Here is a 114352-nt window from a genome sequence, read left to right as displayed (position 1 = left end):
TCCCATCCGGACTTTCTGGGGGCGGACGAGCCGCACCCCAACCGTCGGCCCCGGATTCTCACCAGGTCCACCGTCCGGCCGAAGCCGTCCGGGTCGCGGGCTTACCACGGTCGGACCGTGGATCACCGCCGGTTCGGAATTTCACCGAGCCCCGCCAGCGCGTGGTGGGTACACGGGAAGTCTTACACGTTCCGCCCCGGCGCGCGCCACAGAGGCGAGCTACCTCACAGGACCGCCTCAGGTGACGCCGCGCCGGCGGTCGACCGCCACGTACGAGCCGGGCTGGCTCTTGGCCACCGTCTTCATCTCCGAGGCCACCGCGATCGCCTCCAGCGGGTCGGTGAACCGCTTGCCGGAGTCGGACAGCGACACGCCGATGGAGAGCGTGACGAGCGCGGCGCGGCGGATGTTGCCGCGCCGGTCCTTGAGCTCGACGAAGCCGCGTTCCCGGTCGGTCGCGTCGTAGAGCGCGTCGGCGGCCTTCTCGAAGTCGACGACGGCCCGGCTGGTCAGCGGCCGGACCTGGCTGGGCGCGCAGACGATGACGAAGTCGTCGCCGCCGACGTGGCCGAGGAACGCCGGGGGCAGCCCGATCGACACCACCGCCCGGTGCAGGCTGCGGGCCAGCGCCGAGATGAACTCGTCGCCGCGCACGAAGCCGTACCGGTCGTTGACGCTCTTGAACCGGTCGATGTCGATGTACCCGACGGCGTAGTCGACGCCGTTGCGGACCCGGTCGCTGATCTCCCGCCGGATCCGGCTGTTGCCGGGCAGCCCGGTCAGCGGCGAGACCTCCCGGAACTCCTTGTTGCGCCGCAGCGTGGAGTTGACCCGGGCCACCAGTTCCAGCGTGTCGAACGGCTTGACCAGGTAGTCGTCCGCGCCGACGCTGAGCCCGTTGACCTTGTCCTGGGTCATCCCCTTCGCGGTCAACATGATCACCGGCAGGGCCGAGGTCATCGGGTCGGCGCGCAGCCGCCGGGTCAGCTCCAGCCCGTCGATGCGGGGCATCATCAGGTCGACCACCGCGAGGTCGGGTCGCTGCCGCTCGATGACCTCCAGCGCCTCCTGGCCGTCGGCGGCGTGCAGCACCTCGAAGCCGTGCAGGCGCAGGTTGAACTCGACGAAGCGGGCGATGTCCTCGTCGTCGTCGACGACGAGGATCACGTCGGGTCGCTCGCCGGCCGGGTCCATCTCAGGCCCCGGTCATCGCGCGTTCCGCCAGGCCCCGCAGGCGGCGTACCGCCTCCGCGGGATCGTCGGCGCCGTAGACGGCGGTGCCCGCGACGAACGCGTCGGCGCCGGCCGCGGCGGCCTGCTCGATGGTGTCCGCGGCGATGCCGCCGTCGACCTCGATGCGCAGCTCCAGGTGCCCGCTGTCGACGTGCCGGCGGGCCGCGCGCACCTTGTCGAGCAGCTGCGGCAGGAAACGCTGGCCGCCGAAGCCGGCCTTGATCGTCATGATCAGCAGCGTGTCGAAGCTCGGCAGCAGCTCCAGGTACGGCTCGATCGGGGTGTCCCGGTCGATCGCCAGCCCCGCCTTCGCCCCGGCCGAGCGCAGATCCTTCGCCAGTGCCACCGGGTCGTCGCACGCCTCGGCGTGGAACGTGACGTTGTACGCCCCGGCGTCGGCGTACCCGGGTGCCCAGCGGCGCGGGTCGGTGATCATCAGGTGCACGTCGAACGGGATGCCGGTGACGGCGCGCAGGCTCTGCACCACCGGCAGCCCGATGGTCAGGTTGGGCACGAAGTGGTTGTCCATGACGTCCACGTGCAGCCAGTCGGCGGCGGACTCCACGGCACGGACCTCGTCGGCGAGGCGGGCGAAATCGGCGGCCAGGATGCTCGGCGCGACGATCGGCGGCGGTACGGTCACCGGGCCAGTGTACGAACGCGGTGATCCGGAGGTCACGGCACGCCCGCCGGAGTGACAGGTGGTGATGCCCATTCACCGACGGTGCACCATCTGCCCGCCCCGGAAGAAAATCGGCACGAATAGTCGCCGGTGACTGGCCGATCGATTGAAAGATGACGAAACTCCTACAGGGACGGTCACGTATGCTGCACCCCCGGCGCGGGGGACGCCGGTCGGGGCTGTGGCGACCGGCTGTCATCTCTCCCGGAAGGGGCGGACGATGCGACGGTGGCTCCACGTGCTCGCGCTGACCGGCGCCGTGACCGCGGTGCTCGCCGGATGCGCGCAGACGCACCGGGCCGACGGCGACCTGATCGACGACTGGGCGGCGCTGCCGGCGCCGCAACTGTTCGTCCCGGCGACCGAGGCGTGCCTGCCCCGGCTGAGCACAGTGGTGGCCGCCGCCACCTACGAGACGGTGAACTGCGCGGGCAGCCACCTGGCCGAGGCCGTGCACGTCGGCCGGTTCAGCGGGCCGGCCGCGCAGGGCGTACGCCCGGAACCCGGCTCACCGGCGCTGCGGACCGCGCGCGCCGAGTGCGACCAGCGGGCCCGCGAGATGATCGGCGGGGACTGGCACGCCGCCCGGCTGACGCTGAACATCGCGCTGCCCACCGTCACCGCCTGGACGTCCGGCGCCCGCTGGTACCGCTGCGACCTGGCCGAGACCGACAGCATCGACAACACCCGCCCGGTCAACCGGGTCGGCAGCCTGCGCGGCGCGCTCGTCGGGGACAACCCGCTGGTGCACAGGTGCTTCGACCCGAAGCTGATCGGCCAGAACCTCAACTACATGGCCCCGGTGCTGTGCACCGAACCGCACCGGGCCGAGTTCGTCGGCGTGTACGAGGAACGCGACATGAGCTGGGCGGAGTTCACCCGGGGCGCCCCCGCCACGCACCGGCGCTGCATGACGCTCATCGCCGCGTTCGCCGAGGTGCCGGACAATGCCGAGCTGCCGTACCGGGCCGGATCCATCTTCTACCCGCCGTCGCAGCGCGAGTGGGAGGAGGGCGACCGGGGCGTGCGCTGTTTCCTGTGGAGTGACGACCGCAAGCTGAACCGCTCGGTGCGCGGCGCCGGACCCGAGGGACTCCCGGTCACCTGAGCGGCTGCCGTATGCTGCACCGCCGAGGCGTACCGGTCGGCCGGGCGGCGCCGGATACGCGGGGGAGGTCGGTCGGGATGCGGCGACGGCGGGTGGCGGTCATCGTGGGCGCGGCGCTGGCGCTGGCGCTCGGCAGCTGTGCCGCGCCGGCCGGAGTGGACCGGGATCTGGTCGACGACTGGCCCGCGCTCGCCGCGCCGGTCGGTTTCGTGCCCGCGGCGGGGGCCTGTCATCCCACTGTCGCCGACGTCGGCTACCTCAGCGGTTACCAGCCGGTCGACTGCGCCACCCCGCACCGCACCGAGACGCTGCACGTGGGCACGACGACCGGCGCGGAGGCGGAGCGTTCCGCGCCGCCGCGTACCGGCTCGGCCGGGATGCGCGCCGCGCACGCCGACTGCGCCCGGCAGGTCACCCGGGCCGTCGGCGCGGACTGGCGCAGCGGGCGGCTGCGCCTGGCGGTGGTGTTCCCCTCGGCGCTCGCGTGGTCCGGCGGGGCCCGCTGGTACCGCTGCGACGTCGCCGAGATCACCGATCTGGACGAGGGCGCCGTGACCCAACGCACCGGCAGCCTGCGGGGCGCGTTGAAGCCCGGCTCGAAGCTCGCGCTCGGCTGTTACAACCCGAAACTGAGCAAGGACGAGGTGCAGTCGATGCGGCCGGTGGCCTGCACCACCCGGCACCACGCCGAGTTCGTCGGCGTCTACCAGGCGCCGGACATCAGCTACGCGGAGTTCGAGCGCACGCCGCTGCGCACGCACAAGGCCTGCCGGGCTCTGATCGCCAAGTACGCGAAGCTGCCGAACGACGGCAACATGCAGTACCGGGCCGGCACCATCATCTACCACCCCTTCGAGGAGCAGTGGCGCGACGGCGACCGGGGCGTGCAGTGCTTTCTGTGGCTCTCCGAACGTTCGCTGACCCGGTCGGTCAAGGGCGCGGGCGCCAAGGCGCTGCCGATCACCTGAGACCCGGGCGGGGCGGGCCGGCGCCCACCCCGCCCGGGACCGCTCAGCCGACCTGCAGCGTCACGTCGTCCACGACGAAGCTGGTCTGCAGCGAGGAGTCCTCGACCCCGGTCCACCTCAGGGTGACCGTCTGACCGGCGTACGCGGCCAGGTTGAAGGTGCGCTGGGTGTAGCCGGTGGCCTTGTTCAGGTTCGAGTACGTGGCCAGCGTGGTCGAGCCGACCTGCACGGTGAGCTTGTCGTACGCGATCGAGCTGGTCGTCTCGGCCGTGTCGATGTGCAGCCAGAACGAGAACGTGTAGTTGGCGCAACCGGCCGGCAGCGTGACCGACTGGGACAGCGTGTCGGTGTGCGAGGTGCCGTACCCGTTCAGCCACGCCTTGTACGACCCGGTGCGGGCCGCCTGGCTGGAGCTGTTGGTGATCACGCCGGAGCTGGCCGTCCACGGCGTGGTGCCGGACTCGAAGCTGCTGTTGCCGATGAGCTGGCCGCCGGTGCACCCGCCGCTCCCGCCGGTCACGGTGAGCGTGTAGCTGGCGGTGCGGGTGGCCGAGCCGGTGCCGGTCACGGTGAGCGTGAACGTGCCGGTGGTGGCCGACGACGAGGCGGTGACCGTCATGGTGGCCGAGCCGCCCGAGGTGACCGACGACGGGCTGAAGCTCACCGAGACGCCGCTCGGCGCGCCACTGGCGGACAGCGCCACGGTCTGCGCGCTGCCGGCGGTGGTGGCGGTGCTGACGGTGGCGGTGGTGGAGCCGCCCCGGGCGACGCTGCCGGAGGTTGGGCTCACCGAGACGGAGAAGTCGTTGGACGGCGTGCCGCCGCCGACCGCGAGCTGCCAGATCGCGTACGCGACGCCGTCCGCGGACCGGTTGAGGATGGTCGTGTTGATGTTGCTGCTGTTGTCGCAGGAGCGGTGGTAGCACCCGTCGTACGCCGCACCGGCGGTGCCGCCCCACTTGCCGGCCTGCGCCGAGCTCTTGGTGTAGCTGGCGCCCGCCGCGTAGCCGGAGGTCTGGATGCCGACGTTGGCGAACGAGTAGTCGTCCGAGCGGCCCTGACCCTCGGTGTTCTCCTCCGGCGAGATGCCGAGCGAGTCCCAGTACGCCTTCAGCGGCGCCGCGGTGGCCGAGGTGATCCGGTTGATGAAGTAGCCGCCGTTGGGCGACCCCACCATGTCGAAGTTGTAGTAGCCCTTGATGTAGCCGCGCTGGGTGGAGCTGAGCTGGTTGACGTAGTACTTGGAGCCCTGGAGGCCCTGTTCCTCGCCGTTCCACCAGGCGAACCGGACCCGCTTGGTCATGGTCGGGTTCTGCGCGGCCAGCACCAGCGCGTTCTCCAGCAGCACCGACGAACCGGAGGCGTTGTCGTTGATGCCGGGGCCGGCGGCGACGCCGTCCAGGTGCGCGCCGAACATGACGACCTGGTCGGAGGGGCCCTGCGGCCACTCGGCGATCAGGTTGTTGCCCCGGTAGGTGCAGGTGGTGCAGTTCTGCTCGGTGACCGTGTAGCCGGCGGCCTGGAGCCTGCTCTTGACGTAGTTGACCGACGCCGTGTAGCCGGCCGAGCCGGAACGCCGGTTGCCGCCGTTGCTGCTGGCGATGGAGCTGAACTGGGTGAGGTGGGCCTGGATGTTGCTCAGGGAGACGTCCGGGGCGGCGAGCGCGGCGACGGCCGGGGCGGGGGCCGGGGCGGCGGAGGCGGTGCCGGCCAGGCTCGCCGTCGTCAGTGTGGCGACGAGGGCGAGCGCGAGGCTCGTGGTCGGCGTTCTGCGTCTCATGGAGACTCCTCGTGGGGGTTCGGCGGGCGGGGTGCCGGGACCGGTGATCGGAACAGTTACATGTATCGATCGATCAGTCAACGGGCTGTCACATCCCGCCGGCCCCCTCCCACCACCGGGATGCCGCGCACGCTCCATCCCTCCCCATTCCTCCGCACGACGAGCGAGGAGTTCGTGTCCGGGCACGACGGCCCCGGGGACACGAACTCCTTGCTCGACTGCGAGGGAGGTGGGTCAGACCCGGCGGAGGACCGCCAGGAACATGGCGTCGGTGCCGTGGCGGTGCGGCCACAGCTGCACCGTGGGGCCGTCGCCCAGGCCCGGCATGCCGGCCGGCAGCAGCGGACGCGCGTCGACGAAGTCGACCCCGAAGCCGCACCGCCGGGCCGCCTCGGTCACCGTCACGTGCGTCTCCACCACGTGCGGCGAGCACGTCACGTACGCGACCAGGCCGCCCGGCCGGGCCGCCCGCAACGCGGCGGTGAGCAGTTCGCGCTGCAACCGGGTCAGCGGCGGCAGGTCCGACGGCTGGCGGCGCCACCGCGACTCCGGGCGGCGGCGCAACGCGCCCAGCCCGGTGCACGGCGCGTCCACGAGCACCCGGTCGAAGTGCTCCTCCGGCAGCTTCGGGTCGCTGCCTACGCTGCGCCCGTCGGTGTGCAGCACCGTGACCGGCAGCCCACGGGTGGCCTGTTCGACCAGCCGCGCCCGGTGCTCGGCCACCTCGACCGCCGTCAGCCGCGCGCCACGGGTCGCCGCGAGCGCACCGAGCAGGCCGGACTTGCCGCCCGGACCGGCGCACAGGTCCAGCCACCGGCCGTCCGGGCCGTCCAGCGGCGCCGCCGCCAGCGCGTCCGCCACCAGCTGGGAGCCTTCGTCCTGCACGTGCGCGCGGCCCTCGGCGACCGCCGCCAGGTCACCCGGCGCGCCGCCGGGCAGGTACACCGCGTACGGCGAGAACGCACCGGGTGCGCCGCCCACCTCGTCGGCGAGCGCCACCGGATCGGCCAGGTCCGGCCGGGCGCACAGGTGCACCGGCGGGCGCTCGTTGTCCTCGATGAGCAGCCGGGTCGTCTCGCCCATGTCGCCGCCGAGCGCCTCGGCGAACGACCGCACGATCCACTGCGGATGGCTGTACGCCAGCGCGAGGTGCCCGATCGGGTCGGTCTCCTGTCCCGGGGCGAGCTTGGCCACCCAGGCGTCGGCGTCCCGGCTGGTGATCTCCCGCAGCACCGCGTTGGCGAACCCGGTGGCGCCCGGCCCCACGGACCGGACCAGGTCCACGGTGGACGACACCGCGGCGTGCGCGGGCACCCGGGTGTGCAGGATCTGGTATGCCCCCAGCCGTAGCGCGTCGCGCACCGGCGGGTCGATGCGCTGCACGTCCCGCCCGGCCGCGTCGGTGACGATCGCGTCGAGCGTGCCGGTGTGCCGCAGCGTGCCGTAGGTCAGCTCGGTGGCGAACGCGGCGTCCCGGCCGGTCAGCCCGGCCTCGCGCAGCATCGCCGGGAGCACCAGGTTGGCGTAGGCGTCGTCGCGGTGCACCGCCGCGATCGCCTCGTACGCGATCTGCCGGGGCAGGTCGACTGCCGGACGGGCCGGACGCCCGCCCCGCCGATCCCCACCGAACCGGTCCCCGCCGCGCCGGTCGCCGCCGGGCCGATCCCCGCCGCGCCGGTCGCCGCGCTCACGGTCACCGCCGAACCGGTCGCCGGCCCGCCGATCCGCCGCGGGCCGGTCGGCACGCTGCCGGTCGCCGCGCCGGCGGTCGCCGAACCGGTCGTCGCCCCGCCGCTCGCCGCCGGGCCGGTCGCCGTGCTCACGCGCGTACCCCCCGGGACGCTCGCCCTCGGCGGGCCGGTCCGGGCGCGACGGCCCCGTCACGCGAACACCTCGCCGGCGGTGACCCGGGCGCCGCGCGCCCAGTCGCCGGCGGGCATGGCCTTCTTGCCGGCGGCGCGTACCTCGCCGAGGCGCACCGGCGTGGTGGCGGTGCCGACGAGCACGCCCGACTTCTCCACGTGCAGCTCCCCCGGCTTCAGCTCCGGGCCGTCGCCCACCGGCGTGACCGGGCCGAGCTTGACCCGGTCGTCGCGGAACGTGGTCCACGGGCCGGGCGCGGGCGTGCAGGCGCGGATGCGCCGGTCCACCGCGAACGCAGGGTCGCCCCAGCGGATCCGGGCGTCCTCCACGGTCAGCTTCGGGGCGAGCGAGACGCCGTCGGCGGGCTGCGGCACGGCGCGGGCGGTACCGGCGCCGATCGCGTCGAGCACGGCGACCAGCAGCCCGGCACCGGACTGCGCGAGCCGTTCCAGCAAATCGCCGGAGGTGTCGGCGGGGCGGATCTCGTCGGTGACGGTGCCGTAGACCGGGCCGGTGTCCAGCCCTTCCTCCAGCTCGAAGACGCTCGCCCCGGTCAGCTCGTCGCCGTGCAGCACGGCGTGCTGCACCGGCGCGGCGCCGCGCCAGGCGGGCAGCAGCGAGAAGTGCAGGTTGATCCAGCCGTGCCGGGGGATCTCCAGCGCCACCGGCGGCACCAGCGCGCCGTAGGCGACCACCGGTACGCAGTCCGGCGCCAGCTCGCGCAGCCGGTCGAGGAACTCCGGCTCGCGCGGACGGGCCGGGGTGAGCACCTCGACGCCGTGCGCGTCGGCCCACGCGCCGACCGGCGAGCGGGCCAGTCCCCGGCCCCGCCCGGCTGGGGCGTCGGGCCGGGTGACCACGGCGAGCAGCTCGTGCCCGGAGGCGGCGATCGCGTCCAGGGCCGGTACGGCGACCGCGGGGGTGCCGGCGAAGACCAGGCGCATCCGGGTCACCGCCCCAGGCCGAACGGGTTGCCGACGGCGTGCGGACTGAGCTTGACGGTGGGCGGCGCGGCCTGGTCGTACCACTCGGCCTGGCGGATCGCCTTCATGGCCTCCTTGCGGCCGGCCGGGTCGAGCCGGTCGACGAAGAGGACCCCGTCGAGGTGGTCGGTCTCGTGCTGCACGCAGCGGGCCATCAGGCCGGTGCCGACGATCTGCAACGGGTCGCCGTAGCCGTTGAAGCCCTTGGCGATCACGTTCTGCCGGCGCTTGGTGTCGAAGTAGAGCCCGGGGATGGACAGGCAGCCCTCCGGGCCGTCCTGTTCCTCGGAGTCGGGGAACTCCAGCACCGGGTTGACCAGGTGGCCGAGGACGTCGTCGACGTCGAAGGTGAACACCCGCAGGCCCACCCCGAGCTGGGGCGCGGCCAGGCCGGCGCCGCTCTGCTCGCGCATCGTGTCGGTCAGGTCGGCGATCAGCTTGCGCAGCTCGACGTCGAAGTCGACGACCGGGTCGGCCGGCGTGCGCAGCACCGGATCGCCGAACAGACGGATGGGCTGGACGGTCACTCGGCGTGGCTCCTTGTCTGGGTCGAACGATGCCCGTCCAGTCTACGGAGTCGGCCCGGCCGCCCCGGGTCGCGTACCGGGAACGGTGACCGGGGCCGCCTCCCGCCCCACCCGCACCGGCAGCGTGGCGTGACCACGCAGGGTGAGCCGGACCCGCCGCTCCGGCCGGCCCGCCACCGCCAGCCCGGGCACCCGGCGCAGCAGCAGCGGGAACGCCACCTGGGCCTCCAGCCGGGCCAGCGCCGCGCCGAGGCAGTAGTGCGGCCCGGCGCCGAAGGACAGCGGCGCGATCTGCGCCCGCCACGGGTCGAAGCGGGCCGGATCGGGATAGCGGCGCGGATCGCGGTTGGCCGCGCCGAGCAGCACGATGACCCAGCTCTCCGGCGGCAGGTCGACGTCGCCGTACCGGGACGGCGCGGTGCTCATCCGCGAGGTGAGCTGCACCGGCGAGTCGTAACGCAGCAGCTCGTCGACGTACGCGGGCGCGAAGTCCTCCCGCTCGCGCAGCGCCGCCGCGGCGCGCGGATGGTCCAGCAGCGCCACCAGTCCGTTGCCGAGCAGGTTGGTGGTGGTCTCGAAGCCGGCCACCAGCAGCACGATCAGGTTGGCCAGCAGCTCGTCGCCGGAGAGCCGGTCGCCGCCGTCGTGGGCCTGGACCAGCGCGGTGGTGAGGTCGTCGGCCGGGGCCCGGCGGCGGGCCGCCACCAGCTCGGTGAAGTAGCTCCGCAGCTCGGCCGCGCCCCGGTCGGCCACCGCCAGCTCGTCGGCGGTGATCTCCGGTTCGAGCACGCCGGTCAGGTCGGTGGCCCAGCGCCGGAACAGCGGCCGGTCCGCTGCCGGCACGCCGAGCAGCGCGCAGATCACGCCGACCGGCAGGGGGTACGCGAACGCGGCCATGAAGTCGACCGGCCCGTCGGCGGCGAGCATCCCGTCGACCAGCTCGTCGGCCTGCGCCCGCACCACGTCCCGCATGGCGGCGATCCGGCGCGGGGTGAACGCGCCGGCGGCCAGCCGCCGCATCCGGCTGTGGTCGGGCGGGTTGGTGCGCAGCATCGACCGGGAGATCGACAGCGCCGCCGGGCTCTCCCGCCAGCCGGGCATGAACTGGTCGCGCAACGCGTCGTCCATCACGCCGAACCGGGCGTCGCGCAGGATCGCGTCGGCCTCGGCGTAGCCGGTGACCACGTAGAAGACCGGCCCGGCCTGGACCACCGGGCCGTGCGCGCGCAGCCGCTCGTAGGTCGGATAGGGGTCGAGGCGACCCTCGGGGGACATCAGCAGCGCGAGCGCGTCGGCAGGGTCCACGATTCCGCCTCCCCAGGCATCGGAGACCCTCATCATGCTCCGTGCCGCCCGATCGGGGTCAACCCGTGACGGCGAGGCGGCGGTCAGACGCCGGCGCCCGGCTCCCCGGCGAGCACCGGACCACCACCGAGCAGCGCGTGCTCCGGCAGCGGCATCGTGATGCCGTGCGCGTCCTCCCAGTCGTGGATCAGCCCCGGGCGGGCCTGCGCGGTGAAGAAGTCGAGCGCGCTGATCCCGCCGACCACCGGTTCCTCCACCTCGGCGACCAGCCGGGCCGGGACCATCGGCAGCCCGGCGCGCACCGCCGCGCTGAGCCGCCGGTGCCCGTCCACGACGAAGAAGTACTCGCCGGTGTAGCCGATGCTCAGCGGCTCCGGCTCCTCGCCGCTACCGGCCGCCCCGGCGGCGGCGTCGGAGTCCCACAGGCCGCGCAGCGCCGACACGTCCTCCGTCGGGTACACCCGGTTCGGGTCGAGCAGCAGCAACGGCTGGCCGGCGCGCAGCACGTCCGCGCCGAGGCGACCCTCGTAGACGTCGATGACGTGCGCGATGACCTGCTCCGGGTTGGCCCGGGTGGTGTCGCAGACCAGGTCGTAGTTGCGCAGGCGGGCCTTGTCCACGCCGTACCGGACGATGAACCGGCCGCGCTCGCTCTCGCTGCGTTCGCGCAGCTTGGCCCGCGCCTCCTCCAGCGAGGTGTAGCTCTCGGCCGGGCCGGACGGGCGGGCCAGCACGCGCCGGGCCGCCTCGGTCGGCTCGGTGATCATGTGCACCTTGAGCGCGTCGGTGAAGAAGTGCCAGGCCAGGCGGGAGTCCATGACCAGGGACTCACCCGAGGCGGCGATGTCGCGCTGGAGCTGGTCGACGTACCCGTCGACGGCCTGGTCCAGCTCGGCGTGCAGGTTGAGCTGGAGGGCGGTCATCTGCCGCTCCTGGGCCATCTGGCGGTAGAGGTCACCGACGCTGACCCGGCGCAGCCCGAGCCGCTTGGCGATCTCGACCGAGACGGTGCTCTTGCCACTGCCGAGGTCACCGTTGAAGACGATCGACTGACGAACGGTCACGACTGGTCCATCCCTGCTCACCGGCTGACTGACGACATCGAATCCGTGTCGGCCCGACGTGCTCTGGCACCCGCCGCGCCGCGTCCCGCGCGGGGAAACCGCGCGGCTGGGCATGACGGGCGATGCTATCACCGCCCGCTACTCGACTGCCGGACCAGGTGTGCGTCAAACCCCAGCTCACGACCGTGTGCGAGGGCCCGCGTGCGCAGTGTCACGCGGCTGCCTCCGATCAGAACAGGGTGAGCGGATCGACCTGGAGGCGTACCGGGTCGACCGCCTTGCGGGCGCTGCGCTGCCCGGCGGCGGCGTGCAGCGCCTCGGCCATCGCGGCGGCCCGGGACCGGGGCACGCGAACCAGCATCCGCTCCCGGCCCTCGTCGGCCGGCACCGGGCCGAGCACCTCGGCGTCGCCCGGCAGCCGGGCGCCGGCGAGCAGGTCGGCCACCGCCTCGGACGCGCCGGTGACGCTCGCCATCCGCACCGCCGGCGGGAAGCCCAGCTCCCGCCGCTCGGCCAGTTCCCGGGCGGCGAACCAGGCGGAGTCCCACCGCAGCAACGCCTGTACCGGGGCCAGCGCGCCGTCGGCGACCACCACCACCCGGCCGCCGGCCGTACCCGGCCGGGCCAGCGCGGCGGCGGCCGTCCACCGCCGCAGCGCCTCCTCGCCGGCCCGCAGGTCGGCCCGGGTCAGCAGCGCCCACGAGTCGAGCAGCAGCACCGCGCCGTAGCCGCCGTCGGCGACCGGCTCGGCGCCCGGGGTGGCGATCACCAGCCCGGCCCCGCCCGGCACGGTCGCGAGCACCTCCTCCCGCCCGGACGTGCGCACCGGCACACCGGGGAACGCGCGGCCCAGTTCCTCGGCGGTCCGCCGGGCGCCGGTCACCGAGGCGCGCAGCCGCCGCCCGCCGCACTCGGGGCAGGCGTACGCGGCGGCCACCCGGCCGCACCAGCGGCAGGCGGGCGTGCCCTGCGCCGACGGCAGCGCGAGCGGCCCGGCGCAGTGCGGGCAGCGGGCCGGGGCGCGGCAGTCGGCGCAGGCCACCGACGGCACGTACCCCCGGCGCGGCACCTGCACCAGCACCGGCAGATCCGCGCGCAGCGCGTCCCGGGCGGTGGTCCAGGCCAGGCTCGGCAGCCGCGCCGAGGCGGCGCCGGGATCGCGGGCCAGTTGCGGGTCGTCGCCGGTGGGCGCCATGGCCGGGGTACGCGCGCGCACCACCGCCCGGTCGGCCACCACCTCGCGCGCCCACCCGGTCTCCACCAGCAGCTGCGCCTCGGCGGTACGCGCGTACCCGCCGACCACCGCCGCGGTGTCGCCGAGCTGCGCCCGGGTGAGCAGCACGTCCCGGGCGTGCGGGTAGGGCGCGCGCGGTTCGGCGTGCAGGTCGTCGCCGTCGTCCCAGATCGCCACCAGGCCGAGCCGCCGCACCGGGGCGAACATCGCCGCCCGGGTGCCGATCACCACCTCCGCGTCTCCGGTCAGGGCGGTGAGGAAGTTCCGGTATCGGCGGGCCGGGCCGTCGGCGGCGGTGAGCCGGACGTGCCGTCCCGCGCCGAGCACTGCGGTCAGGGCGGCGTCGAGGCGGTCCAGGTCACGGGCGTCGGCCACCACGACCAGGGCGCCCCGGCCGCCGGCCACGGTGGCGGCGACCGCGTCGGCGTACCGGTCGGCCCAGTCCTCCCCGGGCAGCGCCGACCAGACCGCGCGGGCGGATCGGCCGTCGGTGAGCGCGCGCAGCAGCGCCGGCCCGGCCGGGTAGTCCCGCCAGCCGCGCGGATCCACCTCCGCCGGGCCGCCCGCCCGACCGCCCGACCGGGCGTCCGCGTCGGCGGCCTCGGACGGTACGCCCGCGGGCGCGGTGCCGGCGGCGGAGGTGGAGCTGCCGACGGGCGCGGTGCCGGCGACGGGTTCGGTGCCGTCGGCGGAGTTGCCGTCGGCCGCGGGCGCGTCGGTGGCGGTGACGGCCTTCTCGGCACGGGCGTGCCGGGGCGGCACCGCCAGCCGGAGCACGTCGGCGAGGCTGCCGGCGTACCTGTCGGCGACCGCGCGGGCCAGCCGGGCCACCTCCGGGGAGAGCACCGGCACCGGGGAGACGACCTTCTCCAGGTACGCGAGCTTCGGGTGCTCGGACGCCTCGGCGCGCTCCAGCAGCCAGCCGTCGACGAGCTGCCCGGCGAACCGCACCTTCACCCGCACGCCGGGCCGGGCGTCGGCGTCGAGCGCCTCCGGCACCAGGTAGTCGAACGGGCGGTCCAGGTGGGGCAGCGGCACGTCCACGCAGACGCGCGCGACCGGCGACCCCTGCGCGGGTCGCCGGTCGCGGCGCGTGGTGGTGGTCAGGCTCCCGCGGCCGACTTGAGGTCGGCGGCCCGGTCGGTGCCCTCCCAGGTCAGCTCCGGCAGCTCTCGGCCGAAGTGGCCGTACGCGGCGGTCTGCTGGTAGATCGGGCGCAGCAGGTGCAGGTCCCGGATGATGGCGGCCGGACGCAGGTCGAACACCTCGGCCACGGCCTTCTCGATCGAGGCGACCGGCACGGTCTCGGTGCCGAACGTCTCGATGAACAGGCTCACCGGGTGCGCCTTGCCGATCGCGTACGCGACCTGCGCCTCGCACCGCTCGGCCAGCCCGGCGGCGACCACGTTCTTGGCCACCCAGCGCATCGCGTACGCGGCCGACCGGTCGACCTTCGACGGGTCCTTGCCGGAGAACGCGCCGCCGCCGTGCCGGGCGTACCCGCCGTACGTGTCCACGATGATCTTCCGGCCGGTCAGGCCGGCGTCACCCATCGGGCCGCCGATCTCGAACCGCCCGGTCGGGTTGACCAGCAGCCGGTAGCCCTCGGTCTCCAGGCCGAGGCTCTCCAGCTCCGGGGCGATGACGTGGTCCCGGATGTCCGGGGTGAGCAGCGACTCCAGCGAGATGTCCGCCGCGTGCTGGCTGGACACGACGACGGTGTCGAGCCGGACCGGGCGCAGCCCGTCGTACTCGATGGTCACCTGCGTCTTGCCGTCCGGCCGCAGGTACGGGATCGTGCCGTCCTTGCGGACCGCGGCGAGCCGCCGGGCCAGCCGGTGCGCCAGCGCGATCGGCAGCGGCATCAGCTCGGGCGTCTCGGAGCAGGCGAAGCCGAACATCATGCCCTGGTCACCGGCGCCCTGCGCGTCCAGCGCGCTCTCCGACCCGCCGGTACGCAGCTCGAAGGCGTTGTCGACACCCTGGGCGATGTCCGGCGACTGGGCGCCGATGGACACGCTGACGCCGCAGGACGCGCCGTCGAAGCCCTTCTTCGACGAGTCGTAGCCGATGCCGAGGATGGTCTCGCGGACGATGGTGGGGATGTCGGCGTACGCCTTCGTGGTCACCTCGCCGGCCACGTGCACCTGACCGGTGGTGATCAACGTCTCCACCGCGACCCGGCTGTGCGGGTCCTGGGCGAGCAGCGCGTCGAGAATGCCGTCACTGATCTGGTCGGCGATCTTGTCCGGGTGGCCCTCCGTGACCGATTCGGACGTGAAGAGACGTGTCACGGCACTCCTAAGCATGTGAAGACTTTTAAAGGTCGCTCGGCGGCAGTTTAGTCACCATCGTTCCGCCGCGACCCGACGAACGAGGGTCGACCAACCGTCAGGAACGCGACGGCAACCGCTGACGGACGAGATCCCAGACGGCGTCGGCCAGGGCCTCCTTGGGTTGCTCGGGCAACCGGTGCACGGCGCCGTCGGCGCCGATCACGGTGGCCGCGTTGGTGTCGGCGCCGAAGACCTTGTCCGCGCCGACCTCGTTGACCACGATCATGTCGGCTCCCTTGCGGGCCAGCTTGGCCCGGCCGTTGGCCTCCGCGTCGTCGGTCTCCGCGGCGAAGATCACCAGCACCTGTCCGGGCCGGCGACGCCGCCCCAGCTCGACGGCGATGTCCGGGTTGGTGACCAGCTCGATGGTCGGCGCGACACCGTCGTCGGACTTCTTGATCTTCCCGGTGGCGTAGCTGGCCAGCCGGAAGTCGGCGGGCGCGGCGGCCATCACCACGGCGTCCGCGCCGGCGGCCGCCGCGAGCGTGGCGTCGCGCAGTTCCTCAGTGGTGCCCACCCGGACCAGGTCCGCCCCGGCCGGGTCGGGCAGCGCCACGTTGGCCGCGACGAGCGTGACCCGGGCGCCCCGGGCCACGGCGGCGCGGGCGAACGCGTACCCCTGCTTGCCGGACGACCGGTTGCCCAGGAACCGGACCGGGTCCAGCGGCTCGCGGGTGCCCCCGGCGGTGACCACCACGTGCCGGCCGGCCAGGTCGGCCTCGGCCTCGGAGCCGCGGGCCAGCGCCCGGCGGGCCACCGCGAAGATCTCCGCCGGCTCGGGCAGCCGGCCCTTGCCGGTGTCCCGCCCGGTGAGCCGCCCCACGGCCGGCTCGATCACGCGGACGCCCCGCGAGCGCAGCGTGGCCACGTTCGCGACGGTGGCCGGGTGCTCCCACATCTCGGTGTGCATGGCCGGAGCCAGCAGCACCGGGCAGCGCGCGGTCAGGAGCGTGTTGGTGAGCAGGTCGTCGGCGAGGCCGTGGGCGGCCTTGGCGAGCAGGTCGGCGGTGGCCGGTGCGACCACGACCAGGTCGGCGTGCTGCCCGAGCCGCACGTGCGGCACCTCGTGCACGTCGGACCAGACGTCGTCGGCGACCGGCCGGCCGGACAGCGCCGCCCAGGTGGGAGCCCCGACGAAGCGGAGCGCCGAGGCGGTCGGCACCACCCGGACCCGGTGACCCGACTCGGTGAAGAGCCGGAGCAGCTCACACGCCTTGTAGGCGGCGATGCCGCCGCCGACCCCGAGGACGATCTCGGCGGGCATCGGCGCGGGCGCGGTTACGGCTGGTCGGTCGGCTCGGCGGTGAGCAGGCCCGCGTTGATCTCGCGCATGGCGATGGAGAGCGGCTTCTCCTGCGGGGTGGTCTCCACCAGCGGGCCGACGTACTCCAGGAGGCCCTCACCGAGCTGGCTGTAGTAGGCGTTGACCTGACGGGCGCGCTTGGCGGCGAAGATGACCAGCGCGTACTTCGAGGTGGTCTTCTCGAGCAGCTCGTCGATCGGCGGGTTGGTGATGCCCTCGGGGTTGGTGGCGATGGATCCCACGAATTAAACCTCTGCGTCTCGTGCGCCGCCCGCGGGCGGTCGGGCCGGAGCCAGGAAGGACGAACCGAGCAATCCTACCAGCTCCGCCGCGGCGCGCTCGGTGTGGTCGTGTGCCACGGCGTGGGCGAAGACGGCCGCCACGTCCGGGTCGGCCCGGTACGCCGGGGGCGCGAGCAGCACCAGCCGGGCGCCGGGCGCCGCCGCCCGTACCGCCAGCGCGCCGGCCAGGTCCAGCGGCAGCAGCACCGGCCGGCCCTCGGCGAGCCGCGCCCGCACCTCGGCCCGGGGCACCCCCCGGCGGTACGGCCCGATCCGGCACCACTCCAGCAGTTCCCCGGCGGCGATCAGCCGGTCGAAACCGGGCGCGTCGAGGAAGACCCGGTCGACCCCGTCGCGCTCGTCCGGACGGGGTGGGCGGGTGGTGGCGACCACGGGCACCCAGACAGACGCAAGGCGCGCCCGGACCGCCTCGACGACACTGCTCCGGCCGGCCCCGGAGGGACCGGACAGGACAGTGAGCCGAGCCGCCGAGCGCGCCTCGTCATCCGTGCTCACCGCTTGTTTCTACACGGCGGTCCGTTCAGTTGGCGGCGAACTCTCCGAGCAGAGCCTTGCGCTGCTGCTCGCCGAGGCCGCGCAGGCGACGGCTGTCCGCGATCTTGAGCTTCTCCATGATCTGGGTGGCCCGGATCTTGCCGATGCCCGGCATCGCCTGGAGCACGGCCGAAACCTTCAGCTTGCCCACGACGTCGTCGGACTCGGCCCGCTCGAGGACGGTGGCGAGGGTGGTCTTGCCCTGCTTGAGCTGCTCCTTCAGCTCAGCGCGGGCCTTGCGGATCTCCGCGGCCTTCTCCAGCGCGGCAGCGCGCTGCTCGGGGGTCAGTGACGGGAGCGGCACCAGTTCTCCTCAGGTCCCTAGTACGGCGGGCTGAGCGCCCCACCGCATCTGTGAAACGTGGTGTCGCTGGCAACCAAAGGGGTCCGTGGTTCCCAGCGCGGGGAAAACTAGCGGTCAACGGAGATTTCGGCAACGTGGGCGCGCGATGATCACCCCAAAGTGACCGAGCCGTCAGTCAGTCCGCCGCGCCCAGGGCGGCCCGGCAGTCGGCCAGCACCCGCTCGGTGGCGGCCCGCAGGCCGGCCGGGTCGGGGCCCGCACCGAGCACCTCCCGGGAGTACGAGGGGAGCACCGACGGCAGCGCGGCGCCGAACACGGTACGCAACCCGGCGGGCGTTCCGCCCTGCGCGCCCAGCCCGGGCGCGAGCAGCGGACCGTTTACCGAGTCCAGATCGTGACCCGTCTCGCCGACTGTCGCACCGACCACCAGACCGAAGCTGCCGAGCGGCTCCGCACCCCGGTTGAGCTGGGAAATCTCGTCGATCACGGTCTGCGCGACGGTGCGCCCGTCGGCGCCCACGGCGCGCTGCACGGAGGCGCCCTCCGGGTTGGAGGTGAGCGCCAGGACGAAGACCCCGCCACCGTGCTCGGCTGCGGCGGAGAACATCGGAGCGAGTGAACCTACTCCCAGGTAGGGGCTCGCGGTGACCGCATCGACATACAGCGGGCTGGATGGATCGAGGTACGCCGACGCGTACGCGGCGACGGTCGAGCCGATGTCACCACGCTTGACGTCAAGCAGAGTGAGCGCTCCCAAATCTCGCAACTGTCGGATAGTTGACTCAAGCACCCCGACACCCCGGGCGCCGAAGCGCTCGAAGAACGCCGACTGCGGCTTGATCACGGCCACCCGGTCACCGATCGCCTCCACCACTGTGGCGCAGAACCGCTCCAGGCCCGCCACGTCGTCGGACAGGCCCCAGGCGGTCAGCAACCCGGGGTGCGGGTCGATCCCCACGCAGAGCGGCCCTCGTTCCGCCACGGCCCGGTGCAGACGGGCGCCGAACGTCTCCATCGCGTCTCTCCCTCTCCCGGCGGCTCCGGGCCGCCTGGCGTGTCCGGCGACGGGCCTTCCGTCGCGCCCTGTCGAACCCGGCCGGGCTCAGCCGGCCTTGACCGCCGCGGCCACTCCGGCCGCGATCCGCGCCACGTCCGCGGCGTCGCAGACGTACGGCGGCATCGTGTAGACGAGATCCCGGAACGGGCGCAGCCACACCCCCTCGGCCACCGCGGCGGCTGTGGCCCGGGGCAGGTCCACCTCGTGGTCGAGCTGCACCACCCCGATCGCGCCGAGCACGCGTACGTCGGCCACGCCGGGCGCGTTCCGCAACGGCGCCAGGCCGGCCCGCAGGCCCTCGGCGACGCCCGCCACCCGTCCCGCCCAGTCCCCGGCCCGCAGCAGGTCCACCGAGGCGCCTGCGACGGCGCAGGCGAGCGGGTTGCCCATGAACGTCGGCCCGTGCGCCAGCACCCCGCCGGCGGAGATGGCCCGCGCCACCTCGGGCGTGCACAGCGCCGCGGCGAGCGTCAGGTACCCGCCGGTGAGCGCCTTGCCGACGCAGAGCACGTCCGGGGTGACGCCGGCGTGCTCGGCGGCGAACATCCGGCCGGTGCGGCCGAAGCCGGTGGCGATCTCGTCGAACACCAGCAGGATGCCGTGCCGGCGGGTCACCTCGCGCAGCACGCGCAGGTAGTGCGGGTGGTGGAAGCGCATCCCGCCGGCGCCCTGGACGACCGGCTCCACGATCACCGCGGCCAGTTCGTCGGCGTGCCGCTCCACCGCGTCCACCAGCGCCGCCTCGTACGCCGGATCCGGCGCCGCGTCGAAGCCGGGCGGCGGCGCCGGCGCGAACACCTGCCGGGGCAGCACGTCGCCCCAGAGGTGGTGCATGCCGCCCTCCGGGTCGCACACGCTCATCGGGTGGAACGTGTCGCCGTGGTACCCGCCCCGCCAGGTGCCCAGCCGGCGGCGCTGCGGGCGTCCCCGCGCCCGCTGGTACTGCAGGCACATCTTCACCGCGACCTCCACGCTCACCGAGCCGGAGTCGGCCAGGAAGACGTGTTCCAGGCCGTCCGGGGTCAGCTCGACGAGCGTGCGCGCCAGGCGTACGGCGGGCTCGTGGGTGAGCCCGCCGAACATGACGTGGCTCATCCGCCCGAGCTGGCCGGTCACCGCGGCGTCGAGCACCGGGTGCCGGTAGCCGTGGATCGCCGCCCACCACGACGACATCCCGTCGACCAGTTCCCGCCCGTCCGCGAGCCGCAGCCGCACCCCCTCGGCGCTGTCCACCACGTACGGCGCGCTCGCGCCGGGCATCGGGGCGTACGGGTGCCACACGTGCCGCCGATCGGCCTCCAGGATCTCCTCAGGCGTCACGTCTCCTCCTTCGCCCTGCTCCCCTCCCCCGCGATCTTGCAGCTGCCGCCCCGGCCGCGCCCGGAATGAGGCGGTGTGCCGGGGCGGAAAGCGCAAGATCGCGGGGGTGCGGGGTGGGTCAGGGTCGGGTGGTCCGGGTTATGGATCGGGTCAGGGACGGGCCCCGGTAGATGAAGCCGGTGTAGAGCTGGAGCAGGGAGGCGCCGGCGTCGAACATGCGCGTCGCGTCGTCGGGGTGCAGGATGCCGCCCACGCCGATCACCGGCAGCCGGCCGCCGGTCTCCCGGTGCACGAAGGCGACCATGTCCCGGGCCCGGTCGGTCAGCGGCCGGCCGGACAGCCCACCGGCCTCGGCACCGCGCTCCCGGTCGGCCGGGGCGAGCCCGTCACGGGACAGCGTGGTGTTGGTGGCGATGACCCCGGCCGCGCCCCGGTCGAGGCACACCTCCAGCAGCTCGGCCACGGCCGGCTCGGTGAGGTCCGGGGCGATCTTCACCAGCACCGGCTTCTCCCCCACCAGCGCGGCGAGCAACGCGTCCAGATGGGACCGGTCCTGAAGCGACCGCAGCCCGGGGGTGTTCGGTGAGGACACGTTCACCGCGAAGTAGTCGCCGTGGTCCTTGAGCGCCCGGTACGAGGCGAGGTAGTCCTCGACCGCCTCGTCCAGCGGAGTCACCTTGGACTTGCCGAGCGAGATGCCCAGCGGCACGCCGAGCGGGCGCGGCAACGCGGTCAGCCGGTCCGCGAGCGCCGCCGCGCCCGCGTTGTTGAAGCCCATCCGGTTGATCACGGCTTCGCTGTCGCGCAGCCGGAACAGCCGGGGCCGGGGATTGCCCGGCTGGGCGTGCGCGGTCACGGTGCCGACCTCGACGAAGCCGAAGCCCAGCGCCGGCCAGGCCGGCAACGCGAGTCCGTTCTTGTCCATGCCGGCCGCCAGCCCGACGGGGTTGGGGAAGCGCACCCCGAACACGGTGCGTGGTGCCGGCCGGAAGTACGCCGCCCGCAACGCCGCGAGCACCGCCGGCTGCCGCGACACCGCGGCCAGCCGCGCCAGCGTCCACTCGTGCGCGCCCTCCGCGTCCCCGCCCGCGAGCGAGAACAACCGGGGCCGCACCACCTTCTCGAAGATCACGCCCCAGCCCCCCGCCCGGCCTCCCCGGCCTCCCCGTTGATCATGAGGTTGGCGGCGATGTGGATCTCCATATCCGCCGCCGACCTCATGATCGACGCAGTGGAGCGGGGGGTCACTCGCCCGCCCGGAGAGCGGCGTGCAGGTCCTGCAGGGGACGGACCTTCAGGTCGCCCCGGATCCGGGCCTCGATGCCCATGACCGCGGCGGCGGCGCCGGGGACGGTGGTGACGCACGGGATGTCCGCGGTCACCGCGGCGCTGCGGATCTCGTACCCGTCGGAACGGGCGCTCGCCCCGGAGCCCTGCGGCGTGTTCACCACCAGCGCCACGTCCCCGCCGAGGATCAGCGAGACCGCGTCCGCGCCCTCACCCGACTCGTAGTGCTTGCGGATCTGCTCGCAGGCGATGCCGTGCCGGCGCAGCACCTCGGCCGTGCCGGTGGTGGCCACGATCTCGAAGCCCAGGTCCGCCAGGCGCTTGATCGGGAAGATCATGCCGCGCTTGTCCCGGTTGGCGACCGAGACGAAGATCTTCCCGGCGGTCGGCAGCGACCCGTACGCGGCGGCCTGCGACTTGGCGAACGCCTGACCGAAGCCGGTGTCGATGCCCATCACCTCGCCGGTGGACTTCATCTCCGGGCCGAGCAGCACGTCGATGCCCTTGCCGGACGGGGTGCGGAACCGCTTGAACGGCAGCACCGCCTCCTTGACCGCGATCGGCGCGTCAGCCGGCATGGTGCCACCGTCGCCGGTGGGTGGCAGCATGCCCTCGGCGCGCAGCTGCGCGATGGTGGCGCCGAGCGCGATCCGGGCCGCCGCCTTCGCCAGCGGCACCGCCGTGGCCTTCGAAACGAACGGTACGGTCCGGGAGGCGCGCGGGTTGGCCTCCAGCACGTAGAGCATGTCGCCCTGCAACGCGTACTGGACGTTGAGCAGGCCGCGCACCCCGACGCCGCGGGCGATCTGCTCGGTGTAGTGCCGCACCTGGGCCAGGTGCGAGCCGGCCAGGGTGATCGGCGGAAGCGCGCAGGACGAGTCGCCGGAGTGGATGCCGGCCTCCTCGATGTGCTCCATCACGCCGCCCAGGTAGACGTCGCCGTCGGCGTCCACGAGCGCGTCCACGTCGATCTCGATGGCATCGTCGAGGAACCGGTCCACCAGCACCGGGCGGTCCGGCGAGATGGCGGTGGCCCGGCCGATGTAGTCGCGCAGTGTGGCGTCGTCGTACACGATCTCCATGCCGCGCCCGCCGAGCACGTACGAGGGGCGGACCAGCACCGGGTAACCGATCTCGTCGGCGATCGTCTTCGCCTCGTCGTACGAGGTGGCCATGCCGTGCGCGGGCGCGCGCAGCCCGGCTCGGGCCAGCACCGCGCCGAACGCGCCGCGCTCCTCGGCCAGGTGGATCGACTCCGGGGAGGTGCCGACGATCGACACCCCGGCGTTCTTGAGCCGCTGGGCCAGGCCCAGCGGCGTCTGCCCGCCGAGCTGCACGATCACCCCGATGACACCGGGTCCGCCGGCCTCCTTGCCGGAGGAGTCCTCGGCGTGCCAGACCTCCAGCACGTCCTCGAACGTCAGCGGCTCGAAGTAGAGCCGGTCCGCGGTGTCGTAGTCGGTGGAGACGGTCTCCGGGTTGCAGTTGACCATGACCGTCTCGTAGTCCACGTCTCGGAGAGCCTGGACCGCGTGCACGCACGAGTAGTCGAACTCGATGCCCTGCCCGATCCGGTTCGGCCCGGAGCCCAGGATGAGCACCTTCGGCCGGGCCGAGGGCGCCACCTCGGTCTCCGAGTCGTACGTCGAGTAGTGGTACGGCGTGGTCGCCTCGAACTCGGCCGCGCAGGTGTCCACCGTCTTGTAGACCGGGCGGACGCCGAGCCGGTGCCGCAGCGTGCGGACGCCGTCCTCGGCGGCCAGCTCGGGACGCAGCGCGGCGAGCTGCCGGTCGGACAGGCCGGCCCGCTTGGCCCGGCGCAGCAGGCCGGCGTCGAGCACCGGCGCGTCCACGATCTCGGCGCGCAGCTCGACCAGCGAGGCGATCTGGTCCAGGAACCACGGGTCCATGCCGCCGGACGCCTCGGACACCTCGGCGATCGACGCGCCGAGGCGCAGCGCCCGCTCGACGGTGTAGAGCCGGCCGTCGTGCGGCGTGCGCAGCGCGGCGAGGGTGTTCTCCTTCGTAGCGCCCGCCGGGTCCGAAGTGGTCCAGAAACCAGATGATTTGGTTTCCATCGAGCGCATCGCCTTGTTCAGCGCCTCGGTGAAGTTGCGGCCCAGGCTCATCGCCTCGCCCACCGACTTCATCGTGGTGGTCAGCTCCGGGTCCGCGCCGGGGAACTTCTCGAACGCGAACCGGGGGATCTTCACCACCACGTAGTCGAGCGTCGGCTCGAACGCGGCCGGCGTCTTCAGCGTGATGTCGTTCGGGATCTCGTCGAGCGTGTAGCCGATGGCGAGCTTCGCGGCGATCTTCGCGATCGGGAAGCCGGTGGCCTTCGACGCCAGCGCCGAGGAGCGCGACACGCGCGGGTTCATCTCGATCACGACGATCCGGCCGTCGGCCGGGTTCACCGCGAACTGGATGTTGCAGCCGCCGGTGTCCACACCGACCTCGCGCAGCACCGCGATGCCGAGGTCACGCAGCCGCTGGTACTCCCGGTCGGTGAGCGTCATCGACGGGGCGACGGTGACGCTGTCGCCGGTGTGCACGCCCATCGGGTCGACGTTCTCGATCGAGCAGACCACCACCACGTTGTCGTGGCGGTCGCGCATCAGTTCGAGCTCGTACTCCTTCCAGCCGAGCACGCTCTCCTCGATGAGCACCTCGTGCACCGGGCTGGCCGCCAGGCCCGAACCGGCGATGCGCTCCAGGTCCTCGTCGGTGTGCGCCATGCCGGAACCGAGGCCACCCATGGTGAACGACGGCCGGATGACCACCGGCAGGCCCAGCTCGGCGACCGTCTCGCGGACCTCGTCCATCGAGTGGCAGACCCGCGACCGCGGCACCAGCGCCGCCGGATCCGCCAGCCCCAGCCGTACGCCGGCCTTGGCGACGATCTCCTTGAACAGCTGCCGGTCCTCGCCCCGGTTGATCGCCTCGATGTTCGCGCCGATCAGCTCCACGCCGTACTTCTCCAGCACGCCCGCCTCGTGCAGGGCGACAGCGGTGTTCAGCGCGGTCTGCCCGCCGAGCGTCGGCAGCAGCGCGTCGGGACGCTCCTTGGCGATGACCAGCTCGACGAACTCAGGCGTGATCGGCTCGACGTACGTGGCGTCGGCGAACTCCGGGTCCGTCATGATCGTCGCCGGGTTGGAGTTGACCAGGCTGACCCGGATCCCCTCGCTGCGCAGCACCCGGCAGGCCTGGGTGCCGGAGTAGTCGAACTCGCAGGCCTGTCCGATCACGATCGGCCCGGAGCCGATCACCAGGACGTGCTTGAGGTCGGTCCGCTTAGGCATTGTCGCGCCCCCCAGTCTGCTTCCGGTCGAGGCCGCCGCCCTCGATCAGCTCGGCGAAGCGGTCGAAGAGGTAGTCCGCGTCGTGCGGGCCGGCCGCCGCCTCCGGGTGGTACTGGACGGTGAAGGCGGGCACGTCCACGGCCCGCAGCCCCTCGACCACGTTGTCATTGAGGCAGACGTGCGACACCTGGACACCGCCGAACTCGGTCTGGATCACCTGATCCGGCACCACGGCGCCGTCCCCGGCACCCGGCACCTGCACCGCGAAGCCGTGGTTGTGGCTGGTCACCTCGACCTTGCCGGTGGCCCGGTCGAGCACCGGCTGGTTGATGCCGCGGTGGCCGTACCCCAGCTTGTAGGTGCCGAAGCCGAGCGCCCGGCCGAGGATCTGGCTGCCGAAGCAGATGCCGAACAGCGGAATCCGCCGGGTCAGCACCTCCCGGGCCAGCGCCACCGGGCCGTCGGCGGTCGCCGGGTCGCCCGGGCCGGGCGAGAAGAAGACCGCGTCCGCGCCGGTGGCGAGCAGATCCTCGATCGTCGACCCGGCGGGCAGCACGTGGGTGGTCACGCCGCGGGCGGCGAGCCGCCGCGGCACGTTGCGCTTGATGCCCAGGTCCACCGCGGCCACCGTGAACCGGTGCTCGCCCTGCGCCTGCACGACGTACGGCTCGGCGGTGGTCACCTCGTCGGACAGGTTCGCGCCGACCATCTGCGGCGAGCGGCGCACCCGCTCCAGCAGGGCGGCCGGGTCGTCGTCGACGCTGGAGATGCCGACCCGCATCGCGCCGCGCTCGCGCAGGTGCCGGGTCAGCGCCCGGGTGTCCACCCCGCTGATGCCGACGACGCCCTCGGCGGCGAGCCGGTCCTCCAGGCCGCCCGTGGCCCGCCAGTTCGAGCTGATCCGGGCCGGGTCGCGCACCACGTACCCGGCCACCCAGATCCGGTCGGACTCGTCGTCGGAGCCATTGACGCCGGTGTTGCCGATGTGCGGCGCGGTCTGCACCACCACCTGCCGGTGATAGGACGGGTCGGTGAGCGTCTCCTGGTAGCCGGTCATGCCGGTGTTGAACACGGCCTCGCCGAAGGTCTCCCCGACGCTGCCGTACGCCTCGCCGTGGAACGTGCGCCCGTCCTCCAGGACGAGGATCGCCGATCTACGCTTCACCATGCTGCGCCCCCTTCGATCCGGACTGCGGGACTCCGCTCCGCTACGTTCCTCGCTCGGATCAGTTCCTCCTCGATCCGGACTGCGGGACTCCGCTCCGCTACGTTCCTCGCTCGGATCACTTGACAGCCTTTCCGTCCAGGACCGTCGGCTCGCCGCGCAGGAAGGTCGCCACGATGCGACCCGGCAGCGTCATGCGGGCGTACGGGGTGTTGCGACTACGGCTGGCCAGCTCCGCCGGTTCGATCACGCGGCGGACGGCCGGGTCGACCAGGGTCAGGTTGGCCGGTACGCCGGGCGCCGGGTCGAGGCCGTGCCCGGCCAGCCCGGCGATCCGGGCCGGCGTGCGGGACATCCGCTCGGCGATCAGGTCCCAGCGGGGGCCGAACACGTCGAGCGCGATCGACAGCGCCGTCTCCAGGCCGAGCATGCCCGGCCGGGCGTACGCCCACTCGCACTCCTTGTCCTCCACGGCGTGCGGCGCGTGGTCGGTGGCGATGACGTCGATCACGCCCTCGGCCAGCGCCTCCCGCAGCGCGGCGATGTCGGCGGCGGTGCGCAGCGGCGGGTTGACCTTGAAGACCGGGTCGTAGCTCTCCGCCTTGGCGTCGGTGAGCAGCAGGTGGTGCGGCGTCACCTCGGCGGTGACCCGTACCCCGCGCGCCTTGGCCTGGCGCAGCACCTCGACGCTGCCGGCGGTGGAGACGTGGCAGACGTGCAGCCGGCTGCCGACGTGCTCGGCCAGCAGCACGTCCCGGGCGATGATCGCCTCCTCGGCGACGGCCGGCCAGCCGGTCAGGCCGAGGCGGGTGGACACCTCACCCTCGTGCATCTGCGCGCCCTCGGTCAGCCGGGGCTCCTCGGCGTGCTGGGCGATCACGCCGTCGAACGCCTTGACGTACTCCAGCGCCCGGCGCATCAGCCGCGGGTCGGACACGCAGTGCCCGTCGTCGGAGAAGATCCGCACACCGGCGGCCGAGTCGGCCATCGCGCCCAGCTCGGCCAGGCGCTCGCCGGCCAGCCCGACGGTGACCGCGCCGATCGGCTGCACGTCGACCAGGCCGGCCTCCCGGCCGAGCCGCCAGACCTGCTCCACCACGCCCGCGGTGTCGGCGACCGGGGAGGTGTTCGCCATCGCGCACACCGCCGTGTAGCCGCCGAGCGCCGCCGCCCGGGAACCGGACTCGACCGTCTCGGCGTCCTCCCGGCCGGGCTCGCGCAGGTGGGTGTGCAGGTCGACCAGGCCGGGCAGCGCGACCAGGCCGGTCGCGTCGATGACTGTGGCGTCGTCCGCGGCGAGCCCACGGCCCGTCCCGGCCACCACGCCGTCGCGGATGAGCAGGTCGGTCGGCTCGCCGCCGACGACGCTGACGCCTGTGATGAGGTACGTGGTCACCGGTTGTTCCCTCCGAGCAGCAGGTAGAGCACGGCCATCCGCACGGAGACCCCGTTGGCGACCTGTTCGACGATGGTGGAGCGGGGCGAGTCGGCCACCTCGGGCGTGATCTCCATGCCCCGGTTCATCGGGCCGGGGTGCATGACGATCGCCTGCCCGGGCAGCCGGCGCATGCGCGGCCCGTCGAGCCCGTAGCGGCGGGCGTACTCGCGGGCCGACGGGAAGTAGGAGTCGCCCATCCGCTCGCGCTGCACCCGCAGCATCATCACCACGTCCACATCTGGGAGAACGGCGTCGAGGTCGTAACAGACGTCGGTGCCGGGGGCCAGGGCGGCGGCGATGTCGACCGGGATGAGCGTGGGCGGGCCGACCAGTGTGACCTTCGCGCCGAGCGTGGACAGCAGCAGCACGTTGGAGCGGGCCACCCGGGAGTGCAGCACGTCGCCGACGATCGCCACGTGCAGGCCGTCGAGGCGACCCAGCCGGGACCGCATCGTGTACGCGTCGAGCAGCGCCTGGGTGGGGTGCTCGTGGGTGCCGTCACCGGCGTTGACCACCGATCCGTCCACCCACTCGGCGAGCCGGTGCGGTGCGCCGGAGGCGGGGTGCCGGACGACCACCGCGTCCGCGCCCATGGCCTGGAGCGTGAGCGCGGTGTCCTTGAGACTCTCCCCCTTGGTAACGCTGGAGCCCTTGGCGGAGAAGTTGATCACGTCGGCGCTGAGCCGCTTGGCGGCCGCCTCGAACGAGATCCGGGTGCGGGTGGAGTCCTCGTAGAAGAGGTTGACCACGGTGCGCCCGCGCAGCGCGGGCAGCTTCTTGACCTCGCGTCCGGCCACCGTCGCCATCTCCGCGGCGGTGTCGAGGACCAGGGTGGCGGTGCCGGCGTCCAGGTCGGCGCCGGAGAGCAGGTGCCGGATCATGAGAGGGAGCCTCCGTACAGCCGTACCTCGTCGGCGCCGTCGGTCTCGGCGAGGGTGACCTTGACGTTCTCGGCCAGCGCGGTGGGGATGTTCTTGCCGACGTAGTCGGCGCGGATCGGCAGCTGGCGGTGGCCGCGGTCGACCAGGACCGCGAGCTGCACGGACGCCGGGCGGCCGACGTCGCTGAGCGCGTCCAGCGCGGCCCGCACGGTGCGGCCGGAGAACAGCACGTCGTCGACGAGGACCACCCGCTTGCCGTCGATCCCGCCGGGCGGCAGGTCGGTCGGGCCGACCGCGCGCGTGGCGTGCCGGCGCAGGTCGTCGCGGTAGAGCGTGATGTCGAGCACGCCGACCGGGACTGTCACGTCCTCGAAGGTGCTGATCCGGGCCGCGAGGCGGTGAGCCAGCGGCACGCCCCGGGTCGGGATGCCGAGCAGCACGGTGCCGGCGGCGCCCTGGGTCTTCTCCAGGATCTGGTGAGCGATGCGGTCGACCACCCGCGACACGTCCGCTGCGGCGAGGATCACCTTCACCGAGGGTTGTCGCGGCGGCGACGAATGGGCAGCCGACGGGTAGGCCACGGCGGACCTCCTTCCCCGCCTCACGGGACGGGTCGTTAAAGGACGTCTGGTCGGCTCCGGCCGGCCCGCGAGGGCCCGGACCGGGGCTCCACGCCACGTTACCAGCGGTCACCGGGCCTCCCGCCGCCGGTCCTGACCTGCTGGTCAGCCCGGAGAAATGGGGACAAGCCACACGTGGGTGGCGGGCCCGGTGGACGGCAACACTTGACCACATGTCGCAATCCCCGTACCGTCACGCTCCGTAGCGATAGCTCGGGGAACCCGAACAGCACTGGGAGTGTCCGAATGCCCTCTGAATACGCCAAGTCGCTGGGCGCCCGCCTGCGCTCCATCCGCCAGCAGCAGGGCCTGTCCCTGCAGGGGGTGGAGGAGAAGTCGAACGGGCGGTGGAAGGCCGTGGTGGTCGGCTCGTACGAGCGCGGCGACCGCGCCGTCACCGTGTCCCGCCTGGCGGAGCTGGCCGACTTCTACCGCGTTCCCGTCTCGGAGCTGCTGCCCGACGGCAGCGGGGTGCGTCACGAGCCCACCAGCAAGATCGTCCTGGACCTGGAGCGGCTCTACGACGAGGCGTCCGAGGACCTCGCGTACGTGGCCCGCTACGCGCGCGCCATCCAGCAGCAGCGCGGCGACTACAACGGCCGGGTGCTCTCGATCCGCGCGGACGACCTGCGCGCCCTCGCGATCGTCTACGACGCCTCGCCGTCGGGCCTGATCGAGCGGCTGACCGAGCACGGTGTGCTGGTCGCCGACCCGCGGGCGTTCTTCGCGTCCTGACCTCCCCGTACGACGAAGGGCCCGTGCCGACCGGCACGGGCCCTTTCTCGTTGCGGCGCGTCAGCGCGTGGCGTACTCGGCGATCCGGCCGAGGATGCCGTTGAGGAAGCGCGGCGAGTCGTCGGTCGACATCTGCCGGGCCAGCTCCACGGCCTCGCTGATCGCCACCGCGTCGTCGATCTCGTCGACGTAGAGCAGTTCGTACACGGCGATCCGGGCCAGGTTGCGGTCGACCACCGGCATCCGCTCCAGCGTCCACCCCTCGGCGTAGCTGGCGATCGTCTCGTCGATCCGGTCGAGGTGCGCCGCCACGCCCTCGACCAGCCCGACCGCGTAGCCGAGGTGGTCGGGGCGCGGCTGCTCGATCCGCTCCAGGTAACCGGCGAGCACCTCGACCGGCGGGCGGTCCCGCAGGTCGGCCTCGAAGAGCACGTCCAGCGCCCGCTTGCGCGCCTTGCGGCGCGCCGGCATCTGCTGCTTGGGGCCCTCGGCCATCAGGCTCGGCCGAGGTAACGGCCGTCGCGGGTGTCGACCTTGATCTTCTCACCGGTGGTGATGAACAGCGGCACCTGCACGGTCGCGCCGGTCTCGACGGTGGCCGGCTTGTTGCCGCCGGTCGAGCGGTCGCCCTGCAGGCCCGGCTCGGTGTAGGTGACCTCGAGCACGACCGAGGTCGGCAGCTCGATGTACAGCGGCACGCCCTCGTGGGTGGCGACTGTCGCCTCGGCCTCGGGCAGCAGGTAGTTGGCGGCCTCGCCGACGACGCCGCCCATGACGGTGATCTGGTCGAACGTCTCCAGATCCATGAAGACGTAGTCCTCGCCGTCGGCGTAGAGGTATTGCATGGTGCGCTTGTCGACGGTCGCGGTCTCGACCTTGGTGCCCGCGTTGAAGGTCTTGTCGACCACCTTGCCGGACAGCACGTTCTTCAGCGTGGTGCGCACGAAGGCACCACCCTTACCGGGCTTGACGTGCTGGAACTCGACGACGGCCCACAGCTCGCCGTCCAGGTTGAGTACCAGGCCGTTCTTCAGGTCGTTGGTGGAGGCCATTTCCTGCCTTGATCATCAATTGGCGGACAGACCGTGCAAGTCTACTCGCCCTGTCGAATCGGACTCGCACGCTGCGCCAGGTGGTGCAGCGCCAGCCGGTAGCCGTCCACGCCCAGGCCGCAGATCACCCCGGTCGCGACCGCGGAGACCACCGAGTGGTGCCGGAACTCCTCCCGGGCGTGGATGTTGGAGATGTGCACCTCGACCAGCGGGCCGCGCAGCATGGCGCAGGCGTCCCGCACCGCGATCGAGTAGTGCGACCAGGCGGCCGGGTTCAGCACCACCGCCGCCGCCTCGTCCGCCGCCTCGTGCAGCCAGGCGAGCATCTCGTGCTCGGCGTCGGTCTGCCGCACCACCACGTCCAGGCCCAGCTCCCGGCCGTGCCGCTCGCAGTCGGCCACGAGCTGGGCGTAACCGGTCACCCCGTACACGTCGACCTGGCGGGTGCCGAGCCGGCCCAGGTTCGGGCCGTTGAGCACGTACACCCTCACGAGCTGATCTCCTCGTACGCGACGGCGAGCAGGTCGTCCGACGGAGCCTCCAGGATCGCCGGGCGGGCGAGCCCGTCGAGCACCACGAACCGCAGCCGGCTGCCCCGGGCCTTCTTGTCCACCCGCATCGCGGCGAGCAGCTCCGGCCAGGCGTCGGCCCGGTAGCCGGTGGGCAGGTCGAGCGCGGCCAGCACCCGGCGGTGCCGCTCGGCGCCTTCCGCGTCGAGCCGGCCGGCGAGCCGCGCGAGGGTGGCCGCGTAGACCAGCCCGACCGACACCGCGTGACCGTGCCGCCAGCGGTAGCCCTCCACCTTCTCGATCGCGTGGGCGAGGGTGTGCCCGTAGTTAAGCACCTCGCGTACCCCGGATTCGCGCAGGTCCCCGCCGACCACGTCGGCCTTCACCCGGACCGCGCGCTCGACCAGTTCCCGCAGCACGGGCCCGGCCGGGTCCAGCGCGGCGGCCGGGTCGTCCTCGACCAGGTCGAGGATGACCGGGTCGGCGATGAACCCGCACTTGACCACCTCGGCCATGCCGGCGGCCAGGTCGGCCGGGGGCAGACTGTCCAGCGTCGCCAGGTCGGCCAGCACGCCGGCCGGCGGGTGGAACGCGCCGACCAGGTTCTTGCCGGCCGCGGTGTTGATGCCGGTCTTGCCGCCCACGGCGGCGTCGACCATGCCGAGCAGCGACGTGGCGACCGGCACCCAGCGCACGCCGCGCAGCCAGGTGGCCGCGACGAACCCGGCCAGGTCGGTGACGGCGCCGCCGCCCACCCCGACCACCGCGTCGGTACGGGTGAACCCGGCGTCGCCGAGCCGGTCCCAGCAGGCCGCCGCCACGTCGACGTGCTTGCCCGCCTCCGCGTCCGGCACCTCGATCAGCAACGGCGTCACCCCGCCGTCGCGGACGCCGTCGGCGAGCCGGTCGGCGAGCGCCTTGAGCGGCGGCGCGTGCAGGAAGGCCACCCGCTCGGCGCCGGGCAGCAGCACCGGCGGCGGGTCCAGCAGGTCACGTCCCACCAGCACGTCGTACGGCCGCTCGCCGCCGACCGGGATCCGGGTCACCTCGTCCATCGCGGGCAGCCTAATCCAGCGTGCCGCCCTCGCGGGGCGACTGTCCACTGGCTGGGTGTTTGTCCGGCCGCACGGCGGGTACGGCGGCGGGAATGAGCGAGACGACGGCACACACGACCCGACCGGAGGCCGCGACGAGCATCCGGCTGCCCGCCACGATCCTCGGCGTCGGGCTGGGCGGCTTCGTCGACGGCATCGTCCTGCACCAGGTCTTCCAGTGGCACCACATGCTCAGCAGCACCGGCAGCGACCACATCGGGGTACGCGAGTACCCGGTGGACACCGTGTCCGGGTTGCAGATGAACACGCTCTGGGACGGCCTGTTCCACGTGGTCACCTGGGTGGCGGTGCTGACCGGACTGGCCCTGCTCTACTCCCGGGTCACAGGCTCCCGGGGCCGGCTGTGGCGCTCGCCGATGCTGTGGGGCTGGGCGCTGATCGGCTGGGGTCTGTTCAACCTGGTCGAAGGCGTCATCGACCATCACCTGCTCGGCATCCACCACGTCCGCAGCGGCCCGAATCAGCTGTGGTGGGATCTCGGGTTCCTGGCCCTGGGCGTGGTGCTGATCGCCGTGGGCTGGGCGATCCAGCGGCGGACCCGCGACGTGGACCTCTGCGCGCCGGAGCGCCGGTGATCCTGGCCCACGCCGGGCACTCCGGCGGCGGCTTCCCGGTGACCGCGCTGATCCCGGTGGCGCTGTTCTGGGCGTACCTGGCCGCCGCGCTGCGGCTGCGCGACCCGGGCGGGCCGGGATGGCCGCACGCCCGCACGGCGAGCTTCGGTCTGGGCTCACTGCTTCTGGCGGCCGGGCTGCTGTGGCCGGCCGGGGACTTCGTCGGGCACATGTGGCAGCACCTGCTGATCGGCATGCTGGCACCGCTGGCGCTGGTGCTCGGCGCCCCGGTCACGCTGCTGCTGCGCACGCTGGACCGGCGTACCGGCCGGGCCCTGGTCCACCTGCTGCGGCACCCGGTCGCGCGGGTGCTCGGCCACCCGGTGACCGGGCTGCTGCTCACCGCGGGCGGGCTCTGGCTGCTCTACCTCACCCCGCTGTACCGGGCCACGGTCGGCAGCCCGGTCCTGCACACGCTGGTGAACCTGCACTTCCTGCTCAGCGGCTGCCTGTTCGCCTGGTCGATCGCCGGGCCGGACCCGGGACCGCACCGCCCCCGCGTACCGGTGCGGCTGGTGGTGATCGGGTGCGGGGTCGCCGCGCACGCCACCATCGCCCAACTGCTCTACGCCGGGCTGCTCGTGGACGTGCCGGCCACCGCCGCCGAGCTGCGGGCCGGCGCCACGCTCATGTACTACCTGGGTGACCTGGCCGAGATCGCGCTGGCGCTGGCGCTGCTCGCCATGTGGCGACCGGAGCGGAGCCCTCGCCACCGGGCCGGACACCGGACGGCCGGGACCACCACGGCCAACGCCTGACCGTCCACCTCGCGCCGGCACGCCTTCTCACTCGCCCATGGCGTTCCACCCGCCAGCACATCCATCCCGACTGGAACACCACGGGTGCCACAACCCTCGGGAGACACCCACACCGTTCCACCCACCGTCGGCATCCACGCCGACTGGAACGCCATGGGTGTCATAACGCCCGGGAGACTCCCACGGCGTTCCACCGAGGGAGCTGGGCGGGGCGGGCGGGGCGGGGCGGTGGTCAGGGCTTGATCAGCGCGGCGATCTCGGTGGCCAGTTCCTCCGGCGTACGCCCGTCGGTGACCACTGTCGCGGTCGCCACCTCGGCATAGAGCGGTCGGCGCTGATCCATCAGGTGCTTGAGCGTGGCGCGCGGGTTCAGCGCGAGCAGCGGCCGCCCGGCGCCGAGACCGACCCGCTTGAGCGCGTCGGGCAGCTCCACGGACAGGTGCACCACGGTGTGGCCGACCAGCGCGGCCCGGTTCTCCTCGGCCAGGACCGCGCCGCCGCCGAGCGCGAGCACGCCCGCGTGCGACGCGAGCGCCGCCGCCACGGCGGCCCGTTCGAGGGTACGGAAGTGCTCCTCCCCCTCGTCCACGAAGATCTCCGGGATCGGCTTGCCGGCGAGGTTCTCGATGTCGGCGTCGGTGTCCCGGAAACCGACGCCGAGCGCGTCGGCCAGCGCCGTGCCGACAGTGTTCTTGCCGGAGCCGGGCGCCCCGACCAGCACGCAGACCGGCCGGGTGCTCACCGTTGCCGCCTTTCGTTCGCGACTGCGGTACTCCGCTGCGCTGCGTTCCTCGCGCTCACCTGACGACCAGCCCGTCGAGGTAACCGGTCAGGTTGCGGCGCATCTCGGCCACCGAGTCGCCGCCGAACTTCTCCACCGCCGCCTCGGCCAGCACCAGCGCGACCATCGCCTCGGCCACCACTGCCGCAGCCGGCACCGCGCACACGTCCGAGCGCTGGTTGATCGCGGTGGCCGGCTCGCCCGTGGTCACGTCGATGGTGGCGAGCGCCCGGTTCAGCGACGAGATCGGCTTCATGGCCGCCTTCACCCGCAGCGGCTCACCGGTGGTGATGCCACCCTCCAGGCCACCGGCCCGGTCGGTGATCCGCCGCACGCCGGTCGCGGTGGGCACGATCTCGTCGTGTGCCTCCGAGCCGCGCGAGCGGGCCTGCTGCCAGCCGTCGCCGATCTCCACGCCCTTGATCGCCTGGATCGACATGAGCGCGGTGGCGAGGCGGGCGTCGAGCTTGCGGTCCCACTGCACATGGCTGCCCAGGCCCGGCGGCACCCCGTACGCGAGCACCTCGACCACGCCGCCGAGCGTGTCGGCGGCCTTCTTCGCGGCGTCGACCTCGGCGACCATCCGGGCGCTGGCCTCGGCGTCGAGGCAGCGCAACGGGTCGGCGTCGATGCGCGCGGCGTCCTCCGGGGTGGGCCGCAGCCCCGGCTTGACCGCCACCGGGCCCAGCTCCACCACGTGGGAGACGATCTCCACGCCGAGCGCCTGACGCACGAGCGCCTTGGCGACGGTGCCCACCGCGACCCGGGCGGCGGTCTCCCGGGCGCTGGCGCGCTCCAGGATCGGCCGGGCGTCGGTGTGCCCGTACTTCTGCATGCCGGCCAGGTCGGCGTGACCCGGGCGGGGACGGGTCAGCGGCGCGTTGCGGGCCTGGCTCGCCAGTTCCTCCGGGTCGACCGGGTCGGCGGCCATCACGGTGCGCCACTTGGGCCACTCGGAGTTGCCGACCCGGATCGCGACCGGACTGCCGAGCGTCACCCCGTGCCGGAGCCCGCCGATGATCTCGACCTCGTCCTGCTCGAACGACATCCGGGCGCCCCGGCCGTAGCCGAGCCGGCGCCGGGCCAGCTCGCCGGAGATCTCCCCGGTGGTCACCTCGATGCCGGCGGGTACGCCCTCCAGCATCGCGACGAGGGCGGGTCCGTGCGATTCACCTGCAGTCAGCCAGCGCAACACGGGGGTCAGTGTGTCACGCCCGGTGGTCACCGGCGTACGCCGCCCGCCGCGTCCCGCCCTACGGACCCGGCTGTCCGCCCCCGGCGAAACACGAGAGGCAATCCGTGGCCGCCCAGGACGGCAGCCGCTCCCGGGATCGTGTGTCCCGGGAGCGGCTGTGGAGATCCTTCGAGTCAGCCCCGGGGGCCTCTCCCTCTCCGGACGCTGCGAGCATTGACGATCGCTATTCCCGCTCCCGTCACGGCGAGGACAAGGGCGATCACCGCGACGAGGACGCTCCGGTCCAGGACGAGGACGAACGCGACCGCTCCGGCGACCATGGCGAACAGTCCGAGGATCAGACGGCTCCGCAAACCACCGCCTCCTTCACTCCATTTGAGACCCAGCAGATAGGCGACCGGCAATATCGCGACCACCGTCCAGAACGGCGATCCGGAGCTCTCCCGAAGCGATCGGTAGAGCAAAGCAACCAGGAGTCCGACGCCGGCGAGCAGAGAAGCCACGAGCAGGTGCACTCGGAAGCGTTTTGCAGTACTCATCGGCGCCATCTTCCAATCACCTCTCCCTCGTTATCCAGCGTTGCCCATGGCCGACGCCGCCTTGGAGCCCGCAAAGCCGAATCCGAGGCCGAGCGCGCCTCCCACGACACACCTCGCCATGGCTTCCCCCGCTCCGTCTCCCGAGAGGTACGACTCGATACCGGCGGCGGCGCAGCCACCGACGAAAGCACCGACCAGTGGCATGCCGAACGCCGTGAAGACGGCCGCAGCCGCGCCGCCGACCAGCGCCGCCACCGCGAACTCGATGAAGCCGTGGCCACTCGGGTCGGTGTTCTTGACCGGGTCCCCACCGGCGTAGGCATACGGCAGGTCCTTGCCAGACGGGTCCCGCTGGGTGAACCGACCCAGGCTCGGGTCGTAGTAGCGGGCACCGAACTTGGTCAGGGCGGTCCCCCCGTCAAACTGACCGGCGGCGTACCGCCACGGGTTGGAGACCTGCTGCGACGCGGACAACTGGTTGCCGTACGGGTCGTAGCTGTAGGAGTTTATCTTGGTGGCGCTGCTGTTGACCAGACCCACCACCGAGCCGAGCCCGTCGACGAGGTAGTAGTACCGCACGCCGTTTGCCCGCATGCCGATCAGTGAGCCGCTGTTGTCCCGGGTGTAGTGGTCGGTGGTCCCCGGCGCCGGGTCCGTCGAGTTGGCGGTCACCGTGCTGCTGACGCCGGCCGGCGTCTTGGCCGAGGCCACGCCCAGGGCCGAGGTGACGTACGTGGTGGAACCGGCGCCCCGCCGCTCGGTCTGGTCGGCGCCGGCGTAGGTGAGTGGAGCCAACGCCGTACCACCCGGCTTGGTGATCGAGGTGGTCTGGTTGTTCACCGAGTTGTAGGAGAACGCCCAACCCGACGACGAGGCGGTGGTGTTGCCGTTGGCGTCGTACGAGTAGGTCGTCGATCCGGCCGAGGTGAGCTGGTGGGCGTTGTTGTAGCTGTACGACGTGGTGCTGCCGCTCTCCGTCTTGGAGGTGCGGTTGAAGTTCTCGTCGTAGTCGTAGCTGCGGGACAGCGTGCCGGAGGCCCCGGTGAGCCGGTCGAGCTTGTCGTAGGAGTAGGTGGTCGTGCCGTTGAGGTCGGTGACCTTCTGCCGCTGCGAGGTGTCCACTGTCACCCCGTTGACCACCTTCGAGTAGTCGTAGGTGAACGAGGAGAGCTTCGCCGACGTGCTGTCGTTGGTGGCGGTGATCGAGGTCTCCCGGCCCGACTTGTCGTACTTCATTTCCACAGTGATCCGCGGCGACGTCGGCAGGTACATGAACCGGCGGCGGTTGTTCTCGTCGTAGGTGAAGGTGACCGCCGTGGCGGCACCCGGCTCCAGCAGCGAGGTGAGCAGGTTGACCTGGTTGTACGAGTAGGTCACCGAGCCGCCGCCGTCGGTGTACTTGGTCAGGTTGCCGTTGCGGTCGTACTCGTAGACGAGGTTCGCCGAACCGGGCACCGACTTGCCGGTCTGCCGGCCGAACCGGTCGTAGCTGAAGGTGGTGTTGCCGGTCGGGTCGGTGACCTGGGTGAGGTTGCCGTCCTTGTCGTAGGCGTAGTCGACCACCACGTTGCCCTGGAAGGTGATCTTGTCGACCCGGTCCAGGTTGTCGTAGACGTAACTGGTCTTCTGACCCTTGCCGTCGGTCTGGTCCTTCATCCGCGACAGGGCGTCCGGCACCAGCGTGATGTCACCGAGCGGGGCCGGGTTGTCGACCAGGGTGAGGTTGCCCTTGGCGTCGTAGGTGTAGTTGGTCCGGACGTCCTTGCCGTCCTCGCGCCACTTCACCGTGCCGTTGGAGTTGTGATCCGCCTCGTCGATCTTCTGGCCCGGGTACTGGTCGCTCTCCGTGCCCGTCTTGTTGCCGGCGGCGTCGTAGGAGTACGCCGTCTTGTTGCCCTGCGGGTCCGTGGAGCCGCTGACCGAGTTCGGATGGCTGGTGTTGTTGTAATCCATGGTCGACTTCGCGCCGGTGGCGATTCCGACCGAGGTCAGGTTGTTGGTGTTCGGGTCCCAGCCGAAGGTGGTGGTGTTGGTGAGCGAGTCGGTCAGGGTCTCGACGTTGTCGTTGGCGTTGTACTTCTTCGACCGCTCGTGCCCCAGGGCATCCTTGACCTTGGTGACCCGGTCCCGGGTCTCGTAGGTGTGGGTGGTGATGCCGTCGGTGGTCGACGTGGTGGCGTACCCGTTCGGGTCGGTCACCTCGGTCTTGCCGGCGGAGTAGGTGAACAGCCAGCGCGCCTCGGCCGGGGTGCCGCCCGGGTTGGTCTGCTCGAAGAAGTCGAGCATCCGGGAGGTGTCCGGCTCGTAGCCCAGGTTGGTGATCCGCCCCTCCGGCGTGGTGATCTTCGTGAGCTGGTCACCGGTGTAGTCGAAACGGGTGATCCCACCGGCGGCGTCGGTGACAGTGGACAGGTTCTGGTTGGCGTCGTAGCCGTAGGCGGTCACCCGGTTGGTGGAGTCGGTCATCGTGGTGAGCCGGCCCGCGGCGTAGGCGAGGGTCACCACCCGGCCCTGGGTGTCGGTGACGGTGGTGGCGTTACCCGAACCGTCGTACCCGATGGTGATCTTGTTGTTGTTCTTGTCGACGTTGCGCAGCAGCCGGCCGGTCGCGTCGGCGAAGTAGAAGCTGCCCTCGCTCTTGTCGAACTTCAGCCGCAGCTCACCGGTGGTGGTGTTGCGGGTCAGCTTGGCGTCCAGGCTCGGCGGGGTCCGCCACGAGTTGGTGCCGTCGTTGACGAACTTCGCCTTGAAGCCGGTGGGCGCCTGGTAAGTGATGTCGGCGGTGGAGTGGTCGGTCTTGGAGAAGCTGATCTTCACGTCCTGCCCGGTGCCCAGCACCCAGCCCTTGCCCAGCGTGGACGTGCCGGTCCAGCGGGAGTTGTAGTACCGGTCCACGGTCAGGTCGGTGCCGGTGCCGCGGATGTTGAGGTCGGTCCCCTTGAGCAGCAGGTTGCCGTTGGCGACGTTGACCTTGAGCTGGAGCCGGTCGGTCAGATCCTGGTCCTGGAAGGAGAACCGACCCTGCTCGCCGGTGGGCGAGCCGTCCGACGTGGTCATGAACCGCCAGCCGGACCACGGCCCGGCCAGGCTGCCGTCGTGGCCGCGAGCCCGCCACTTGTACGTGGTGTTCGCGGTCAGCGTCCCCGACGGCACGACGTAGCTGGACTCGCTGCCGTTGGTGACCGTGCTGCCCGAGCCGGCCTTCTTCAGGGTGGCGCCGGTGCGGTCGTAGATCTCGTAGTCGACCCGGCCGCTGCCGCCGTCGGGGTCGCTGAACACGCCCTTCATGGTCGGCGTGACGGTCTCGGTCTCGGCGGCGTCGCCCGGCTGGAGCTTCGTCGGGTCCAGTGCGTTGGGGTAGCTGTTGTAGTTGACCACCGCGTACGGCACCTGGCCCTGATCGGCGGCCTGTCCGGACCGGAACTGCTTCCAGGCCAACCCGTCGGTCTCGCTGGTGGCTCGAACACCCATGTACGCGGTCGACTGATTGGCAGATGCGGCCCGCTGGAAGAAGCTGGTGCCCGAGATGCTCACCCAGCCGTCGTCGCACGAGCTGTTGAATCCCTTGGTGGCGGTGGCGGTGGCCTCCCGGTAGTTCCACGCCGGCTGGGTTGCCCAGCGGGTGGCAGTGCTGGCTGCGCCGGTGGACCAGATCTCCCACGACTTGGCCGAGCAGGTGGTGGAGTACCAGTTCCAGAAGTAGACGGTGCCTGAGGTGATCGCCTTACCCCGCAGCGCGCCGGTGTTCCAGTGCACGAACGCACGCGCAACACTCGGATCGGCACCCGTGGTGATGCCGATCTGGAGGTCGTTGTCGCCGCTGTGGTCGCTGGTGTGGTCCTGCCGCACGTAGGTGTCGAAGGTGACACCGAGCGGGTTGATCTGCGGGTCGACAGTCACCGGGTAGACAGTGGCCGGATCGGCGAAGAAGGCCATGTCCGGGGTGAGCCGCAGGTCCATCGCGGCCGACCGGGCAGTCTGCTTCGTGGCGATCTTCGCCCGCCGCTTCGGGCTACCGGTGGCCGGATCCACTGAGGAGTCCCACATCTCCGGGGTGCCGGAGGTGGCCACGGTCCGGCCCTTCGGGTCGACGAAGAGCAGTCCCCCGTCGCCGTCTCCGGCGACGGTAAGGCCCTTGGCCCGCACCGGCAGGTCCACCGAGGCGACCTGCGCTGCCGCCGCCCGGTTCTTCACCAGCAGGAACTGCTGCACGCCGGTGCGGTTGGCCTCGACCACAAGGTCCACGCCGGGACGGACCTCCGGATAGGTGGCCCGGTTCGCGCTGAGCACGGGCTCCGGCAGCAGGCCGGTCCAGCCCAACGAGGCCCGGTTCGCGCCGATGGCGATGCTCAACAGGTCGTGCTGGCCCGCCCCAGCGGCGCCGGAGAGCTTCAGGTCGTTGGGGTGAGCGACCGGTGCGATCGAACCATCCGCCTCCGCTCGCATGGTGAGGTCGATCGGAACGAGCTCACCCCGGGTGTTCCGCATCCGGATCGGACCGGCGTACGTCCTCGCCGTCCAGCTGCCGTCGGGGTTGGCCAGGACCTCCTGGGTCTCGGTGCGCCCGGCCAGATTCTCCACCTGCTTGTCACATCGACGGGCGGCGGCCATTGCCGCAGACTCGTCGGGCTGCTGCGCGTCGCAGCTGGTGTCGGGAGCCGCCGGCGGTGCCGGCGCCGCGGCCGGGGCGGCGACCGCCGGTGAGGTCAGCGCGGGCAACACGCCGGCCACCAGGGCCAGGGACGCGGTGACTGCGATTCTTCGGGTGGTTCCGCCGCCGCGGAAATGGGCATGGTTCACCTAGGACCTCCGAAGTCCACGAACAATAATGCTGAGAACCATAGGAACTTGATTGCCGCGGGTCAATCATTACTTTGCGCTAAGGACGGCACGGCGCAATGCGGAGAGTTCTGTGTGCAGACATTTCTGTTGTCCACATAGAACGGACAAGTCATGCGCTATGAGTATTTAGCTGAGCTCTCAGCAGCGTCGGCGGCCCCGCCACCGCCGCCGCACGTCCCGATTTGCCAGGTCAGCACGTGAACATGAGCGCAGTGGAAGGTTATTCGGCTTCGGGGCAGCGGCACGGCGACGGAGACAGTAGGCTGAGCGGACGCCTGAGATATCGGCGGCCGTCACATAGCAGCCTCATTCCTAACGGCCACCGATCATCAGCGAGCCGCAATCACTATCCCCGGGAGCGCCTCGGCGACCGCTCTTTCCGACTCGACAAGAACGGCCTTTTGCCAATTGGTGGCGCGAGGCTTTTTTCCGCGACCCCCTGATTCCTGCCAGCCGCCGACACGCGCCACTGCGAGCACGACCCCTCGCCGCGGCGATCCGGATGGAGGGTCAGCCGCGCTCTTCCACCGCCAGCGCGGCGCGCATCGCGGCGCGGGGGGCGGTGACGCCGGTGAACTGCTCGAACTGGCCGACCGCCTGAGCCAGCAGCAGGTCCAGCCCGGAGACCACCCGGCATCCGGCGGTCAGCGCCGCCGCCGCGAGCGGCGTGGGCCACGGGTCGTAGACCACGTCGAAGAAGACAGACTCCGGCCGCCAGTCGAAGTTGTCGGCCAGCGGGTCGGCGACGCCCTTCGGCACCGTGGAGATCACCAGGTCGGTGCGGGCGTGCGCGGGTGCGCCGTCCCACTCGGCACCCGCGAGCGGCACGCCGGCCGCCGCCGCGACCGGACGCAGTTCGTCAACCGCCTCCGGGTGGCGGGCCACCACAGTCACCTCGGCCGCACCGATCCGGGCCGCCGCCGCGATCGCGGCCCGGGCGGTGCCACCCGCGCCGAGCACAGTGACCACCGCCCCGGCCACGCAGCCGGCGCCGGTGAGCACCTCGACCATGCCTGTCACGTCGGTGTTGTCCGCGTACCAGGTGCCGTCAGGCCGGCGTACCAGCGTGTTTGCGGCGCCGACGGCGGCGGCGACCGGCGAGACCTCGTCGGCCAGCGCGAGCGCCGCCTCCTTGCCCGGCATGGTCACCGACAGCCCGGCCCACTCCGGGCCGAGGCCTGCGACCAGGCCGGGCAGCTCGTCGGCGCCGGCTTCGATCCGGGTGTACGACCAGCCGGTCAGCCCGGCCGCCGCGTAGCCGGCGGAGTGGATCACCGGGGAGAGCGAGTGGGCGATCGGCTTGCCGACCACCGCGGCGCGGCGGGGATCGGCCATCAGATGATCCCGGCCTCCCTGGCCTTCTGCTCGTTGCGCAGTTGCTCGTCGTAGGTCTCGGCGAACGCTGACCGGCCGTCCTTGCTGATCGCCACGAAGTAGAGCCACTTGCCCGGCGGGGGGCTCAGCGCGCCCTGCAGCGCCTCCTTGCCGGGGTTGTTGATCGGTGAGGGGATCAGCCCGCGCAGCTTGCGGTTGTACGGGTTCTTCGGATCGTCCAGCTCCGCGGCGGTCATCTGCTTCGACGTCTTGGTCTTCTGCCCGGTCCGTTCCAGGTAGTAGTTGACAGTGACGTCCATCTCCAGGCAGTTGCAGGGGAACTCGCCGTAGACCCGGTTGTAGGCGACCCTGGCGACCTTGCCCAGGTCGGCCTTGTTGCCGGCCTCGGCCTGCGCGAGCGAGGCGACGATCAGCGCCTCGTACGGGGTGATGCCGCCGCGCTCCTTCTGCACCTTCTCGGCGTACTGCATGCCGGAGGTGACCGTGAGGAAGTTGTCCACCATCAGCTTGAGCACCGTCTCGGCGGTGGCCTTCGGCGGGATCTCGTAGGTGTCCGGGAAGAGGAAGCCCTCGATCGACGGTGTGACCTTCTTGCCGTCGGAGCGCTTGAACCACCAGTCCGGTACGCCGAGCGCCTCCGGGTCCTTCGCCGCGGCCTCGAAGTCCTCGACCGGGATGTCGGTCTTCTCGGACAGCCGCTTGTAGACCGTCTTCGCGGTGAGGCCCTCGGGGATCGTGATCCCGTTGACGATCTTGTTCTTGAGGTCCAGCAGTGCCACGACCGCCGCGTCGCCGCTCATCTGCTTACGCAGCTTGTACGTGCCGGGCTGGATGTTCTTGCTGCGCGAGTTCTCCTCGGCGGCCTCGATGAACGCCTTGGTGCTCTTCACCACGTCGGCCGCGACGAGCGCGTCGCCCATGTCGGCGATCAGCGCGCCCTGCTTGATCTCGACGGTCACCTCGCCGGTGCCGGAGCCCTCGTAGTCGGGGGTGACGAAGTAGCTCTGGACCCGGTCGAACCCGTAGAAGGCACCGCCGCCGATGCCGCCCAGCAGGACCAGTGCGAGCGCGAGGGCGAGCAGGGTCTTGCCCCGGCCGCCGCCGGACTTGCCCTGCCGCCGGCGTACCGCGCCGCGCCGGTGCCGGCCCTTGTCCCCCCTGTCCTGCTCGTCGAAGCCCAGATCAAGGTCGTCGATCATTGCGTCCGCCTCCGCTGTGCGTCCAGCCAGCTCTGCAGAATCTCCACCGCGGCGGCCTGGTCGACCACCGCCCGTTGGCGCTTTCCCCGGACGCCCCGTTCGGCCAGCCTACGACTCGCGACGACGGTAGACATCCTCTCGTCCGTCAGCGTCACCGGAATCGGCCTCATTACATCAGCCAATCGGCTGGCATATGCTGATACGTTCGCCGCCGCGGGGCCGTGCTTTCCGGCGAGGTTGACCGGCAGCCCAACCACGATCCCCACCGCCTCGTGCTCGGCGGCGAGCCGGACCAGCTCGGCCATGTCGGCGGGCACCGCGTCCGGTTCCGCCGTCATGTCGCGGGCCAGCGTGACCAGCGGCGTGGCGAGGATGCCGTGCGGGTCGCAGCGGGCCACCCCCACCCGGACCTGGCCGACGTCGACACCCAGCCGGACACCGCGGGACAGCTCGCCCACTACCGGTCACCTCTCCGCAGGTACGGGCCAGGGCGGACCGGGTGGTCCGCCCTGGCGTCGATCGGTGCGTTCATGCCGTGCCGGCCGGGCATGCCCTCACGGCCCTCGCTCCGCTCGGTGCGTTCACTCATGCCGTGCCGGCGACCGCCTGCTCGACGGTGACCAGCAGCTTCGGCGCCTCCGCCGCGGGCAGGCCGCCGCCCTGGGCCAGGTCGTCGCTGCCGCCGCCCCGGCCGGAGAACGCGGCCTTGACCAGGTCCTTCGCGCTCAGGTTCCGCCCCCGGGCGGCCTGGTTGACGGCCACCACCAGGGACGCCTTGCCGTTGGCGCGGGCCGCCACCGCGACCACCGCCGGACGGGCCGCGTCGATTCGGCCCCGGATCTCCTGGGCGAGCGTCCGCACGTCGTTCGCCGCCGCGCCCTCCGGCGCCTCGGTGCCGACGTACGCGACGCCGCGCACGTCCTTCGCCTGCGCCGCCAGGGCACCGGCCCCGCCGAGCACGAGCTGGGCACGAAGCTTCTCCAGCTCCTTCTCCGCGTCGCGCAGCTGAGTGACCGTCTGCTCCACCCGGTCGGCTACCTGCTCCCCCGGCACCCGGAACAGCTCGGCGAGCCGGGACACCAGCAGGTGCTCGCGGGCCAGGAAGCCGAACGCGTCCATGCCGACGAGCGCCTCGATCCGGCGTACGCCGGAACCCACCGACGCCTCGGAGAGGATCTTCACCAGGCCGAGCTGGGCGGAGCGGGCCACGTGCGTGCCGCCGCACAGCTCCCGGGCGTAGTCGCCGACCTCGACGACCCGGACCCGCTCGCCGTACTTCTCGCCGAACAGAGCCATCGCCCCGATCCGGCGGGCCTCCTCCTGGCTGGTGACGAACGCGTGCACCTCCAGGTCGGCCAGCAGCACCTCGTTGACCTGCTGCTCCACGTCGTGCAGCACGCTCGGCGCCACACCCGTCGGGGTGTTGAAGTCGAACCGCAGCCGGCCCGGCGCGTTCAGCGACCCGGCCTGCGTCGCCGACTCGCCGAGGAAGTTGCGCATCGTCTGGTGCACCAGGTGCGTCGCGGTGTGCGAGCGGGAGATCGCCCGGCGGCGGGACACGTCGATCTCGGCGTACCCGGTCTCCCCGGAGCGCACCTCGCCGCGCACCACCTTGGCCCGGTGCACGATCAGGCCGGGCACCGGCTGCTGCACGTCGAAGACCTCGACCTGGCCGCCGCCCACGGTGATGAGCCCCTGGTCGGGCTGCTGCCCGCCGCCCTCGGCGTAGAACGGGGTGGTGTCGAGCACCAGCTCGATCGTGTCGCCCTCGACCGCCGCCGAGATCGCGGCGCCGCCGGCCAGCAGCGCGCGGACCCGGGACTCCCGGCTCAGCTCGGTGTAGCCGGTGAACTCCACCGGCCCGCCGCCGTCGAGCACCGACCGGTACGCCGACACGTCGGTGTGCCCGGTCTTGCGAGCCTGCGCGTCGGCCTTGGCCCGGCTGCGCTGGTCGGCCATCAGCCGGCGGAAGCCCTCCGCGTCGACCTGCAACCCCTGCTCGGCGGCGATCTCCAGGGTCAGGTCGATCGGGAAGCCGTACGTGTCGTGCAGTTGGAACGCCTTGTCACCGGACAGCGCCGGCTTGCCGGCCGACTTGGTCTCGGCGATGGCGGTGTCCAGGATCGTGGTGCCCGCGCGCAGCGTGGCCAGGAACGCGTCCTCCTCGGCGTACGCGTACTGGGAGATCCGGCCGAAGTCCTCGGCCAGCTCCGGGTACGACGGCGCCATGCAGTCGCGGGCCACCGGCAGCAGTTCCGGCAGCGCCCGATCCTGGTAGCCCAGCAGCCGCACCGCCCGGATCGCCCGGCGCATGATCCGGCGCAGCACGTAACCCCGGCCCTCGTTCGACGGGGTCACCCCGTCGCCGATGAGCATCAGCGAGGTGCGCACGTGGTCGGCGATCACCCGCAGCCGGACGTCGTCCGGGTGCGACTCGTTCGCCGCGTGACCGGAGTGCACGCCGTAGCGCTTGCCGGTCAGCTCGGCGGCCCGGTCCAGGATCGGCTTGACCTCGTCGATCTCGTAGAGGTTGTCCACGCCCTGCAGCAGCGAGGCCATCCGCTCCAGGCCCATGCCGGTGTCGATGTTGCGCGCCGGCAGGTCGCCGAGGATCGGGAAGTCCTCCTTCCCGGCGCCCGGACCGCGCTCGAACTGCATGAAGACGAGGTTCCAGAACTCCAGGTACCGGTCCTCGTCGACCTCCGGGCCGCCCTCGCGGCCGTAGGCCGGGCCGCGGTCGTAGTACAGCTCGGAACACGGGCCGCACGGGCCGGGGATGCCCATCGACCAGAAGTTGTCGGCCTTGCCCCGGCGCACGATCCGCTCGGGCGGCACGCCGGTGGCCCGCCAGATGTCGTACGCCTCGTCGTCGTCCAGGTAGACCGTCGCCCAGATCCGCTCCGGGTCCAGCCCGAACCCACCCGCCTCGACCGTCTTCGTAGCCAGGTCCCAGGCCAGCGGGATCGCCCCGGACTTGAAGTAGTCACCGAAGGAGAAGTTGCCGTTCATCTGGAAGAACGTGCCGTGCCGGCTGGTCTTGCCGACCTCGTCGATGTCCGGCGTCCGGATGCACTTCTGCACGCTCGTCGCCCGCTGGTACGGCGGAGTCTGCTGGCCCAGGAAGTAGGGCACGAACTGCACCATGCCCGCGTTGATGAACAGCAGGTTCGGGTCGCTGATGGCGGGCAGCGGAGCCGACGGCACCACGGCGTGCCCGTTCGCCTCGAAGTGGGCGAGGAACCGCCGCTTGATCTCCGCCGTCTTCATCGCTGGTGGTCCTCCGGGAAAATCTCTCGGTCACCGATCCGCGGATCCTCCCGCAGCTCGGCGAACTGGTCGTCGTACGCCTCGCCGCGGGCGAAGGCCTCGTGGATCTCCTGCTCACGCTCGGCCATGCCGACCCGGACGTCGTCCACGAACGCCCGGACCGACTCGACCAGACCGCCGGCGGACTCGGACAGCCCGCTGGCGATGCCGGCCGGGGTGTACGCCTGCGCGGTCCGGGTGGCCTTGCGCACCACCAGGACGCCCACGGCCAGCCCGATGCCCAGCCAGAACAACCGCCTCATGCTCTCATCCTTCCCGCGTACGCCGGTCGGGTCAGCGGTTGCCGCGCTTGGCGGCGCGACGCTGCTGCTTGATCGTGTCGCGCACCTCACGCTCGGTCTCGGCGTGCCGGCGGGCGGAGGCGGCCCGGCGCACGCCGTACCCGAACGCGGCCACCTTGACCAGCGGGTTCGCTGCGGCGGCGGACACCACGGTGGCCAGGTTCGCCACGTTCGCGGTGACGTTCTGCGCGTGGCTGGTCATGGTGTCCACCTTGGCGAGCTGGAGGTTCACCCCGTCCAGCGACGTCTGCACCTGCTCCAGCGCCACGTTGACGCTCTTCACAGTGGTGTTCACGTCACCGAGCAGCGGCGCGGTGCGGTCGTTGAGCTCGTTGATCATGCGGGTCGTCGCGTCCACGGTGTGCCGCAGCCGCAGGATCGGCACCGCCAGCACGAGCACCAGCATCAGGAACGCGCCTGCCAGAACCAGCCAAGCGACCTCGCTACCGTTCACGCGCACGTCCTCCTCAAGCAGTGTCCCGGAACCCGACGCCCCGGAACGCGCGACCGTACCTACCCACTTCGCGCCACGCCGACCCGGTCACCGGGCACGGACGGGCGTGCCAGCCCCAGACCCTACCGTCCGTGATGAAAGTCGGCTCACGACGGTGAGGGGGTCGCCTCGCCCAGCGGGTCGTCGGTCAGGGTCGGGTACGGATCCTCACCGGTGAGTGACGGATCGGTGGTCGGTGTCGGTCCGGTGCGCTCGTCGTCGATCGCGTTGCGCACCTTCACCGACACCAACGAGCCGCTGCACTCCGCCGCTGCGGGCGTCGCAGGCGCGGTCGGCGCCGGTGCCCCGTCCACCGGCGGAGGCGTGCAGGTGCGGTCGCGTACCCACAGGTCGAGCGTCAGTTCGTCCCGGCGCCAGCAGGTGTAGCTACCCGGGACCTTCTCGTCCGGGCAGCGGTCGACCTTCCAGCGCCGCCAACCGTCCCCGGCCAGCGCCTGCTCGTAGACCGCGACGGTCTCCTTCCACCCCTGTTCCGACTCGACGGAACGTTCACGCAGTCGGCAGTCCTGAATGCACCAGCGGCTGCCGCTGACGTTGTCGACCGTGTTGCTCTGCGCCCAGGCGGGCACCGCGAGCGCGTCGAGGGTGTCGAAGACCGGGTCGCGGCTGAGCGTCCGCAGCCCGAAGTAGAGCGGCACCGCACCCAGCAGCACGAGGCTGACCAGGGCGAGAATGCCCAGCCGCAGCCGGTTACGCTCGCGCATCTGCCGGCGCAGCTCGGACCGGGCGCCGCGCAGCCCACCGGCCTCCGCACCGCTGTCGTCCCGTCCGGGACCGCCGGGCCGTGGTGCGCCGGCCGCTGCGGGCCGCGGCCCCGCGGGCTCCCCCGGGGGTACGACCACAGCCGCCCGGGCCGCCGCCGGTGTCGCCGGGTTGCCCGGTCCGGGCCGGGCCGGCTCCGATCCGGGCGGCGTCGCGCGTCCGGTGGTCCGCTCGTCCGGCGCGACCGGGCGGGCGACGCCAGCCGCCGCGCGGGCGGTCACCGGCGCACCGGGCGGCACCGGGCCGTCGCCGGCGGGTCCCCGGGCGCCGGGGGCCACCGGCGGACGGGGCCCGGCACCGGGCCGGGTGTCGTCGGGGCGGGCCACCCCGCGCCCGTCGCCACCGGGTCCGGCCGGGCCGCCACCGGGGCGGCCCGGACCGACCGGCATCCCACCGGTGCGCTCGACGTCGCCACGCGGACCAGGGCCGGCCGGGCCACCACCGGGACGGCCACCGCCGGCCGGAATCCCACCCGTGCGATCGAGGTCGTCACGCGGACCAGGGCCGGCCGGGCCACCACCCGGGCGGCCACCACCCGCGGGCATCCCGCCCGTGCGATCGAGGTCGCCGCGGGAACCGGGACCCGCCGGGCCGGGAGCGGGCGCCACACCGGGGCGGGCCGCGCCGCGGGCCGGACCGGACCTAACGGGCGACGGGTCGGACGGCTGCGGCCGGGCCGGGGGCACGACCGGGCCGGGCTGGCCGGGGCGGACCGGTTCGGCGCGCGCCGGCACATCGGGACCGGGCTGTCCGGGCCGCCGGGACGGCGTACCCCGCTCGGGACGCGGCGGCGGGACGGCGGCACCGGCCCGGCCGGCGGGCGCTTCCGAACGGCCGGACGACTGGTCCGCCGGAGGGCCGCCCGGACGGCGGGGGACCGGCATGGCGGGATCGGTGTGCGGCGTGCGGCCCGCCTGCCGCAGCCAGTCGGCGGGCCGGTCGGGCCGTTGCGGCCGCGGCTCTCCGGTGTCGGCACGGGCGGCCCGGCGACCGGCCGTCTCGGCGGCGTTGCCGGGACCGATCGGCTCGTCGGGCACGGCCCGCCGGCCGCCGGTTACGTCGGGCGCGGCTCCGCGGCCGGCGGTCGCGCCGCGGCGGCCGGGGGGCGGGGTCGGGCCGGTCGCCGGACTGCCGGAGACGGGCGCGCCCGGCAGGTCCGGTGCGTTTCCGCTGCGCGGGACGACCGGGGAGCGTTCCGAGCGGCCGGTGCCCGACGTGGGCCCGGCTGCGGATCGGCCACCGGAGGCGGGCACGTGGTGACCGCCGATGGGCTCGTCGTGCCGGGCGCGTCGCCCGGCACCGGAGACCGGGGCGGCGTCCGGAACGCCTCGTCCGGCCGGCCCGCCGGGTGCGGCGCCTTCGGGGGCGGCGCGACGGCCCGCACCGGAGACCGGCCGGCTACCGGGCGGTACGTCGTCGGCGCGCGCACGACGGCCGGCCCCCGAGACCGGCCGGGTACCGGGCGGTACGTCGTCGGCACGGGACCGGCGGCCCGCTCCCGAGACCGGCTGCGTGCCGGATGCCACGTCGTCGGGCCGCGCCCGGCGTGCTCCCCCGGGAACGGGCTGGACGGCGTCGGTGTCCTCGGCGCGGGCCCGGCGGCCACCACCGGAGATCGGCGGGATGCCGGCGGTGTCGTCCGGCCCGGCCCGCCGGCTGCCGGGGGGCGACGGGATCGCCGGGTCGGCCTGGTGCGGGGCCTCGGGCCCGGCTCCGTGCCGGCCCCGGGGCGTCGGCGGTACGCGGGTGTCGCCGTCGACGGGCCGGCCCGGGCGGGCGGGTGCCCGGCCGGGCGTCGGCGCGGCGGACGGGACTCGGGTGCCGGCGACGGGCGGCTGCTGGCCGGTGGGTCCGTCCACGCGGCGGCGGTACGGCGCGTCGGCCGGACGGGATGCCTCGGGCACGCCGGGCCACGGACCGTCGACGGGGCGGCGCGGGGCGCCGGCTTCGGAGCCGCCCGGCCAGGGGCCGTCGCCGGCCCGGCGCGGGTCACCGGTCTCGGGACCGCCGGGGCGCACCGGCGGCGCGGCCGGACCGGGCGTGTCGGGGCGGCGCATGACCGGCGGGCGCGGGCCGGGCCGGGCACTGCCGGACAGCGTCTCCGGGCCGGGACGGCCACCACCGGAGGGCGCGTCCACGACCGGCGGACGGACACCTGGCGGCGTGTCCGCGGCTGGACGCCCGGGCGCCGGGGGCAGGTCGGTGCCGGGCCGGGTGGTGTCCACGCCGGACCGCCCGGGTGGCGGAGGCGTGTCCACGCCCGGTCGGCCGGGGGCCGGGGGCAGGTCGGTACCGGGTCGTCCGGTGACCGGTCCGCCGGGACGGCCGGCGGCCGGGGGCGCGGCCGGGCCGGGACGGCCGGTCACGGGCGGCAGCGTCGGGTCGGTTCGGCCGACCGGAGCGGGCCCGCCCGGATGGGGCCGGGCGGGCGTGTGCGGCGCGGCGGCGGGCGGCGCAACGGGCCGGCCGGGCGACTGCGGCGGGGCGGCCGGGGGCGGAGCGGCCCGGCCGGGAGCCTGGAGCGTGCCGGCCGGCGGAGTGCCGGGCCGGCCGGCGGACGAGGGTGGCGCAGGCGGCTGGCCAGGCGGGGGCGCCTGCGGGCCCGGGGCCGGAGGCCGCGGAGCCTGCCGGCCGGCGGGCGGCACGCCGGGGCCTGGGCCCGGGGCGGCGGCCGGGCGGGATGGCCGGGGCGACTCCCCGTCCGGCCAGGACGGCTCGGTGTCGGGCCGCGGCGCGGGGCCGCCCCCGTCCGGTCCGAGTTCACCGCCCTGCTGCTTGGCGGTGCGCAGATCGTCGATCCAGCCGAGTTCCTCGCCGACGACGGTCGGGTCCAGCTCGGGCTCGGCCCGGCCGCGTCCCCACCGGCGGCCCCTGCCGCGCGGGTCGCGCCGCTCGTCGGGGCCGTCCGCCGGCCGCTCCGGACCACGCGCCATCACTACTGACCCCCCTCGGCGGCGTCGCTGCCGCCCTCACTCGCCCCGCTGGCCTGCTCGCCGCCCCCCACCCGGGCCCCGTTCGCGACGGCCGGGGCGCCGGCCTCCGCCCGGGTCGCCGGAGCCGGCAGCCCGCGCACGATCCGGCGCAGCAGCGGCAGCCGGGTGGCCACCGCCCGCTCCGCGCCGTGCCCGCTGGGCTGGTAGTAGTCGGTTCCGACGAGGTCGTCCGGAGCGTACTGCTGGGTGACCACCCCCCGGTGGTCGTCGTGCGGGTAGCGGTAGCCGGCCCCGTGGCCGAGGCCCCGCGCGCCGGAGTAGTGGGCGTCGCGCAGCCCGCGCGGCACCGCGCCGCCACGACCCGCGCGTACGTCGGCGACGGCAGCGCCGATCGCTGTCGTGGCCGAGTTCGACTTCGGTGCGGTGGCCAGGTGGATGACCGCCTGGGCCAGGTTGAGCTGTGCCTCCGGCAGGCCCACGTACTCGACCGCGTGGGCGGCGGCGGTGGCCACCGTCAGCGCGGTGGGATCGGCCATGCCGACGTCCTCACTCGCGAAGATCACCAGCCGGCGGGCGATGAACCGGGCGTCCTCGCCGGCCACCAGCATCCGGGCCAGCCAGTGCAGTGCCGCGTCCACGTCGGAGCCGCGCATGCTCTTGATGAACGCGCTCGTCACGTCGTAGTGCGCGTCGCCGTCCCGGTCGTAGCGCACCGCCGCCACGTCGACCGCCTGCTCGGCCACGGCCAGGTCGATCCGGCCGGTGCCCAGCGCGGTCGCGGTGGCCGCCGCCGCCTCCAGCGCGGTGAGCGCCTTGCGCACGTCGCCGCCGGCGAGCCGGACCAGGTGGTCCTCCGCCTCCTCGACCAGGACCAGCGCACCGCCGAGACCGCGTTCGTCGGCCACCGCGCGGCGCAGCAGCCCGCGTACGTCGTCGTCGTCGAGCGCCTGGAGGGTGAGCAGCACGCAGCGCGACAGCAGGGGCGAGATGACCGAGAAGTACGGGTTCTCCGTGGTCGCCGCCAGCAGCGTGACCGTGCGGTCCTCGACGGCGGCGAGCAGCGAGTCCTGCTGGGTCTTGCTGAACCGGTGCACCTCGTCGATGAACAACACCGTCGGCGGGCCGCCGGACCGGCGTTGCCGCCGGGCGGTGTCGATCACGGCGCGCACGTCCTTCACGCCCGCGGTCAGCGCGGACATCGCCACGAACCGCCGGTCGGTGGCCCGGGCCACGAGGTGGGCGATGGTGGTCTTGCCGCTGCCCGGCGGCCCCCACAGGATGACCGACATCGGCGCCGCGCCCTCGACCAGCTGGCGCAGCGGCGCACCCGGCGCGAGCAGGTGCTCCTGCCCGACCAGCTCGTCGATGCCCGCCGGCCGCATCCGCACCGGCAGGGGCGAGTCCGCCCGGGCGTCGGTGAAGCCGTCGGCGCCGCCCGCGCCCGCGGGTGCGCCGGCCGGCTCGCCGAGGGTGAAGAGGGCGTCCGATTCCATCACGAGAACAGTACCGGGCCGGGCCGACGACGCCGGAATCGCGCCGCCGCCCCGACCCGGCTGGTCTTTTCCGGTCAGCCGCGACCCGGCCGCCGGCCCCGGTACCACCGGCCACCACCGCCGCCGCGCGGGCCGGAGCCGACCCCGGCCAGGTAGAGCGAGAGCAGCAGGAAGCCGATGAGCATGAGTGTCTGGGTGCTGAACAGATCGGGGGCGCCGAGGTCGGTGTTCATGAAGTCGAGCAGCAGCGCGAAACCGAACACGATGGCCGCGAGAATGGCGAGCATGTCGTTCCTCCGGTGGGGGTTCCCAGCAGGTCGGCGACGGATGTACCCAATCGGTCTGTTCGTCAATCTCCACCGTGGAACAGGCGGTGGCCCGGCCTCCGGTACGGCCCGGGGTGCTCATAGGCTGGCGACATGATCACGGTCGACGAGGCGCTGAGCGGGCGGGAGACGCTGCTCACCGCGGCCGGTGACCACCCGTTCGCCCGGCACGCGCTCCGGCCCGGCGAGGCCGTCCACGGATGGCGGCACGGCGGCGCGGTGGGATGGTTGCTCCCGCCGGGCGAGTGGTCGGCCGGCGGCGCGGTCGGCCCGCCCGGCCCGGCGCTCGACGTCTTCGCCGCCCAGCGGGCGGACGGGACGCTACGGGCCGGCCAGTCGGTCAACCTGGCCCGGGCCGATCCCGACGAGGTGGCCGCGCGTCTGCCGGTGGCCCGGCTGGCGGACTGGGACTTCCTCTGGAGCACCGGCCCGCCGCCGCACCAGCCGGAGCAGGAGCGGGTGGTCCGGCTCACCGGGGCCGACCACCCCGCGCTGGCCGCGCTGATCGAGGCGGCGTTCCCGGGCACCACCTCCCGGCCGGGCGACCCGGGCATCGTCGACTGGTACGGCATCCGCGACGGTGACCGCCTGCTCGCCTGCGGCGCCGATCGCAGCCGCGGCGACATCGGCTTCCTGGCCGGGCTGACCGTCGCGCCCGGCCGCCGCGGCCGGGGGCTGGGCGCGGCGCTGACCGCCGGGATGACGTGTGCCCTGTTCGGCAGGTACGACGCCGTCGCGCTGGGCGTCTACCCGGACAACGCGGGCGCGATCCGGCTGTACCGCCGGCTCGGCTTCACCGCCACCGAGCACCGCACCTCCGTCAAGCTCGCCTGACGCGGCAGCAGCACCGGCACGCGAGATCCTGGTACGAAACGGCCCTCATCGGGGCGCCCGCTGACCAAGATCTCTCCGCGTGCTGGGCTACCTACCGGTGCGAGCGGGTGCGGGCCTGGTTCAGTCGCGGGCCGTCGACGTCGGCACGACCACCGGCCCGGCCTCGCCCCGGCCGGCGGCCCCGCCCGCAGCGACGGCGGAGGCACGATCGGCTTCGTCGAGGGCCGGGCCGGCCGGCTCGTACGCCAGGCCGGAGTGACCGGGTCCGCCACCCGTGCCCTCCGGTCCCACCTGGACGTCCGGCGAGGTCCGGCGGGCGGCCCGCCAGGCCGGCAGGTAGAGCGGCGCGGCAACGGCGAGCATCACCGCGCCGACGATCATGGCGACGCTGACGCTCGTGGCGTCGGCCAGCGCGGTCAGCGTCACCGCGCCGAGCGCGCCGGCCGGCAGGCCGGCCATCGAGTTCAGCGACAGCACGCTTGTGCGGTAAGGACCGTCGACCTGCCGGTGCAGCAGGCCCATGTGCAGCGGGTTCGACGCGCCGTGCACGGCGTAGCAGCCCAGGTAGGCGATGAGGATGCCGACCGGTCCGGCCAGCAGGCCCATGCCGACCACTGTCACGCCCTGGAGGATCCGCATCAGCGCGGCGGCCGGGGCGGCGCCGAGGCGACGCAGCAGGAACGGGGTGAGCGCGGCGCCGGCGGCATTGGCGAGCCAGGCCGCGGTGCTGGCGGGACCGAGCAGCGCCGCCGCGCGGCCCGGGTCACCGATGACGTCGGCGAGGCGCACCGGCAGCAGCGCTTCGAAGGTGACCATGCCGAAGCCCCAGAACAGTTCGACAGCGACCAGGGCCAGCAGCACGCGGTTGCGGCGCAGCAGCCCGACGGCCTGCCCGACCATCCGGGGCGCGCCGACCAACGAGGCGCGCAGCGCGGCCGGGCCGGACGCGGGTCGCCGCTCGGCCATCAGCGACAGCAGGGCCACGATGGAGACGGCCTGGAGCACGGCGGCGACAATCACCGGCAGCGCGAGGGCACTGACCGGGCCGACCGGGCCGAGCGCGACCAGGCCGCCGCTGAGCAGCGCGCCCGCGCCGATGGCGACGCCGATCACGGTGCCGGCCCAGCCGAGGCCGCGCTCGTACTCGGCCTTCGGGTCGGCAGCCAGCGTGGCGTCGACGTACCAGGATTCGAGCGGGCCGCTGTCGAGCGCCCGGTAGACGCCCTGCAACGCCCAGACCAGGAAGAACATCCAGAACGAGTCGGCCACCGCCATCAGCGCCAGCGAGCCCAGGCCGACCACCCAGGCGGCGGCCAGCACCGGCTTGCGGCCGAGGGCGTCGGCGAAGCCGCCGGTGGGCAGCTCCAGCGCCAGCACGACGAGTCCCTGCGCGGTGGCGACCAGGCCGATCTGGGACAGCGAGAGCCCGCGCTCCTGCATCAGCAGGATCATCACCGGCATGAGCAGGCCGCTGGGCAGCCAGCGCAGGCCGTACAGCGTGAGGTAGCGGAACCGGATCTGGCGTACGGACAGCGCGCTCACGGCTTCTCCTCGGCGGACGGCGGGGCGGACCGCGGGTAGGCCGCGTCCATCGGCAGGGCGGCGAGGTAGAACTGCACCGTCTCGGCGTCGGGGTCGTCGGGAGCGGTCTCGTCGCGGTGCCGCTCGAAGACCGCGAAGACCTCCTCCTTGATCGCTTCCAGGCGGTCGACCGGGATCCGCATGAAGAAGTCCTCCATGCCGAACCCGTCACGCCAGGCCGGCGACCACCGGTGCCGCTGGGCGAACCACCGTTCGGCGTGCTGGGCGAAGAAGCGGACGTAGTCCGCCTCGATCCACTCGATGGCGGCCCGGGCGTCCGGGTCGTCGTCGAAGTCGCTGGACTCCCAGTTGGTGACGTCGTGCGCGGCCCGCCAGTAGCGCTGCCGGCCGGTGCCGAGGTTCGGGTCCTCCACCACGAGGCCCACCTCGGCGAGCTGTCGCAGGTGGTAGCTGGTCGCGCCGGTGTTGGTGCCGAGCTGTTCGGCCAGCGCGGTGGCGGTGGCCGGGCCGCCCAGGCGCAGCGCCCCGATCAGCCGCATGCGCAGCGGCTGGGCCAGGGCCCGCACCTGCCGGTGGTCGATGCGGACGGCGCGGTCCTCGGGACGCTTCTTCTCCTCCATGAGATGCACAATATCTGTGCACACTTCACATGCACAAGATGCTTGCAAAGAATCTGTGCAACTAGCCGTACAATTCGATGACGCCGCGCAGCCGGGTCCGCAGCAGCCCCGCGGCCCGGGTCGAGTCCAGCACCACAGCGCCCGGGCGGTGCAGCCCGGCGGCGGCGATCGTGGTCGTCCGCAGCCCGCCGGCGTCCACCCCGTCGTGCCGGGCCACCAGCAGGCCCAGCTCGGCGCGGCTCACCGCGTCCGGCCCGGCCACGTTGAGCAGCCCGGCGTGGTCGCCCGGCACCAGCTCCAGCACCGCGGCGGCGAGGTCGGCGACGTGTACCGGACAGCGCAGCTCGTCGGTGAACAGCGTGGCCCGGCCGGCCAGCGCGTCCCGGCAGAGCTGGATCTGCTTGCTGCCCTCCCCCACGATCAGCGAGGTCCGCACCAGCGCCGCGCCCGGGTCCACCGCCCGCACCGCCGTCTCCGCCGCCGCCTTCGCCGCGCCGTACGGGTGCAGCGGGGTGGGCACGTCCTCGTCCGCGTACGGCTTCGGACGCCCGGCGTGCAGCGCGTCGCTGGACAGGTGCACCAGCCGGGCGCCCACCCCGGCGGCGGCTACGGCGATGTGGGCCGCCCCGTCCGCCGTGACCGCCCAGTCGTCGTAGCGATAGGGGGTGGCGACGACCGCGTCGGGGCGTACCCGGATCAGCAGCTCACGCACGGCGGCGCGGTCGGTCACGTCGAGCCGGTGCGGCGCGACGCCCGGCACCGCGACGGCAGCCCGGTGGTACGTGCCGGCCACCCGGTGCCCGGCGGCGACCGCCTGCCGGCACACCTCGGCGCCGAGGAAGCCGCTGGCTCCCACCACGAGCAGGTGCATCAGTCCCCCTGAAGATCGGAAAGGCCCGCGCCATCATGACGCGGGCCTGTCCGGGAAGCGAGGATCAGGTCGGGTCGGCCACCGGGGCGGCCGGGCCGGCGGTGCCGGCGTGCGGGCCGGCCGGCGCCTTCGGCTTGGCGTCGATGCCCGCCTCGGCGCGCTGCTGCCCGGTGATCGGGGTGGGCGCGCCGGTCAGCGGGTCGAAACCGCCCCGGGTCTTCGGGAACGCGATCACCTCGCGGATCGAGTCCGCGCCGGCCAGCAGCATGCAGACCCGGTCCCAGCCGAACGCGATGCCGCCGTGCGGCGGGGCGCCGTACCTGAACGCCTCCAGCAGGAAGCCGAACTTGTCCTGCGCCTCGTCGGCAGTGATGCCGAGCAGGTCGAACACCCGCTGCTGCACGTCGCCCCGGTGGATACGGATCGAGCCGCCGCCGATCTCGTTGCCGTTGCAGACGATGTCGTACGCGTAGGCCAGCGCCCGGTCCGGCGCCTCCTCGAACTTCTCCACCCACTCGGCGTTCGGCGAGGTGAACGGGTGGTGCACGGCGGTCCAGCCGCCGTCGTCCGTCTTCTCGAACATCGGCGCGTCGACCACCCAGCAGAACGCCCAGGCGCTCTCGTCGACCAGGTTCGCCCGCTTGGCGATCTCGATCCGGGCCGCGCCGAGCAGCTCCTGCGCCTCGCGGGTGTCCGTGCTCGCGGCGAAGAAGACCGCGTCGCCGGGCTTCGCGCCGACCGCGTCGGCCAGCCCGGCCAGGTGCTCCTCGGACAGGTTCTTCGCCACCGGGCCGCGCGGCTCGCCGGTCTCGGCGTCCAGCACCACGTACGCCAGGCCCCGCGCGCCGCGCGCCTTGGCCCAGTCCTGCCAGCCGTCCAGCTCCTTGCGGGTCTGGGACGCGCCACCAGGCATGACCACCGCGCCGACGTAGCCGCCCGCGTCGATCGCGCCGGCGAACACCCGGAAACCGGTGCCGCGCAGGTAGCCGGTCAGCTCGGTCAGCTCGACGCCGTAGCGCAGGTCCGGCTTGTCGGAGCCGTAGCGGGACATGGCGTCGTGCCAGGTGATGCGCGGGATCGGCCGGGCGATCTCGTAGCCGGCGAGGTTCTTCCACAGCGCCGAGACGATCGCCTCGCCGAGGTCGATCACGTCGTCCTCGGTGACGAACGACATCTCGATGTCGAGCTGGGTGAACTCCGGCTGCCGGTCGGCGCGGAAGTCCTCGTCGCGGTAGCAGCGGGCGATCTGGTAGTACCGCTCCATGCCGCCGACCATCAGCAGCTGCTTGAACAGCTGCGGCGACTGCGGCAGCGCGTACCAGCTGCCCGGCTGCAGGCGTACCGGCACCAGGAAGTCGCGGGCGCCCTCCGGGGTGGAGCGGGTCAGCGTCGGCGTCTCGATCTCCAGGAAGTCCCGCTCGTGCAGCACACCGCGGGCGATCTGGTTGGCCCGCGAGCGCAGCCGCATGGCCTTGGCCGGGCCGCCCCGCCGCAGGTCCAGGTAGCGGTACTTGAGCCGGATGTCGTCGCCCGCCTCGATCTGGTCGTCCACCGGCAGCGGCAGCGGCGCGGCCTCGGAGAGCACCTCCAGCGCGGTCGCCGTCACCTCGACCTCGCCGGTGGGCAGGTCCGGGTTCTCGTTGCCCTCCGGGCGGCGGGTCACCTCGCCGGTGACCTTGACGCAGAACTCGTTGCGCAGCGCGTGCGCGTCCTCCTCGCGGAAAACCACCTGCACCACGCCGGAGGCGTCGCGCAGGTCGACGAAGATGACACCGCCGTGGTCGCGCCGGCGGGCCACCCACCCGGCGAGCGTCACCGTCGAGCCGGCGTCCGCGGCGCGCAGGCTTCCGGCATTGTGGGTACGGATCACGGCTGGCGTCTCCTCAATCTGGTCCACTCACTGCTCCCCCGCATTCTGTCAGGGCGGGCGGGCCCGCTCCCCGGCACCCGTCGAGCCCGGCCCGTCCCGGAGCGTTCCAAAGCCCGGTGGAGGCGGTCACCGGCGGTTACCGTGGCCGGGTGCGTGCCGTACCGAGCTGGGCCGTGGCCACCGCGGCCGCCGCGCCCGCGCTGCTGGTGGCGGGCTGGACGGTGGCCGGGGCCCGCCAGGGGCCGGGATACGACCCGGTGCGGGACACGCTCAGCGAGCTGGCCGGCGAGGGCGCGACCGATCCGTGGCTGATGGGCGGCGCGCTGGTGCTGCTCGGGTGCTGCTACTGCGCCACCGCCGCCGCGCTGCACGCCGCCGGGCTGCCCAGCCGATTCCTGCTGGCGGTCGGCGGGGTGGCCACCGTCGCGCTCATCGCGTTCCCCCGCCCGCAGGTGGGCGGTTCCCCGGCGCACGGCGTGGTGGCCACTGTGGCGGTGCTCGCGCTGTCGCTGTGGCCGGCCCTGACGGCGCTGCGCCTGCCCCGCAGGGTGCCGCGTGAGGTGGCCGCCTCCCCGGCGGGCCGGCCGCCGTGGGCGTTCCGCCGGCCGGTCGCGCTGGCCGTGACGGCCGTGCTGCTGGCGTTGTTCGGCTGGTCGGTGGTCGAGGTGACGGGCGGCTCCCGGACCGGGCTGGCCGAGCGGGTGGCGGCGCTCGCGGTGACGCTCTGGCCGCTGGCGGCGGTGCTGTCCGCGCGGCGCGCCCATTGGCACTGGACGGCGCGGCCGGCGGAACCGCCCCGCCCAGGCGGGCCGCCGGTCACTCCGGGCCGCCGGGAGGCGGGCGCCTGACCGGGTACGCGGAACGGGCCGCCGGTCACCCGGCGGCCCGTTCGCGTGCGGTGGATCAGTAGACGCTGACGCCGTAGCGGCTGAGCGCCTCGGTGACCGGCTGGAAGTAGGTGGTGCCACCGTAGGAGCAGTTGCCGCTGCCGCCGGAGGTGAGGCCGAGCGCGGTGCTGCCCGAGAAGAGCGAACCGCCGCTGTCGCCGGGCTCGGCGCAGACGTTGGTGCGGATCAGGCCGGAGACGCTGCCCTCGGCGTAGTTGACAGTCGCGTTGGTGGCGTTGACCGAGCCGCTGCGCAGGCCGGTGGTGCTGCCGGAGCGCTGCACGCTCTGGCCCACGTAGGCGTTGCCGGCGCCGGTGATGTCGCGGTAGCTGCCGTTGTAGAGGTAGACGTTCCCCGGCTGCGAGCCGCTGCTGTAGCGGACGATGCCGTAGTCGTTGCCCGGGAAGCTGGTCCCGGCGCGGGTGCCGAGCAGGCTGGTCTGCGAGGAGTTGCTGTACCAGCTCGACGAGATGTTGGTGCAGTGACCCGCGGTGAGGAAGTAGTAGGTCGAGCCGCTGCGGACGTTGAACCCGAGCGAGCAACGGCCTCCGCCGCCGGCGTAGATGGCCTGGCCGCCGGAGATCCGGGTGCTCAGCACGCCGGCCTCGGCCTCGATCCGGACCGCGCCACCGGTGCGGGCGGCGGCGGCCTTGACCCGCTCCAGCTTGGCGCCGGTGACGGTGCTGTCGACGGAGACGACGACCTGGTTGGTCGCCGGGTCGGTCCACCAGGCGGTGCCCGGGATCTTGGCGGAGCGCTCCAGCTCGCTGGTGGCGGCCCGGAGCTGCTTGGCGCCCCGGGTGACCAGCTTCGGGGTGGCGCCGGCGGCGTGCACCTGCCGGGCGGCGGCGGCGTCGGTCACCGTGACGACCATCTTGCCGCTGGCGTCGGCGTACGCTCCGGCGGCGCGGTCGCCGAGCTTGGCCACGAGCGTGGCCGCGGCGTCGGGCGAGGCGGCGGCGGGGGCCGCCTGGGCGGGGGCGCCGAGCAGCGAGCCGGTGGCCAGGGTGCCGGCCAGGGCGACGGCAGCGGCGCGGCGGAGCGTGGACCTCGTGGGTCGCATGTAACAACCTCCGAATGGGGGTGAACGGGCGCTGTCATGGGGGCGCGCCCGAGGACAACCCGGGCGACCTGGGGAAACCGCCCGGCTGCCCAAAGTATTCACACATTTAAGATCGTAAGCAAGACAAGATTTTGCCCGGATTGGACCGGCGCCCGATGTAACGCCGAAGCAACAACATCGACACCATCTGTCAGAGCGGGTCAGGGTGTGCGGCGGTGGGCGCCCGGGCCCGGGCGGGGCAGCACGTCGCGCGCCTCGGTGATCTCGTGCCCCTCGGCGCAGCGCAACGCGACCCGGACCTCGGCGCCGCAGTCGCGGTGCGCCACGCTCAGCGGCGAGCCCTCCGGGTCGGCCAGGTAGCGGTCACCCCACCCGAGCACCGCGACGAGCACCGGCCAGAGACCCAGGCCCATCTCGGTGAGCCGGTACTCGTGGCGCGGCCGGCTCCCCGGCTCGCGGTACGGCTCCCGGCGCAGCACGCCGCGCTCGACGAGCATGGCGAGCCGGTTGGTCAGCACCTGGCGCGGGATGCCGGTCCGCACCCGCATGTCGTCGAACCGGCGCACACCGTTGAAGACCTCGCGCAGCACGACGAGGGTCCACCGCTCGCCGAGGATCTCCATGGCGCGTGCGATGGTGCAGTTCTCCACCGACCAGTCCAGTGCCGCGGGTCTCATGCCGACCAGGCTAGGTCTGATTGACAGACTCAGCAACGCGCTGCGAGGCTGAGTCCATGACACAGACGCAGGAGCGCACCCGCACGTTCACCTGGTCCGACCCGGCGGCCGGCGCCGCCCACCTGGGCCGGCGCAGCGGGCTGGAACTGATGCAGGCGATGATCGCCGGCGAGCTGGCCGCGCCGCCGATCATGCACCTCGTCGACATGTCCCGGATGGAGGCCGAGGAGGGGCGCGTCGCGGTCGAACTGCTGCCGCAGGAGTTCCACTACAACCCGCTCGGCACCGTGCACGGCGGCGTCATCTCCACGCTGCTGGACACCGCCGCGGCGTGCGCCGTGCACACCACGCTGCCGGCCGGTGTCGGCTACACGTCGCTGGACCTCAACGTGAAGTTCCTGCGCCCGGTCACCGTCGACACCGGCACGCTGCGATGTGAGGGCACCGTGCTCCAGCGCGGCCGCCGTACCGCCCTGGCCGAGTCCCGCCTCACGGACCCCGCCGGCCGCCTGGTAGCCCACGCCACCTCGACCTGCCTGATCTTCCCTCTCCCCTGACCCGCCCGCCTGCTCTCGGCGATCTTGCAGGTGCGGCCCCCGCTGCGCCGTGTTCGCGGCATTTGCGGGGGCCGTAAGTGCAAGATCGCGCGGGAGAGGGGCGGGAGTCAGGCGGTGCGGGCGGATACGCGGGCGGCTCGGGCGGCTCGGCGCTCCTCGAAGCGGGCCGCCTGGGTCTCCAGGGTGTCCAGGTGGGCGGCGATCTGGTCGCGGGCGGCCTCGCCGTCGGCGTTCAGGCCGGTCACGTCGAACAGGTTCCACTGCCGCAGCACCGGCATCACCACCTCGTCGCGGTGCTGGCGCAGGTCGTAGATGCCGGCCAGCGCGATCGCCACCGACTTGCGGGCGAAGCCCTCGATGCCCGCGCCCGGCATCTGGAAGTCGGCGAGCACGTCGGCCACCGCCCGCATCGCCTGCGACGGGGCCAGCTCGAACGCGGCGCCGAGCAGGTTGCGGTAGAAGACCATGTGCAGGTTCTCGTCCGCGGCGACCCGGGCCAGCAACGCCTCGCACGTCGGGTCGCCGGTCGCGCGGCCGGTGTTGCGGTGCGAGATGCGGGTGGCCAGCTCCTGGAACGACACGTACGCCAGCGAGTGCAGCATCTCCTGGTCGTGGACGTTCTGGTAGCCCGCCGACATGTGCACCATGCGGGCCCGTTCCAGCGCCACCGGGTCCACCGCCCGGGTCACCGTGAGGTAGTCGCGGATCGCCGTGCCGTGCCGCCCCTCCTCCGCGGTCCACCGGTGCACCCAGGTGCCCCACGCGCCGTCGCGCCCGAACAGGGTGGCGATCTCGTGGTGGTACGAGGGCAGGTTGTCCTCGGTGAGCAGGTTGACGATCAGCGCGGTCCGCGCCACCTCGGGCAGCGTCGAGTCCTCCGGCGACCAGGCCTCGCCGCCCAGCGGGCCGTCGAAGGTGCGGCCCTCGCTCCACGGCACGTACTCGTGCGGGAACCACTCCTTGGCCAGCGACAGGTGGCGGTCGAGGTTCTTCTCGACCACCGGCTCGAGTTCGGTGAGCAGAGCGGTCTGGCTGAGCACGGTCACGACGTTCTCCCTACGGTGGCGTAACTTACGCCACCGTAGGTCGAAACGTCCTCAGACGCCAGTGCCGGCCGGGCCGACCAGCGGCTTCAGGTCCGCCCGGGGCGGCGTCCACTCCCCCGCCGCGGCGGGCACCTGCTCGCCGGAACGGATGTCCTTGACCTCGTCGCCGTCCGCGCCCGGGAACCAGACGTACGGGATGCCGCGCCGCTCGGCGTACCGGATCTGCTTGCCGAACTTGGCCGCCGACGGGGACACCTCGGTGGGCACACCCCGCGACCGCAGCGCCGCCGCGACCGCGTCGCTGGCCGCCCGGTCCTCCTCGGCGGTGACCGCCACCAGCACGCAGGTCGGCACCGAGCGGGACACCGACAGCGCCTCGGCGCCGAACAACAGGCCGAGCATCCGGGTCACCCCGATCGAGATGCCCACCCCCGGGAACCGGACGTTGCCGGAACTGGCCAGGTTGTCGTACCGGCCGCCGGAGCAGATCGAGCCGAACCGCTCGTAGCCGATCATCTGCGTCTCGTAGACCGTACCCGTGTAGTAGTCCAGGCCCCGCGCGATGCGCAGGTCGGCCACGCAGAGGCCGGGCGCGTGCGCGGCGGCGGTCTCCACCACGGCGGTCAGCTCCGCGACGCCCTCGTCCAGCAGCGGGTCGCTCACCCCGAGGCCGCGCACCGCGTCGGCGAAGGAGGCGTCCGGCGCGGAGATCTCGGCCAGCGCCAGCACGGCCTTGGCCTGCGTCTCGCTCGCCCCGGCGGTGCTCGCCAGCAGCTCCGTCACCCCGGCCGGGCCGATCTTGTCGAGCTTGTCGACGGCGCGCAGCGCCGCCTCCGCGTCGGTCAGCCCGATGCCCCGGTAGAAGCCCTCGCAGATCTTGCGGTTGTTGACCTGGATACGCACCGGCGGGATCGGCAGCGACCGCAGCGCGTCACCGATGACCAGGGGCATCTCGGCCTCGAAGTGGGCGGGCAGGGTGTCCCGGTCGACGATGTCGATGTCGGCCTGGAGGAACTCCCGGTAGCGGCCCTCCTGCGGGCGCTCACCGCGCCACACCTTCTGGATCTGGTAGCGGCGGAACGGGAACTGGAGCCTGCCGGCGTTCTCCAGCACGTACCGGGCGAACGGCACGGTCAGGTCGAAGTGCAGGCCGAGCGCGTCGTCACCGGCCGCGCCGTCGGCGTCGGCCTGCAACCGGCGCAGCAGGTAGACCTCCTTGGAGGTCTCCCCCTTGCGCAGCAACTGATCCAGCGGCTCGACCGAGCGGGTCTCCAGCGGCGCGAAACCGTACAACTCGAACGTGGTGCGAATGCGATCGAGAACGAACTGCTCGATCATCCGCTGCGCCGGCGTCCACTCGGGGAAACCGGAGATGGGCGTGGGCTTGCTCATGGCGTACTCCTTGAGAACCCGCGCGGGCGCGGGTGAGGTCTAGAGGCCTCGGGTGGGCGCGGCCGGGCGCGCGCCGCCGGTGCCCGCCACCTCGACGAGGTACGGGTTGGTCGCGCGCTCGCGGCCGATCGTTGTCGCGGGGCCGTGGCCGGGCAGGACGACAGTGTCGTCGGCCAGCGGGAGCACCTTGTCCCGCAGGCTGGACAGCATCCGGGGCATGCTGCCGCCCGGCAGGTCGGTACGGCCGATCGAGCCGGCGAACAGCACGTCACCGGAGAGGCAGATCTGCTCCGCCTCCCAGGGCGAGCCGGCGCCGGGCAACCGGAACAGCACCGACCCGCCGGTATGGCCGGGGGCGTGGTCGACGGTGATCTCCAACCCGGCCAGCGACAGCGTCGCGCCGTCGGTCAGCTCGGCCACGTCGTCCGGCTCGGCGTACGGCAGCCGGCCGCCGAACAGCTGGGTCAGGTCCATCGACAGCGCCTTGCTCGGGTCGGCCAGCAGTTCCCGGTCGTCCGGGTGGACGTAGGCGGGGATGCCCCGCGCGCCGCAGACCGGGGCGACGGAGAACGTGTGGTCCAGGTGGCCGTGGGTGAGCAGCACGGCGGCCGGGTGCAGGCGGTGCTCGGCGAGCACGGCGTCGAGCCGGTCGAGCACCCCGATGCCGGGGTCGACCACCACGCACTGCTCCCCCGGCCCGGTCGCCACCACGTAGCAGTTGGTGCCGAAGGCGTCCGCGGGAAAGCCGGCCACGAGCACGTCGCTCCCCTTTCCGTCCGGTCGTCGTCTGCCTGCAGCCTAGTCGTAACGGCCAGCGAGTTCCGTCCGCCACCGCCCCCGTCCGCCCCGGCCGCATCGAGACGGCGGGACCTCGTACACCACATTCACAGTCGCTACCCGTACACTCTGGCGGGCGTGTGGCGTGGCGCACCCCGATCGGAACGGCGGACGGCGCCCGGCGCCGACGGCGATCAGGCAGAGGAAGGGGAGCGCGCGTGGCTTCCAGCAGGGACCGGCAGCGCAAACTGGCGCGCGCCAAGCTCGACCGGCAGCTCGCCCGGCGGGCGGCGGCCGCGAAGCGCCGCCGGCAGATCCGGGCCGGCGTGGGCGCCGCCGTGGTGCTCGTGCTGATCGTGGCCGGCTCCGCCTGGGCGCTCGGCGCGTTCGACTCCGAGCCGGAGAAGACGGCCGCCGAGGACGTCTGCCTCTGGGCCGCTGAGGACGGCGCCGTCAACACCAACCTGAAGGACGTCGGCGAGCCGCCCACCACGGGCCTGCCGACCTCGGGTACCCGCCCGATGACGATCACCACCAACCAGGGCGGGCCGATCACCGTCGAACTGGACCAGACCGACGCGCCGTGCGGCGCGGCGAGCCTGAGCTACCTGGCCGGCCAGTCGTTCTTCGACAACACCACCTGCCACGAGATCACCGCCGAGGGCGCGCTGCGCTGCGGTGACCCGACCGGCACCGGCCTCGGCGGCCCGACCTACTCGTTCTACGACGAGAACGTCCCGGCCGCGCCGGCGCCGAGCCCGTCGGCCTCGCCGGCGCCCGGGCAACCGGCGACGTACCCGAAGGGCACGGTCGCCATGATCGGCAACCCGCCCGGCAGGAACGGCAGCCAGTTCCTGATCTTCTTCAAGGACGCCAGCCCGGCCAAGCCGGCCTACTCCGTGGTCGGCAAGGTCACCGGCGGGCTCGACGTGGTGGAGAAGATCGGCGCCCTGCCGACGGTGGACAATGGCAACGGCGCCAAGGTCAAGCCGAAGACGCAGGTGCTGGTCCAGAGTGTCACCGTCGGCGAGCCCGGCGCGGCGCCGGCCGGCAGTCCCGCGCCGTCGCCCAGCGCCAGCGCGGGCTGAGAACACAGGCGAGCAGGCGGCGGGCCGTCGGCTGACCCGGCGGCGCGCATGCCGACCCCATACGCAGCAGGTGAGGAGTGACCGTGACGTCCACCAGAGACCGCCAGCGCGCGGCGGCGCGGGCCAAGCTCGAGCGGGAGATGGCGGAACGGGCCGGCCGGGCCCGCAAGCGCCGGCAGACCCAGGCGATCGTCGGGGCCGCGGCGGTGCTGGTGCTCGTCGTGGCCGGCACGGTCTGGCTCGTCGCCGCGCTCGGCGACGACGACGAGCAGGACGGCACGACCGCCGCCGCCGGGGCCGTCCAGTGCGCTTACACGGAGGTGCCCAAGGAGGGCCGGCCGCCGCAGATCAAGGACGTCGGCCTGCCGCCGGCCCAGCAGTCCGGCAAGGGCACCCAGACGATGACCATCGACACCAACCTGGGCCCGATCACCGCCAAGATCGACCGCGCCAAGGTGCCGTGCACCGCCGGTAGCTTCACCCACCTGGCGAGTAAGGGCTTCTTCGACAACACCAAGTGCCACCGGCTGGTCACCGAGGGCATCAAGGTGCTCCAGTGCGGCGACCCGAGCGCCACCGGCAAGGGCTGGCGGGACACCGACGGCACCGGCGGCCCGTCGTACAACCTGGCCGAGGAGAACCTGCCGACGGACAAGCGCCCGCCGTACCCGGAGGGTGTCATCGCGATGGCCAACTCCGGCCAGCCGGGCAGCACCGGCAGCCAGTTCTTCATCGTGTACGGCGACTCGCCGCTCGACCCGAACTACACGGTGCTGGGCACCATCACCGGTGGCATGGACATCGTCAAGGACGTGGCCAAGGCCGGTGACGACGGTGCGTTCGCCAAGCAGGCCGGCGGTGGTCACCCGAAGAAGGAGATCACCATGACGAAGGTGACGATGAGCCCGGTCGAGGGCGGCTGAGGCGCACCCGTACGACGACGAAGCGCCCGCCGGCTGATCGCAGCCGGGGGGCGCTTTCGCGTGCGTGGGGTGGCTCAGGCCCCCGAGGTGACCCGGTACGCGTCGAACACGCCGTCGACCTTCCGGACGGCGGCCAGCAGGTGCCCGAGGTGCTTCGGGTCGGCCATCTCGAAGCTGAACCGGCTGACCGCCACCCGGTCCCGGGTGGTGGTGACTGTCGCGGACAGGATGTTCACCCGCTCCTCGGACAGCACCCGCGTCACGTCGGCGAGCAGCTTGTGCCGGTCCAGCGCCTCGACCTGGATGGCGACCAGGAACGTGGAGGCGGAGGTGAGCTTCCAGCTCACCTCGACCACCCGCTCCGGCTGGGCGCGCAGGTCCTCGGCGTTGGCGCAGTCGTCCCGGTGCACGCTCACCCCGCCGGAGCGGGTGACGAACCCGAACACCGAGTCCGGCGGCACCGGCGTGCAGCAGCGGGCCAGCTTGATCCAGACGTCGCTGACACCGCGGACCACCACGCCCGGGTCGGCGCTGCTCTGCCGGCTGCGCGGCGGCCGGGTGGCGACGGCGGTCTCGGCGATGTCCTCCGCCGCGCCCTCCTCGCCGCCGTAGGAGGCCATCAGCTTCTGCACCACCGACTGCGCGGAGACCTGGCTGTCGCCGACCGCCGCGTACAGCGAGGCCACGTCGGCGAGATGCAGGTCCCGGGCGATCGCCATCAGCGCGTCCGAGGTGAGCATCCGCTGCAACGGCATGCCCTGCTTGCGCATCGCCTTGACGATCGAGTCCTTGCCGGCCTCGATCGCCTCCTCGCGCCGCTCCTTGTTGAAGTACTGGCGGATCTTCGTACGCGCCCGCGGGCTCTTGACGAAGCCCAGCCAGTCCTGCGTCGGCCCGGCCGTGTCGGACTTCGACGTGAAGATCTCGATCACGTCGCCGTTCGACAGCGTCGACTCCAGCGGCACCAGCTTGCCGTTGACCCGCGCGCCGATGCACTTGTGCCCGACCTCGGTGTGCACCGCGTACGCGAAGTCCACCGGCGTCGACCCGGTCGGCAGCGGGATGACGTCGCCCTTGGGGGTGAAGACGTACACCTCCTGGCTGGACAGGTCGAACCGCAGCGCGTCCAGGAACTCGCTCGGGTCGGCCGCCTCGCGCTGCCAGTCCAGCAGCTGCCGCAGCCACGTCATCTCGTCGATGTGCGCGGGCGGGCCCACCACCGGGGTGCCCTTGTGCTCCTTGTACTTCCAGTGCGCGGCGATGCCGAACTCGGCGGTGCGGTGCATCGCGTACGTGCGGATCTGCATCTCCACCGGCTTGCCGGTGGGCCCGATGACAGTCGTGTGCAACGACTGGTACATGTTGAACTTGGGCATGGCGATGTAGTCCTTGAACCGGCCCGGCACCGGCTGCCAGTTGGCGTGGATGACCCCCAGCGCCGCGTAGCAGTCGCGCACCGTGTCGACCAGGATCCGCACACCCACCAGGTCGTAGATGTCGTTGAAGTCGCGCCCCCGCACGATCATCTTCTGGTAGATCGAGTAGAGGTGCTTCGGCCGCCCGGTGGTCTCCGCCTTGATCTTGGCGGCCTTCAGGTCGGTGGACACCTTCTGGGTCACCTGGCGCAGCAGCGCCTCCCGCTGCGGCTGGTGCTCCCCGATCAGCCGGTTGATCTCCTCGAACCGCTTCGGGAACAGCGTGCCGAAGGCGAGATCCTCCAGCTCCCACTTGATCGTGTTCATACCGAGGCGGTGCGCCAGCGGAGCCAGGATCTCCAGCGTCTCCTTGGCCTTCTGCTCCTGCTTGGGGCGGGGCAGGAAGGTGAGCGTCCGCATGTTGTGCAGCCGGTCAGCCAGCTTGATCACCAGGACGCGCGGGTCCTTCGCCATCGCCACGACCATCTTGCGGATGGTCTCGGCCTTGGCCGCGTCGCCGAGCTTGACCTTGTCGAGCTTGGTGACGCCGTCGACGAGCAGCGCGACCTCACCACCGAAGTCGCCACGCATCTGGTCGAGCGTGTACTCCGTGTCCTCGATGGTGTCGTGCAGCAGCGCCGCGACAAGCGTGGTGGTGTCCATGCCCAGGTTCGCCAGGATGGTCGCCACGGCGAGGGGATGCGTGATGTAGGGGTCGCCGGACTTGCGGTACTGCCCCGAGTGCCACCGCGCGGCCGTGTCGAAGGCGCGCTGGAGCAGCCGCGCGTCGGCCTTCGGATGGTTCTCCCGGTGCGTAGCGATCAGCGGCTCCAGCACCTCGCTGACCTGCGAGGTCTGCCAGGGCGCGTTGAACCGGGCCAGCCGGGCGCGTACCCGCCGACCGGTGGGCGCGTTGGAGAGGGCGAAACCGCTGCCGGGCGTGGCTTCGTTGCCCTCGGTCGGGAACGGCACCACGACCGCCCCGCCGTCGGCCGTCGCGTCGGACGCGCCGCCGGTGGCGCCGGTCGCCCGGACCGGCGGGTTGCCACTACGCTCGGTCACCGAGCCGTCCGCGTCGCCTGTCGGGTGCACCGTGCCCTCCACCGGAGGGACGACATCGTGGGACACCGGCCTCCTCACCGCTCGCCGGGGTGCGCCGGCCGTCCGGCCGACGTCTGGTTCAACCGGCCCGGGGGCCGGTGTTGTTCCGCGCGGTCGCCGGGGCGGGGCCCCGGTGCCTTCGCCGCCCCGGACAGCTCGGCCGGGTCGGGCAAAGGGCAATGCTACCCGTACGCAGGGTACGCCACCGCTCCCCCGGACGGTCCGCGCCGACCGGCCCGACGGGCCGCCCTGGTCAAACGGTCAACAGGGCATGGACCGGGCGCTGGGCCAGCCGCTTACGGCCGGAGAGGAAGCCCAGCTCCAGCAGCACGGTGAACCCGGCCACCGTCCCGCCGGCCCGTTCCACCAGGTCGAGCGTGGCCTCGGCGGTCCCGCCGGTGGCGAGCACGTCGTCGAGCACCAGCACCCGGTGGCCGGCGGTGAAGGCGTCCTGGTGCACCTCCAGCGTCGCCTCGCCGTACTCCAGGGCGTAGGAGGCCGAGTGGGTGGCCCGGGGCAGCTTGCCCGCCTTGCGCACCGGCACCACGCCGACGCCGGTGGCGTACGCGACCGCCGCCGCCAGCACGAACCCGCGCGCCTCGATGCCGGCGACCGTGTCGAACGAGTCCCGCCCGTGGTACGCGATGATGCCGTCGATCACCGCCCGGAACGCCGCACCGTCGGCGAACAGCGGCATCAAATCCTTGAACACGACACCCGGCTTGGGGAAGTCCGGCACGTCCAGCAACCGGCTGGCGACGAGCTGGGCGACCTCCGGGCCGCTGTCTCCCCGTACCGCAGTGGTGTGGGTCTCCGTCACGGTTCGTCCCATGTCCTCTCGAAACGACGACGGCGTCCGTCATGCCGTGACATCAGCATGACGGACGCCGTCGGATCGATTCCGTCCGGCCCTGCGGTCAGCGGCGCTTGCCGCCGGGCCGGTTGCCGCCGCCCCCGGCGGGACGGCCGCCGCGGGCGCCGCTGGGGCGCTTGCCGGCCGGCCGGGCGCCGACCTTGGGGGCGGCACCGGCGAGCGCTGCCGCCTCCGGGTCGATCGGCGCCTCGGCGGCCGGAGCTGCGGCACGCGGGCCCTTCGGGGTGATCTCGCCCCGGGCGATCGCGGCCCGGCGGGACAGCACCCGCTTGGTGTGCGCGCTGATCCGCGGGTCCATGTTCTTCAGCAGCACCAGCAGCGGCGTGGCCAGCATGATCGAGGTCAGGAACGCCACCGCCATACCGACGAACAGCACCAGGCCCAGGTCCTTCAGCGTGCCGGCGCCGAGCAGGCCGGCGCCGATGAAGAGCAGGCCGCCGACCGGCAGCAGCGCCACCACCGAGGTGTTCAGCGACCGCATGAGGCTCTGGTTGAGCGCCAGGTTGGACGCCTCGCCGTAGGTCATGTTGTTGTTGGCGGTGATGCCGCGCGTGTTCTCCTGCACCTTGTCGAAGACCACGACCACGTCGTAGAGCGCGAAGCCCAGGATCGTGAGGAAGCCGATGATCGTCGACGGGGTGACCTCGAAGCCGACGAGCGAGTAGATGCCGGCGGTCAGGACGAGGTTGGTCAGCAGCGAGACGATCGCGGCGACCGCCATCCGCCACTCGAAGCGCAGCACCAGGTAGATCGACACCACCGCGATGAAGATCAGCAGACCGAGGAAGGCCCGGGACGTCACCTGGCTGCCCCATGCCTCGGAGACCTGGCTGCCGCTGATCTGGTCGGCCGGGATGCCGAACTCCTGCGCCATCGCCGTCTTGGCCGCGTTGGCCTGCTCGGCGGAGAGCTGCCCGGTACGCATCTCGTAGAACTCGCCGCTGGTGCTGCCGACCTTCTGCGCGCTGACCACCTCGACGCCGGCCGCCTCGTCCGCCAGCACCTCGTCGACGACCTGCTCGGCCCGGTCCAGCGTGCCGACGCTGGCCGGCACCTGGAACGAGTTGCCGCCGGCGAACTCGATACCGAGCTTGAAGCCGCTGATCGCGAAGCTGAGCACGGCGACCAGCACGAGCACGCCCGCCACGCCGAACCACAGGTTGCGGCGGCCGACGATGTTGAGATCCGCCTCGCCCCGGTAGAGCCGAGCGGCCAGACCGTTCTTAGCCATCTCAGGCCTCCTTGACGCGCGCGTTGCGGGCGGTGCCCGACTCGGCCGAACGAGCCGGCAGCGCCCGGCCCAGACCACTGACCCGCGGCGACAGGAACGCCCGGGTGCGGGCGAACATCGTCATGATCGGGTGGCGGAAGAGGAACACGACGACCAGGTCCAGCACTGTGGCCAGGCCGAGCGCGAAGGCGAAGCCCTTCACCGCGCCGACCGACACGATGTAGAGCACCACCGCCGACATCAGCGTGATCGCGTTCGCCGAGATGATCGTCCGGCGGGCCCGGATCCAGGCGCGCGGCACCGCGCTCCGTGGGCTGCGGCCCTCCCGGATCTCGTCCTTCAATCGTTCGAAGTAGATGACGAACGAGTCCGCCGCGACGCCCAGCGAGACGATCATGCCGGCGATGCCGGCGAGCGTGAGCGTGAAGCCGATCGACCGGCCTAGGACCACCAGCGCGCCGAAGACGAGCAGCGCGGAGAGCACCAGGCTCAGGAAGATGACCGAGCCGAGCAGCCGGTAGTAGAAGAACGAGTAGATGATGACCAGCAGCATGCCGATGCCGGCGGCCAGCAGACCCGCCTTCAGGTGGCTGGCGCCCAGGGTGGCGGTGACGTTCTGCTGCTCCTGCGGCTCGAACGTCACCGGCAGCGCGCCGTAGCGGAGCTGGCTGGCGAGCGCGTTCGCGGCCTTGTTGTCGAAGCTGCCGGTGATCTGCGAGTCACCGGTCAGCACGCCCTGGATCTCCGGGGACGAGACGATCTCGTTGTCCAGCACCACGGCGACCCGGCACTTGCCGTCCTGGCCGAGCGCGGTCTGGTCGCAGGCCTGGCCCTCGTTGTTGAACGCCTCGCGGGTCAGCGCGGTCCACTTCTCCTGGCCGTCGCCGGTGAAGTTGAGGCTGACCACCCAGGAGCTGGTCTGGTCGAGCTGCGCGGAGGCGTCCTTGACGTCGGTGCCGAGCACCTTGGCCACGTCCAGCAGGTACTTCGCGCCGGACTCGCAGGCCACCGCCTTCTGCTTCTCGTCCTTGATCGAGGCGGCCGGGCGCGTGTCGAGCTGGGCGCAGGTGATGGTCGGGACGTTGAACTGCATCTCCACCGGCAGGACCGCGATCTCCTGCGGGGAGAGCGTGCCGAACGGCTTGAGCTTGTCGGCCAGCGACGGGTCGGCGGTCAGGTCCGCCGGGGCCTGCAGGCCCGAGGCGGCGGCCCAGGCGGCCGCTCCGACCTTCTGCTCGACGGCCTTGCGCTGCTGCTCGATGCTCTGCGGCACCGGCTCGGCGCTGGCGCTCGGCGAGGCGGACGGGGACGCGGGGGCGCTCGGCGAGGCCGAGGGGGACGCCGGAGCCATGCCGCCCTGCCCGCCCGCACTCGGCGACGCGCTGACCTTGGGGCTCGCGCTCGTCTTCGGCGACGCGCTGCCCGACGGCGCCGGGCTGGCGGTACCGGACGGGGTGGCGCTCGGAGTCGGCGCGGGCGCGGCCACGGCGCCGCTGCCGTCGGTGGCCTTGAGCACCTTGCGGAAGCGCAGCTCGGCGGCCTCACCGACGTCGGTCAGATCCCGGTTCTGGCCGGGCAGGGAGATGACGATGTTGCGGTTGCCCTCGGTGACCACCTCGGCCTCGGCCACGCCGTAGGCGTTGACCCGGCTCTCGATGATCTGGCGGGCCTCCTCGAGGTTGTCGGCCGTCGGCGGCTTGCCGTCCACGGTGTTGGTGGCCTCGAGCGTCAGCCGGGTGCCGCCGACGAGGTCCAGGCCGAGCCGGGGCTCCAACCGGTCCGTCAAGCTGCCCTTGGCACCGCCCGAGAAGAACACCAATAGATAGAGGACGACGAAGATGAGCCCGAGCACGGCGAGCTGCCGTCCGGGCCGCATCTGTCCCTGAGGTGGTGCCACGGCTGTCCTGTCTCCCTGTACGGTCGCGCCGTTTCCACGGCGGCGACAACTGTCGGGCCGGGGGTGTCCGCCCGACTGCTCCGGCAGGTCGGCGCCGGAGGATGGCACGCCGGCTGGAGCGCGGCGCGGGGGCGTCGCACGGCCCGGCCGGATGCCGGCGCCACGCGCCGACCCCAACTATCCACTTGTACGGATGAATCCGCTGCCCCGTCCGGGACGGGTGGTCACTCCTTGACCGGTTCGGCTTCCTCGGTGATCGTCTCGGCCGCCGGCGCCTCGGCGCGCTTGATCACCCGCGCGACGGCGGGGCGGGCGTACCGGGTCTGCACGCCCGGGGCGACCTCCAGCAGGACCGTCTCGTCCTCGACCGCGGTGACAGTGCCGTGCAGGCCGCCGATGGTGACCACCTCGTCGCCCGGGGCGAGGGCGGACTGCATCTGCTCGGCCTCGCGGCGGCGCTTCTGCTGCGGACGGATCATCATGAAGTACATGACGACGAAAAGCAGAGCGATCATGAGGATCGGCGTCAGACTGCCGGCTCCCCCGCCACTCGCTGCTGCGTAAAGCACGGTGTAGACCTTCCGGTTGGCATCCGTCCCGGCGCCCGGAGGCGCCGCAGCGGAAGCGGATTCTCACGTCCTGTACAAACCGCGGCGAAGTCTAGTCCCTGCTCCTGAGAAGACCGAATGCGGCACAGATCACGAACGGATCACGGCTGATCGGTCTGCACCGAGAAGAGATCGGGCCCCGGAGGCGCTTCTGCGCCAAATGTACCATTCGGTGGCGTCCGCCCCAGGTGGCGCCAGGCGGCCTCGGTCGCCACCCGCCCGCGCGGGGTACGGGCCAGCAGCCCGGCCCGCACCAGGAACGGCTCGCAGACCTCCTCGACCGTGTCCGGCTGTTCGCCCACCGCCACCGCGAGGGTGGACAAGCCCACCGGGCCGCCCCGGAACGAGTCGACGAGCGCGGTCAGCACCGCCCGGTCGAGCCGGTCCAGGCCGAGCGCGTCGACGTCGTAGACGGTCAGCGCCGCCTGCGCGGTCTCCAGCGTGACCACGCCGTCGGCGCGCACCTCGGCGTAGTCGCGGACCCGGCGCAGCAGCCGGTTGGCGATCCGCGGAGTGCCCCGGGACCGGCCGGCGATCTCCGCCGCGCCGTCGGCGGTGATCGGCACGCCGAGGATCCGGGCCGACCTGTGCAGCAGCGCCTCCAGGTCGGCCGGCGCGTAGAAGTCGAGGTGCGCGACGAAGCCGAACCGGTCGCGCATCGGGCCGGTCAGCAGGCCGGACCGGGTGGTGGCGCCGACGAGCGTGAACGGCTCCACGTCGAGCGGGATGGCGGTGGCGCCCGGCCCCTTGCCCACCACCACGTCGACCCGGAAGTCCTCCATGGCGCTGTAGAGCAGTTCCTCGGCCGGTTTGGCGATCCGGTGGATCTCGTCGATGAACAGCACGTCGCCCTCGGCGAGGCTGGTCAGGATCGCGGCCAGGTCGCCGGAGCGCTCGATGGCCGGGCCGCTGGTCACCCGGATCCCGGTGCCCAGCTCCGCGGCGACGATGTTGGCCAGGGTCGTCTTGCCGAGGCCGGGCGGGCCCGACAGGAGGATGTGGTCGGGCGGGGAGCCGCGCCGCATCGCGCCCTGCAACAACAGGTCGAGCTGGTCGCGAACACGGTGCTGGGCGATGAACTCGTCGAGCCGCTTCGGCCGGACGCTGGCCTCCGCGTCCAGCTCGGCGTCGTCGACGTGGGCCGAGACCAGGTTCTCCCCGCTCATCGGCTGCGGCCCAGGAGGCGGATGGCCTGCTTGAGCAGCACCGGCACCGGCGGGGTCTCGCCGTCGACGGTTTCCGCCACCGCGGCCACCGCCTGCTCTGCCTGGGCCGCCGACCAGCCGAGCCCGACGAGGGCCTGGCGGACCTGGTCCGGCCAGGCGCCGGCGGTCACCCCGGCCGCGCCGTCGGCGCCCACCGGCACCGGGCCGACCCGGTCGCGCAGTTCCAGCACCAGCCGCTCGGCGCCCTTCTTGCCGATGCCGGGCACCCGGGTCAGCGCCGCGGTGTCGGCGTTGGCGATGGCCTTGCGGACCGCGTCCGGCGTGTGCACGGCGAGCACCGCCTGGGCCAGCCGGGGGCCGACCCCGCTGGCGGTCTGGAGAAGCTCGAACAGCTGCTTGGCGTCGTCGTCGGGAAAGCCGTAGAGGGTGAGCGAGTCCTCCCGGACCACCAGGCTGGTGGCGAGCCGGGCCGGCTGGCCCACACGCAGGTCGGCGAGCGTGCCGGGGGCGCACTGCACGGCCAGGCCGATGCCGCCCACCTCCACCACCGCGTGATCCGGGCCGGTGGCGGTCACCGTGCCGCGTACGCTCGCGATCATCGCGTCCCTCCTCGTCGGGCCCGTTGCGCTGCCGCGGCCAGCTTGGACCGGGTGCCGCCGCGCCACACGTGACAGATGGCCAGCGCCAGGGCATCGGCGGCGTCCGCCGGCTTCGGCGGCTCGGGCAACCGCAGCAGCCGGGTGACCATGGTGGTCATCTGCTTCTTGTCCGCCTGCCCCGAGCCGGTCACCGCGGCCTTGACCTCGCTCGGCGTGTACGTCGTCACCGGCAGTCCGGCCCGGGCCCCGGCGAGCACCGCGACGCCGCTGGCCTGCGCGGTGCCCATCACGGTGCGGACGTTGTGCTGGCTGAACACGCGCTCCACCGCGACCGCGTCCGGCCGGTGCTCGGCGACCAGGTCGCTGAGCGAGCGGTCCAGGTGCAGCAGGCGCAGCGCCAGGTCGTCCTCGGGGTCGGTGTAGACCACGTAGTACGCCACGAGCGTGCAGGGGCGGCCCGGCACGCCCTCGACCACGCCGACCCCGCACCGGGTCAGGCCCGGGTCGACGCCCAGCACGCGCACGCCGCCTCCTCCCCGAGCCGCCAGCAGTACGTGTGTTCGACACACCCTACTGGTGCCCGCCGGCAGCGGGGCGGCCGGACACGCCGGGTGCGGGCGGTGACGCGGCGCACCACACACGCGGTCGGTGGAGTATGTGTCGCCGCCCCATGTGCCAGGGGGCACCCGGCTCGTACGTTCATGCGCCATGACGGCAGAACCCGTGGCGGTCCCCCACGTCGTACACGTCGACCTGACCGGTCGCACCGCGCTGGTCACCGGTGGTGGCGGCGGCATCGGGCGGGCCTGCGCCCTGCGCCTGGCGGCGGCCGGCGCGACGGTCGTGGTGCTGGACCGCGACGTGTCGGCGGCCGAGAAGGTGGCCGCCGAGGCCGGCGGCCGGGCGGTCGGGATCGACCTGGCCGACCCGGCGGCGGTGGACCGGCTCGACGCCGACGCCGACATCGTGGTCAACAACGCCGGGCTGCAACACGTCGCGCCGGTGCAGGACTTCCCGGTCGAGCGCTTCGAGTACATCCAGCGGGTGATGGTGGAGGCGCCGTTCCTGCTGATCCGCCGCGCGCTGCCCCGGATGTACGCGAACGGCTGGGGCCGGGTCGTGAACATCTCCTCGGTGCACGGGCTGCGCGCCTCGCCGTTCAAGGCCGCGTACGTCTCGGCCAAGCACGCGCTGGAGGGCCTGTCCAAGGTGGTCGCGCTGGAGGGCGCCGCGCACGGCGTCACCGCCAACTGCATCAACCCGGCGTACGTGCGCACCGCGCTGGTGGAGAGCCAGATCGCCGACCAGGCGGCCACCCACGGCATCGGCGAGGACGAGGTGGTCGAGAAGATCATGCTGGCCCGGGCGGCGATCAAGCGGCTGATCGAGCCGGCGGAGGTGGCCGAACTGGTGGCGTACCTCTGCTCCCCGCCCGCCGCCTTTATCACCGGCACCTCGATCGCCCTCGACGGGGGCTGGACGGCGAACTAGTGGGCCCGCGCACAATGTCGGTCATGTCGTCGCCGGTCGAGTTCCTGGAGCTGCTGGCGCGCGAGGCCGCCGCGGTCGAGTTCGAGGGCCCGCTGGTGGCCGCGCGCGCCGCCGGCCTGCCCGCCGAACGGCTCGCCGAGCTGGAGCAGGCCAAGGTGGTGGCGCTGCGGGTACGGGCGCTGCTGGCCCGACGGCGCCGCCGGGAGACCGAGCTGTCCGGCCTGTACGACACCGCGAGCGACCTGGCCGGGCTGCGCGACCTGGACGACGTGCTGCGCGCGATCGTGCACCGGGCGCGGATCCTGCTCGGCACCGACGTGGCGTACATGACGCTCAACGACGACGAGCGCGGCGACACGTACATGCGGGTCACCGACGGCTCGATCTCGGCCCGGTTCCAGCGGCTGCGGCTGGAGCTGGGCGACGGGCTCGGCGGGCTGGTCGCGCAGACCGGCACCCCGTACGTCACCTCCAACTACCAGGAGGACGAACGGTTCCGGCACACCGGCGAGATCGACGGCGGGGTGGGCGAGGAGGGCCTGGTGGCCATCCTCGGCGTGCCGCTGCGGCTCGGGTCCAGCGTGATCGGCGTGCTGTACGCGGCGAACCGCTCGGCCCGGCCGTTCGCCCGCGAGGAGGTGTCGCTGCTGGTGTCGCTCGCGGCGCACGCGGCGGTGGCGATCGACACCGCGCGGCTGCTGGCCGAGACCCGGGCGGCGCTGGCGGAGCTGTCCGCGGCGAACCGCACCATCCGGGCGCACAGCAGCTCGGTGGAGCGCGCCGCCGCGGCGCACGACCGGATGACCGCGCTGGTGGTGCGCGGCGGCGGGATGGAGGACGTGGCGGCGGCGGTCACCGACGTGCTCGGCGGCGCGCTGCTGGCGCTGGACGCCGAGGGCCGGCGGCTGGCCCGGGTCGGCGAGATCGAGGAGCCGGACCGGGCGGACATCGTGGAGGCGGTCGCCGCGTCGCGTACCGAGGGGCGCAGCGTGCGCCGGGGCCCGCTCTGGTACGCCGCCGTGGTGGCCGGTGCGGAGAACCTGGGCGCGCTGGTGCTGCGCCCGGACGACGAGCTGGTCGACGCCGACCAGCGCATCCTGGAGCGCGCCGCGCTGGTGACCGCGTTGCTGCTGCTGTTCCGCCGGACCGTGGCCGAGGCGGAGGGGCGGGTACGCGGCGAGCTGCTGGACGACCTGATCGCCCGGCCGCTGCGTGACACCGACGCGCTGCGCGCGCGGGCCCGCCGCATCGGGGTGGACCTGGATGCCCCGCACGTGCTGGTGGCGGTCGGCGACGACGCGTTCGCCGAGACCGGTTCGGCGCGGCAGCGGGTGCTGTCCTGGGCCACCACGTACGCCTCGACCCGGGGTGGCCTGGCCGCGGCGCGCGACGGGCGGGTGGTGCTGATGCTGCCCGGTCACGACGCCGGTGGCGCGGCCCGCGCGGTGGCCCGGGATCTGTCAAGGGTGACCGGCCGCCCGGTGACCGCCGGGGCGAGCGGGCCGTCGACCGGTCCGGCGTCGCTGGCAGTCACGTTCGCCGAGGCGGAGCGCTGCCTGTCCGCGCTCGGCGCGCTGGGCCGGGCGGGACAGGGGGCGAGCACCGCCGAGCTGGGCTTCGTCGGGCTGCTGCTGGGCGCGGTCGGCGACGCCGGGGACCGGGACGTGGCCCGGTTCCTCGCCACCACGGTGGGGCCGGTGCTGGACTACGACGCGCGGCGGGGCACCGCGCTGGTGAAGACGCTGGAGGCGTACTTCGGGGTGGGCGGCAGCCTGGCCCGCGCCGCCGAGCAGCTGCACGTGCACGTCAACACCGTCACCCAGCGGCTGGAACGGGTCGGGCACCTGCTCGGCGCGGACTGGCAGCGGCCGGAGCGGGCGCTGGAGGTGCAGCTCGCGCTGCGCCTGCACCGGCTGCGCACACCGGCCCGGTGAACGGGGCGCGCCGGCCCGGCCGGGCCGGCGACCGGCCCGGGTCAACGCACGCGCAGGCCGTCCAGGACCGTGTCCACGATCCGCTCGGGCACCATCCGCTCGTCGTGCTCCGGGTGCCAGCGCAGCATCCGCTGGGTGAGCATCGGCGCGGTGAGCAGCGACATGGTCACCTCGACGTCGAGGTCGGCGCGCAGCTCGCCGCTGTCGATCCCGCGGCGCAGCACCTCGCGCATCGCCGCGCGCCGGGGCTCGACGATCGCCTCGTACGCCTGCCGGTGGGCCGAGCTGCGGTTCACCTCGGGCACCAGGCAGGGCATGATCTTGCGGACCCGTGGGTCGGCGTGCTGGCCCACGGCGCCGACGAGCAGCACCAGATCGTCGCGGACGGAGCGCCCGGTGGTGCGGGGCGCGGGCCCCTTGAGGGTGCGCAACGCGTCCAGCAGCAGCGCGTCCTTGCCCGGCCAGCGGCGGTAGATGGTGGCCTTGCCGACGCCGGCGCGGGCCGCGATCGCCTCGATGGACAGCGACTCTATGGTGCTGCCCTCGGCCAGCAGGTCGAGGGTGGCGTCGACGATCGCCTCGTCCGCGCGGATGCTCCGCGGTCGCCCGGGCGACCGCGGAGCATCCGCCGTGGAAGTCATGTCAGACATTGTCCACGAACCTATGCGGTACCGGCCAACTCCCGGTCGGTGACCGGCGCCGCGTCGGGGGCGACGACCGGCCGGCCCGGCATCCAGCGCAGCACGATCACGATGCCGAGCGCGGCCACCACCGCGGAGGCGCCCGCCGCCCAGTGCATGGCCGAGACGAATGAGTCGTTGGCCGCGTCGATCAGTCGCGGCGCGTCGGGGCCGAGCCGGCCGGCGACCGCGTACGCCCCGGACACCGACTCGCGGGCCGCGTCGCGCACCGGGGCGGGCAGGGCCGCCACCGCCGGGGCGACCTGGTCGCGGTAGACGGCGGAGAGCACCGAGCCGAGCACTGCCACACCGAGCGCGCCGGCCACCTGGCGCACCGTGTTGCTGACCGCGGAACCGACGCCGGCCTTCTCCCGGGGCAGCGCGGACATGATCGACTCGGTGGCAGGCGGCATGATGTTCGCCATCCCGGCGCCCTGGAGGAAACCCAGCGCCGAGAAGATCCAGATCGGGGTGTCCGCGTCGATGAAGACGAACGCGGCGAGCGCCACGGTGGTGAGCAGCAGCCCGACGGCCGCGACCGCCCGGCCGCCGTAGCGGCGGACCATCGCCGCGCTGCGCGGCGCGAAGACGAGCTGGGCGGCGGCGAACGGCAGGAACAGCAGGCCGCTCTCCAGCGGGCTGTAGCCGCGGACGAGCTGGAGGTAGAACGCGCCGAAGAACATCACGCCCATGGCGGCGAAGAAGACCAGCCCGACCAGGGCCACCGGGGCGGCGAAACGGGGCACCCGGAACAGCCGCACGTCCAGCGACGGGTGGTCGCTGCGCAGCTCGTGGGCGACGAACCAGCCGAGCACCGCGAGACCGCCGAGCACGGCCAGCCAGACCTGCGGGCGGCCGAAGCCGTGCTCGCCGCCGTCGATGATGCCGTAGGTGAGCGCGACCAGGCCGACCACTGAGAGCAGCACGCCGAGCAGGTCGACCCGGCCGGGCCTGGGGTCGCGGGACTCGGGGACCAGGGCCGCGACGAGCACCACGCCGAGCGCCACCACCGGCACGTTGATCAGGAAGACCGAGCCCCACCAGAAGTGCTCCAGCAGCGCGCCGCCGAGCACCGGGCCGATCGCCACCGCGAGGCCGACCGCGCCGGCCCAGACGCCGATCGCCTTGGCGCGCTCGCGCGGGTCGAAGACGTTGGAGATGATCGAGAGCGTCACCGGCATGATCGCCGCGCCGCCGACACCCATCAGCGCGCGGGCCGCGATGAGCTGGCCCGGATCCTGTGCGTACGCGGACAGCAGCGAGGACAGGCCGAACACCGCCAGCCCGAGGATCAGGAAGCGGCGGCGGCCGAGCCGGTCACCGAGCACGCCGAAGGTGAACAGCAGTCCGGCGAAGACGAGCGTGTAGGAGTTGATCGCCCATTCCAGCTCGCCCTGGGTGGCGCCGAGGCCGTGCACCGGGTCGGCCAGGGTGCGCAGCGCGACGTTGAGGATGGTGTTGTCGAGGACGACCACGAGGAGGCTGATCACCAGCACCCCGAGGATCGCCCACCTCCTCGGGTGTCCGGTGTTCTCGTGTGGTTCCACTGCCGTTCTCCCCCCGGTTCACCCGCGGTCGAAATACGATACGGGTCAGACTCGTAACGATGCCGAGCGTAGGTGAGCCGGTTTCGATACGGAACGGGTTCGTATCGAATGTGTCTCAGGTCACGCGGGCGGTCCGGCCGCCAGCGCCAGCCGCAGCAGCGCGTCCCGCACGGGCAGCAGCCGCCGTACGCCGGCCAGCCGTCCCGCCCACCGCGCGCCCGCCGCGATCCGTTGCGTGGGCCGCCGGCGTCGCCTGTCGTACGCGCGCAGCGCGGCCGGCACGTCACCGGCATCACGTACGCAGTCGGCGAGCGCGACCGCGTCGATCAGCGCCTGGCAGGCGCCCTGCCCGAGATCCGGCGTCATCGCGTGCGCGGCGTCGCCGAGCAGCACCGTCCGGCCGGACACGTACGACGGCAGCGGCGTGAGATCGCGGATCTCGTGCCGCAGGATCCCCTCCTCGGTGAGCGCGTCGAGAACCCGCGGCACCGGCGGGTGCCAGTCACCGAAGAGACGCCGCAGCTCGTCCCGGTCGTCGGGCGGCGCCGGGTGCCCCTCGGGCAGCCGCACCGCGGCGTACCAGTTGGTGCGGCCCGGCCCGGCCGGGGTCAGCCCGAACTTGCGCCCCCGCCCCCAGGTCTCGCCGCCCTCGGCCAGCTCCAGGTCGACCACGCCGCGCCAGGCCACCGCGCCCGCGTAGCGCAGCGGGTACCGCCCGCCGTACATCTGCGCGCGCACCACGCTGTTGATCCCGTCCGCGCCAACCACCAGGTCGTACGCGTCGCGAAGCGACAGCGGGTCGGTCACCGGGGCGCCGAGGCGCAGCGCCGGTCCGGGCAGCGCGCCGGCCAGGACGGCGAGCAGCACCGGCCGGGTGACCAGGTGCACCGGCTCGCCGTGCCGGCGTTCCAGCCGGTCGACGTCGATGGTGGTGATGCGACCGCCGTCCGGGCGCCGGATCGACCCGCCGGCCTGGCGGCTGCCCCGGCGGCGCACCTCGTCGCCGACGCCGAGCGCGTCCAGGGCACGCATCGCACCGGGCCAGATGCCGAGCCCGGTGCCGCTGTGCGGCAACGCGGCGGACCGTTCCCGGACGGTCACCTCCCAGCCCGCCGCGTGCAGGCCGATGCCCGCCGCGAGCCCGCCGATCCCGCCCCCGACCACGACCGCGCGTCCGCCCATGCGGTCACCGTACTACAGGTGTAGTCGAATGCACTACGCCTGTAGTCTGGCCGGGTGACCGATCGCCGGCAGCTCCTGCTCGACGCGGCCGTCCGGGTGCTCGGCACCGGGGGGCCACGGCAGCTCACCCATCGGGCGGTGGACGCGGAGGCGGGTCTGCCCGAGGGCTCCGCCTCCAATCGGTTCCGCACCCGGGAGGCGCTGGTCGCCGGCGTCTTCGAGCGGCTGGTCGAGGTGGAGACGCAGGCCTGGCAGCGGCTCGCCGTGGACCTGGCACCGGGCGACGTCGCCGCGTTCGCCGCCGTGGTCGGCCGGCTGATCCGGGAGTTCACCGGCCAGCAGCGGGTGGTCACGCTTGCCCGGCACGCGCTGTTCGTCGAAGCGGCCGTGCGGCCCGAACTGCGCCCCGCCATCGAGGCCGGGCGAGCGCGGCTGGCCGAGTGGGGGGTGCCGCTGCTCGCCGCGCTCGGCGCGACCGATCCGCCCGCCCACTTCCGGGCGCTGCTCGCGCTCATCGACGGCCTGCTGGGCAACCATCTCGTGTCTCCGGACGACGACGTCGACCCGGAGGCCGCCGTCGCCGCGCTGCTGCACGGCTTCCGCGCCGGCCCGTCCGCCTAGGTCCGGCCGGCGCGGCGGCCGGTCGCCTCACGACAGGTGCTGAGCGCGTCGGACAGGCTCGTCAGGTGCCCGGCCGGTGGCATGATCCAGCCCGGTCCGGCGCTGTGCACCCACACTGACGGGAACTCCCGCGCGAACCGGGCCATCCGGTACGCCCGTCCGGTCACCGGGGTCTGCGACCACACCACCACCGTGTGCGGCCGGCTGCGGCGCACGGCGCTGGCCAGCGCGGGCCAGGGCAGGGCGGCGCCCAGCAGCAGGCTGCCCAGGTTCGCTTCCCGCAGCGCGGCGGCGAGCGCGTGCAGGCCGAGACAGTGCAGTTCCTGCTCCGCCGCGGCCAGCAGGATGCCCCCGCCCGGCGACGTCCGCCCCGGCTCCCGCAGCAGTGCGTCCAGGCCGGACCGGATCCCCTCGGAGAACGCGTGCTCCACCGCCACCTCGACGGCGCTGTGCCCGGGCAGCGCGGCCAGCATCGGCGCGCAGACCCGCTCCCACACCGCGGTCACGCCCCACCGGCCCGCGGCCTCGACGACCAGCGCCGCGACCCGGTTGCCGTCCAGGTCCTCCGCGGCGAGCGTGAGGTGCTTGCGGACGTCCTCGACGGCGTCGCCCGGCATCGCCTCGGCCACCACCAGAAGCACCTCCCGGGTAGACGGTCACTACCCGGGGTTCGGCGCGGCGGTGCGGTTTGGATGCGCTCGGGCCGAACCGGTCCGGCCGGGATGCGATCCCGCACCGGGCCGGTGGGGCGGATCACACCGGCTCGCGCTCCACCGGCTCGCGCTCAGCCGGAGCGGGTTGCGTCGGTAGGGGCCTCACCGGCCCGGGCTCCGCCGCGGCGACGGGCCGGCGGCGCAGCAGCAGCCACGCCACCGCGATCAGTCCCAGGGCGAGAGTTGTCAGCAGGTACGCGTCGGCCGCCAGCGACTTCGCCGTCCCCTCCATATGGCCCGAACTCCAGATCAGCCCGCGGGGGACCGTCGCGCCGGTGCGGTCGGGGCCGGGCCACAGCAGGAACGGCAGCACGGCGGCCACCGCGAGGGCGGCTGCGGGCACCCGGGCCGGGCCGCGGGCACGCCGCGCCAGATCGATCAGGACCAGCGCCATCGGGCCGGCCCAGATCCAATAGTGCGACCAGCTCACCGGGGAGACGGCGAGCGTGGTGAAACCGACCACCACCATCGCGGCCGCCTCCTCGCCCTGCCGGTGCAGCGCGACAGCGAGCGCCAGGCCGGCCACCCCGGCGAGCACCACGGCCAGCATCCACGAACCGCTGTTCAGTTCGTCGCTGCCGAGCACGCGTGCCACGAAACCCTGGAGGGACTGGTTGCCGACGTACCGCGGGCCGGACGTCGCGAGCGGCCGGGACGAGTCGAACCCGCGGCCGTCGATCCAATAGTCGTACGAGCCGCCCGGCTGGATGATCGCGCCCAGCACGGTGAGCCCGGCGAACGTCGCCCCGGCCACCACGGCGGCCCGGATCCGGCGGGTCAGCAGCAGGTAGACCACGAACAGGCCCGGAAGCAGCTTGATCGAGGTGGCGACGCCGATGCCGACACCCTTGAACCGGCTCCGGTCCGGCCGCGCCAGGTCCGCCACCACCAGCAGCAGGACGAAGATGTTGATCTGACCGAGAAAGAAGGTGCGGTGCAGCGGTTCGCTCCACACGAGGACGGCGAGCACCGCTGCGGCGAGGCCGAGCCGGCCGGCAGCGCCCCGGTACCCGAGCATCCGGGTGGTGAACCACAGCGCCGCGAGCATCGCCAGCAGGCCCCCCACGGTCCACACGTACAGGGCGGCCCGATCGTCGAGCAGCGTCAGCGGCGTCATGAGCGGCAGGGTGATCGGCGGATAGGTGTAGGGCAGGTTCAGCGTCGTGTAACCCAGCCGGTAGACCGGCTCGCCGTCCAGGAAGGCCCGCGCGCCACCGACGTACATCCACAGGTCCGTGCCGCGCAGCGGGTCGTGATCCAGGAAGACGGCATACGCGGCGAGGGATCCGGCCAGCGCCAGCAGACCGGGCAGGAGCAACCAGGACGGCAGCGTGACCGGCCGTGGCGCCGGACGGCCGGCGGGGACCGTGGCGGCGAGCGCACGAAGACGAGAAACGGTCATGGATCGGAGATCATAGCGTCGCTCCGCGTCAGGTGGGGGTGCCGGAGCGCCACCCCTCGTCGCGGTGCCGCCCACGTACGCCGGATCAGCCCGACCGGTCCCGGCGGGTCACCGCCCAGCGCCGGGCCAGGTGGGCGACCGTGCCCCAGACACCCCGGCGGAACAGCAGCACGACGAGGACGAAGATGCCGCCGGTGACCAGCCCGATGGCCTCGAACCCGGAGAACGACAGCCAGTCCTCCAGCCGGACCACCAGGGCCGCGCCGAGCACCCCGCCCCACAGCGTGCCGATGCCGCCGAGCACCACCACGATGACCGCCTTGCCGGAGGTGGTCCAGTGCAGCACGTCCAGCGAGACGAATCGGTGGCCGACCGCGAAGAGCCCGCCGCCGAGCCCGGCCAGGAAGCCGGAGAGCACGAACGCGGTCAGCTTGTAGCGGTGCACCGGGTAGCCGAGCGCGCGGGCCCGGGCCGGGTTGTCCCGGATGCCGACCAGCACCCGGCCGAACGGCGAGTGCACGATCCGCCAGGCGGCGAGCAGGCCGAGCAGCACGATCGGCAGGATCGCGTAGTAGAAATAGTAGTCGTCGGTGAGATCGGCGCCGAAGAACACGCGTGGCACGCCCTGCAGGCCGTTCTCACCCTGGGTGACCGAACGCCACTCGTTGGCCACGTAGTAGACCATCTGCGCGAAGGCCAGGGTGACCATGGCGAAGTAGATCCCGGTGCGCTTCACCGCCAGGTAGCCGATCGGCAGCGCCAGCAGCGCCGCGCCCAGCGCCCCGGCCAGCACGGCGGCCGGGAACGGCAGGCCGGCGTGGATCGCGACCAGCCCGGTCAGGTACGCCGAGGTGCCCCAGAACGCGGCGTGCCCGAAGGACATCAACCCGGTGAAGCCGAGCAGCAGGTCCACCGAGACGGCGAAGAGCGCCCAGCACAGAATGTCCACCGCGACCGCCGGGTAGAGCCCGTTCGGCAGCCACAGCGCGACGAGCAGGCCGGCGGCCAGCAGCGCGTACCGGACCCAGCCGGGCGCCCGCGCGACGGCGAGCAGTCCGGAGCGCGGGGCCGGCTTCTCTACCGGGGTGTCCACCGCACTCGTCATGCCGTGCTGACGGGGCATGCCCTCACGGCCCTCGCGTTGCTCGGTGCGTTCAGTCATGCCGTGCTGACCGGGCATGCCCTCACGGCCCTCGCGTTGCTCGGTGCGTTCAGTCATGCCGGTGCCTCCTCTCGGCCGAACAGGCCGGCCGGCCGCCAGAGCAGCACGGCGGCCATCACCACGAACACGACGGTCTGCGACACGAGCGGGTAGTCGGACAGGTACGCCTCGCCCCACGCCTGGATCAGGCCGATGCCGAAGCCGGCGGCGACCGAGCCGAAGATCGAGCCGAGGCCGCCGATCACCACCACCGCGAAGACCACGATGATCAGGTCGGCACCCATCAGCGGGTTGACCGCCCGCATCGGGGCGGCGAGCACCCCGGCCAGCCCGGCCAGGGCGATGCCGAAGCCGAACACCGGGGTGACCCACTTCCCCACGTCGATGCCGAACGCCCGGGTCAGCTCCGGCCGCTCGGTGGCGGCCCGGACCACCATGCCGATCCGGGTCCGCCCGAGCACCCACCAGACCGCCACGCACAGCAGCACGGTGAAGCCGAGGATGAAGACCCGGTACGCCGGGAAGTCGAAGAGTCCGAAGTCGACGGTCCCGCTCAGCTCGTCGGGGGTGGCGTACGGGCTGGACTGCACGCCGTACCGGGACTTGACCAGGTCCTGCAGGATCAGCGTCAGGCCGAAGGTGAGCAGGAAGTTGTAGAGCGGGTCGAGCCGGGTCAGCCGGTGGATCACCGCCCGCTCCAGCACCATGCCGAGCAGGCCCAGCGCCAGCGGCATGATCACCAATGCGGCCCAGAACGGCACACCCGCCTCGGCGAGCAGCACGTACGCCCCGAACGCGCCGAGCATGTAGAACGCGCCGTGGGCGAAGTTCACCACCCGGAGCATGCCGAAGATGACCGCGAGCCCGAGGGCGAGCAGGGCGTAGAACGCCCCGCCCACCAGCCCGTTGAACGTGTTCTGCAGGAACCCGGACATGTCAGAGCTTGCAGTCCGGGGACGGGGTACGGAAGGCTTCCGCCGCCGGGATGGTCTTGAGGATCTTCACGTAGTCCCACGGCTCCTTGACCTCGGCCTGCGGCTTCACCTGGGCCAGGTACGCGTCGTGGACGACCCGGTGGTCCTCCGCGCGGATCTTGCCGTTGCGCAGGAAGAGGTCGTTGACCTCCTTGCCCTCCAGCTCCTTGACCACGGCGTCGGCGTCGTCGGTGCCGGCGGCCTGCACCGCCTCCAGGTACTGCATGGCGGCGGAGTAGTTCGCCGCGTGGGCGAACGACGGCCGGGTGCCGGTCTCGGCCTGGAACTTGTCGGCCCACTCCCGGTTCTGCTGGTCGAAGTTCCAGTACCAGGCGTCGGTGTAGGTGGTGCCGGCCAGCGCGGCCGGGGTGAGCGAGTGGATGTCGGTGATGAACATCAGGCCGACGGCCAGCCCCACGCCCTTCTCCCGCAGCTTGAACTCGTTGTACTGCTTCACCACGTTGACCAGCTCCGCGCCGGCCTGCATGGTGCCCAGCACCTGCGGCTTCGGGTTCAGCGTCGGGGCCTTGAGCAGGAACGACGAGTAGTCGCCGCTGGTGTTCGGGAACGGCGCGCCGTCCTTGCCGACGACCTGCCCGCCCGCGGCCGTGACGGCGGCGGTGAAGCTCTTCTCCATGTCCTGCCCGAACGCGTAGTTCGGGTAGAGGATGTACCAGTTCTTGCCGACCTGCTCGGTGGTCACCGTGCCGGTGCCGTGGGCCAGCATGTAGGTGTCGTACGCGTAGTGGAACGTGTACTTGTTGCAGCTCTTGCCGGTCAGGTCCGTGGTCGCCGCGCCGATGTTGAAGTAGAGCTTCTTCTTCTCCTTGGCCACGTCGGCGACCTTCAGGGCGGCCGAGGAGGTCGGCACGTCCAGGATGGCGTCTACACCCTTGCGGTCGACCATCTCCTGGGCCTTGCTGTTGGCCACGTCCGGCTTGTTCTGGTGGTCCGCGGTCTCCACGGTGATGTTCCTGGTCACCGCGTCGTCGCCGTGCTTGGCCTTGAAGTCGGCAATGGCCATCTCCACGGCCTTGACCGAGTTGCGCCCGGACAGCTCCGAGTAGGCGCCCGACTGGTCGTTGAGCACGCCCAGCACGATCTTGTCGCCGCTGAGCTTCTCCTCGCCGCCGGACTGCGGACCACCGCCGCCGCAGCCGGCCACCAGCAGCGCCGCCGCCGAGGCGGCGGCCACACCCACGCTCCTACGCATGTTCATCCCCTTCGTACCGCGCGGTCCGCGCGGGTCAGCCGTCCAGATTCAGATGCCGAGATAAGCCAGCAGCTCGCGTTCCCGCGAGCGCACCTCGGCGTTCTCCATCGCCTCCGCGATCCGTCCCTCGGCCAGCAGGTAGTGCCGGTCGGCGACGCCGGTGGCGAAGTGCAGGTTCTGTTCCACCAGCAGCACTGTCACGCCGTGCTTCTTGGCCTCCCGCAGCAGGTCACCGACCTGCTGCACGAGCAGCGGCGACAGCCCTTCGGTGGGCTCGTCGCAGAGCAGCAGCCGGGCGCCCATGCGCAGCACCCGGGCCAGCGCGAGCATCTGCTGCTCGCCGCCGGAGAGCATGGTCGCGGCCGAGTCGCGCCGCTCGTACAGGGCCGGGAAGGCCTCGTACACCCGCTCCAGCGGCCACGGGTCAGGGCCGACCCGGGGCGGCAGGGTCAGGTTCTCGGTGACCGTGAGCGTGGCGTACGCGCCCCGGTCGTCGGGAACCCAGCCGAGGCCGGCCCGCGCCCGCCGGTACGCCGGTAGCCGGGTGACGTCCCGGCCGTCGAGGTGGATCGCGCCGCGCTGGCCGGGGTGCAGCCCCATCACCGAGCGCAGCAGCGTGGACTTGCCGGCGCCGTTGCGCCCGACCAGGGTGACCACCTCGCCGGCGGCCACCTCCAGGCTCACCTCCCGCAGCACCTGGGCCTCGCCGTACCAGGCGGAGAGGTTTTCAATGCGCAGCATCCGCGGCTCCCAGGTAGGCGGTGATGACCCGCTCGTCGGCGCGGACCTGCTCGTACGGCCCCTCGACCAGCACCTTGCCGGCCTGCAGGACGGTGACCGTGTCGGCGAGCCGGCCCACCACGCTCATGTTGTGCTCCACCATGACCACGGTCCGTCCGGTGCGGACGGTGGCGATCAGGTCGACGGTGCGGTCGACGTCCTCCAGGCCCATCCCGGCCGTCGGCTCGTCCAGCAGCAACACCTTCGGGTCGAGGGCGAGCGCGATGGCCAGTTCCAGGGCCCGCTTGCGCCCGTACGCGAGTGCCTCGGCCGGCGCCTCGGCGAGGTCGGCCAGGCCGACCATGGCCAGAAGCTCGTCGGCCCGGTCCCGGTAGCGGCGCATCAGCTTCGCCGACCGCCAGAACCGCCAGCCCAGCCCGCTGCCCGACTGGAGGGCCAGCTCGACGTGCTCCCGCGCGCCGAGCTGCGGGAAGAGGCTGGTGATCTGGAACGACCGGGCCACCCCGAGTCGGGCCACCCGCTCCGGTGGCAGCCCGGTGACGTCGAGGCCGTCCAGCTCGATCCGCCCACCGCTGGGCGGCAGGAAGCCGGTGAGCAGGTTGAACAGTGTGGTCTTGCCGGCACCGTTCGGGCCGACGAGGGCATGCACGGTCTCCGGTGCCACGTCGAGGTCGACGCGATCGACGGCCCGGAAGCCCCGGAAGTCCCGGGTCAGCCCTCGGGCCGACAGGATCGCTTGCCCGGCCATCGCCTCACCCTTCGCAGGTCCGTACGCGACGGCCAAGTCGGTGACCGGGGTCACAGGGGCGTCGCGTGCAGGAAACCTACGAGGAGTCGAAGCGGTCGAGCCATGTCGGCCCACCACACATTCCCCCAGGTGGGCACGGGCCCGACCTCTATAGATGTCGGTCGACCCCGACCGGGTCCGGCCCGATCGGTGGCCGTCGACATGTGGCGCGGCACCGTCACCGGCCGGCGGCGCACTCCGGCAGGTCGAGCCCGTCCGCGTGGGAGAAGACCGATGTCCTCGACGTCGGGCGGCGGCTGCCCGACGTCGCCGCTTTGATCGAGGGGGACGTCAGTCCGGGAAGGTGACCACCCAGCGGGCGCCCTCGCCGCGGGCCAGCCGGTCCAGGGCAGCGGGCGCCTCGGCCAGCGGCACCGTGCCGCTCACCAGCGGCCCCAGGTCCAGGTCACCGGCGGCGAGCGCGGCGGCCAGCTCCGGCACCTCCCGGTCCGGGTCGGTCGAGCCGTACACCGAGGAGCGCAGCGTGCGCGCGGAGTGGAAGATGTCCAGCGCGGAGAGGCTGAGCATGTCGTCCCTACCGCCCATGCCGACGACGGTGACCGCTCCCCCGCGCCGTGTCGCCCGCCAGGCTGCGCGGATCGTGGCGGACCGGCCGACGCACTCGAACGCGTGGTCCACGCCGCGCCCGTCGGTGCGGGCCCGGATCTCCTTGCCCAGCCGGTCGTCGGAGCGCAGGAAGTCGGTCGCCCCGGCGGCGAGCGCGAGGTCCCGCTTGGCCTCCACCACGTCCACGGCGAGGATCGGCGCCGCACCGGCCCGCCGCGCGGCGGTCAGCACGGCGAGGCCCACCCCGCCGAGCCCGATGACCGCGACCGACTCGCCGGGTGCCACCCGCGCGGTGTTGCGGACCGCGCCGACGCCGGTGAGCACCGCGCAGCCCAGCACCGCTGCCTGCTCCGGCGGCAGTCCGGCGGGCACCGGTACCGCGGCGTGCTGCGGCACCACCACCTCCTCCGCGAGCGCGCCGAGCCCGAGCGTGACCTGAAGGGGCTCACCGGCGGCCGTCTCGCCCCGGGGTGTGGACGGGTTGGGGTTGGCGGCGCAGAGCCACGGCTCGCCGTGCCGGCAGTGCCAGCAGTCGCGGCAGGCCGGCGCCCAGTTCAGCACCACCGGCGTGCCGGCCGCGAGCGTGGTGCCGGGCCCCGCCTCGGCCACCACGCCCGTCGCCTCGTGCCCCAGCACCAGCGGGTACGCGGGCGCCAGCGTGCCGTCCACCATGGCCAGGTCGGAGTGGCAGATGCCGGCGGCGCGGATGCGTACCCGCAGCTCTCCCGGACCGGGCGCGGGCAGGCGTACCTCCTCGACCGCCGGGGTGGCGCCGCGGCCGCGTACCACGAGCGCCCTCACCGCTGGATCGCCTTCACCTCGGTGAACTCCTCCACGCCGTACGCGCCCAGCTCCCGGCCGAGGCCGGACTGCTTGTAGCCGCCGAACGGGGCGAGCGGGTTGAACGCGCCGCCGTTGACGTCCACCTGGCCGGTACGCATCCGCCGGGCCACTGCGAGCGCCGCGTCCTCGTCGGCCGACCAGACCGCGCCGGCCAGCCCGTACCGGGAGTTGTTGGCGATGGCGACCGCCTCGTCGGTGTCGGCGAACGGGATCACCGCGAGCACCGGCCCGAACACCTCCTCCTGGGCGAGCGCGCTGTCCGGGTGCACGTCGGCGAAGACGGTGGGCGCGACGAAGTGCCCCTGCGGCGGCAGTGGCGCGTCCGGGCCACCGGCGACGAGCCGGGCGCCGTCGGCGAGCGCCCGGTCGACGTGGTCGCGTACCCGCTGGGCCTGCGCGGCGGAGGCGAGCGGGCCGAGGCGGGTGGCCGGGTCGAACGGGTCGCCGAGCCGGTAGCCGGCCACCGCCGCCGCGACCAGGTCCAAGGCCTCGGCGTAGCGGTCGCGGTGCACGAGCATCCGGGTCCAGGCGGTGCAGGTCTGCCCGGAGTTCAGCAGCGCGTTGCCGACGCCGACCTTGACCGCGGTGGGGAGGTCGGCGTCGGCCAGGACGACGTTCGCCGACTTGCCGCCGAGTTCCAGCGACACCCGGGCGATCCGCTCGGCGGCCAGGTGGGCGATGCGGCGGCCGGTGGCGGTGGAGCCGGTGAACGAGACCAGGTCGACGTCGGGGTGCGCGGCGAGCGCCTCGCCGACCACCGGGCCGGTGCCGGGCACCAGGTTCACCACGCCGGGCGGCAAGCCGGCGTCGGTGATCGCGTCGAACAGCAGGTACGCGGTCAGTGGCGTCAGCTCGCTGGGCTTGAGCACCACCGTGCACCCGGCGGCGAGCGCGGGCGCGACCTTGGCGACCACCTGGTGCAGCGGGTAGTTCCACGGGGTGATCGCGCCGACCACGCCGACCGGCTCCCGGACCACGAGGGAGTTGCCCACCGTGTGCTCGGCGGCCGGGCGGGCGGCCAGGTCGACAATGCTCCGCAGCACGGTGAGCGGCAGGCCGGCCTGGACCCGGGTGGCGAGCTTGAGCGGGGTGCCCAGCTCGGTCGCCACGGTGCGGGCGATCTCGTCGGCGCGGGCGGCGAGCGCGGTGTGCAGCCGGTCCAGGTGCGCGGCCCGCTGCTCGGGGGCGGTGGCGGCCCAGCCGGGGAACGCGGCGCGGGCGGCGGCGACCGCGCGGTCCACGTCGGCCGGTGTGCCGGCGGGCACCTCGCCGACGATGCTGCCGGTGGCCGGGTTCTCCACCGGGACGGTGTCGCCCGAGGAGGGGTCGACCCAGTCACCGGCGACGTGCAGGTGGCGGCGCGTCAGCAGGGCGGGCGGGGCGGCGGCGAGATCCATGGCGTCCTTCGGGGGCGGCGGAAACTAGCGGTGGGAGTTTCGACGCTACTCCGGACCGCCGACCCGTTCCAGCGGGCCGACGGTGGCGGCGTGCTCGGCGGCGAGCCCGTGCAGCAGCGCGTCCAGGCCGAGCGCGAACGCGCCCTCGTCGACGCTGCGCTGGTGGCCGGCGAGGCGGTGGGCCTGGTTGAGGTGCGGGTGCGCGGCGTAGAGCGAGGGGTCCTCGACGAAGCCGCGGGCGAACGATCCCAGCGCCGACCCGGCCACGAAGTAGCGCATCGCGGCGCCGATGTGGGTGGCCCGCGCGGGCGGCCAGCCGGCCCGGACCAGCGCGCCGTAGACGGCGTCGGCCATGGCGAGCGCGGCCGGGCGGCGGCCCGGCCCCTGCGCCAGGTACGGCACGATGTTCGGGTGCGCGGCCAGCGCCGCCCGGTACGAGCGCGCCCAGCGGCGAAGCGCGTCGAGCCACTCGTACTCGTCGAAGACGCCGATGTCGACCGTCGCCGCGACGCCGTCGGCCACCGCGTCGAGGATCTCCTCCTTGGTGGCGAAATGGTTGTAGAGCGAGGGGCCGCGGACGCCCAGCGCGGCGGCGAGCCGCCGGGTCGAGAGCGCGTCCAGCCCGTCGGCGTCGATCAGCGCCAGCGCGGTCTCGACGATCCGGTCGCGGGTGAGCAGGGCCTGTCGGGGTCGGGGCACCTGGTCATCATCCTCCCTTCGACATCGGGTCTGGACGCGGGAAAACTTCCAGCGCTAGTTTAGAGCCAGTCGACCTGAGGGGGCACCGTGGACTTCGCACTGTCTGACGAGGAACGCGCGATCCGGGACACCGTTCGCACGTTCGTCACCCGCGAGGTGATGCCGCTGGAGGCGGAGGTGCTGCGCCGCGAGCGCGCCCACCAGCCCGGCCTGGACCGCTCCGAGCTGCGCGAACTCCAGCTCAAGGCGAAGAAGTTCGGCTTCTGGGGGCTGGCCACGCCGGAGGAGTACGGCGGGATGGCCCTGCCGGCGGTCATGCAGTCGCTGATCTGGACCGAGCTGGGCCGCAGCTTCGTGCCGTTCCGCTTCGGCGGCGAGGCCGACAACATCCTGTTCCACGCCACGGAGGAACAGAAGCGCGAGTTCCTGATCCCCACGATCGAAGGGGAACGGATCTCCTGCTTCGCCATCACCGAACCCGGCGCCGGCTCCGACGCGGCGAACATCAAGCTGCGCGCCCGCCGCGACGGCGACGACTGGATCCTCGACGGCGAGAAGACGTTCATCACCAACGGCAACGACGCCGACTTCGCCATCGTGGTCGCGGTGACCGACCCGGAGAAGGGCGCCCGCCGCGGCGGCGCCACCGCGTTCCTGGTGGACCGCGCGATGGGCTGGCGGTCCGAGTTCATCCAGACCATGGGCGAGGGCGGCCCGGCCTCACTGATCTTCGACGGCGTACGGGTGCCGCACCGCAACATCCTCGGCGAGATCGGGCAGGGCTTCACGCTCGGCATGGAGTGGATCGGCAAGGGCCGCTACACCATCCCGTCGCACGCCGTCGGCATCGCCGAGCGCGTCCTCCAGATGGCCGTAGACTACGCCAACACGCGGGAGACGTTCGGCGCACCGATCGCCACCAACCAGGCCATCCAGTGGATGATCGCCGACTCCGAGACCGAGCTGGAGGCGGCCCGCTGGCTGATCCTGCGCTCGGCCTGGACCGTCGATGCGGGCCTCGACCCCCGGCACGCCTCCTCGATGGGCAAGCTCTACGGCGCCGGCATGGTCAACCGGGTGGTGGACCGGGTGCTCCAGATCCACGGCGGTATGGGCTACACCCGTGAGCTGCCGATCGAACGCTGGTACCGGCAGGTCCGGCTGTACCGGATCTTCGAGGGCACCGACGAGATGCAGCGGCTGATCATCTCCCGCGACCTGCTGCGCGGCTACACGAAGATCGGCGGCCACCTGGCCTGACGCGCGGTGTCTCAACTCCGACTGTGCGCAACCGGGCACGGGTGCCAGGTGTGTCCCCGGCGGAGGCACTACCAGCCGGAGGAGATGCACATGCGTACTCGAACCACTGCGGTCGCGCTCACCGCGGCCGCCGCCATGCTCGGAGTCCTCGCGGGGCCGGCCGCACCGGCCTCGGCGAGCGTGAGTCAGGGGTACATCACGGGTTCCGGCGACTGGCGGGACGACTGGGGTGACGAGGGCCCGGTCTCGGCGTCCACACGCTCGTACAGCAACGTCGCCGCCATGTGGCAGATGATCCTGTGGGCCGACGGCTACCTCACCCGCTCCGAGGTCGACTGCCGGTTCGGGCCGCGGACGACTGCCGCCACCAAGCGGTGGCAGAGCGCCCGGGGCCTCGTCGCCGACGGCGTCGTCGGCGCCAGGACCCTCTCCCGGGCGGCCACCCGTCTCGTCGTGTACGAGAGCGAAGGGTGGTACGCCTACGACGGAGCCACCGACTACTTCCAGCTCGGTCGCCGGACCGACGGCAGGTGGGACATGACCCTCGGCCCGAATCAGGAGTGGGAGCTGCTCTCCTACACGTCCGTGACCTTCGACGTCTGCTGACCGATCGGGACGGGCGGCGCGCGGTGGCGCGCCGGCCGTCCTCCGGCCGCTCTCCAGCCCTTCTGGCCTCTCTCGGGCCGCTCCCCGGCCGCGCGGTCAGCCGGTCAGCGCCTCGACCGCCCGGTCCACGTCCGCCTCGGTCGTGTAGAGGTGGAACGAGGCGCGCACCCGGCCGGCCCGGACCGCCGCGCGCACCCCGGCCCGGGCCAGCCGCTCCTGCGCGTCCGGCACGTCCACGGTGACGATCGCGCTGTCGCCGGGCGGCCGGCCCAACCCGGTCAGGAACCGGTTGGCCAACCCCACGTCGTACGCGCGCACCGCCTCCGGGTCGAGGTCGGCGAGCAGCTCCAGTGCCGGGGCGGTGCCCGCGTAACTGAGCCACGGCGGCGCGATGTCGAACCGGCGCGCGTCGTCGGCCAGGCGCAGCGGCAGCCCGTAGTAGGAGGCGTGCGGCTCGCGCCCGGCGTACCACCCGGCCGCGTCCGGGCGCATCCGCTCGCGCAACGCCGGGGCCAGGTAGGCGAAGGCCGAGCCGCGCGGCGACACCAACCACTTGTACGCCCCCACCACCACCGCGTCCGCCCGGTCCGCCGCGAACGGCAGCCACCCGCACGCCTGCGTCGCGTCGGCCACCACGAACGCGCCGTGCGCCCGCGCCGCCGCGACGATCTCGTCGTACGGGGCCACGGTGCCGTCGGCGGACTGCACCACGCTGAACGCCACCAGATCCGTGCCGGCGTCGATCGCGTCGACCAGGCCGGCCAGCGGCACGGTGCGTACCCGCACGCCGCGGTCCTGCTGGACCAGCCACGGGAACAGGATCGAGGTGAACTCGGTCTCGGGCACCAACACAGTCGCGCCCGCCGGCAGCCCGGCCGCGATCGGCGCGACGAGTTGGGACGCGCTGGCGCCGATGCTCACGTCGGCGGCGTCCACACCGGTCAGCCCGGCGAAGGCGGCACGGGAGCGGTCCACCGACTCCTCCCACACCTCGAACGACACCCGCCCGGTCCGCCAGTCGGCGAGCACCCGCTGCACGGCGTCCCACACCGGCTCCGGCGGCAGTCCGTAGGTGGCCGTGTTCAACCAGCCCGGCTCCGGCTGCCACAACTTCTGCGCCTGCTCCAGCTCCATGGCCCGACGCTAACCACCCCCGCCCCGGCCCCGACACCGCCAATCCCACCCCCGTGGCCCCCCACCCGCCCCGCCGGGTCCGGCGCCGCCCTCGTCCCCGACCCCCGGCTCCCCGGCCCGCGATCGTGCACTCTCGGCCCCGGCAAAACGGTGCAGAGCCGCGAAACGCAGGGCCGAAACTGCAAGATCGCGCAACGGAGCAGGCGCCGCCAACTTCATGATCGTCGCGGCGGGTGGGGCGCGGCGGGGGGGTCAGGTGGGCGGGGGGAGGTCGGTCAGCGCCTCGGCCATCTCGGCTCGCACCCTCGGCAGGGGCCACCTGGCCAGGTCTTGCAGGGTGTGGTGGCGGCGCAGGCGCCGTACCGCGGTCAGGCCGACCAGGTAGCCGCAGCGCTTGGGCAGGTCGCCGGCCAGCGGCGAGTCCCGCATCAGGAAGTACGGGGCGTGGTGGTCGGCGTCGGTGGCGTCGAGGTCGGCGCGTACCCGGCGCAGGATCTCCGGCCACCGGCGGCGGCAGTCGTCGAGCCACCGCCGGTGGCCGGGGCGGCCGAACCAGAGGTACGCCTCGTCCGGCCGCCCGGCGTCGAGTTCCGCCGTGACCTGCGTGGCGAGCCCTCGGTGAACAGCGCGTTCGCCACCCCGTACTCGGGCCATTCGCGGATCGCGGCGCTGCGGTCGTGCACCACGTGCGCGGCCTCGTGCCGGACCAGCAGGTCGAGGTCCCCCGGCGGCCCGAGCTGCTCCACGGCGAGGAAGAACGCGTACCTGCCGTTCAGCTCGCCGGCCCAGCCGTTGGCCTGGTTCAGCCCGACCAGCACCACGCACTCGACCGGCCCGCCGTCGCCGGACCAGCCCAGCGCGTCTGCCACCGCCGCCACGCCGTCGGGCAGCGACGCGCGCACCGTCTCGGCTCTTGCCGCCAGGTCGGCGGCGCGGTCGCGGAGCCCGTCCAGGACGGATGCCACGCCGGCGGCGTCGGACCAGTCGCCGTCACGGCGCAGCGCCCGCACCACGTCCGGGTGCCCGGCCAGGTAGCGGGAGACCAGGAGCTCCGGCGCGCCGCGACCGGCGCAGGCGACGAAGTCGGGCACCAGGTCGCGGACGCGCAGCAGGTCGGTGGGCGGCATCCGCACGATGCTGCCGGGCCGTGGCGCGCCGGGCAAGACCGCGACGGTACGGGTCAGCTCACGTTGGCCGGGCCGAGGACGCTCTTCAGGTCACCCATCAGCGCGGTGGTCGGCGCGACCCGGAACGGGCCCAGGCGTAGCGTGGTGACCTTGCCGCCGTTGAGCAGCTTGACGTGCACCTCGGTGTCGCCGGGGTGCAGCACGAGCGTCTCCTTGAGCCGTTCCACGAGCGGCGGCGTGCAGCGGTGCACCGGGATGGTGAGCGTGACCGGCTTGTTGGCCGGGTTGCTGCTGATGTCCGGCATGGACATGTCCATCGCCATGATGCGCGGGGTGTCGTCGCGCCGGTCCACCCGGCCCTTGACCACCACGATCGCGTCCTCGGCGATGTACTGCCCGATCACCTCGTACGTGTTCGGGAAGAACAGCGTCTCCACGCCACCGGCCAGGTCTTCGAGCGTGGCCGACGCCCAGGCGCGACCCTGCTTGGTGACCCGGCGCTGCACGCCGGAGAGGATGCCGGCGAGCGTGACGACCGCGCCGTCGGGCACGGTTCCCTCCTCGGACAGCGCGGCGATAGTGGTGTCCGCCGCCGCACCGAGCACGTGTTCCAGGCCGAACAGCGGGTGGTCGGAGACGTACAGGCCGAGCATCTCGCGCTCGAAGGCGAGCTTGTCGCGCTTGTCCCACTCCCCCTCGCCGATGACCGGCATGACAGTGGTGGTGCCGCCGGTCTCCGCCTCGCCGAATCCGGCGCCGAACAGGTCGTACTGGCCGACCGCCTCCTTGCGCTTGACGTCGGCGTACGCGTCGATGGCGTCGGCGTGCACGGCCAGCAGTCCTTTGCGCGGGTGGCCGAGTGAGTCGAACGCCCCGGCCTTGATCAGCGATTCGATGGTCTTCTTGTTGCAGACCACCGCGTCGACCTTGGAAAGGAAGTCGTAGAAGTCGGCGTAGTCGCCCTTCTCCTCGCGGCACCGCATGATCGAGGCGACCACGTTCGCGCCGACGTTGCGCACCGCGCCGAGACCGAAGCGGATCTCCTTGCCGACCGGCGTGAACGGCCCGGCGGAGGTGTTCACGTCCGGCGGGAGCACCTGGATGCGCATCCGGCGGCACTCCGACAGGTACATGGCCATCTTGTCCTTGTCGTCACCGACGGAGGTGAGCAGGGCGGCCATGTACTCGGCCGGGTAGTGCGCCTTCAGGTACGCGGTCCAGTAGGAGACCAGGCCGTACGCGGCGGAGTGGGCCTTGTTGAACGCGTAGCCGGCGAACGGGACCAGCACGTCCCACACGGCCTGGATCGCCTCGTCGGAGTAGCCGCGCTCGCGGCAGCCGTCCCGGAACGGGATGAACTCCTTGTCGAGGATCTCCTTCTTCTTCTTGCCCATCGCCCGGCGCAGCAGGTCGGCCTGGCCGAGCGTGTAGCCGGCGAGGATCTGCGCGGCGCGCTGCACCTGCTCCTGGTAGACGATCAGGCCGTACGTGGGCGCGAGGATCTCCCGCAGCGGCTCCTCCAGCTCCGGGTGGATCGGGGTGATCTCCTGGAGCCCGTTCTTGCGCAGCGCGTAGTTGGTGTGCGAGTCCACGCCCATCGGGCCGGGCCGGTAGAGCGCCAGGACGGCCGAGATGTCCTCGAAGTTGTCCGGCTTCATCAGCCGCAGCAGCGAGCGCATCGGCCCGCCGTCGAGCTGGAACACGCCGAGCGTGTCACCGCGGGCAAGCAGGTCGTACGCCGCCTTGTCGTCCAGCGGCAGGCCGAGCAGGTCCAGCTCCCGGCCGTGGTTGAGCTGGATGTTCTTCACCGCGTCGTCGATGATCGTCAGGTTGCGCAGGCCGAGGAAGTCCATCTTCAGCAGCCCGAGCGACTCGCAGGTCGGGTAGTCGAACTGCGTGATGATGACGCCGTCGGAGTCGCGGCGCATGAGCGGGATGTGCTCGATGATCGGCTCGGCGGACATGATGACGCCGGCGGCGTGCACACCGGTCTGCCGGATCAGGCCCTCGATGCCCTTGGCGGTCTCGATCACCTTCTTGACGTCCGGGTCGGACTCGTAGAGGCCGCGGATCTCGCCCGCCTCGGCGTAGCGGGGGTGCTTCGGGTCGAAGATGCCGGACAGCGGGATGTCCTTGCCCATCACCGCCGGTGGCATGGCCTTGGTGATCCGGTCGCCGACCGCGTACGGGAAACCCAGCACCCGGGCCGAGTCCTTGATCGCGGCCTTCGCCTTGATCGTGCCGAACGTGGCGATCTGCGCGACCTTGTCCTCGCCCCACTTGTCGGTCACGTACTTGATGACCTCACCGCGCCGGCGCTCGTCGAAGTCGATGTCGACATCCGGCATGGAGACGCGCTCGGGGTTGAGGAACCGCTCGAAGATCAGGCCGTGCGGGATCGGGTCGAGGTCGGTGATGCCCAGCGCGTACGCCACGAGCGAGCCGGCCGCCGAGCCACGCCCCGGGCCGACCGCGATGCCCTGGCTCTTGGCCCACTGGATGAAGTCGGCGACCACGAGGAAGTACGACGGGAAGCCCATCTGGATGATCACGCCCAGCTCGTACTCGGCCTGGACGACGTGGCCCTCGGGGATGCCGTTGGGGAAGCGGCGCTTCAGCCCCGCGAACGTCTCCTTGCGGAACCAGGACTCCTCGGTCTCGCCCTCGGGGATCGGGAACCGCGGCATCAGGTTGTGGAACGTGAACATGCCGGCCGGGTCGACCTTCTCGGCCACCAGGAGCGTGTTGCGGCAGCCCTGCTGCCACAGCTCGGAGGAGTCGACGGCGCGCATCTGGTCGGCGGACTTGACGAAGTAGCCGCCGCCCTCGAACCGGAACCGGTTCGGGTCGGCCACGTTGCTGCCGGTCTGCACGCAGAGCAGCACGTCGTGCGCCTCGGCCTGCGCCTCGTGGGTGTAGTGCGAGTCATTCGTGACCACCGGCGGGATGTCGAGCTTGCGGGCGATCTCGGTGAGCCCGTCGCGGACCCGGCGCTCGATGTCGAGGCCGTGGTCCATGATCTCCAGGAAGTAGTTGTCCTTGCCGAAGATGTCCTGGTACGCGGCGGCGACCTTGAGCGCCTCGTCGAACTGGCCCAGCCGCAGCCGGGTCTGCACCGCGCCGGACGGGCAGCCGGTGGTGGCCATGATGCCCTCGGCGTGCTCGGCGATCAGCTCCATGTCCATCCGGGGCCACTTCACATAGTGGCCCTCCATGGAGGCGCGGGAGTTGAGCTTGAACAGGTTGTGCAGGCCGTCGCGGTTGGCCGCCCACATGGTCATGTGGGTGATCGCGCCGTTGCCGGAGACGTCGTCGCTCTTCTGCTCGGGGCGGCCCCACTTGACCCGGGCCTTGTGGAAGCGCGACTCCGGCGCGACGTACGCCTCGACGCCGAGGATGGGCTTGACCCCGGCGTCCATGGCCTGCCTGTAGAAGTCGTTCGCGCCGTGCATGTTGCCGTGGTCGGTGATCGCCACCGCCGGCATGCCGAGCCGCGCCGCCTCGGCGAAGAGGTCCTTGAGCCGGGCCGCCCCGTCGAGCATCGAGTACTCGGTGTGTACGTGCAGATGCGCGAACGAATCGCCCATGCGTGGCGCCCCCCGGGTTGTGGATCAAGCTGCGTCGGAGTCGACCGACCCACCCTACCGAGGTGATCTCGCGGGCTCCACCGTCCACACCGAGGGTGGCCCGGGTCTCTCCGACCGGCCGGTGTGCGGCACGCGATGTTCTACGGTGTTGCAATAGTGTGTGAGACACACTATCGTGTTGGACATGGTCAGCGAAGAGGTCCTCCGGACCCATCTCCAGGAGCTACGGCGCGGCACCGTCGTGGTGGCCAGCCTGGTCGCCCTGCGCCGCCCCGACTACGGATACGCCCTGCTGCAACGGCTGGCCGCACACGGCTTCGCGGTCGACGCCAACACGCTCTACCCGCTGCTGCGCCGGCTTGAGGACCAGGGCCTGCTGACCAGCGAGTGGAACACCGAGGAGAGCCGGCCGCGCAAGTTCTACCGGACCAGCGACGACGGCGAGGCCGTCCTGAACCGCCTGCTCGACGACATGACCGCGGTGCGGACGTCCGTCACCGACCTGATCGAAGGAGCGGAACGATGAGTTCCCTGACCGACCGTTACGTCGCCGCCACCATGCGGGCCGTGCCCGCGCAACGCCGTCTGGAACTCGCCGAGGAGCTGCGCGGCTCCATCGCCGACATGATCGACGACCGGACCTCGGGCGGGCAGGACCACGCCTCCGCCGAGCGCGAGGTGCTCACCGAGCTGGGCCACCCGGAGAAGCTCGCGGCCCGCTACAGCGACCGCACCCTGCAACTGATCGGCCCGCGCTACTACCTGGTGTGGTGGCGGCTGCTGCGGCAGCTGCTCACGTACATCCCGGTGATCGTGGGTGTGCTCGCCGGCCTCGCCAAGGCGCTGCTCGACGGCGAGCCGGGCGCGGCGATCGGCACGGCGATCGTGGCCGCGATGCAGACCGCGGTCCAGATCGCGTTCTGGGTCACGCTGGTGTTCGCCGTGCTGGAACGCACCCGCACACCGCTCGGCCTGCCCGAGTGGACCGTCGACCAGCTCCCCGAGGAGAGCCGGGAACGGCAGATCAGCCACTCCGACAGCATCGCCTCGGTGGTGTTCCTGCTCGCCACCGTCGGCTTCCTGGTCGGTCAGCACTTCCAGCGCTGGACCACCGACGACGGCTCCCGGATGGCGGTGCTCGACCCGGCGCTCTGGAGCTTCTGGCTGCCGGCCCTGATCGTGGTGCTGCTGGCCACCGTCGGCCTGGAGATCGCCAAGTACCGGGCCGGGCGGTGGACCTGGCCGCTGGTCGCTGTCAACGCGGTGCTCAACGTGGCGTTCGCAGTGCCCGTCCTCTGGCTGGTGCTCACCGACCGGCTGCTCAACCCGGAGCTGGTCGAGCGGTTCGCCTGGCTGCGCGAGGGCGGCACGGACCAGGTCGCCCTGCTGACCGCCGCGGTGGTCGTGCTCGTCGCGTTCTGGGACGTGATCGACAGCGCGGTCAAGGCCCGCCGCGCCGCCTGAGCCCGGCACGGCCCGGCACGCCCCGTCGAGGGCGGGCCGGGCCTTTCGGGTACGCGGGCAGTCAGGCCGCCGCCCGCCACTCGCGGGCCAGCAGCGCGTAGACCACCTCGTCGGTCCACTCCCCCTTGACGAACTCGTTCTCCCGCAGGTGCGCCTCCCGGCGCATGCCCAGCCGCTCCAGCACCCGGGCCGACGCGGTGTTCCGGGCGTCCAGCCGGCCCACGATCCGGTGCAGCCCCAGCCCGTCGAAGCCGACCCGCAGCAGTTCCCGGGCCGCCTCGGTGACGTACCCCCGGCCGGTGTGATCGGGGTGCGCCACGTACCCGATCTCGCCCTGCCGGTGCTCCCCGCTGGTCCAGCTCAGCAGCACGTCACCGAGGAACTCACCGGTGCCCGCCAGCGTCACCGCCAGGTTGAGCACGTCGCCGGGAGCGCGCAGCGCGGTCCGCCGGACCAGCCGGTCGATCGCGGCGCGGGCGGCGCCGTCGTCGTACGGCCGGTGGTAGAGGTAGCGGGTCACCTCCGGGCGGCCCCGGTAGTCCCGGAGCACGGGGAGGTCGTCGGCGGTGAAGGCGCGCAGCAGCAGCCGCTCGGTGCGCAACGGCAGATCGGGCACGAACACCCCGGCAGGCTACGTCGCGGCTGTCGTCCGGCCCACCCGATTACGCCCCGGGCACCGCACCGGCGGCAGCGGTGGCATGGTACGTACGGTGAGCACCACACCCACCACCGCCTGGCGCCGGCCGGCCCCCTCGGCGGCGCAGATCCGTGCCGACCTCTGGGTCGGGCTCGCGGTCACCGTGCTGGCCCTGGTCGAGCTGACCCTGGCGCACAGCACCGGGGCCTTCCTGCTCGGACCACCGCCGAGCGCCGCCGAGCAGGTCTGGTGGACCGTCGCGGTGACCGCCCCGCTGGCCGTACGGCGGCGCTGGCCCGCCACCGTCGCGGTGGTCGTCTCGATCGCCTTCGTCGCCGGGCAGGCGCGGGCGGTCCCGCTCGCCCAGCTGCCGTCGGGGGCACTGTTCGCCGCCCTCTTCACGCTCGGCGCGTGGGGCGCCGACCGGCGGCTGGCCGGGCGGCTGCGGGCCGGCATCATCGTGGCGATGTTCGGCTGGCTCGCGCTGTCCCTCGCGCTGCGTGCCGACCAGATCTCCGCGGCCTCCTTCACCGACGCCGCCGGCCCGGTGCCGCCGGTGCTCGCCGCCGTGGTCAACGGCGTGTTCTACAACGTGTTGTTCTTCGGGTTCGCCTACTACTCCGGCCAGACCTCCTGGGTGGCCGCGCGCCGCCGGCACGAACTGCGGGAACAGGCCGAGCAACTGCGCCGCTCGCAGGTCGAGGCGCGCGAGCGCGCGGTGATGGGCGAGCGGGTCCGCATCGCCCGCGAGCTGCACGACGTGATCGCCCACCACGTGTCGGTGATGGGCGTGCAGGCCGCCGCGTGCCGGCGCGTGTTCGACCGCGACCGGGACAAGGCGCGCACCGCCCTGGCCGCGATCGAGGAGACCGCCCGCACCTCGGTCGACGAGCTGCGCCGCATGCTCGGCGTGCTGCGTGACCCGGACGCGGCGGCCGGCGCGGCCACGCCGGAGGACACCGCCGGCATCGACCAGGTCTCCGCACTCGTCGACCGGGCCCGGGACACCGGGCTGCGGGCCGACCTCGGGGTGTACGGGGAACCGGCGCCGCTGCCCCGCTCGGTGTCGCAGGCGGCGTACCGGATCGTGCAGGAGGCGGTGACGAACGCGGTCAAGCACGCCCACGCCACCACGCTGGACGTGCGGATCCGCTACCTGGCGAGGGAACTGGAGATCGACGTGAGCGACGACGGACACGGGGGCGTACCCGCAGCCGGGGACGGGCTGGGCCTGATCGGCATGCGGGAGCGGGTCGCCGCGCACGGCGGTGAGGTGGAGGCCGGGCCGCGTCCCGGCGGCGGGTTCCGGGTCCGGGCCCGCATGCCGCTGCCCGTCGAGGCCGCCGGGCGGACGGTGTGAGCGCGCCGGTGCGGGTGCTGCTCGTCGACGACCAGCACCTGGTCCGGACCGGTTTCCGGGTGATCCTGGAGGTCGAGGACGACATCGAGGTGGTCGGCGAGGCCGCCGACGGGCAGCGCGCCGTGTCGATGGCGGCCGCCCTGCGGCCGGACGTGGTGCTGATGGACGTGGAGATGCCGGTGCTCGACGGGCTGGAGGCCACCCGCCGGATCACCGGGGACGCGACGCCGGGCGGGCCGGCGGTGCTGATCCTCACCACGTTCGACCGGGACGACTATCTCTTCGCCGCGTTACGCGCCGGGGCGAGCGGCTTCCTGCTCAAGAACGGCACCCCGGAGGACCTGATCGAGGCGGTCCGGGTGGTGGCGCGCGGCGAAGGGCTGATCGCGCCGGCGCTCACCCGGCGGGTGATCTCCACGTTCGCCCGTCCCGGGGCGGTACCACCGGACCCCCGGCACGACGCGGCCACTGCCGACCTGACCCCGCGCGAGCGGGAGGTGCTGGAGCTGGTCGCGCGCGGGGCCAGCAACGCCGAGATCGCGGGCGTCCTGTGCGTCGGCGAGGCGACGGTGAAGACCCACGTCAGCCGGGTGCTGGCCAAACTCGGGCTGCGCGACCGGGTGCAGGCGGTGGTGTTCGCGTACGAGCACGGGGTGGTGCGACCCGGCGGATGACGCCCGTCCACCGCGCGACGGACCCCGTGATCGCCCCGTGGTGGGACGACGGGCGCGAGGGCCGGCCGTAGCGTCGGCATCATGACCAGCGTGCTCCGCCTCGACGGCGTCGACCGCAGCTTCGGCGACCGTCAGGTGCTCAAGGACGTCTCCTTCGACGTGACCGCCGGGCGCATGACCGGATTCGTCGGCGGCAACGGCGCCGGCAAGACCACCACCATGCGGATCATCCTCGGCGTGCTCGCCCCGGACGCCGGGCAGGTGACGTGGCGGGGGCGGCCGCTCGCGCGCGAGGCCCGGGCCCGGTTCGGCTACATGCCGGAGGAACGCGGCCTCTACCCGAAGATGACGCCCCGCGAGCAGGTGGTCCACCTCGGCCGCCTGTACGGGCTGGACGCCGCCGGGGCGCGCCGGCGTACCGACGCGCTGATGGAGCGGGTCGGCCTCGGCGAGCGGGCCGACGACCTGCTGGAGACGCTGTCGCTGGGCAACCAGCAGCGCGCGCAGATCGCCGCCGCGCTGGTGCACGACCCGGAGGTGCTGATCCTGGACGAGCCGTTCTCCGGACTCGACCCGCTCGCCGTCGACATGGTGGTGGCGGTGCTGCGGGAACGCGCCGCCGCCGGCGCGCCGGTGCTGTTCTCCAGCCACCAGCTCGACGTGGTGGAACGGCTCTGCGACGACCTGGTGCTCATCGCGGACGGGACGATCCGGGCCGCGGGCGCCCGCGAGGAGTTGCGCGCCGCGTACACCCTGCCCCGCTTCTCGCTCGTGGTCGACGGCGACGCCGGCTGGCTGCGGGACCAGCCCGGCGTGCGGCTGGTCGACCTCGACGGCGCGCGCGCCGTGTTCGACCTGGACCCGCCCGCCGACGACCAGTCGGTGCTGCGCGCGGCCCTGGCCCGCGGACCGGTGCGCGCGTTCGGCCCGGTCACCCCGTCCCTGGCCGAGATCTTCCGAGAGGTCAACCAGTGAACACGCTTCAGGCCACCCGGCTGGTCGCCGCCCGCGAGATCAAGGTCAAACTCCGCGACAAGACGTTCCTCTACAGCACGCTGATCTTCCTGCTGCTCGCCGTCGTCGCCACAGTGGCGCCGGCGATGCTGAACAGCGGTCCGTCCACGGTGGCGGTGACCGCGGCCGGCGCCGAACCGCTGCGCGCGGCCGGGCTGGACGTCATGCTGGTCGCCGACGACGGCGCTGCCGAGCAGGCGGTACGCGACGGTGACGCGGACGCCGCGGTGGTGGCCGGTCCGGTCGTGGTCGCCGACGAGCGGGCCCCGGACGACGTGGTCACCGCGCTCAGCGCGGCCCCGCAGGTCAAGCTGCTGGACCCGGACGCGGTGGACCCGCTCGTCGCGTACCTGGTGCCGTTCGCCTTCGCGTTCGTCTTCTTCTTCATGTCCCAGACGTTCGGGATGCAGATCGCGCAGAGCGTCACCGAGGAGAAGCAGACCCGAATCGTGGAGATCCTGGTCGCAGCCGTGCCGGCCCGCGCGCTGCTGGCCGGCAAGATCCTCGCCGCGGGCGCGCTGGCGCTGGGACAGATCGCCCTGATCGCGGCCGCCGCGCTGATCGGGATGCGCCTGACCGGCGGCGGCGACCTGCTGGGCCTGATCGCACCGGCCGTCGGCTGGTTCGTGCCGTACTTCCTGTGCGGTTTCCTGCTGCTCGCGGCCATGTGGGCGGCCGCCGGGGCGCTGGTGAACCGGCAGGAGGACATCGCCGGAGCGTCCACCCCGGTGCAGCTCGCGGTGATGGCGCCGTTCTTCGCGGTGGTGTTCCTCAACGACAACGCCACCGCGATGCGGATCCTGTCGTACCTGCCGTTCTCGTCGCCGACCGCGATGCCGGTGCGGCTGTTCACCGGCGACGCGGCGCCGTGGGAGCCGATCGTGTCGCTGGCGCTGCTGCTGCTCACGGCGGCCGGGTTCCTGCTCGCCGGGGCGCGGATCTACGAGGGCTCGCTGCTGCGCACCAACGGCCGGACCTCGGTCCGCACGGCGTGGCGGCAGCGCGAGCCGATCGGCTGATGCCGCGATACGCCGAGCGCCGGCCACCCGTGATCGGGGGGCCGGCGCCCGGCACGTCGGGCGGGGTCAGCCGACGGCGGCCATGACCTCGTCGGACACGTCGAAGTTGGCGTAGACGTTCTGCACGTCGTCGCAGTCCTCCAGCACGTCGATCAGCTTGAAGATCTTGCGCGCGCCCTCCTCGTCCAGCGGCACGTTCACGCTGGGGATGAGGGAGGACTCGGCCGACTCGTACTCGATGCCGGCGTCCTGGAGCGCGCTGCGGACCGCGACCAGGTCACCCGGCTCGGAGACCACCTCGTACGCCTCGCCGAGGTCGTTGACCTCCTCCGCACCCGCGTCGAGCACGGCCATCATCACGTCGTCCTCGCTGGTGCCGGTCTTGGGGACGAGAACCACGCCCTTGCGGGAGAACATGTACGACACGGAGCCGGCGTCGGCCAGCGAGCCGCCGTTGCGGGTCAGCGCGGTACGCACCTCGGTGGCGGCACGGTTGCGGTTGTCGGTGAGGCACTCGATCAGCATCGCCACGCCGTTGGGGCCGTAACCCTCGTACATGATCGTCTGCCAGTCGGCGCCGCCGGCCTCCAGGCCGGAGCCGCGCTTGACCGCGCGGTCGATGTTGTCGTTCGGAACCGAGTTCTTCTTCGCCTTCTGGATGGCGTCGTAGAGCGTCGGGTTGCCGGCCGGGTCGCCGCCGCCGGTACGGGCCGCCACCTCGACGTTCTTGATCAGCTTGGCGAACATCTTGCCGCGCTTGGCGTCGATGACCGCCTTCTTGTGCTTGGTCGTCGCCCACTTTGAGTGGCCGGACATCTGTTACCTCCGTTGCTACCCGCCGTCTGCATCGACCGCACCGCACACGCCCCGCTCCCCCGCCGGCGCACGTCGAGGTGCCGTGATCTTCGCTGGGAGCCGGCGGGCTGATGGCCCTGCCGAATCCTGGCAATCCTACCGGCGGCCGGCGGGTGACTGTCACGCACCGCACGGCACCGGTCCGTCCCAGGCCGCCCGAACCGGCACGGCCCGGGACGGACCGGCCACTCATTCGCCGAAGCCGTACGACAGCGCCACTGTCGGCTCGAACGTCTCGCGCTCCTCGCAGCGCTCCTCCAGACCCGCCCGGTAGCGCCGGAACGACTGCATCCCGGGCAGCGGCCCGGGCAGCTCCGGCGCCCTGGCCACCTCGACGAAGCTCCGTTCGTCGTCGAGCCGGTAGGAGACGTAGCGCAGCCCGGACGGCCGCAGCCGCGCCAGCTCGTCGTGGACGTCGCGCAGCAGGCGCAGATGCTCGGTCAGGCGCTCGGGGCGGACCCGGTAGCGGATCAGGATCATCTCCATGCTCATCCCACCAGCTCCGGGCTGCCATCCGCGGCGGGGACAGCGGTGCGCAGAGCCGCCGACCAGGTCAGGATCTCGGTCAGCATGGCCGAGAACGACTCCTCCCGATCCGCACCGGGCATCAGGATGCCGGGCGCGGTGGGATCACCCGGATCCGACCCGGAGAAGTCGAAGTCGGTGAAGATCGGCACGGAGACCGCCGTGGGTACGACCACCACATGCACCTCGGCCAGGATCAACCGCAGGTGGTCGGTGGCCCGGAGGCCGCCCTGCACGCCGTAGCCGAGCAGTCCGGCCACCTTGTCGTTCCACTCCGCGTACAGGTAGTCCACGGCGTTCTTCAGTGCGGCGGGAATCGAATGGTTGTACTCCGGGGTGACAAAGACGAACGCGTCGCAGGCGGCCACGACCGCGCTCCACCGCCGGGTGTGCGCCTGCCGGTAGTCGCCGAACATCGCCGGCACCGGCTCGTCGAGCAGCGGCAACGCCTGCTCCGCCAGATCGATCACCTCGATCTCCGCCGACCCGGCGCGCACCGCCGGGTGCCGGGAGCACACCTGCGCGGCCCACCCGGCGACTGCGGCGCCGCGACGGCCCGGGCGGGTGCTTCCGACGATCAGACCGATCCGGACCGGTCCTGTCCTCTGTGTCGTACTCATGCCGAGGATCGTCGGCCCGGCCACCGGCGGACCGGGAGACCGGCGCGAGGGTGGCCCCGCCGGGGCCACCCGGAGACGCGCCGGCGGTGCGAGACTGGGCCGATGATGGACGGCGAGCTGGGGGCGTTCCTGCGCAGCCGCCGGGAGGCGCTGCGCCCGGCCGACGTGGGGCTTGCCCCGGGCCCGCGCCGCCGCACGCCCGGTCTGCGCCGGGCGGAGCTGGCGACGCTGGCCCAGGTGAGCGTCGAGTACCTGACCCGGCTGGAGCAGGGGCGCGACACGCGGCCCTCGCCGGAGATCCTCGCGGCGCTCGCCGACGCCCTGCTCCTCGACGACGCCGACCGGGACCACCTGCACCGGCTCGCGACCGTCGGCCACAGCCGGCAGTTGTGCCCGCACGAACGGGCATCCGTCGCGCGCACCGTCCGCCCGACGGTCCGGGCCGTGCTCGACGGGCTGCGGGACACCCCGGCGTACGTCGTCAACCAGCTCAGCGACGTGCTGGCGTGGAACGACGCGTTCGACCGGCTCGCCCGTCCGCTGGGCCTGCTCGACGGCAGCCGGCCGAATCTGCTCTGGTTCACGTTCGCCGACGAACGCGCCCGCGACCACTTTCCCGAGTGGGCGGAGCTGGCCGACCAGCAGGTCGCCGAGCTGCACCGGCTGCGACGGGGCGACCCGGACACGGACGCCTTCGCCGAGCGCCTGGTCCGCACCGCGGGCACGCCGTTCACCGACAGGTGGCGGCGGCGTCCGGTAGCCGCACCGCGTACCGGTGTACGCGGGCTGCGGCACCCGGAGGCCGGTCCGCTGCGGCTGGCGTACGAGACGCTGGACCTCGCCGACGCCGCGCACCAGCGCGTCGTCGTCCACCTGCCCGCCGACGCCGCCTCCGCGGCCGCCCTGGATCGGCTGCTCGGCCGGCGACCCGGTCGGCTGCGCGCCGTCGCCGGCTGACGCCCGGCGCGTCGTCCGGTCAGGACGCGGCCCGGACCAGCTCCACGAAATGGCGGTGCAGGCGCAGGTCACCGGTCAGCTCGGGGTGGAACGACGTGGCCAGCAGGTTGCCCTGCCGCACCGCGACGATCCGGCCCGCGGCGGGGCCCTCGGTCACCCGGCCGAGCACCTCCACGTCCGGGCCGACGCGCTCGACCCAGGGCGCCCTGATGAACACCGCGTGGAACGGCCCGCCGTCGACGCCGGTGAGCGCCACCGGCGCCTCGAACGAGTCGACCTGGCGGCCGAATGCGTTGCGCCGCACCGTCATGTCGACGCCGGCGAAACCGCTCTGGTCGGGGCGGCCGTCCAGCACCTCGGCGGCGAGCATGATCAGGCCGGCGCAGGAGCCGTAGACCGGCATGCCGGCGGCGATCCGCTTGTCGATCGGCTCACGCATCTCGAAGATGTCGACCAGCTTGCTGATCGTGGTCGACTCGCCGCCGGGCACCACCAGGCCGTCGACCGCGTCCAGCTCGCCCGGCCGCCGCACCGGCCGGGCGTCGGCGCCCGCCCCGGCCAGCGCCGCGACGTGCTCGCGTACGTCGCCCTGAAGGGCGAGCACGCCGATCACCGGTACGGCCACGATGCTCCTTCCGCGGTGTTGTTAAAAGGGGGCCCCGCCTCTACCGGAGGCGTTAACAGGGGGCCCCTCCTTACATTCACCAGCCGCGCTCGGCGAGGCGGTGCGGCTGGGGGATCTCGTCGACGTTGATGCCGACCATCGCCTCGCCCAGCCCCCGGGAGACCTTGGCGAGCACGTCCGGGTCGTCGTGGAACGTGGTCGCCTTGACGATCGCGGCGGCCCGCTGGGCCGGGTTGCCGGACTTGAAGATGCCCGAGCCGACGAAGACGCCCTCCGCGCCGAGCTGCATCATCATGGCCGCGTCCGCAGGGGTCGCGATGCCACCGGCGGTGAACAGCACGACCGGCAGCTTGCCCTGCTCGGCGACCTCCTTGACCAGCTCGTACGGGGCCTGCAGCTCCTTGGCCGCGACGAACAGCTCGTCGGAGGGCAGCGACTGGAGCCGGCGGATCTCCTGCCGGATCTGCCGCATGTGCGTGGTGGCGTTGGAGACGTCGCCGGTGCCGGCCTCGCCCTTCGAACGGATCATCGCGGCGCCCTCGGTGATCCGGCGCAGCGCCTCACCCAGGTTCGTCGCCCCGCACACGAACGGGACGGTGAACGCCCACTTGTCGATGTGGTTGGCGTAGTCGGCCGGGGTCAGCACCTCGGACTCGTCGACGTAGTCGACGCCGAGCGCCTGGAGGATCTGCGCCTCGACGAAGTGGCCGATGCGGGCCTTGGCCATCACCGGGATCGAGACGGCCTGGATGATGCCGTCGATCATGTCCGGGTCGCTCATCCGGGACACACCGCCCTGCGCGCGGATGTCGGCCGGCACGCGCTCCAGGGCCATGACGGCGACCGCGCCGGCGTCCTCGGCGATCTTCGCCTGCTCGGGGGTGACCACGTCCATGATCACACCGCCCTTGAGCATCTCGGCCATGCCGCGCTTGACGCGGGCGGTGCCGACGGCGGTGGCGGTGGTCGGGGCTGCGGATTCAGACACGGGACATCGCTCCTCGGCGTGCTGGGGAGGTGACTGCGCAGGAATGCTACGACCGGCGCGACGCCGATCCGAGCGCCAATCGAACCCCCGGTGGCCTGCCGTGTGGCCCCGGTCACGGCCGGTACGTCAGCCGGTGGTCACGTCCGCGTGCGGGGCCAGCGTGGGGTCGTCGATGTCGAAGTAGCGCGGCCACTGCCGCCCGCGCCCCATCCGGAACAGCCGTACCACCGGACGCCCCCGCGCCGAGCGGGCGTCCCGGACCAGGTCGGTGTGCACCTGCCGGGCCAGCGCCAGCCGCCGGCTGGCCGCGATCACCGCCGCGCACGCCTGGTCGTCCGGGTCCAGCCGCACCCCGCGCAACTGCCGGGTCAGGTCGTTCTCGGCCGCCTCGCGCTCCTCCGGAGCGGCGTCCAGCGCGATCCGGGCGGCGACGTACAACTCCACGCCGTACCGCTGCTCGGCCAGGACCGCGGCGGCGGCCGCACGGCGCAGCAGGTGCGCGTCGAGCGCGCGGGCCGCCGAGTCCGCGCGGACCTGGAGCCGCTGCACCCGGCCGGAGGTCCAGATCAGGTACGCCGAGAGCAGCCCGAGCACCGCGACCGCGCCCACCACCCACCACATGCCCGGCATCGTAGTGCTGCTCCTCATCCCGGCCGGCCGGCGCGGTGCACCGGTCGACGCGCTCGTCACAGCGGCCGCAGCGGCCACAGCGGTCAGCCCAGACCCGCCCACTCCTGGTCCATGACCCGGCCGTCGGTGGCCTCGATCGCGGCTGCGTATACCTCCAGAACGCGGCGGGCAACCACGGGCCAGTCGAAATTCGCCACCACCTGGTCGCCGCAGGCGGTCAGCCCGGCGCGGCGGCCGTCGTCGTCGAGCAGCTCGGACAGCGCGGCGCCCAGCGCGGCCGCGTCGCCGGTCGGGAACAGCCGTCCGGCCCGCCCGCCGTCGAGCACCCGGCGGAACGCGTCCAGGTCGCTCGCGACGACAGTGGTGCCGGCGGCGAGCGCCTCGGTGAGGATCATCCCGAAGGACTCCCCTCCGGTGTTCGGTGCGACGTAGAGGTGCACGCTGCGCAGCATGCGCGCCTTGTCCGCCTCGGAGACCAGGCCGAGGAACGTGACCCGGTCGCGCAGGCCCGCCGGGAACCGCCCGTACAGCTCGTCGGCGTCGCCCGGGCCGGCGACCAGCAGGCGCAGCCCGGGCCGGTGCGTCGCCAGCGCGACGAACGCGTCCCGCAGGATCGGGAAGCCCTTGCGCGGCTCGGTGAACCGGCCCAGGAACCCCAGCGTCCCGCCGGTGCCCGGGACGCACTCCCCCGGCCACCCCGGCAGCGGCGGCACCCCGGCGAACTTCGCCACGGCCACCCCGTTCGGGATCTCCACCGCGCCGCCGTCCATGTGCTCGACCTGCACCTTGCGGGCCAGCGCGCTCACCGCGATCCGGGCGGTGATCCGCTCCAGCACGATCTGGAGCACGCCCTGCGCGGCCGACATCACCCGGGAGCGGGTCATCGCGGTGTGGAAGGTGGCCACCACCGGTCCGCGGGCGCAGAGCACCGCCAGCATCGACAGGCTCGGCGTGAGCGGCTCGTGCACGTGCAGCACGTCGAAGTCGCCCCGGGTGATCCAGCGGCGGACCCGGGCGGTGGAGACCGGGCCGAAGGCGATCCGGGCCACCGACCCGTTGTACGGCAGCGGCACCGCCCGCCCGGCGGACACCACGTACGGCGGCAGCGCCGAGTCCTCGTCGGCGGGCGCCAGCACGCTCACCTCGTGGCCGAGCCCGAGCAGCGCCTCGGCCAGGTCCATGACGTGGTTCTGCACGCCGCCCGGCACGTCGAACGAGTACGGGCACACGATGCCGATACGCACTGCGCCCCCCTAGACCGTCCCGGTGGTGGCCGGTGGCGCCGCCGACGTGGGCGTACCGTCCCGGTCCTGGTCCAGCCACATCCGCTGCAACATGTGCCAGTCTTGCGGATGCCGGGCGATGCCCGC

The 114352-nt window shown here is 73.0% G+C and carries 104 protein-coding genes and 1 riboswitch (2 of these 105 cut by a window edge); of the genes, 22 read left to right on the top strand and 82 right to left on the bottom strand.

Features of this window, described 5'->3' with window-relative positions; all coding sequences use genetic code 11:
- A riboswitch (FMN riboswitch) is annotated at positions 1-163 on the bottom strand (it extends 10 nt beyond the left edge of the window).
- 74 nt (positions 164-237) lie between these two features.
- Together KSK32_RS23315 and rpe are read right to left on the bottom strand one after the other, a co-directional pair.
- Positions 238-1194 (bottom strand): response regulator, encoded by a 957-nt coding sequence (locus KSK32_RS23315; protein WP_013285530.1) that lies wholly within the window; start codon positions 1192-1194, stop codon positions 238-240.
- Position 1195: 1 nt separating this feature from the next.
- The gene (gene rpe / locus KSK32_RS23310; RefSeq protein ID WP_030502483.1) at positions 1196-1876 is read right to left on the bottom strand and encodes a ribulose-phosphate 3-epimerase; all 681 of its coding nucleotides are present in this window, start codon (positions 1874-1876) and stop codon (positions 1196-1198) included.
- 259 nt (positions 1877-2135) lie between these two features.
- Here rpe and KSK32_RS23305 point away from each other — a divergent pair, with 259 nt between their 5' ends.
- Positions 2136-3023 carry a septum formation family protein gene (locus KSK32_RS23305; RefSeq protein ID WP_216933123.1) on the top strand — a complete coding sequence of 296 codons (888 nt, stop codon included), beginning with the start codon at positions 2136-2138 and terminating at the stop codon, positions 3021-3023.
- Between the two features lie 77 nt (positions 3024-3100).
- Entirely contained in the window at positions 3101-3991 is an 891-nt protein-coding gene (locus KSK32_RS23300) for a septum formation family protein (protein ID WP_216933122.1), read from the top strand.
- 43 nt (positions 3992-4034) lie between these two features.
- On the opposite strand, the gene KSK32_RS23295 is transcribed toward KSK32_RS23300, so the two are convergent.
- From KSK32_RS23295 to pyrR, 20 genes are all read right to left on the bottom strand, one after another.
- Positions 4035-5771, bottom strand: a complete 1737-nt coding sequence (locus KSK32_RS23295; protein WP_216933121.1) for a M28 family peptidase — start codon at positions 5769-5771, stop codon at positions 4035-4037.
- Positions 5772-6005: 234 nt separating this feature from the next.
- The gene (locus KSK32_RS23290) at positions 6006-7655 is read right to left on the bottom strand and encodes an RsmB/NOP family class I SAM-dependent RNA methyltransferase (protein WP_216933120.1); all 1650 of its coding nucleotides are present in this window, start codon (positions 7653-7655) and stop codon (positions 6006-6008) included.
- Positions 7652-8578 carry a methionyl-tRNA formyltransferase gene (gene fmt / locus KSK32_RS23285; protein ID WP_216927940.1) on the bottom strand — a complete coding sequence of 309 codons (927 nt, stop codon included), beginning with the start codon at positions 8576-8578 and terminating at the stop codon, positions 7652-7654. The genes KSK32_RS23290 and fmt overlap by 4 nt, the downstream gene beginning before the upstream one ends.
- A gap of 5 nt (positions 8579-8583) precedes the next feature.
- Positions 8584-9144 (bottom strand): peptide deformylase, encoded by a 561-nt coding sequence (gene def, locus KSK32_RS23280; RefSeq protein ID WP_216933119.1) that lies wholly within the window; start codon positions 9142-9144, stop codon positions 8584-8586.
- Between the two features lie 42 nt (positions 9145-9186).
- Positions 9187-10449 (bottom strand): cytochrome P450, encoded by a 1263-nt coding sequence (locus KSK32_RS23275; RefSeq protein ID WP_216933118.1) that lies wholly within the window; start codon positions 10447-10449, stop codon positions 9187-9189.
- Positions 10450-10532: 83 nt separating this feature from the next.
- Positions 10533-11513, bottom strand: coding sequence for an AAA family ATPase (locus tag KSK32_RS23270; protein ID WP_216933117.1), 981 nt, complete (start codon positions 11511-11513; stop codon positions 10533-10535).
- A 229-nt stretch (positions 11514-11742) separates the two neighbouring features.
- The gene (locus tag KSK32_RS23265) at positions 11743-13791 is read right to left on the bottom strand and encodes a primosomal protein N' (RefSeq protein WP_216933116.1); all 2049 of its coding nucleotides are present in this window, start codon (positions 13789-13791) and stop codon (positions 11743-11745) included.
- Between the two features lie 59 nt (positions 13792-13850).
- Entirely contained in the window at positions 13851-15056 is a 1206-nt protein-coding gene (gene metK / locus KSK32_RS23260) for a methionine adenosyltransferase (RefSeq protein WP_216933115.1), read from the bottom strand.
- Between the two features lie 82 nt (positions 15057-15138).
- Positions 15139-16347 (bottom strand): bifunctional phosphopantothenoylcysteine decarboxylase/phosphopantothenate--cysteine ligase CoaBC, encoded by a 1209-nt coding sequence (gene coaBC / locus KSK32_RS23255; RefSeq protein ID WP_216933114.1) that lies wholly within the window; start codon positions 16345-16347, stop codon positions 15139-15141.
- Positions 16348-16361: 14 nt separating this feature from the next.
- Complete coding sequence (gene rpoZ, locus KSK32_RS23250) at positions 16362-16628, bottom strand: DNA-directed RNA polymerase subunit omega (protein ID WP_013285517.1); 267 nt, start codon at positions 16626-16628, stop codon at positions 16362-16364.
- A 3-nt stretch (positions 16629-16631) separates the two neighbouring features.
- A complete protein-coding gene (locus KSK32_RS23245; RefSeq protein ID WP_120570503.1) occupies positions 16632-17183 on the bottom strand; it encodes a guanylate kinase in 552 nt (183 codons plus the stop codon).
- Positions 17184-17208: 25 nt separating this feature from the next.
- Positions 17209-17526, bottom strand: coding sequence for an integration host factor, actinobacterial type (gene mihF / locus KSK32_RS23240; protein WP_013285515.1), 318 nt, complete (start codon positions 17524-17526; stop codon positions 17209-17211).
- Between the two features lie 175 nt (positions 17527-17701).
- Positions 17702-18541 (bottom strand): orotidine-5'-phosphate decarboxylase, encoded by an 840-nt coding sequence (gene pyrF, locus KSK32_RS23235; RefSeq protein WP_216933113.1) that lies wholly within the window; start codon positions 18539-18541, stop codon positions 17702-17704.
- An 87-nt stretch (positions 18542-18628) separates the two neighbouring features.
- On the bottom strand, positions 18629-19903 hold the full coding sequence (locus KSK32_RS23230; RefSeq protein WP_216933112.1) for an adenosylmethionine--8-amino-7-oxononanoate transaminase: 1275 nt from the start codon (positions 19901-19903) through the stop codon (positions 18629-18631).
- Between the two features lie 118 nt (positions 19904-20021).
- Positions 20022-21035: a quinone-dependent dihydroorotate dehydrogenase gene (locus KSK32_RS23225; RefSeq protein WP_216933111.1), complete on the bottom strand. Its 1014-nt coding sequence runs from the start codon at positions 21033-21035 to the stop codon at positions 20022-20024.
- Between the two features lie 112 nt (positions 21036-21147).
- The gene (gene carB / locus KSK32_RS23220; protein WP_216933110.1) at positions 21148-24495 is read right to left on the bottom strand and encodes a carbamoyl-phosphate synthase large subunit; all 3348 of its coding nucleotides are present in this window, start codon (positions 24493-24495) and stop codon (positions 21148-21150) included.
- Positions 24488-25660, bottom strand: a complete 1173-nt coding sequence (gene carA / locus KSK32_RS23215) for a glutamine-hydrolyzing carbamoyl-phosphate synthase small subunit (RefSeq protein ID WP_216936311.1) — start codon at positions 25658-25660, stop codon at positions 24488-24490. The genes carB and carA overlap by 8 nt, the downstream gene beginning before the upstream one ends.
- A 118-nt stretch (positions 25661-25778) precedes the next feature.
- Positions 25779-27056 carry a dihydroorotase gene (locus KSK32_RS23210; protein WP_216933109.1) on the bottom strand — a complete coding sequence of 426 codons (1278 nt, stop codon included), beginning with the start codon at positions 27054-27056 and terminating at the stop codon, positions 25779-25781.
- Complete coding sequence (locus KSK32_RS23205) at positions 27053-27979, bottom strand: aspartate carbamoyltransferase catalytic subunit (RefSeq protein WP_216933108.1); 927 nt, start codon at positions 27977-27979, stop codon at positions 27053-27055. The genes KSK32_RS23210 and KSK32_RS23205 overlap by 4 nt, the downstream gene beginning before the upstream one ends.
- Positions 27976-28560 (bottom strand): bifunctional pyr operon transcriptional regulator/uracil phosphoribosyltransferase PyrR, encoded by a 585-nt coding sequence (pyrR, locus tag KSK32_RS23200; protein WP_216933107.1) that lies wholly within the window; start codon positions 28558-28560, stop codon positions 27976-27978. Before pyrR ends, KSK32_RS23205 begins: the two co-directional genes overlap by 4 nt.
- Positions 28561-28845: 285 nt before the next feature.
- Here pyrR and KSK32_RS23195 point away from each other — a divergent pair, with 285 nt between their 5' ends.
- Positions 28846-29334, top strand: coding sequence for a transcriptional regulator (locus tag KSK32_RS23195; RefSeq protein WP_013285505.1), 489 nt, complete (start codon positions 28846-28848; stop codon positions 29332-29334).
- Positions 29335-29394: 60 nt separating this feature from the next.
- Here KSK32_RS23195 and nusB read toward each other — a convergent pair whose 3' ends face one another.
- The 4 genes from nusB to aroB are packed head-to-tail and all read right to left on the bottom strand — an operon-like array spanning position 29395 to position 31950.
- Positions 29395-29805, bottom strand: coding sequence for a transcription antitermination factor NusB (gene nusB / locus KSK32_RS23190; RefSeq protein ID WP_174361785.1), 411 nt, complete (start codon positions 29803-29805; stop codon positions 29395-29397).
- Between the two features lie 23 nt (positions 29806-29828).
- Positions 29829-30386, bottom strand: coding sequence for an elongation factor P (gene efp / locus KSK32_RS23185; protein WP_216933106.1), 558 nt, complete (start codon positions 30384-30386; stop codon positions 29829-29831).
- Between the two features lie 41 nt (positions 30387-30427).
- Positions 30428-30877 (bottom strand): type II 3-dehydroquinate dehydratase, encoded by a 450-nt coding sequence (aroQ, locus tag KSK32_RS23180; protein ID WP_216933105.1) that lies wholly within the window; start codon positions 30875-30877, stop codon positions 30428-30430.
- A complete protein-coding gene (aroB, locus tag KSK32_RS23175) occupies positions 30874-31950 on the bottom strand; it encodes a 3-dehydroquinate synthase (RefSeq protein WP_216933104.1) in 1077 nt (358 codons plus the stop codon). Before aroB ends, aroQ begins: the two co-directional genes overlap by 4 nt.
- 92 nt (positions 31951-32042) lie before the next feature.
- Between aroB and KSK32_RS23170 the strand changes: the two genes are divergently transcribed.
- Together KSK32_RS23170 and KSK32_RS23165 are read left to right on the top strand one after the other, a co-directional pair.
- Positions 32043-32585: a DUF2243 domain-containing protein gene (locus KSK32_RS23170; protein WP_216933103.1), complete on the top strand. Its 543-nt coding sequence runs from the start codon at positions 32043-32045 to the stop codon at positions 32583-32585.
- Positions 32582-33382, top strand: coding sequence for a cytochrome c oxidase assembly protein (locus KSK32_RS23165; RefSeq protein ID WP_216933102.1), 801 nt, complete (start codon positions 32582-32584; stop codon positions 33380-33382). Before KSK32_RS23170 ends, KSK32_RS23165 begins: the two co-directional genes overlap by 4 nt.
- A 232-nt stretch (positions 33383-33614) precedes the next feature.
- On the opposite strand, the gene KSK32_RS23160 is transcribed toward KSK32_RS23165, so the two are convergent.
- The 13 genes from KSK32_RS23160 to KSK32_RS23100 form a co-directional block, all read right to left on the bottom strand.
- On the bottom strand, positions 33615-34124 hold the full coding sequence (locus KSK32_RS23160; RefSeq protein WP_216933101.1) for a shikimate kinase: 510 nt from the start codon (positions 34122-34124) through the stop codon (positions 33615-33617).
- Between the two features lie 55 nt (positions 34125-34179).
- Positions 34180-35358 carry a chorismate synthase gene (aroC, locus tag KSK32_RS23155; protein WP_216933100.1) on the bottom strand — a complete coding sequence of 393 codons (1179 nt, stop codon included), beginning with the start codon at positions 35356-35358 and terminating at the stop codon, positions 34180-34182.
- A gap of 173 nt (positions 35359-35531) precedes the next feature.
- The gene (locus tag KSK32_RS23150; protein WP_216933099.1) at positions 35532-35906 is read right to left on the bottom strand and encodes a hypothetical protein; all 375 of its coding nucleotides are present in this window, start codon (positions 35904-35906) and stop codon (positions 35532-35534) included.
- Positions 35907-35927: 21 nt separating this feature from the next.
- A complete protein-coding gene (locus KSK32_RS34620; protein WP_216933098.1) occupies positions 35928-40628 on the bottom strand; it encodes an RHS repeat-associated core domain-containing protein in 4701 nt (1566 codons plus the stop codon).
- A gap of 621 nt (positions 40629-41249) precedes the next feature.
- Positions 41250-42074 (bottom strand): shikimate dehydrogenase, encoded by an 825-nt coding sequence (locus KSK32_RS23140; protein WP_216933097.1) that lies wholly within the window; start codon positions 42072-42074, stop codon positions 41250-41252.
- A complete protein-coding gene (mltG, locus tag KSK32_RS23135; protein ID WP_216933096.1) occupies positions 42074-43273 on the bottom strand; it encodes an endolytic transglycosylase MltG in 1200 nt (399 codons plus the stop codon). The genes KSK32_RS23140 and mltG overlap by 1 nt, the downstream gene beginning before the upstream one ends.
- A complete protein-coding gene (gene ruvX / locus KSK32_RS23130; protein ID WP_216933095.1) occupies positions 43270-43731 on the bottom strand; it encodes a Holliday junction resolvase RuvX in 462 nt (153 codons plus the stop codon). The genes mltG and ruvX overlap by 4 nt, the downstream gene beginning before the upstream one ends.
- A 127-nt stretch (positions 43732-43858) precedes the next feature.
- Entirely contained in the window at positions 43859-46540 is a 2682-nt protein-coding gene (gene alaS / locus KSK32_RS23125; protein ID WP_216933094.1) for an alanine--tRNA ligase, read from the bottom strand.
- Complete coding sequence (locus KSK32_RS23120) at positions 46537-46842, bottom strand: hypothetical protein (RefSeq protein ID WP_030502513.1); 306 nt, start codon at positions 46840-46842, stop codon at positions 46537-46539. Before KSK32_RS23120 ends, alaS begins: the two co-directional genes overlap by 4 nt.
- 31 nt (positions 46843-46873) lie before the next feature.
- Positions 46874-47335: a DUF948 domain-containing protein gene (locus tag KSK32_RS23115; protein ID WP_216933093.1), complete on the bottom strand. Its 462-nt coding sequence runs from the start codon at positions 47333-47335 to the stop codon at positions 46874-46876.
- Between the two features lie 146 nt (positions 47336-47481).
- Entirely contained in the window at positions 47482-48099 is a 618-nt protein-coding gene (locus KSK32_RS34615) for a hypothetical protein (protein ID WP_216936309.1), read from the bottom strand.
- A gap of 2993 nt (positions 48100-51092) precedes the next feature.
- Positions 51093-52583, bottom strand: a complete 1491-nt coding sequence (locus KSK32_RS23105; RefSeq protein ID WP_216933092.1) for a replication-associated recombination protein A — start codon at positions 52581-52583, stop codon at positions 51093-51095.
- A gap of 74 nt (positions 52584-52657) precedes the next feature.
- Entirely contained in the window at positions 52658-52870 is a 213-nt protein-coding gene (locus KSK32_RS23100; protein ID WP_216933091.1) for a hypothetical protein, read from the bottom strand.
- Between the two features lie 132 nt (positions 52871-53002).
- Here KSK32_RS23100 and KSK32_RS23095 point away from each other — a divergent pair, with 132 nt between their 5' ends.
- Positions 53003-53743 (top strand): GNAT family N-acetyltransferase, encoded by a 741-nt coding sequence (locus tag KSK32_RS23095; protein ID WP_216933090.1) that lies wholly within the window; start codon positions 53003-53005, stop codon positions 53741-53743.
- Between the two features lie 120 nt (positions 53744-53863).
- Here KSK32_RS23095 and KSK32_RS23090 read toward each other — a convergent pair whose 3' ends face one another.
- The 4 genes from KSK32_RS23090 to aspS form a co-directional block, all read right to left on the bottom strand.
- On the bottom strand, positions 53864-55285 hold the full coding sequence (locus KSK32_RS23090; protein ID WP_216933089.1) for an MFS transporter: 1422 nt from the start codon (positions 55283-55285) through the stop codon (positions 53864-53866).
- Entirely contained in the window at positions 55282-55905 is a 624-nt protein-coding gene (locus tag KSK32_RS23085; protein ID WP_216933088.1) for a helix-turn-helix transcriptional regulator, read from the bottom strand. Before KSK32_RS23085 ends, KSK32_RS23090 begins: the two co-directional genes overlap by 4 nt.
- A 61-nt stretch (positions 55906-55966) precedes the next feature.
- Positions 55967-56776 carry a sugar nucleotide-binding protein gene (locus KSK32_RS23080; protein WP_216933087.1) on the bottom strand — a complete coding sequence of 270 codons (810 nt, stop codon included), beginning with the start codon at positions 56774-56776 and terminating at the stop codon, positions 55967-55969.
- Between the two features lie 64 nt (positions 56777-56840).
- Positions 56841-58646 carry an aspartate--tRNA ligase gene (gene aspS / locus KSK32_RS23075; protein WP_216936307.1) on the bottom strand — a complete coding sequence of 602 codons (1806 nt, stop codon included), beginning with the start codon at positions 58644-58646 and terminating at the stop codon, positions 56841-56843.
- 149 nt (positions 58647-58795) lie between these two features.
- Between aspS and KSK32_RS23070 the strand changes: the two genes are divergently transcribed.
- The gene (locus KSK32_RS23070; RefSeq protein ID WP_216933086.1) at positions 58796-59494 is read left to right on the top strand and encodes a DUF998 domain-containing protein; all 699 of its coding nucleotides are present in this window, start codon (positions 58796-58798) and stop codon (positions 59492-59494) included.
- Between the two features lie 55 nt (positions 59495-59549).
- On the opposite strand, the gene KSK32_RS23065 is transcribed toward KSK32_RS23070, so the two are convergent.
- Both KSK32_RS23065 and KSK32_RS23060 read right to left on the bottom strand, forming a co-directional pair.
- Positions 59550-60596 (bottom strand): S1 family peptidase, encoded by a 1047-nt coding sequence (locus KSK32_RS23065; protein ID WP_216933085.1) that lies wholly within the window; start codon positions 60594-60596, stop codon positions 59550-59552.
- Positions 60597-60796: 200 nt separating this feature from the next.
- The gene (locus KSK32_RS23060; protein WP_216933084.1) at positions 60797-61273 is read right to left on the bottom strand and encodes a helix-turn-helix domain-containing protein; all 477 of its coding nucleotides are present in this window, start codon (positions 61271-61273) and stop codon (positions 60797-60799) included.
- A 56-nt stretch (positions 61274-61329) separates the two neighbouring features.
- Between KSK32_RS23060 and KSK32_RS23055 the strand changes: the two genes are divergently transcribed.
- Entirely contained in the window at positions 61330-61830 is a 501-nt protein-coding gene (locus tag KSK32_RS23055; protein WP_216933083.1) for a PaaI family thioesterase, read from the top strand.
- Positions 61831-61937: 107 nt separating this feature from the next.
- Here the strand turns inward: KSK32_RS23055 and KSK32_RS23050 are convergent, their stop codons facing one another.
- From KSK32_RS23050 to KSK32_RS23040, 3 genes are read right to left on the bottom strand one after another with little or no spacing between them, the layout of a single operon-like run.
- Positions 61938-62876, bottom strand: a complete 939-nt coding sequence (locus KSK32_RS23050; protein WP_216933082.1) for an acyl-ACP desaturase — start codon at positions 62874-62876, stop codon at positions 61938-61940.
- A 51-nt stretch (positions 62877-62927) separates the two neighbouring features.
- Entirely contained in the window at positions 62928-64268 is a 1341-nt protein-coding gene (gene hisS / locus KSK32_RS23045) for a histidine--tRNA ligase (protein WP_216933081.1), read from the bottom strand.
- Between the two features lie 39 nt (positions 64269-64307).
- Positions 64308-65027 carry an MBL fold metallo-hydrolase gene (locus KSK32_RS23040; protein WP_216933080.1) on the bottom strand — a complete coding sequence of 240 codons (720 nt, stop codon included), beginning with the start codon at positions 65025-65027 and terminating at the stop codon, positions 64308-64310.
- A 236-nt stretch (positions 65028-65263) separates the two neighbouring features.
- Here KSK32_RS23040 and KSK32_RS23035 point away from each other — a divergent pair, with 236 nt between their 5' ends.
- Positions 65264-66133, top strand: a complete 870-nt coding sequence (locus KSK32_RS23035; protein ID WP_216933079.1) for a peptidylprolyl isomerase — start codon at positions 65264-65266, stop codon at positions 66131-66133.
- An 83-nt stretch (positions 66134-66216) separates the two neighbouring features.
- Positions 66217-67056 (top strand): peptidylprolyl isomerase, encoded by an 840-nt coding sequence (locus KSK32_RS23030; RefSeq protein WP_216933078.1) that lies wholly within the window; start codon positions 66217-66219, stop codon positions 67054-67056.
- Positions 67057-67130: 74 nt separating this feature from the next.
- On the opposite strand, the gene KSK32_RS23025 is transcribed toward KSK32_RS23030, so the two are convergent.
- The 8 genes from KSK32_RS23025 to ruvC all read right to left on the bottom strand — a co-directional run bounded on the left by KSK32_RS23025 (position 67131) and on the right by ruvC (position 76471).
- On the bottom strand, positions 67131-69575 hold the full coding sequence (locus tag KSK32_RS23025) for a bifunctional (p)ppGpp synthetase/guanosine-3',5'-bis(diphosphate) 3'-pyrophosphohydrolase (protein WP_216936306.1): 2445 nt from the start codon (positions 69573-69575) through the stop codon (positions 67131-67133).
- A gap of 250 nt (positions 69576-69825) precedes the next feature.
- Complete coding sequence (locus tag KSK32_RS23020; RefSeq protein WP_216933077.1) at positions 69826-70392, bottom strand: adenine phosphoribosyltransferase; 567 nt, start codon at positions 70390-70392, stop codon at positions 69826-69828.
- A 97-nt stretch (positions 70393-70489) separates the two neighbouring features.
- A complete protein-coding gene (gene secF / locus KSK32_RS23015) occupies positions 70490-71677 on the bottom strand; it encodes a protein translocase subunit SecF (protein WP_216933076.1) in 1188 nt (395 codons plus the stop codon).
- Position 71678: 1 nt separating this feature from the next.
- The gene (gene secD / locus KSK32_RS23010; RefSeq protein ID WP_216933075.1) at positions 71679-73574 is read right to left on the bottom strand and encodes a protein translocase subunit SecD; all 1896 of its coding nucleotides are present in this window, start codon (positions 73572-73574) and stop codon (positions 71679-71681) included.
- Positions 73575-73798: 224 nt separating this feature from the next.
- Positions 73799-74143: a preprotein translocase subunit YajC gene (gene yajC / locus KSK32_RS23005; RefSeq protein ID WP_036345294.1), complete on the bottom strand. Its 345-nt coding sequence runs from the start codon at positions 74141-74143 to the stop codon at positions 73799-73801.
- A 140-nt stretch (positions 74144-74283) separates the two neighbouring features.
- The gene (gene ruvB / locus KSK32_RS23000) at positions 74284-75348 is read right to left on the bottom strand and encodes a Holliday junction branch migration DNA helicase RuvB (protein WP_216933074.1); all 1065 of its coding nucleotides are present in this window, start codon (positions 75346-75348) and stop codon (positions 74284-74286) included.
- Entirely contained in the window at positions 75345-75947 is a 603-nt protein-coding gene (gene ruvA / locus KSK32_RS22995) for a Holliday junction branch migration protein RuvA (protein WP_216933073.1), read from the bottom strand. Before ruvA ends, ruvB begins: the two co-directional genes overlap by 4 nt.
- Complete coding sequence (gene ruvC / locus KSK32_RS22990; protein ID WP_216933072.1) at positions 75944-76471, bottom strand: crossover junction endodeoxyribonuclease RuvC; 528 nt, start codon at positions 76469-76471, stop codon at positions 75944-75946. The genes ruvA and ruvC overlap by 4 nt, the downstream gene beginning before the upstream one ends.
- A gap of 184 nt (positions 76472-76655) precedes the next feature.
- Between ruvC and KSK32_RS22985 the strand changes: the two genes are divergently transcribed.
- Positions 76656-77438: a 3-hydroxybutyrate dehydrogenase gene (locus KSK32_RS22985; protein ID WP_216933071.1), complete on the top strand. Its 783-nt coding sequence runs from the start codon at positions 76656-76658 to the stop codon at positions 77436-77438.
- Between the two features lie 14 nt (positions 77439-77452).
- Entirely contained in the window at positions 77453-79372 is a 1920-nt protein-coding gene (locus KSK32_RS22980) for a helix-turn-helix domain-containing protein (RefSeq protein ID WP_216936304.1), read from the top strand.
- Between the two features lie 41 nt (positions 79373-79413).
- Here KSK32_RS22980 and KSK32_RS22975 read toward each other — a convergent pair whose 3' ends face one another.
- From KSK32_RS22975 to KSK32_RS22965, 3 genes are all read right to left on the bottom strand, one after another.
- Complete coding sequence (locus KSK32_RS22975; protein ID WP_216933070.1) at positions 79414-80022, bottom strand: TetR/AcrR family transcriptional regulator; 609 nt, start codon at positions 80020-80022, stop codon at positions 79414-79416.
- A gap of 11 nt (positions 80023-80033) precedes the next feature.
- Entirely contained in the window at positions 80034-81599 is a 1566-nt protein-coding gene (locus tag KSK32_RS22970; protein WP_216933069.1) for an MFS transporter, read from the bottom strand.
- 120 nt (positions 81600-81719) lie between these two features.
- A complete protein-coding gene (locus KSK32_RS22965; RefSeq protein ID WP_216933068.1) occupies positions 81720-82781 on the bottom strand; it encodes an FAD-dependent monooxygenase in 1062 nt (353 codons plus the stop codon).
- A 54-nt stretch (positions 82782-82835) separates the two neighbouring features.
- Between KSK32_RS22965 and KSK32_RS22960 the strand changes: the two genes are divergently transcribed.
- A complete protein-coding gene (locus tag KSK32_RS22960; protein WP_216933067.1) occupies positions 82836-83402 on the top strand; it encodes a TetR/AcrR family transcriptional regulator in 567 nt (188 codons plus the stop codon).
- Here KSK32_RS22960 and KSK32_RS22955 read toward each other — a convergent pair.
- The 10 genes from KSK32_RS22955 to KSK32_RS22910 form a co-directional block, all read right to left on the bottom strand.
- The gene (locus tag KSK32_RS22955; protein WP_216933066.1) at positions 83399-84043 is read right to left on the bottom strand and encodes a transcriptional regulator; all 645 of its coding nucleotides are present in this window, start codon (positions 84041-84043) and stop codon (positions 83399-83401) included. The two genes, KSK32_RS22960 and KSK32_RS22955, sit on opposite strands and share 4 nt — an antisense overlap.
- A gap of 112 nt (positions 84044-84155) precedes the next feature.
- On the bottom strand, positions 84156-85517 hold the full coding sequence (locus tag KSK32_RS22950) for a glycosyltransferase 87 family protein (protein WP_216933065.1): 1362 nt from the start codon (positions 85515-85517) through the stop codon (positions 84156-84158).
- An 85-nt stretch (positions 85518-85602) separates the two neighbouring features.
- Positions 85603-86622, bottom strand: coding sequence for a branched-chain amino acid ABC transporter permease (locus tag KSK32_RS22945; protein WP_216936302.1), 1020 nt, complete (start codon positions 86620-86622; stop codon positions 85603-85605).
- Between the two features lie 110 nt (positions 86623-86732).
- Positions 86733-87614, bottom strand: a complete 882-nt coding sequence (locus KSK32_RS22940) for a branched-chain amino acid ABC transporter permease (RefSeq protein ID WP_216933064.1) — start codon at positions 87612-87614, stop codon at positions 86733-86735.
- A gap of 1 nt (position 87615) precedes the next feature.
- Positions 87616-88872: an ABC transporter substrate-binding protein gene (locus KSK32_RS22935; RefSeq protein WP_216933063.1), complete on the bottom strand. Its 1257-nt coding sequence runs from the start codon at positions 88870-88872 to the stop codon at positions 87616-87618.
- Positions 88873-88914: 42 nt separating this feature from the next.
- Entirely contained in the window at positions 88915-89607 is a 693-nt protein-coding gene (locus KSK32_RS22930) for an ABC transporter ATP-binding protein (protein ID WP_216933062.1), read from the bottom strand.
- On the bottom strand, positions 89594-90355 hold the full coding sequence (locus tag KSK32_RS22925) for an ABC transporter ATP-binding protein (RefSeq protein WP_216933061.1): 762 nt from the start codon (positions 90353-90355) through the stop codon (positions 89594-89596). The genes KSK32_RS22930 and KSK32_RS22925 overlap by 14 nt, the downstream gene beginning before the upstream one ends.
- A gap of 330 nt (positions 90356-90685) precedes the next feature.
- Positions 90686-91762, bottom strand: a complete 1077-nt coding sequence (locus tag KSK32_RS22920; protein ID WP_289256366.1) for an alcohol dehydrogenase catalytic domain-containing protein — start codon at positions 91760-91762, stop codon at positions 90686-90688.
- Entirely contained in the window at positions 91759-93201 is a 1443-nt protein-coding gene (locus KSK32_RS22915) for an aldehyde dehydrogenase family protein (RefSeq protein WP_216933060.1), read from the bottom strand. The genes KSK32_RS22920 and KSK32_RS22915 overlap by 4 nt, the downstream gene beginning before the upstream one ends.
- Positions 93202-93246: 45 nt before the next feature.
- Complete coding sequence (locus tag KSK32_RS22910) at positions 93247-93900, bottom strand: TetR/AcrR family transcriptional regulator (RefSeq protein WP_216933059.1); 654 nt, start codon at positions 93898-93900, stop codon at positions 93247-93249.
- A gap of 87 nt (positions 93901-93987) precedes the next feature.
- Between KSK32_RS22910 and KSK32_RS22905 the strand changes: the two genes are divergently transcribed.
- Together KSK32_RS22905 and KSK32_RS22900 are read left to right on the top strand one after the other, a co-directional pair.
- Positions 93988-95160, top strand: a complete 1173-nt coding sequence (locus KSK32_RS22905) for an acyl-CoA dehydrogenase family protein (protein ID WP_216933058.1) — start codon at positions 93988-93990, stop codon at positions 95158-95160.
- A 90-nt stretch (positions 95161-95250) separates the two neighbouring features.
- Positions 95251-95766: a peptidoglycan-binding protein gene (locus KSK32_RS22900; RefSeq protein ID WP_216933057.1), complete on the top strand. Its 516-nt coding sequence runs from the start codon at positions 95251-95253 to the stop codon at positions 95764-95766.
- A 96-nt stretch (positions 95767-95862) separates the two neighbouring features.
- Here the strand turns inward: KSK32_RS22900 and KSK32_RS22895 are convergent, their stop codons facing one another.
- The 4 genes from KSK32_RS22895 to dnaE all read right to left on the bottom strand — a co-directional run bounded on the left by KSK32_RS22895 (position 95863) and on the right by dnaE (position 101614).
- Positions 95863-96900, bottom strand: a complete 1038-nt coding sequence (locus tag KSK32_RS22895; protein ID WP_216933056.1) for an aminotransferase class V-fold PLP-dependent enzyme — start codon at positions 96898-96900, stop codon at positions 95863-95865.
- Between the two features lie 252 nt (positions 96901-97152).
- Entirely contained in the window at positions 97153-97329 is a 177-nt protein-coding gene (locus KSK32_RS33565) for a hypothetical protein (protein ID WP_254187155.1), read from the bottom strand.
- Positions 97329-98027, bottom strand: coding sequence for a hypothetical protein (locus KSK32_RS22890; RefSeq protein WP_254187154.1), 699 nt, complete (start codon positions 98025-98027; stop codon positions 97329-97331). Before KSK32_RS22890 ends, KSK32_RS33565 begins: the two co-directional genes overlap by 1 nt.
- Before the next feature lie 53 nt (positions 98028-98080).
- Positions 98081-101614: a DNA polymerase III subunit alpha gene (dnaE, locus tag KSK32_RS22885; RefSeq protein WP_216933055.1), complete on the bottom strand. Its 3534-nt coding sequence runs from the start codon at positions 101612-101614 to the stop codon at positions 98081-98083.
- A gap of 184 nt (positions 101615-101798) precedes the next feature.
- On the opposite strand from dnaE, the gene KSK32_RS22880 reads away from it, so the two are divergent.
- Positions 101799-102140: a PadR family transcriptional regulator gene (locus KSK32_RS22880; protein ID WP_030504548.1), complete on the top strand. Its 342-nt coding sequence runs from the start codon at positions 101799-101801 to the stop codon at positions 102138-102140.
- Complete coding sequence (locus KSK32_RS22875) at positions 102137-103078, top strand: permease prefix domain 1-containing protein (RefSeq protein ID WP_216933054.1); 942 nt, start codon at positions 102137-102139, stop codon at positions 103076-103078. Before KSK32_RS22880 ends, KSK32_RS22875 begins: the two co-directional genes overlap by 4 nt.
- Before the next feature lie 61 nt (positions 103079-103139).
- On the opposite strand, the gene KSK32_RS22870 is transcribed toward KSK32_RS22875, so the two are convergent.
- Positions 103140-103700, bottom strand: a complete 561-nt coding sequence (locus tag KSK32_RS22870; RefSeq protein ID WP_216933053.1) for a GNAT family N-acetyltransferase — start codon at positions 103698-103700, stop codon at positions 103140-103142.
- Positions 103701-103788: 88 nt separating this feature from the next.
- On the opposite strand from KSK32_RS22870, the gene KSK32_RS22865 reads away from it, so the two are divergent.
- The 4 genes from KSK32_RS22865 (at position 103789) to KSK32_RS22850 (ending at position 107782) form a co-directional block, all read left to right on the top strand.
- Positions 103789-105075: a sensor histidine kinase gene (locus KSK32_RS22865; RefSeq protein ID WP_289256365.1), complete on the top strand. Its 1287-nt coding sequence runs from the start codon at positions 103789-103791 to the stop codon at positions 105073-105075.
- A complete protein-coding gene (locus KSK32_RS22860; protein ID WP_216933051.1) occupies positions 105072-105749 on the top strand; it encodes a response regulator transcription factor in 678 nt (225 codons plus the stop codon). The genes KSK32_RS22865 and KSK32_RS22860 overlap by 4 nt, the downstream gene beginning before the upstream one ends.
- 81 nt (positions 105750-105830) lie before the next feature.
- The gene (locus KSK32_RS22855; protein WP_216933050.1) at positions 105831-106724 is read left to right on the top strand and encodes an ABC transporter ATP-binding protein; all 894 of its coding nucleotides are present in this window, start codon (positions 105831-105833) and stop codon (positions 106722-106724) included.
- Positions 106721-107782: an ABC transporter permease gene (locus KSK32_RS22850; protein ID WP_216933049.1), complete on the top strand. Its 1062-nt coding sequence runs from the start codon at positions 106721-106723 to the stop codon at positions 107780-107782. Before KSK32_RS22855 ends, KSK32_RS22850 begins: the two co-directional genes overlap by 4 nt.
- Positions 107783-107848: 66 nt before the next feature.
- Here KSK32_RS22850 and KSK32_RS22845 read toward each other — a convergent pair whose 3' ends face one another.
- The 3 genes from KSK32_RS22845 to KSK32_RS22835 all read right to left on the bottom strand — a co-directional run bounded on the left by KSK32_RS22845 (position 107849) and on the right by KSK32_RS22835 (position 109782).
- On the bottom strand, positions 107849-108598 hold the full coding sequence (locus KSK32_RS22845; protein WP_216933048.1) for a YebC/PmpR family DNA-binding transcriptional regulator: 750 nt from the start codon (positions 108596-108598) through the stop codon (positions 107849-107851).
- A 228-nt stretch (positions 108599-108826) separates the two neighbouring features.
- Positions 108827-109129, bottom strand: a complete 303-nt coding sequence (locus KSK32_RS22840; RefSeq protein WP_216933047.1) for a hypothetical protein — start codon at positions 109127-109129, stop codon at positions 108827-108829.
- A complete protein-coding gene (locus KSK32_RS22835; protein ID WP_216933046.1) occupies positions 109126-109782 on the bottom strand; it encodes an NADPH-dependent FMN reductase in 657 nt (218 codons plus the stop codon). Before KSK32_RS22835 ends, KSK32_RS22840 begins: the two co-directional genes overlap by 4 nt.
- A 102-nt stretch (positions 109783-109884) precedes the next feature.
- On the opposite strand from KSK32_RS22835, the gene KSK32_RS22830 reads away from it, so the two are divergent.
- A complete protein-coding gene (locus KSK32_RS22830; protein ID WP_216933045.1) occupies positions 109885-110739 on the top strand; it encodes a helix-turn-helix transcriptional regulator in 855 nt (284 codons plus the stop codon).
- A gap of 19 nt (positions 110740-110758) precedes the next feature.
- On the opposite strand, the gene pdxT is transcribed toward KSK32_RS22830, so the two are convergent.
- The 5 genes from pdxT to KSK32_RS22805 all read right to left on the bottom strand — a co-directional run.
- Positions 110759-111364 (bottom strand): pyridoxal 5'-phosphate synthase glutaminase subunit PdxT, encoded by a 606-nt coding sequence (gene pdxT / locus KSK32_RS22825; protein WP_216933044.1) that lies wholly within the window; start codon positions 111362-111364, stop codon positions 110759-110761.
- Positions 111365-111440: 76 nt separating this feature from the next.
- Entirely contained in the window at positions 111441-112352 is a 912-nt protein-coding gene (gene pdxS, locus KSK32_RS22820; RefSeq protein ID WP_216933043.1) for a pyridoxal 5'-phosphate synthase lyase subunit PdxS, read from the bottom strand.
- A gap of 126 nt (positions 112353-112478) precedes the next feature.
- A complete protein-coding gene (locus KSK32_RS22815) occupies positions 112479-112982 on the bottom strand; it encodes a hypothetical protein (RefSeq protein ID WP_216933042.1) in 504 nt (167 codons plus the stop codon).
- Between the two features lie 83 nt (positions 112983-113065).
- Complete coding sequence (locus KSK32_RS22810; RefSeq protein WP_216933041.1) at positions 113066-114226, bottom strand: glycosyltransferase family 4 protein; 1161 nt, start codon at positions 114224-114226, stop codon at positions 113066-113068.
- A gap of 9 nt (positions 114227-114235) precedes the next feature.
- On the bottom strand, positions 114236-114352 hold the 3' portion of the coding sequence (locus KSK32_RS22805; RefSeq protein ID WP_216933040.1) for a phosphatidylinositol mannoside acyltransferase. 816 nt of this gene lie beyond the right edge of the window; only the last 117 of its 933 coding nucleotides appear in the window; the start codon falls outside the window, past its right edge; the stop codon is at positions 114236-114238.

Source organism: Micromonospora sp. WMMB482, assembly GCF_019038635.1.
Classification (GTDB): Bacteria; Actinomycetota; Actinomycetes; order Mycobacteriales; family Micromonosporaceae; genus Micromonospora; species Micromonospora marina.
The sequence above is the reverse complement of the archived record's forward strand: the minus strand, read 5'-3'. Positions and strand labels throughout refer to the sequence as shown.

What these genes read in the sequence shown, in the direction of transcription:
- KSK32_RS23315 (WP_013285530.1), bottom strand. Translation starts at nt 1,194, where the DNA reads ATGGACCCGGCCGGCGAGCGACCCGACGTGATCCTCGTCGTCGACGAC.
- KSK32_RS23305 (WP_216933123.1), top strand. Translation starts at nt 2,136, where the DNA reads ATGCGACGGTGGCTCCACGTGCTCGCGCTGACCGGCGCCGTGACCGCG.
- KSK32_RS23300 (WP_216933122.1), top strand. Translation starts at nt 3,101, where the DNA reads ATGCGGCGACGGCGGGTGGCGGTCATCGTGGGCGCGGCGCTGGCGCTG.
- KSK32_RS23295 (WP_216933121.1), bottom strand. Translation starts at nt 5,771, where the DNA reads ATGAGACGCAGAACGCCGACCACGAGCCTCGCGCTCGCCCTCGTCGCC.
- fmt (WP_216927940.1), bottom strand. Translation starts at nt 8,578, where the DNA reads ATGCGCCTGGTCTTCGCCGGCACCCCCGCGGTCGCCGTACCGGCCCTG.
- metK (WP_216933115.1), bottom strand. Translation starts at nt 15,056, where the DNA reads ATGCTTAGGAGTGCCGTGACACGTCTCTTCACGTCCGAATCGGTCACG.
- coaBC (WP_216933114.1), bottom strand. Translation starts at nt 16,347, where the DNA reads ATGCCCGCCGAGATCGTCCTCGGGGTCGGCGGCGGCATCGCCGCCTAC.
- pyrF (WP_216933113.1), bottom strand. Translation starts at nt 18,541, where the DNA reads ATGGAGACGTTCGGCGCCCGTCTGCACCGGGCCGTGGCGGAACGAGGG.
- carB (WP_216933110.1), bottom strand. Translation starts at nt 24,495, where the DNA reads ATGCCTAAGCGGACCGACCTCAAGCACGTCCTGGTGATCGGCTCCGGG.
- KSK32_RS23205 (WP_216933108.1), bottom strand. Translation starts at nt 27,979, where the DNA reads ATGATCCGGCACCTGCTCTCCGGCGCCGACCTGGACGCCGGCACCGCC.
- KSK32_RS23195 (WP_013285505.1), top strand. Translation starts at nt 28,846, where the DNA reads ATGCCCTCTGAATACGCCAAGTCGCTGGGCGCCCGCCTGCGCTCCATC.
- nusB (WP_174361785.1), bottom strand. Translation starts at nt 29,805, where the DNA reads ATGCCGGCGCGCCGCAAGGCGCGCAAGCGGGCGCTGGACGTGCTCTTC.
- efp (WP_216933106.1), bottom strand. Translation starts at nt 30,386, where the DNA reads ATGGCCTCCACCAACGACCTGAAGAACGGCCTGGTACTCAACCTGGAC.
- aroB (WP_216933104.1), bottom strand. Translation starts at nt 31,950, where the DNA reads ATGGACGAGGTGACCCGGATCCCGGTCGGCGGCGAGCGGCCGTACGAC.
- KSK32_RS23170 (WP_216933103.1), top strand. Translation starts at nt 32,043, where the DNA reads ATGAGCGAGACGACGGCACACACGACCCGACCGGAGGCCGCGACGAGC.
- KSK32_RS23150 (WP_216933099.1), bottom strand. Translation starts at nt 35,906, where the DNA reads ATGGCGCCGATGAGTACTGCAAAACGCTTCCGAGTGCACCTGCTCGTG.
- KSK32_RS23140 (WP_216933097.1), bottom strand. Translation starts at nt 42,074, where the DNA reads ATGGCCGATCCCCGCCGCGCCGCGGTGGTCGGCAAGCCGATCGCCCAC.
- mltG (WP_216933096.1), bottom strand. Translation starts at nt 43,273, where the DNA reads ATGATCGACGACCTTGATCTGGGCTTCGACGAGCAGGACAGGGGGGAC.
- alaS (WP_216933094.1), bottom strand. Translation starts at nt 46,540, where the DNA reads ATGAAGACGGCGGAGATCAAGCGGCGGTTCCTCGCCCACTTCGAGGCG.
- KSK32_RS23120 (WP_030502513.1), bottom strand. Translation starts at nt 46,842, where the DNA reads ATGAGGCGGTTGTTCTGGCTGGGCATCGGGCTGGCCGTGGGCGTCCTG.
- KSK32_RS34615 (WP_216936309.1), bottom strand. Translation starts at nt 48,099, where the DNA reads ATGCGCGAGCGTAACCGGCTGCGGCTGGGCATTCTCGCCCTGGTCAGC.
- KSK32_RS23105 (WP_216933092.1), bottom strand. Translation starts at nt 52,583, where the DNA reads ATGGAATCGGACGCCCTCTTCACCCTCGGCGAGCCGGCCGGCGCACCC.
- KSK32_RS23100 (WP_216933091.1), bottom strand. Translation starts at nt 52,870, where the DNA reads ATGCTCGCCATTCTCGCGGCCATCGTGTTCGGTTTCGCGCTGCTGCTC.
- KSK32_RS23095 (WP_216933090.1), top strand. Translation starts at nt 53,003, where the DNA reads ATGATCACGGTCGACGAGGCGCTGAGCGGGCGGGAGACGCTGCTCACC.
- KSK32_RS23085 (WP_216933088.1), bottom strand. Translation starts at nt 55,905, where the DNA reads ATGGAGGAGAAGAAGCGTCCCGAGGACCGCGCCGTCCGCATCGACCAC.
- KSK32_RS23080 (WP_216933087.1), bottom strand. Translation starts at nt 56,776, where the DNA reads ATGCACCTGCTCGTGGTGGGAGCCAGCGGCTTCCTCGGCGCCGAGGTG.
- KSK32_RS23065 (WP_216933085.1), bottom strand. Translation starts at nt 60,596, where the DNA reads ATGCGACCCACGAGGTCCACGCTCCGCCGCGCCGCTGCCGTCGCCCTG.
- KSK32_RS23060 (WP_216933084.1), bottom strand. Translation starts at nt 61,273, where the DNA reads ATGAGACCCGCGGCACTGGACTGGTCGGTGGAGAACTGCACCATCGCA.
- KSK32_RS23055 (WP_216933083.1), top strand. Translation starts at nt 61,330, where the DNA reads ATGACACAGACGCAGGAGCGCACCCGCACGTTCACCTGGTCCGACCCG.
- hisS (WP_216933081.1), bottom strand. Translation starts at nt 64,268, where the DNA reads ATGAGCAAGCCCACGCCCATCTCCGGTTTCCCCGAGTGGACGCCGGCG.
- secF (WP_216933076.1), bottom strand. Translation starts at nt 71,677, where the DNA reads ATGGCTAAGAACGGTCTGGCCGCTCGGCTCTACCGGGGCGAGGCGGAT.
- ruvB (WP_216933074.1), bottom strand. Translation starts at nt 75,348, where the DNA reads ATGAGCGGGGAGAACCTGGTCTCGGCCCACGTCGACGACGCCGAGCTG.
- ruvA (WP_216933073.1), bottom strand. Translation starts at nt 75,947, where the DNA reads ATGATCGCGAGCGTACGCGGCACGGTGACCGCCACCGGCCCGGATCAC.
- KSK32_RS22985 (WP_216933071.1), top strand. Translation starts at nt 76,656, where the DNA reads ATGACGGCAGAACCCGTGGCGGTCCCCCACGTCGTACACGTCGACCTG.
- KSK32_RS22980 (WP_216936304.1), top strand. Translation starts at nt 77,453, where the DNA reads ATGTCGGTCATGTCGTCGCCGGTCGAGTTCCTGGAGCTGCTGGCGCGC.
- KSK32_RS22975 (WP_216933070.1), bottom strand. Translation starts at nt 80,022, where the DNA reads ATGTCTGACATGACTTCCACGGCGGATGCTCCGCGGTCGCCCGGGCGA.
- KSK32_RS22965 (WP_216933068.1), bottom strand. Translation starts at nt 82,781, where the DNA reads ATGGGCGGACGCGCGGTCGTGGTCGGGGGCGGGATCGGCGGGCTCGCG.
- KSK32_RS22950 (WP_216933065.1), bottom strand. Translation starts at nt 85,517, where the DNA reads ATGACCGTTTCTCGTCTTCGTGCGCTCGCCGCCACGGTCCCCGCCGGC.
- KSK32_RS22945 (WP_216936302.1), bottom strand. Translation starts at nt 86,622, where the DNA reads ATGACGAGTGCGGTGGACACCCCGGTAGAGAAGCCGGCCCCGCGCTCC.
- KSK32_RS22940 (WP_216933064.1), bottom strand. Translation starts at nt 87,614, where the DNA reads ATGTCCGGGTTCCTGCAGAACACGTTCAACGGGCTGGTGGGCGGGGCG.
- KSK32_RS22935 (WP_216933063.1), bottom strand. Translation starts at nt 88,872, where the DNA reads ATGAACATGCGTAGGAGCGTGGGTGTGGCCGCCGCCTCGGCGGCGGCG.
- KSK32_RS22930 (WP_216933062.1), bottom strand. Translation starts at nt 89,607, where the DNA reads ATGCTGCGCATTGAAAACCTCTCCGCCTGGTACGGCGAGGCCCAGGTG.
- KSK32_RS22925 (WP_216933061.1), bottom strand. Translation starts at nt 90,355, where the DNA reads ATGGCCGGGCAAGCGATCCTGTCGGCCCGAGGGCTGACCCGGGACTTC.
- KSK32_RS22915 (WP_216933060.1), bottom strand. Translation starts at nt 93,201, where the DNA reads ATGGATCTCGCCGCCGCCCCGCCCGCCCTGCTGACGCGCCGCCACCTG.
- KSK32_RS22900 (WP_216933057.1), top strand. Translation starts at nt 95,251, where the DNA reads ATGCGTACTCGAACCACTGCGGTCGCGCTCACCGCGGCCGCCGCCATG.
- KSK32_RS22895 (WP_216933056.1), bottom strand. Translation starts at nt 96,900, where the DNA reads ATGGAGCTGGAGCAGGCGCAGAAGTTGTGGCAGCCGGAGCCGGGCTGG.
- KSK32_RS33565 (WP_254187155.1), bottom strand. Translation starts at nt 97,329, where the DNA reads ATGCGGGACTCGCCGCTGGCCGGCGACCTGCCCAAGCGCTGCGGCTAC.
- KSK32_RS22890 (WP_254187154.1), bottom strand. Translation starts at nt 98,027, where the DNA reads ATGCCGCCCACCGACCTGCTGCGCGTCCGCGACCTGGTGCCCGACTTC.
- dnaE (WP_216933055.1), bottom strand. Translation starts at nt 101,614, where the DNA reads ATGGGCGATTCGTTCGCGCATCTGCACGTACACACCGAGTACTCGATG.
- KSK32_RS22880 (WP_030504548.1), top strand. Translation starts at nt 101,799, where the DNA reads ATGGTCAGCGAAGAGGTCCTCCGGACCCATCTCCAGGAGCTACGGCGC.
- KSK32_RS22875 (WP_216933054.1), top strand. Translation starts at nt 102,137, where the DNA reads ATGAGTTCCCTGACCGACCGTTACGTCGCCGCCACCATGCGGGCCGTG.
- KSK32_RS22855 (WP_216933050.1), top strand. Translation starts at nt 105,831, where the DNA reads ATGACCAGCGTGCTCCGCCTCGACGGCGTCGACCGCAGCTTCGGCGAC.
- KSK32_RS22845 (WP_216933048.1), bottom strand. Translation starts at nt 108,598, where the DNA reads ATGTCCGGCCACTCAAAGTGGGCGACGACCAAGCACAAGAAGGCGGTC.
- KSK32_RS22840 (WP_216933047.1), bottom strand. Translation starts at nt 109,129, where the DNA reads ATGAGCATGGAGATGATCCTGATCCGCTACCGGGTCCGCCCCGAGCGC.
- KSK32_RS22835 (WP_216933046.1), bottom strand. Translation starts at nt 109,782, where the DNA reads ATGAGTACGACACAGAGGACAGGACCGGTCCGGATCGGTCTGATCGTC.
- KSK32_RS22830 (WP_216933045.1), top strand. Translation starts at nt 109,885, where the DNA reads ATGATGGACGGCGAGCTGGGGGCGTTCCTGCGCAGCCGCCGGGAGGCG.
- KSK32_RS22815 (WP_216933042.1), bottom strand. Translation starts at nt 112,982, where the DNA reads ATGCCGGGCATGTGGTGGGTGGTGGGCGCGGTCGCGGTGCTCGGGCTG.